At 46.1% G+C, this 115,343-nt stretch carries 101 protein-coding genes, 3 tRNA genes, 1 other RNA gene and 2 pseudogenes (1 of these 107 running past the window's edge); 60 read left to right on the top strand and 47 right to left on the bottom strand.

The features are described from left to right. Nucleotides 1–211 precede the first annotated feature (211 nt). Genes folK through A3GA_RS0101565 form a run of 4 tightly spaced genes read right to left on the bottom strand, consistent with a single transcriptional unit; the run spans nucleotide 212 to nucleotide 3,592 of the window. Nucleotides 212–706, bottom strand: a complete 495-nt coding sequence (gene folK / locus A3GA_RS0101550) for a 2-amino-4-hydroxy-6-hydroxymethyldihydropteridine diphosphokinase (RefSeq protein ID WP_018025626.1) — start codon at nucleotides 704–706, stop codon at nucleotides 212–214. Then, nucleotides 699–2,207: a polynucleotide adenylyltransferase PcnB gene (gene pcnB, locus A3GA_RS0101555; RefSeq protein ID WP_018025627.1), complete on the bottom strand. Its 1,509-nt coding sequence runs from the start codon at nucleotides 2,205–2,207 to the stop codon at nucleotides 699–701. Before pcnB ends, folK begins: the two co-directional genes overlap by 8 nt. Before the next feature lie 12 nt (nucleotides 2,208–2,219). Beyond that, nucleotides 2,220–2,897 (bottom strand): HAD family hydrolase, encoded by a 678-nt coding sequence (locus tag A3GA_RS0101560; RefSeq protein WP_026156734.1) that lies wholly within the window; start codon nucleotides 2,895–2,897, stop codon nucleotides 2,220–2,222. 2 nt (nucleotides 2,898–2,899) lie between these two features. Next, nucleotides 2,900–3,592, bottom strand: coding sequence for an HdaA/DnaA family protein (locus A3GA_RS0101565; RefSeq protein ID WP_018025629.1), 693 nt, complete (start codon nucleotides 3,590–3,592; stop codon nucleotides 2,900–2,902). 134 nt (nucleotides 3,593–3,726) lie between these two features. On the opposite strand from A3GA_RS0101565, the gene purM reads away from it, so the two are divergent. Then, complete coding sequence (gene purM / locus A3GA_RS0101570; RefSeq protein WP_018025630.1) at nucleotides 3,727–4,776, top strand: phosphoribosylformylglycinamidine cyclo-ligase; 1,050 nt, start codon at nucleotides 3,727–3,729, stop codon at nucleotides 4,774–4,776. 21 nt (nucleotides 4,777–4,797) lie between these two features. Here the strand turns inward: purM and miaA are convergent, their stop codons facing one another. From miaA to A3GA_RS0101595, 5 genes are all read right to left on the bottom strand, one after another. Continuing rightward, the gene (gene miaA / locus A3GA_RS0101575; protein WP_018025631.1) at nucleotides 4,798–5,733 is read right to left on the bottom strand and encodes a tRNA (adenosine(37)-N6)-dimethylallyltransferase MiaA; all 936 of its coding nucleotides are present in this window, start codon (nucleotides 5,731–5,733) and stop codon (nucleotides 4,798–4,800) included. Between the two features lie 7 nt (nucleotides 5,734–5,740). Beyond that, nucleotides 5,741–7,633, bottom strand: coding sequence for a DNA mismatch repair endonuclease MutL (gene mutL / locus A3GA_RS0101580; protein ID WP_026156735.1), 1,893 nt, complete (start codon nucleotides 7,631–7,633; stop codon nucleotides 5,741–5,743). 72 nt (nucleotides 7,634–7,705) lie between these two features. Then, nucleotides 7,706–9,034 carry an N-acetylmuramoyl-L-alanine amidase gene (locus tag A3GA_RS0101585; protein WP_018025633.1) on the bottom strand — a complete coding sequence of 443 codons (1,329 nt, stop codon included), beginning with the start codon at nucleotides 9,032–9,034 and terminating at the stop codon, nucleotides 7,706–7,708. Then, nucleotides 8,998–9,525, bottom strand: a complete 528-nt coding sequence (locus tag A3GA_RS0101590; RefSeq protein WP_018025634.1) for a bifunctional alanine racemase/tRNA (adenosine(37)-N6)-threonylcarbamoyltransferase complex ATPase subunit type 1 TsaE — start codon at nucleotides 9,523–9,525, stop codon at nucleotides 8,998–9,000. The genes A3GA_RS0101585 and A3GA_RS0101590 overlap by 37 nt, the downstream gene beginning before the upstream one ends. A 71-nt stretch (nucleotides 9,526–9,596) precedes the next feature. After that, a complete protein-coding gene (locus A3GA_RS0101595) occupies nucleotides 9,597–10,526 on the bottom strand; it encodes an AEC family transporter (RefSeq protein ID WP_026156736.1) in 930 nt (309 codons plus the stop codon). A gap of 81 nt (nucleotides 10,527–10,607) precedes the next feature. Between A3GA_RS0101595 and xerD the strand changes: the two genes are divergently transcribed. The 5 genes from xerD (at nucleotide 10,608) to ffs (ending at nucleotide 19,640) form a co-directional block, all read left to right on the top strand. Then, complete coding sequence (gene xerD / locus A3GA_RS0101600; RefSeq protein ID WP_018025636.1) at nucleotides 10,608–11,501, top strand: site-specific tyrosine recombinase XerD; 894 nt, start codon at nucleotides 10,608–10,610, stop codon at nucleotides 11,499–11,501. A gap of 137 nt (nucleotides 11,502–11,638) precedes the next feature. Then, a complete protein-coding gene (locus A3GA_RS0101605) occupies nucleotides 11,639–13,267 on the top strand; it encodes an acyl-CoA synthetase (RefSeq protein WP_026156737.1) in 1,629 nt (542 codons plus the stop codon). Nucleotides 13,268–13,402: 135 nt separating this feature from the next. Beyond that, nucleotides 13,403–16,078 carry a PD-(D/E)XK nuclease family protein gene (locus tag A3GA_RS0101610; RefSeq protein WP_244264032.1) on the top strand — a complete coding sequence of 892 codons (2,676 nt, stop codon included), beginning with the start codon at nucleotides 13,403–13,405 and terminating at the stop codon, nucleotides 16,076–16,078. Further along, nucleotides 16,068–19,523, top strand: coding sequence for a UvrD-helicase domain-containing protein (locus tag A3GA_RS0101615; RefSeq protein ID WP_244264033.1), 3,456 nt, complete (start codon nucleotides 16,068–16,070; stop codon nucleotides 19,521–19,523). Before A3GA_RS0101610 ends, A3GA_RS0101615 begins: the two co-directional genes overlap by 11 nt. A 19-nt stretch (nucleotides 19,524–19,542) precedes the next feature. Next, nucleotides 19,543–19,640, top strand: an RNA gene (ffs, locus tag A3GA_RS11925) — signal recognition particle sRNA small type. Between the two features lie 188 nt (nucleotides 19,641–19,828). On the opposite strand, the gene A3GA_RS0101620 is transcribed toward ffs, so the two are convergent. Together A3GA_RS0101620 and A3GA_RS0101625 are read right to left on the bottom strand one after the other, a co-directional pair. Further along, nucleotides 19,829–20,113 (bottom strand): type II toxin-antitoxin system RelE family toxin, encoded by a 285-nt coding sequence (locus tag A3GA_RS0101620; protein ID WP_018025640.1) that lies wholly within the window; start codon nucleotides 20,111–20,113, stop codon nucleotides 19,829–19,831. Next, nucleotides 20,103–20,354, bottom strand: coding sequence for a type II toxin-antitoxin system Phd/YefM family antitoxin (locus A3GA_RS0101625; protein WP_018025641.1), 252 nt, complete (start codon nucleotides 20,352–20,354; stop codon nucleotides 20,103–20,105). The genes A3GA_RS0101620 and A3GA_RS0101625 overlap by 11 nt, the downstream gene beginning before the upstream one ends. Nucleotides 20,355–21,345: 991 nt before the next feature. On the opposite strand from A3GA_RS0101625, the gene A3GA_RS0101635 reads away from it, so the two are divergent. From A3GA_RS0101635 to recR, 4 genes are all read left to right on the top strand, one after another. Continuing rightward, on the top strand, nucleotides 21,346–22,146 hold the full coding sequence (locus tag A3GA_RS0101635; protein ID WP_018025643.1) for a Fic family protein: 801 nt from the start codon (nucleotides 21,346–21,348) through the stop codon (nucleotides 22,144–22,146). A 155-nt stretch (nucleotides 22,147–22,301) separates the two neighbouring features. Beyond that, nucleotides 22,302–24,317 carry a DNA polymerase III subunit gamma/tau gene (gene dnaX, locus A3GA_RS0101640; RefSeq protein ID WP_018025644.1) on the top strand — a complete coding sequence of 672 codons (2,016 nt, stop codon included), beginning with the start codon at nucleotides 22,302–22,304 and terminating at the stop codon, nucleotides 24,315–24,317. 49 nt (nucleotides 24,318–24,366) lie between these two features. Next, entirely contained in the window at nucleotides 24,367–24,693 is a 327-nt protein-coding gene (locus A3GA_RS0101645; protein ID WP_026156738.1) for a YbaB/EbfC family nucleoid-associated protein, read from the top strand. A 32-nt stretch (nucleotides 24,694–24,725) separates the two neighbouring features. Next, the gene (gene recR / locus A3GA_RS0101650; protein ID WP_018025646.1) at nucleotides 24,726–25,346 is read left to right on the top strand and encodes a recombination mediator RecR; all 621 of its coding nucleotides are present in this window, start codon (nucleotides 24,726–24,728) and stop codon (nucleotides 25,344–25,346) included. A gap of 198 nt (nucleotides 25,347–25,544) precedes the next feature. Here recR and tal read toward each other — a convergent pair whose 3' ends face one another. Beyond that, the gene (gene tal / locus A3GA_RS0101655; protein WP_018025647.1) at nucleotides 25,545–26,507 is read right to left on the bottom strand and encodes a transaldolase; all 963 of its coding nucleotides are present in this window, start codon (nucleotides 26,505–26,507) and stop codon (nucleotides 25,545–25,547) included. Nucleotides 26,508–26,935: 428 nt separating this feature from the next. Here tal and A3GA_RS0101665 point away from each other — a divergent pair, with 428 nt between their 5' ends. The 3 genes from A3GA_RS0101665 to carB all read left to right on the top strand — a co-directional run bounded on the left by A3GA_RS0101665 (nucleotide 26,936) and on the right by carB (nucleotide 32,433). Further along, nucleotides 26,936–27,844, top strand: coding sequence for a hypothetical protein (locus A3GA_RS0101665; protein WP_018025649.1), 909 nt, complete (start codon nucleotides 26,936–26,938; stop codon nucleotides 27,842–27,844). 182 nt (nucleotides 27,845–28,026) lie between these two features. Next, nucleotides 28,027–29,187 (top strand): glutamine-hydrolyzing carbamoyl-phosphate synthase small subunit, encoded by a 1,161-nt coding sequence (carA, locus tag A3GA_RS0101670; protein ID WP_018025650.1) that lies wholly within the window; start codon nucleotides 28,027–28,029, stop codon nucleotides 29,185–29,187. 6 nt (nucleotides 29,188–29,193) lie between these two features. After that, nucleotides 29,194–32,433, top strand: a complete 3,240-nt coding sequence (gene carB / locus A3GA_RS0101675; RefSeq protein ID WP_018025651.1) for a carbamoyl-phosphate synthase large subunit — start codon at nucleotides 29,194–29,196, stop codon at nucleotides 32,431–32,433. Nucleotides 32,434–32,496: 63 nt separating this feature from the next. Here carB and A3GA_RS0101680 read toward each other — a convergent pair whose 3' ends face one another. Further along, on the bottom strand, nucleotides 32,497–33,144 hold the full coding sequence (locus A3GA_RS0101680) for a histidine phosphatase family protein (RefSeq protein ID WP_018025652.1): 648 nt from the start codon (nucleotides 33,142–33,144) through the stop codon (nucleotides 32,497–32,499). Between the two features lie 304 nt (nucleotides 33,145–33,448). Between A3GA_RS0101680 and A3GA_RS0101685 the strand changes: the two genes are divergently transcribed. Together A3GA_RS0101685 and greA are read left to right on the top strand one after the other, a co-directional pair. Continuing rightward, on the top strand, nucleotides 33,449–34,717 hold the full coding sequence (locus tag A3GA_RS0101685) for a solute carrier family 23 protein (RefSeq protein WP_051052489.1): 1,269 nt from the start codon (nucleotides 33,449–33,451) through the stop codon (nucleotides 34,715–34,717). A 165-nt stretch (nucleotides 34,718–34,882) separates the two neighbouring features. Further along, nucleotides 34,883–35,359, top strand: coding sequence for a transcription elongation factor GreA (gene greA, locus A3GA_RS0101690; RefSeq protein WP_018025654.1), 477 nt, complete (start codon nucleotides 34,883–34,885; stop codon nucleotides 35,357–35,359). Nucleotides 35,360–35,465: 106 nt separating this feature from the next. Here the strand turns inward: greA and A3GA_RS0101695 are convergent, their stop codons facing one another. The 4 genes from A3GA_RS0101695 to yhbY form a co-directional block, all read right to left on the bottom strand. Beyond that, nucleotides 35,466–36,788, bottom strand: coding sequence for a cytochrome c (locus A3GA_RS0101695; RefSeq protein WP_018025655.1), 1,323 nt, complete (start codon nucleotides 36,786–36,788; stop codon nucleotides 35,466–35,468). Nucleotides 36,789–36,800: 12 nt separating this feature from the next. Then, the gene (locus A3GA_RS0101700) at nucleotides 36,801–38,570 is read right to left on the bottom strand and encodes a GMC family oxidoreductase (protein WP_018025656.1); all 1,770 of its coding nucleotides are present in this window, start codon (nucleotides 38,568–38,570) and stop codon (nucleotides 36,801–36,803) included. A 3-nt stretch (nucleotides 38,571–38,573) separates the two neighbouring features. Beyond that, entirely contained in the window at nucleotides 38,574–39,266 is a 693-nt protein-coding gene (locus A3GA_RS0101705; RefSeq protein ID WP_018025657.1) for a gluconate 2-dehydrogenase subunit 3 family protein, read from the bottom strand. A 284-nt stretch (nucleotides 39,267–39,550) separates the two neighbouring features. Then, on the bottom strand, nucleotides 39,551–40,111 hold the full coding sequence (gene yhbY / locus A3GA_RS0101710) for a ribosome assembly RNA-binding protein YhbY (RefSeq protein ID WP_018025658.1): 561 nt from the start codon (nucleotides 40,109–40,111) through the stop codon (nucleotides 39,551–39,553). A 14-nt stretch (nucleotides 40,112–40,125) separates the two neighbouring features. On the opposite strand from yhbY, the gene A3GA_RS0101715 reads away from it, so the two are divergent. The 9 genes from A3GA_RS0101715 (at nucleotide 40,126) to A3GA_RS0101755 (ending at nucleotide 50,591) form a co-directional block, all read left to right on the top strand. Continuing rightward, entirely contained in the window at nucleotides 40,126–40,764 is a 639-nt protein-coding gene (locus tag A3GA_RS0101715; protein ID WP_018025659.1) for an RlmE family RNA methyltransferase, read from the top strand. Between the two features lie 178 nt (nucleotides 40,765–40,942). Next, nucleotides 40,943–42,919 (top strand): ATP-dependent zinc metalloprotease FtsH, encoded by a 1,977-nt coding sequence (ftsH, locus tag A3GA_RS0101720; protein WP_018025660.1) that lies wholly within the window; start codon nucleotides 40,943–40,945, stop codon nucleotides 42,917–42,919. An 89-nt stretch (nucleotides 42,920–43,008) separates the two neighbouring features. Further along, on the top strand, nucleotides 43,009–43,857 hold the full coding sequence (gene folP, locus A3GA_RS0101725; protein ID WP_026156741.1) for a dihydropteroate synthase: 849 nt from the start codon (nucleotides 43,009–43,011) through the stop codon (nucleotides 43,855–43,857). 2 nt (nucleotides 43,858–43,859) lie between these two features. Further along, nucleotides 43,860–45,203, top strand: coding sequence for a phosphoglucosamine mutase (gene glmM / locus A3GA_RS0101730; protein ID WP_018025662.1), 1,344 nt, complete (start codon nucleotides 43,860–43,862; stop codon nucleotides 45,201–45,203). 207 nt (nucleotides 45,204–45,410) lie between these two features. Continuing rightward, nucleotides 45,411–46,193 (top strand): GNAT family N-acetyltransferase, encoded by a 783-nt coding sequence (locus A3GA_RS0101735; RefSeq protein WP_018025663.1) that lies wholly within the window; start codon nucleotides 45,411–45,413, stop codon nucleotides 46,191–46,193. Nucleotides 46,194–46,905: 712 nt separating this feature from the next. Further along, on the top strand, nucleotides 46,906–47,823 hold the full coding sequence (locus A3GA_RS0101740; RefSeq protein ID WP_018025664.1) for a siderophore ABC transporter substrate-binding protein: 918 nt from the start codon (nucleotides 46,906–46,908) through the stop codon (nucleotides 47,821–47,823). 96 nt (nucleotides 47,824–47,919) lie between these two features. After that, a complete protein-coding gene (locus A3GA_RS0101745; RefSeq protein ID WP_018025665.1) occupies nucleotides 47,920–48,891 on the top strand; it encodes an ABC transporter permease in 972 nt (323 codons plus the stop codon). A 13-nt stretch (nucleotides 48,892–48,904) separates the two neighbouring features. Next, entirely contained in the window at nucleotides 48,905–49,825 is a 921-nt protein-coding gene (locus tag A3GA_RS0101750) for an iron chelate uptake ABC transporter family permease subunit (RefSeq protein ID WP_225792281.1), read from the top strand. A 7-nt stretch (nucleotides 49,826–49,832) separates the two neighbouring features. Further along, entirely contained in the window at nucleotides 49,833–50,591 is a 759-nt protein-coding gene (locus A3GA_RS0101755) for an iron ABC transporter ATP-binding protein (RefSeq protein ID WP_018025667.1), read from the top strand. Between the two features lie 209 nt (nucleotides 50,592–50,800). On the opposite strand, the gene A3GA_RS0101760 is transcribed toward A3GA_RS0101755, so the two are convergent. After that, nucleotides 50,801–51,745: a siderophore ABC transporter substrate-binding protein gene (locus A3GA_RS0101760; protein WP_244264034.1), complete on the bottom strand. Its 945-nt coding sequence runs from the start codon at nucleotides 51,743–51,745 to the stop codon at nucleotides 50,801–50,803. Nucleotides 51,746–52,090: 345 nt separating this feature from the next. Here A3GA_RS0101760 and A3GA_RS12370 point away from each other — a divergent pair. Next, nucleotides 52,091–52,225, top strand: a pseudogene (locus A3GA_RS12370) (GNAT family N-acetyltransferase); the annotation flags it as partial. On the opposite strand, the gene A3GA_RS0101765 reads toward A3GA_RS12370, so the two are convergent. Next, nucleotides 52,170–53,753 carry a Ppx/GppA phosphatase family protein gene (locus tag A3GA_RS0101765; protein ID WP_018025669.1) on the bottom strand — a complete coding sequence of 528 codons (1,584 nt, stop codon included), beginning with the start codon at nucleotides 53,751–53,753 and terminating at the stop codon, nucleotides 52,170–52,172. The pseudogene A3GA_RS12370 and the gene A3GA_RS0101765 sit on opposite strands and share 56 nt — an antisense overlap. Nucleotides 53,754–53,983: 230 nt before the next feature. On the opposite strand from A3GA_RS0101765, the gene pstS reads away from it, so the two are divergent. The 4 genes from pstS (at nucleotide 53,984) to pstB (ending at nucleotide 58,001) form a co-directional block, all read left to right on the top strand. Beyond that, the gene (pstS, locus tag A3GA_RS0101770; protein ID WP_018025670.1) at nucleotides 53,984–55,030 is read left to right on the top strand and encodes a phosphate ABC transporter substrate-binding protein PstS; all 1,047 of its coding nucleotides are present in this window, start codon (nucleotides 53,984–53,986) and stop codon (nucleotides 55,028–55,030) included. A gap of 203 nt (nucleotides 55,031–55,233) precedes the next feature. Continuing rightward, nucleotides 55,234–56,259, top strand: coding sequence for a phosphate ABC transporter permease subunit PstC (gene pstC, locus A3GA_RS0101775; protein ID WP_048769261.1), 1,026 nt, complete (start codon nucleotides 55,234–55,236; stop codon nucleotides 56,257–56,259). A gap of 11 nt (nucleotides 56,260–56,270) precedes the next feature. Then, nucleotides 56,271–57,161 (top strand): phosphate ABC transporter permease PstA, encoded by an 891-nt coding sequence (gene pstA, locus A3GA_RS0101780; RefSeq protein ID WP_081606588.1) that lies wholly within the window; start codon nucleotides 56,271–56,273, stop codon nucleotides 57,159–57,161. A 27-nt stretch (nucleotides 57,162–57,188) separates the two neighbouring features. Then, entirely contained in the window at nucleotides 57,189–58,001 is an 813-nt protein-coding gene (gene pstB / locus A3GA_RS0101785) for a phosphate ABC transporter ATP-binding protein PstB (protein WP_018025673.1), read from the top strand. Between the two features lie 7 nt (nucleotides 58,002–58,008). Here pstB and A3GA_RS0101790 read toward each other — a convergent pair whose 3' ends face one another. The 7 genes from A3GA_RS0101790 to A3GA_RS0101820 are packed head-to-tail and all read right to left on the bottom strand — an operon-like array spanning nucleotide 58,009 to nucleotide 62,812. Further along, a complete protein-coding gene (locus A3GA_RS0101790; protein WP_018025674.1) occupies nucleotides 58,009–58,620 on the bottom strand; it encodes a DUF2946 family protein in 612 nt (203 codons plus the stop codon). 4 nt (nucleotides 58,621–58,624) lie between these two features. Beyond that, entirely contained in the window at nucleotides 58,625–59,236 is a 612-nt protein-coding gene (locus tag A3GA_RS0101795) for a Maf family protein (RefSeq protein WP_018025675.1), read from the bottom strand. A 13-nt stretch (nucleotides 59,237–59,249) separates the two neighbouring features. Then, nucleotides 59,250–59,720 (bottom strand): 23S rRNA (pseudouridine(1915)-N(3))-methyltransferase RlmH, encoded by a 471-nt coding sequence (gene rlmH, locus A3GA_RS0101800; RefSeq protein WP_018025676.1) that lies wholly within the window; start codon nucleotides 59,718–59,720, stop codon nucleotides 59,250–59,252. Then, nucleotides 59,717–60,127 carry a ribosome silencing factor gene (gene rsfS, locus A3GA_RS0101805; protein WP_018025677.1) on the bottom strand — a complete coding sequence of 137 codons (411 nt, stop codon included), beginning with the start codon at nucleotides 60,125–60,127 and terminating at the stop codon, nucleotides 59,717–59,719. Before rsfS ends, rlmH begins: the two co-directional genes overlap by 4 nt. 46 nt (nucleotides 60,128–60,173) lie before the next feature. Continuing rightward, complete coding sequence (gene nadD, locus A3GA_RS0101810; protein WP_018025678.1) at nucleotides 60,174–60,782, bottom strand: nicotinate (nicotinamide) nucleotide adenylyltransferase; 609 nt, start codon at nucleotides 60,780–60,782, stop codon at nucleotides 60,174–60,176. Continuing rightward, on the bottom strand, nucleotides 60,764–62,038 hold the full coding sequence (purD, locus tag A3GA_RS0101815; RefSeq protein ID WP_018025679.1) for a phosphoribosylamine--glycine ligase: 1,275 nt from the start codon (nucleotides 62,036–62,038) through the stop codon (nucleotides 60,764–60,766). Before purD ends, nadD begins: the two co-directional genes overlap by 19 nt. 45 nt (nucleotides 62,039–62,083) lie before the next feature. Continuing rightward, a complete protein-coding gene (locus A3GA_RS0101820) occupies nucleotides 62,084–62,812 on the bottom strand; it encodes a YebC/PmpR family DNA-binding transcriptional regulator (protein ID WP_018025680.1) in 729 nt (242 codons plus the stop codon). Nucleotides 62,813–62,950: 138 nt separating this feature from the next. Here A3GA_RS0101820 and A3GA_RS0101825 point away from each other — a divergent pair, with 138 nt between their 5' ends. Then, nucleotides 62,951–64,447 (top strand): helicase HerA-like domain-containing protein, encoded by a 1,497-nt coding sequence (locus A3GA_RS0101825; RefSeq protein WP_018025681.1) that lies wholly within the window; start codon nucleotides 62,951–62,953, stop codon nucleotides 64,445–64,447. 56 nt (nucleotides 64,448–64,503) lie between these two features. On the opposite strand, the gene A3GA_RS0101830 is transcribed toward A3GA_RS0101825, so the two are convergent. Then, nucleotides 64,504–65,013, bottom strand: a complete 510-nt coding sequence (locus A3GA_RS0101830; RefSeq protein WP_244264035.1) for a MarR family winged helix-turn-helix transcriptional regulator — start codon at nucleotides 65,011–65,013, stop codon at nucleotides 64,504–64,506. A gap of 183 nt (nucleotides 65,014–65,196) precedes the next feature. Between A3GA_RS0101830 and A3GA_RS0101835 the strand changes: the two genes are divergently transcribed. Beyond that, on the top strand, nucleotides 65,197–66,183 hold the full coding sequence (locus A3GA_RS0101835; RefSeq protein ID WP_018025683.1) for a quinone oxidoreductase family protein: 987 nt from the start codon (nucleotides 65,197–65,199) through the stop codon (nucleotides 66,181–66,183). Between the two features lie 64 nt (nucleotides 66,184–66,247). Here A3GA_RS0101835 and A3GA_RS0101840 read toward each other — a convergent pair whose 3' ends face one another. Continuing rightward, complete coding sequence (locus A3GA_RS0101840) at nucleotides 66,248–67,255, bottom strand: class 1 fructose-bisphosphatase (RefSeq protein WP_018025684.1); 1,008 nt, start codon at nucleotides 67,253–67,255, stop codon at nucleotides 66,248–66,250. A gap of 24 nt (nucleotides 67,256–67,279) precedes the next feature. Continuing rightward, the gene (gene pepN / locus A3GA_RS0101845) at nucleotides 67,280–69,997 is read right to left on the bottom strand and encodes an aminopeptidase N (protein ID WP_018025685.1); all 2,718 of its coding nucleotides are present in this window, start codon (nucleotides 69,995–69,997) and stop codon (nucleotides 67,280–67,282) included. 184 nt (nucleotides 69,998–70,181) lie between these two features. Here pepN and A3GA_RS0101850 point away from each other — a divergent pair, with 184 nt between their 5' ends. The 6 genes from A3GA_RS0101850 to A3GA_RS0101875 all read left to right on the top strand — a co-directional run bounded on the left by A3GA_RS0101850 (nucleotide 70,182) and on the right by A3GA_RS0101875 (nucleotide 76,951). Continuing rightward, nucleotides 70,182–70,892: a DUF4136 domain-containing protein gene (locus A3GA_RS0101850; protein ID WP_018025686.1), complete on the top strand. Its 711-nt coding sequence runs from the start codon at nucleotides 70,182–70,184 to the stop codon at nucleotides 70,890–70,892. 140 nt (nucleotides 70,893–71,032) lie between these two features. Then, complete coding sequence (gene tldD / locus A3GA_RS0101855) at nucleotides 71,033–72,484, top strand: metalloprotease TldD (RefSeq protein ID WP_026156744.1); 1,452 nt, start codon at nucleotides 71,033–71,035, stop codon at nucleotides 72,482–72,484. Between the two features lie 143 nt (nucleotides 72,485–72,627). Continuing rightward, nucleotides 72,628–73,692 (top strand): 3-deoxy-7-phosphoheptulonate synthase AroG, encoded by a 1,065-nt coding sequence (gene aroG, locus A3GA_RS0101860; RefSeq protein WP_018025688.1) that lies wholly within the window; start codon nucleotides 72,628–72,630, stop codon nucleotides 73,690–73,692. Between the two features lie 99 nt (nucleotides 73,693–73,791). Beyond that, a complete protein-coding gene (gene mnmA, locus A3GA_RS0101865; RefSeq protein ID WP_018025689.1) occupies nucleotides 73,792–74,910 on the top strand; it encodes a tRNA 2-thiouridine(34) synthase MnmA in 1,119 nt (372 codons plus the stop codon). A 17-nt stretch (nucleotides 74,911–74,927) separates the two neighbouring features. Further along, the gene (gene purB / locus A3GA_RS0101870) at nucleotides 74,928–76,310 is read left to right on the top strand and encodes an adenylosuccinate lyase (RefSeq protein ID WP_018025690.1); all 1,383 of its coding nucleotides are present in this window, start codon (nucleotides 74,928–74,930) and stop codon (nucleotides 76,308–76,310) included. A 170-nt stretch (nucleotides 76,311–76,480) separates the two neighbouring features. Continuing rightward, nucleotides 76,481–76,951: a c-type cytochrome gene (locus tag A3GA_RS0101875; RefSeq protein ID WP_018025691.1), complete on the top strand. Its 471-nt coding sequence runs from the start codon at nucleotides 76,481–76,483 to the stop codon at nucleotides 76,949–76,951. A 55-nt stretch (nucleotides 76,952–77,006) separates the two neighbouring features. Here the strand turns inward: A3GA_RS0101875 and A3GA_RS0101880 are convergent, their stop codons facing one another. Continuing rightward, a complete protein-coding gene (locus tag A3GA_RS0101880) occupies nucleotides 77,007–78,332 on the bottom strand; it encodes a short-chain fatty acid transporter (RefSeq protein WP_018025692.1) in 1,326 nt (441 codons plus the stop codon). A gap of 213 nt (nucleotides 78,333–78,545) precedes the next feature. On the opposite strand from A3GA_RS0101880, the gene A3GA_RS0101885 reads away from it, so the two are divergent. The 5 genes from A3GA_RS0101885 (at nucleotide 78,546) to A3GA_RS0101905 (ending at nucleotide 82,526) form a co-directional block, all read left to right on the top strand. Beyond that, nucleotides 78,546–78,689 (top strand): entericidin A/B family lipoprotein, encoded by a 144-nt coding sequence (locus A3GA_RS0101885; protein ID WP_018025693.1) that lies wholly within the window; start codon nucleotides 78,546–78,548, stop codon nucleotides 78,687–78,689. A gap of 158 nt (nucleotides 78,690–78,847) precedes the next feature. After that, nucleotides 78,848–79,738: a phosphoribosylaminoimidazolesuccinocarboxamide synthase gene (locus A3GA_RS0101890; RefSeq protein ID WP_018025694.1), complete on the top strand. Its 891-nt coding sequence runs from the start codon at nucleotides 78,848–78,850 to the stop codon at nucleotides 79,736–79,738. A 21-nt stretch (nucleotides 79,739–79,759) separates the two neighbouring features. Then, nucleotides 79,760–80,266, top strand: a complete 507-nt coding sequence (gene purE, locus A3GA_RS0101895) for a 5-(carboxyamino)imidazole ribonucleotide mutase (RefSeq protein ID WP_018025695.1) — start codon at nucleotides 79,760–79,762, stop codon at nucleotides 80,264–80,266. A 1-nt stretch (nucleotide 80,267) separates the two neighbouring features. Further along, nucleotides 80,268–81,482: a 5-(carboxyamino)imidazole ribonucleotide synthase gene (locus A3GA_RS0101900; protein WP_018025696.1), complete on the top strand. Its 1,215-nt coding sequence runs from the start codon at nucleotides 80,268–80,270 to the stop codon at nucleotides 81,480–81,482. 9 nt (nucleotides 81,483–81,491) lie between these two features. Next, nucleotides 81,492–82,526, top strand: coding sequence for an L-threonylcarbamoyladenylate synthase (locus tag A3GA_RS0101905; RefSeq protein ID WP_018025697.1), 1,035 nt, complete (start codon nucleotides 81,492–81,494; stop codon nucleotides 82,524–82,526). On the opposite strand, the gene A3GA_RS0101910 is transcribed toward A3GA_RS0101905, so the two are convergent. Beyond that, on the bottom strand, nucleotides 82,523–84,295 hold the full coding sequence (locus A3GA_RS0101910) for an SLC13 family permease (protein ID WP_018025698.1): 1,773 nt from the start codon (nucleotides 84,293–84,295) through the stop codon (nucleotides 82,523–82,525). The two genes, A3GA_RS0101905 and A3GA_RS0101910, sit on opposite strands and share 4 nt — an antisense overlap. 742 nt (nucleotides 84,296–85,037) lie before the next feature. Then, a tRNA-Cys gene (locus A3GA_RS0101925) sits at nucleotides 85,038–85,111 on the bottom strand. Nucleotides 85,112–85,257: 146 nt separating this feature from the next. Between A3GA_RS0101925 and A3GA_RS0101930 the strand changes: the two genes are divergently transcribed. Beyond that, complete coding sequence (locus A3GA_RS0101930) at nucleotides 85,258–85,518, top strand: hypothetical protein (RefSeq protein ID WP_018025701.1); 261 nt, start codon at nucleotides 85,258–85,260, stop codon at nucleotides 85,516–85,518. Between the two features lie 137 nt (nucleotides 85,519–85,655). Here A3GA_RS0101930 and A3GA_RS0101935 read toward each other — a convergent pair whose 3' ends face one another. From A3GA_RS0101935 to A3GA_RS0101960, 6 genes are all read right to left on the bottom strand, one after another. After that, a complete protein-coding gene (locus A3GA_RS0101935) occupies nucleotides 85,656–86,957 on the bottom strand; it encodes an NAD(P)/FAD-dependent oxidoreductase (RefSeq protein ID WP_018025702.1) in 1,302 nt (433 codons plus the stop codon). Further along, nucleotides 86,957–87,307, bottom strand: coding sequence for a c-type cytochrome (locus A3GA_RS0101940; protein WP_018025703.1), 351 nt, complete (start codon nucleotides 87,305–87,307; stop codon nucleotides 86,957–86,959). Before A3GA_RS0101940 ends, A3GA_RS0101935 begins: the two co-directional genes overlap by 1 nt. A gap of 22 nt (nucleotides 87,308–87,329) precedes the next feature. After that, nucleotides 87,330–87,659, bottom strand: coding sequence for a thiosulfate oxidation carrier complex protein SoxZ (gene soxZ / locus A3GA_RS0101945; protein ID WP_018025704.1), 330 nt, complete (start codon nucleotides 87,657–87,659; stop codon nucleotides 87,330–87,332). Nucleotides 87,660–87,673: 14 nt separating this feature from the next. Then, nucleotides 87,674–88,216: a thiosulfate oxidation carrier protein SoxY gene (locus A3GA_RS0101950; protein ID WP_018025705.1), complete on the bottom strand. Its 543-nt coding sequence runs from the start codon at nucleotides 88,214–88,216 to the stop codon at nucleotides 87,674–87,676. A 99-nt stretch (nucleotides 88,217–88,315) separates the two neighbouring features. Beyond that, complete coding sequence (locus A3GA_RS0101955) at nucleotides 88,316–89,644, bottom strand: FAD-dependent oxidoreductase (protein WP_018025706.1); 1,329 nt, start codon at nucleotides 89,642–89,644, stop codon at nucleotides 88,316–88,318. A gap of 306 nt (nucleotides 89,645–89,950) precedes the next feature. After that, nucleotides 89,951–90,026, bottom strand: a tRNA-Gly gene (locus A3GA_RS0101960). Nucleotides 90,027–90,280: 254 nt separating this feature from the next. Between A3GA_RS0101960 and murB the strand changes: the two genes are divergently transcribed. After that, on the top strand, nucleotides 90,281–91,333 hold the full coding sequence (gene murB / locus A3GA_RS0101965) for a UDP-N-acetylmuramate dehydrogenase (protein ID WP_018025707.1): 1,053 nt from the start codon (nucleotides 90,281–90,283) through the stop codon (nucleotides 91,331–91,333). Here the strand turns inward: murB and dapB are convergent, their stop codons facing one another. Further along, nucleotides 91,334–92,122: a 4-hydroxy-tetrahydrodipicolinate reductase gene (dapB, locus tag A3GA_RS0101970; protein WP_018025708.1), complete on the bottom strand. Its 789-nt coding sequence runs from the start codon at nucleotides 92,120–92,122 to the stop codon at nucleotides 91,334–91,336. Between the two features lie 31 nt (nucleotides 92,123–92,153). After that, entirely contained in the window at nucleotides 92,154–92,666 is a 513-nt protein-coding gene (locus tag A3GA_RS11140) for an outer membrane protein assembly factor BamE (RefSeq protein ID WP_018025709.1), read from the bottom strand. A 350-nt stretch (nucleotides 92,667–93,016) separates the two neighbouring features. On the opposite strand from A3GA_RS11140, the gene fur reads away from it, so the two are divergent. Then, nucleotides 93,017–93,439: a ferric iron uptake transcriptional regulator gene (gene fur / locus A3GA_RS0101980; RefSeq protein WP_018025710.1), complete on the top strand. Its 423-nt coding sequence runs from the start codon at nucleotides 93,017–93,019 to the stop codon at nucleotides 93,437–93,439. An 88-nt stretch (nucleotides 93,440–93,527) separates the two neighbouring features. On the opposite strand, the gene recN is transcribed toward fur, so the two are convergent. After that, nucleotides 93,528–95,168 carry a DNA repair protein RecN gene (recN, locus tag A3GA_RS0101985; RefSeq protein ID WP_018025711.1) on the bottom strand — a complete coding sequence of 547 codons (1,641 nt, stop codon included), beginning with the start codon at nucleotides 95,166–95,168 and terminating at the stop codon, nucleotides 93,528–93,530. Nucleotides 95,169–95,182: 14 nt separating this feature from the next. Further along, a complete protein-coding gene (locus tag A3GA_RS0101990) occupies nucleotides 95,183–96,067 on the bottom strand; it encodes an NAD kinase (protein ID WP_018025712.1) in 885 nt (294 codons plus the stop codon). Nucleotides 96,068–96,179: 112 nt separating this feature from the next. On the opposite strand from A3GA_RS0101990, the gene A3GA_RS0102000 reads away from it, so the two are divergent. From A3GA_RS0102000 to secG, 8 genes are all read left to right on the top strand, one after another. Beyond that, nucleotides 96,180–97,310 (top strand): HrcA family transcriptional regulator, encoded by a 1,131-nt coding sequence (locus A3GA_RS0102000; protein WP_018025713.1) that lies wholly within the window; start codon nucleotides 96,180–96,182, stop codon nucleotides 97,308–97,310. Between the two features lie 54 nt (nucleotides 97,311–97,364). Next, nucleotides 97,365–98,381 (top strand): ferrochelatase, encoded by a 1,017-nt coding sequence (gene hemH, locus A3GA_RS0102005; protein WP_018025714.1) that lies wholly within the window; start codon nucleotides 97,365–97,367, stop codon nucleotides 98,379–98,381. 155 nt (nucleotides 98,382–98,536) lie between these two features. Next, nucleotides 98,537–99,133, top strand: coding sequence for a nucleotide exchange factor GrpE (grpE, locus tag A3GA_RS0102010; RefSeq protein ID WP_018025715.1), 597 nt, complete (start codon nucleotides 98,537–98,539; stop codon nucleotides 99,131–99,133). Between the two features lie 89 nt (nucleotides 99,134–99,222). Next, the gene (gene dnaK / locus A3GA_RS0102015) at nucleotides 99,223–101,148 is read left to right on the top strand and encodes a molecular chaperone DnaK (protein WP_018025716.1); all 1,926 of its coding nucleotides are present in this window, start codon (nucleotides 99,223–99,225) and stop codon (nucleotides 101,146–101,148) included. 86 nt (nucleotides 101,149–101,234) lie between these two features. Further along, the gene (dnaJ, locus tag A3GA_RS0102020; RefSeq protein WP_018025717.1) at nucleotides 101,235–102,353 is read left to right on the top strand and encodes a molecular chaperone DnaJ; all 1,119 of its coding nucleotides are present in this window, start codon (nucleotides 101,235–101,237) and stop codon (nucleotides 102,351–102,353) included. A 76-nt stretch (nucleotides 102,354–102,429) separates the two neighbouring features. Next, the gene (locus A3GA_RS0102025; RefSeq protein WP_026156749.1) at nucleotides 102,430–103,419 is read left to right on the top strand and encodes an NAD(P)H-quinone oxidoreductase; all 990 of its coding nucleotides are present in this window, start codon (nucleotides 102,430–102,432) and stop codon (nucleotides 103,417–103,419) included. A gap of 105 nt (nucleotides 103,420–103,524) precedes the next feature. Next, the gene (gene tpiA, locus A3GA_RS0102030; RefSeq protein WP_040613983.1) at nucleotides 103,525–104,286 is read left to right on the top strand and encodes a triose-phosphate isomerase; all 762 of its coding nucleotides are present in this window, start codon (nucleotides 103,525–103,527) and stop codon (nucleotides 104,284–104,286) included. A gap of 90 nt (nucleotides 104,287–104,376) precedes the next feature. Next, nucleotides 104,377–104,817, top strand: a complete 441-nt coding sequence (secG, locus tag A3GA_RS0102035; RefSeq protein WP_018025720.1) for a preprotein translocase subunit SecG — start codon at nucleotides 104,377–104,379, stop codon at nucleotides 104,815–104,817. Between the two features lie 6 nt (nucleotides 104,818–104,823). On the opposite strand, the gene A3GA_RS12145 is transcribed toward secG, so the two are convergent. After that, a complete protein-coding gene (locus A3GA_RS12145; RefSeq protein ID WP_018025721.1) occupies nucleotides 104,824–104,964 on the bottom strand; it encodes a hypothetical protein in 141 nt (46 codons plus the stop codon). A gap of 10 nt (nucleotides 104,965–104,974) precedes the next feature. On the opposite strand from A3GA_RS12145, the gene A3GA_RS0102045 reads away from it, so the two are divergent. The 4 genes from A3GA_RS0102045 (at nucleotide 104,975) to A3GA_RS0102070 (ending at nucleotide 108,859) form a co-directional block, all read left to right on the top strand. After that, nucleotides 104,975–105,059: transfer RNA gene (locus A3GA_RS0102045), tRNA-Leu, on the top strand. A 501-nt stretch (nucleotides 105,060–105,560) separates the two neighbouring features. Further along, a complete protein-coding gene (locus tag A3GA_RS0102055; protein ID WP_018025723.1) occupies nucleotides 105,561–105,848 on the top strand; it encodes a helix-turn-helix domain-containing protein in 288 nt (95 codons plus the stop codon). 750 nt (nucleotides 105,849–106,598) lie between these two features. Beyond that, nucleotides 106,599–107,969 carry a flavin-containing monooxygenase gene (locus A3GA_RS0102065; protein WP_018025725.1) on the top strand — a complete coding sequence of 457 codons (1,371 nt, stop codon included), beginning with the start codon at nucleotides 106,599–106,601 and terminating at the stop codon, nucleotides 107,967–107,969. Between the two features lie 251 nt (nucleotides 107,970–108,220). After that, nucleotides 108,221–108,859 (top strand): GNAT family N-acetyltransferase, encoded by a 639-nt coding sequence (locus A3GA_RS0102070; RefSeq protein WP_018025726.1) that lies wholly within the window; start codon nucleotides 108,221–108,223, stop codon nucleotides 108,857–108,859. A gap of 89 nt (nucleotides 108,860–108,948) precedes the next feature. Here the strand turns inward: A3GA_RS0102070 and A3GA_RS12525 are convergent. Then, a pseudogene (locus A3GA_RS12525) lies at nucleotides 108,949–109,227 on the bottom strand (DUF2798 domain-containing protein). Nucleotides 109,228–109,451: 224 nt separating this feature from the next. On the opposite strand from A3GA_RS12525, the gene A3GA_RS0102075 reads away from it, so the two are divergent. From A3GA_RS0102075 to A3GA_RS0102080, 3 genes are all read left to right on the top strand, one after another. Next, nucleotides 109,452–111,302, top strand: a complete 1,851-nt coding sequence (locus A3GA_RS0102075) for a Na/Pi cotransporter family protein (RefSeq protein ID WP_018025727.1) — start codon at nucleotides 109,452–109,454, stop codon at nucleotides 111,300–111,302. A 145-nt stretch (nucleotides 111,303–111,447) separates the two neighbouring features. Next, nucleotides 111,448–111,708: a hypothetical protein gene (locus tag A3GA_RS12150; protein WP_141742780.1), complete on the top strand. Its 261-nt coding sequence runs from the start codon at nucleotides 111,448–111,450 to the stop codon at nucleotides 111,706–111,708. A 148-nt stretch (nucleotides 111,709–111,856) separates the two neighbouring features. Further along, nucleotides 111,857–112,195 (top strand): carboxymuconolactone decarboxylase family protein, encoded by a 339-nt coding sequence (locus A3GA_RS0102080; protein ID WP_018025728.1) that lies wholly within the window; start codon nucleotides 111,857–111,859, stop codon nucleotides 112,193–112,195. A 98-nt stretch (nucleotides 112,196–112,293) separates the two neighbouring features. On the opposite strand, the gene dctM is transcribed toward A3GA_RS0102080, so the two are convergent. The 3 genes from dctM to A3GA_RS0102095 all read right to left on the bottom strand — a co-directional run. Further along, complete coding sequence (dctM, locus tag A3GA_RS0102085; protein WP_018025729.1) at nucleotides 112,294–113,577, bottom strand: C4-dicarboxylate TRAP transporter large permease protein DctM; 1,284 nt, start codon at nucleotides 113,575–113,577, stop codon at nucleotides 112,294–112,296. Beyond that, complete coding sequence (locus A3GA_RS0102090) at nucleotides 113,577–114,257, bottom strand: TRAP transporter small permease (protein ID WP_018025730.1); 681 nt, start codon at nucleotides 114,255–114,257, stop codon at nucleotides 113,577–113,579. Before A3GA_RS0102090 ends, dctM begins: the two co-directional genes overlap by 1 nt. Nucleotides 114,258–114,398: 141 nt before the next feature. Next, nucleotides 114,399–115,343, bottom strand: partial view of a TRAP transporter substrate-binding protein gene (locus A3GA_RS0102095; protein WP_018025731.1) — the 3' portion only. Its footprint extends 54 nt past the window's final position; the window shows 945 of its 999 coding nt (coding positions 55–999); its start codon lies beyond the right edge, outside the window; its stop codon occupies nucleotides 114,399–114,401.

Consider the following 115,343-nt stretch of genomic DNA (forward strand, 5'->3'; position numbering starts at 1 on the left):
GAGAAACTCAGCCAGTCCATTAGCTCACTATGCTATGCCGAATAAGTGGTTAGATAGTTTAACGTTGTATGATATGGGGAAAGTTGAGACTGGCTACGTGTTTAGCGCATATGCTAAATGGTAATGTGCATGAGCCGTATACGAGGTCCGTACGTACGGTTCTGTGAGAGGGATGAGGTGCAAACCTCACCCTACTCGATTTTCATACCTCTTAGAGTTTATGAATAATTTGCCCCGAAGCCAATGCTGCTTTGAGTAGCTCTGAGGCACTTCCCTGAGCCAGCTGCATATCGCCAGCAATTTCAATTAATGGCATCAACACAAAGCTGCGCAAATGCAGGCGGGGGTGAGGTACGCTTAATTCCGCACTATCGGAGCTAAAGTCTTGATAGAGCAAGATATCCAGATCCAAGGTGCGCGGCGCATTTCTATAGGTACGTTCGCGGCCATAGGCATTTTCAATGGCTTGTAAGCGATGTAAAAGTGGCAAGGGTTGCAGGCTCGTCACAATCTCTACCACCGCATTAATATAGTCCGGACCGTCCGCATCCAAGGGCGGGCTACGGTAGAGTGAGGAGCGCTTAAGCAGTTTAATGCCAGGGCTTGCAGCAATGCTGTCGATGGCGGCTTCAAGCGTTGTAGCCGGAGAATTAAGATTGGCACCTAAGGCAATATAGGCCTGATGCATGACTGCTGCATCACTCATGAGTACCACTCCCTTTGGTCGTGTTGCTTGATGTAGGTTCTGCCTGAGCCGCCATAGCTTTGCGTTTGCGATTGGCATAATTGCGCTTGCGCGGACGCCGTCTACGCTTGCTTTTGACTGCCTCGCCATCCATGCCGGTGGTGGCGCGCTGTTGACGTGACGGCTGAGGCAATTGAGTGAGCATGGCGCTACGCTCATCGCTATCCGCATCAGCTAAATCCATCCACCATTGAGCAAGTACACTATCAAACTCACCGGCCGCCGCACGAATCTGTAAGAAATCAACAGCCGCACGGAAACGTGGCTGTTCAAACATGCGATAAATAGCACGTAATGAGCGCTTTTCAAAGCGTGGTTGCATAAACCAAATCTCCCGCATATCACTGCTTTGACGGCGTTGGAGTGAGAGATGACGGGCAAATTTTTCTAATACTTCATGCGCTGCTTGAACCAAGGCGGGCACGACCGGCTCTTTGTGTTCATCTTGATAATAGCGCCAGCGTTCACTGACCAAGGGCCAAAGGGCGGCAGCATATAGGAAACTTGGACTTACCGTCTTACTGCTGCGGATACGATAATCTGTTCTTTCTAAAGCAATTTGTAGAAACTTGTTATGTTCAAGTTGTTGTTGCAATAAATTAATTAAAGGTAAAATGCCATCGCTCAGTCCATGTGCTGCAATTAACTGCAGGCAGAGATTGCTATTGCCGCAACAAAGCAGCTTTAATGATTCATCGGCCAGACGGGACTCGGGTACATTAAGCAGTAACTTGGCCATGGATTTGATGGGTGCAGCGGTACTCGCTTCTAAGCTGCCGTTGAGCTTGGCTTGAAAGCGCAAAGCTCGCAGTAAACGCACCGGATCCTCGCGATAGCGTGCCTCCGCATCACCGATAATGCGTACCAGACGGTGACGAATATCATGTAGACCATGATGATAGTCAATTAGCGTTTTAGCAATCGGATCGTAATACAGGGCATTGATGGTAAAGTCACGCCGTTCAGCATCCTGAGCCTGATTGCCGTAGACGTTATCACTGAGCACACGACCGAATTCATCCGTATGCTGTTTTTGCGTCGATGCTGCTCTATAGGTTGAAACCTCAATAATTTCACGACCAAATAGGCAATGCACTAATCTAAAACGACGTCCAATGATTAGGGCTCGACGAAATAAGGGTTTAACCTGCTCTGGGGTCGCATTTGTCGCTACATCAAAATCTTTGGGTTGTAGGCCTAAAATCAAATCGCGTACTGCGCCACCTACGATATAGGCTTCAAAACCGGCATCCTGTAGTACTTGACAGACCTTAATCGCATTGCGCGAAATCAGGTGATTTTGTATTTGATGCTCAGCCGCATCATACATAATGGCTTGAGGCTGATTGCTTGAGCCTCGATGCTTTTTATTAGCACGGCCCTTAGTCGCTTGTTCGTGTTGAGGGACCTTAAACAGCTTTTTTAAAAAAGTATTGATGGAGAGTTTATGTTCTGTGCCCATAAGCTATGCTGATTATTTAAATAAATCGATAATTGCCCAGTTGTTTTTTTGCGCAAGCTCACGTAGGGCAGGGCTAGGGTTAGTGGCAACTGGGTGGGTGGCTCTTTGTAATAAGGGCAAGTCATTCATCGAATCACTATAAAAATAGATGCTTTCAAAGGCATCTAAGCTGCTACCTAAGCCATTGAGCCATTGTTCAACCCGGGTGATTTTACCCTCTTGATAAGAGGCAACGCCAACAAATTGACCGGTGTAGCGACCATTAATATACTCGGGTGAAGTGCCGATAATATGCTCAAAACCAAAGGCGCGGCCTACTGGTTGGATGACAAAGGTATTAGTCGCTGAGACGAGGCAGCATAAAGCGCCCTCACGTAAATGACGATCCACTAAGTCAAAGGCTTGTTCGGTGATCGCTGGACGTACAACCTCAGCCATAAAGCGCTCATGATATTTGCTTAAATCAAAGGGTGTATGCATCGCCAAAAAGCTTAAAACAAAGGCGGCCGACTCCTCAATGGTTAATTGACCGGCATCATACTTATCCATGATTTCTTGGTTTCTGCGTGCCACCTCGGCTGGGTCGCCAGCTAGCTGATTGCGACTAAGCCATTCGATCCATTCATAATCGGTATCAATCGGAAGAAGGGTGTGATCTAAATCGAAGAGGGCGAGTGTTTTTGTTGTGATACTCATAAGTGATGATTAATTTCAGCTTCTTGAATAAAGTTTTTAATTAAGTTTAGGGTGACTTGGCGGCGCTTAGCAATAGAGTATAGGTCTAAAGCATCCAGCCAAGCGAATAATGAGCGGATATTACGCTCCGTGTTTTTTAACAGCCAATCAGTGGCTTCTGAATTGATTTTTAAATCTTTTTCATAGGCTCGCTGCTGAATCGCTAGCACAATATCCTCGTCTTTGAGCGAGTGTAGCCTATAGGCTAAGCCCCAACCGAGGCGATTACGTAGATCCTCACGAATCGGCATATTAAGTGGCGCTTGATCGCCAGCGCTGATGAGACTAATGGCATCTGCCTGATTTTTATGACGATGCGTATAATTAATCAAGTCAAAAAACGTCATTTGCTGTGCTTCATTGAGATCCTGTACATCATCAACTGCCACAATCTGAGCTTGGTTTTCAAGGCAGGCGTTTAAGTCCGTCGGAAAATCCGCCGCCGCAAAATAAACCGCAGCTGCACGCTCCGCAGCCAGCGCTTTAAGGAGGTGGCTTTTACCGCTACCAGGCTCACCGAAGAGATACAGCATGGAGCCGGGCGCACAATCCATGAGCCGGCTGAGCGCTTCCCAGTTTTCACCCGGCACAAAATTATCAAAACTAAAATCTTGGCTTGGTAATAAAGCCAATGGCAGTTGCTCAATCATTCAAAATCATTGTTATCACTCAGGCACAGCTGATTGATAATTTATCGTAAAATAGGATAATCTACGTGTTGCGCAGCGGACTGCACTAACATCTAGCAATAATCATTATTCTTACATATTTGGGTATATTTCTCATGACAAATAAGCAAAACTCCCCTTTAAGTTACCGCGATGCCGGTGTGGATATTGATGCCGGTGAGGCTTTAGTTGATCGTATTAAGCCTTTGGCAGCAAAAACCATGCGCGAAGGGGTTTTGACCGGTCTGGGCGGTTTTGGTGCTTTATTCGAGGTGCCTAAGCGTTATCAGGAGCCAGTGTTGGTTGCTGGGACCGATGGGGTAGGTACCAAGTTGCGCTTGGCCTTTGATTGGGATAAGCATGACACGGTTGGTATTGATTTAGTGGCAATGAGTGTTAATGATATTTTAGTTCAAGGGGCGGAGCCTTTATTCTTCTTGGATTATTTTGCTTGTGGGGTATTGGCAGTCGATAAAGCTGCCGCCGTGGTCGGTGGTGTAGCTAAAGGCTGTGAGCTCGCTGGCTGCGCCTTAATTGGTGGTGAAACCGCAGAAATGCCCGGCATGTATCCCGAGGGTGAATATGATTTAGCGGGTTTTGCGGTCGGTGCGGTTGAAAAGTCTAAGGTGATTAACGGCGCCTCAATTAAAGCTGGTGATGTGGTATTAGCCTTAGCCTCAAGTGGCGCTCACTCTAATGGTTACTCCTTAATCCGCAAAATCATTGAACGCGCCGGCATTAAACCTGAGGATCCGTTTGAGGACGCTACCTTTGCTGATGCCATCATGGCACCGACCCGCATTTATGTTAAGCCGGTACTAGCCGCTATTGAGCAGCATGGTGAGGCGATTAAGGGCTTAGTGCATATTACCGGTGGTGGTTTATTGGAAAATATCCCGCGGGTTGTGCCTGAGGGCTTAGCTGCCCATCTACACAAGGGTGAATGGCAGTTGCCACCGTTATTCTCTTGGTTGCAGGAGCAGGGTAATGTGGATACCCAAGAAATGTACCGTGTCTTTAACTGCGGTCTGGGTATGGTGATAGTCGTAGCTGCTGAAGCTGCCGATGCGGTCAAGGCGCAGTTAAGCGAAGCGGGTGAGACCGTCTACCACGTGGGTGAGATTGTGCCCCAAGGCGACGGTCCGCGAGTATTGATTAAGGAGTAGTTGCTCGCACTATCGCACTATTTAATCAATTAATGCCAGTTGACGCACCGTGCGCAAGACCTGTGCTGGCACATTCTCAGAAAAGCAGTCAATTTGAATTCGTTCAGGTTGACTGCGCAACCAAGTAATTTGGCGCTTTGCCAATTGTCTGGTGGCAGCAATGCCACGCTCTACCGCCTCTTCATAGCTGCAGTTACCGGCCAAATAGTCCCATAATTGGCGGTAACCGACGCAGCGGATTGAGGGTAAATCGGGATGCAGGTCTGGACGCTGATAAAGGCTTTGTACTTCATCTAAAAAGCCCATAGCCAGCATCTGCTTAAAGCGCTTTTCAATTTGTTGATGCAAACGGCTGCGCTCACGTGGTTCCAGGCTGATAGTCACAAAATCATAATCATGCGATGGCGCTTTTTGCGTAGCAATTAAGGCCGACATCGTGCTACCGCTGATACGGTAAATCTCTAAGGCACGCGCAATGCGTTGACTATCATTGGGCGACAAACGTGCTGCCGTTGTTGGATCCACTGAGGCAAGCTGTTGATGCATGGCAGGCCAACCGATGCGCTTTGCCTCTGCCTCAATCTCAGCCCGTAGTGTGGCATCGGCTTTGGGTAAATCATGCAAACCTTCACGTAGGGCTTTGTAATACATCATGGTGCCACCTTCAATTACGGGTAGACTACCACGTGCTTGAATCGCTGGAATGAGCGCTAGCGTATCACTCACAAAGTCCGCCGCACTATAACTTGCGAGTGGATCGCGAATGTCTAATAAATGATGTGGTACTTGCGCCTGCTCTGCGGCACTGGCTTTTGCAGTACCAATATCCAAGCCTTTATAAATGGTGGCCGAGTCCATGGCAATAATTTCAATGGGTCTTAACTTGGCTAAGGCTAAAACCGCAGCGGACTTACCGGCAGCGGTGGGACCGCATATACAGAGAATTTGTTTTTTCATGTTGCAACTACTCGCCGCGCATAAATAGTTTATCCAAATCACCCATCGACCATTGGAACCAAGTAGGGCGACCGTGATTACAATTATCCGCCTTATCCGTGGCTTCCATGGCGCGTAGTAGTGCATTCATCTCGTTGATCGTCAGTATACGGCGTGCTCTAATGGCACCGTGACACGCCATGGTAGCAAGGATTTCATTACGCTGTAGGGCTAAACGCTCACTGCTGCCAATATCAGCGATATCCTTTAAAACACCCAGTACCATACTTTCAATATCACCGCGCGACAATAGGGCTGGCACCCCTCGCACACTAATACTTTTAGGTCCGCTAGGGCTGAGATGTAAGCCTAAGTCCATTAGCAGATCAGGTTTCGACTCGACAATAGCAACGTCTTTTTCGCTGCAAGAAAGTAGGTAGGGCACTAAAAACTCTTGCACCACAATATCTTGTTGGTTATGAAGTTGTTTTAATTGCTCATAAAGCACTCGCTCATGGGCAGCGTGCATATCTACCAATACAAGACCGGAGCGGTTCTGCGCCAAAATATAAATACCATGCAATTGACCAATTGCCATGCCCAAAGGAAAATCATCGTTCGCATCCTGCGTTTCTGCTGGCTGCGGGCTCACTGTAGGTGTTGTTGTAGCTGTCGTGTGGCTTGTTGCTGTGCTACTTGTGGTAAGCGGCGCATAGGTAGTACGCCAATCACCTGCAGCTGTCAAATTTAAGGCGTTTTGACGGTAATCATTGCCAGGCTGCTGCGGATATGCATTGCTAGAAATTGCCGCTTCAGGGTAGTTGCTTGTATCCGCATTGTAGCTAGTAGGCTGTGGGGTAGTTGATAAGGCGATATCGTCACCGCTACGAGCCAAGCTACTCATCACGGCATTGGCATCGCTACGGTTTTGTCCGCCCGTATTAGAAAGTGCGGCTCCCAAGGCCTGAATAAATAAGCGATAAACGGCGCTTGCCTCTCTAAAACGCACTTCACTTTTAGCGGGATGCACATTCACATCGACCAGTTCAGGGGCAATCTCAAGAAACAACACATAGGCAGCCTGACGCTCACCATGTAAAACATCACTATAGGCTTGACGAATGGCATGGCTAATGGCGCGGTCACGTATAAAACGACCATTCACAAAAAGATACTGCTTATCAGCCCGCGGACGGGCGGCGGTGGGGTGAATGATGAGTCCATGTAAACGGGCCAAGCCATGATCCAGCTGCACTTCCAGGCCATGCTCCATAAACTCATTGCCCATCACATCGCGCACACGTTGAAAAGCATCCGTGGCTTGCCATTGCTTATAGGGCTTTTGATTATGAAACACTCTCAGCGTTAATTGTGGATTGGCCATCGCCAAACGCTCCAAGGTATCGACAGCATGAGCGAATTCCGTGGCTTCAGTTTTTAAAAACTTGCGTCGAGCGGGGATATGCTCAAAGAGTTGTCGCACATCCACCGTGGTGCCGATACCACCGGCGGCTGGACTGATTTCTTTAGAAGTGCCGCAAATGCTAAAGGCATGATCTTGCGACGCCGTGCGTGAACTAATCGTCATCCGACTAACCGAGGCGATGGAGGCTAAAGCCTCACCCCTAAAGCCCATGGAGGCGACTGACTCTAACTCCTCTAAGCTGCGTATTTTACTGGTGGCATGCTGTGTCAAGGCTAAAGGCAACTCATGTTGCGGTATGCCACTACCATTATCAATCACGCAAATACGGCGTATCCCCCCACCCTCTAAACGCACCTCAATTTCTGTGCTGCCCGCATCAATGGCATTTTCCAATAGCTCTTTTAGCACCGAAGCAGGGCGCTCAATCACTTCGCCTGCAGCAATTTGATTAATTAATTGCTCAGGCAGGGGGCGAATTTCTTTTCTTTGACTCATGCCGTACATATTAAAAAACCGCTCGATTTTTATCAAGCGGTTTTAACAATCATCAAATTGTTAAGCTAGTCATTAGCCCAGTCTAGCTAAGGGAGGATTGGTTGCAAGATAGGCTTGAACGCCACCTAAAATCCCCTTAGCGATGGCCCGTTGATTACTAGATGAGCGGAGGAATTGCTCCTCTTTGGGATTAGAAATAAAGGCCGTTTCAACCAGAATCGAAGGGATATCTGGTGAACGTAACACCGCAAAGCCCGCTTGCTCAACGCGACGACTGTGAACCCCGTTAATTTTACCTAAGGAGCTTAACACGCGATGACCGATTTTTAAGGAGTCCTGAATCTGTTGTGAGGTCGACATATCCAGTAGTACACTGGCAGTACTGCGATCATGTGCGCCGAAATCTACACCGCCAATCATATCGGCATTATTTTCTTTGTTGGCCAGCCATTTGGCAGCGGCGCTACTGGCGCCCTTGGTCGACAGTGTAAAGACCGTGGTACCACGAGCGCTTGGATTACTAAAGGCATCCGCATGCACCGAAATAAAAATATCAGCTTTAACCCGTCTTGCTTTTTGTACTCGTACTTGTAAAGGTACAAAGAAGTCTGCATCACGTGTCATATAGGCACGCATATTCGGCTGCGCATTAATCTGATCACGCAAATACTTGGAAATTGCCAGTACCACATCTTTTTCGCGCGTGCCACGTGGACCGATGGCGCCAGGATCCTCACCGCCATGGCCAGGATCAATCGCAATTAGCACAGGACGTGAGCCGCGATTGCGACTGCCGCTTGTGGGAGGGGCTGCCGGTGCTTTAGGAGCTATCTGACCTTGTACGGTTGGTGCACTGGTGGTAGGGCGGCTGCTGCCTAACTGATCAATGACACTCGCTAAGGGATCATCGCCGGGGCTATCTAATAAAGCCATCAGTGGGTCATGTGCAACTTTAGGGTAAAGATCAAGAACTAAACGGTACTGATAATTACCGATAGGCTTTAAGGTAAATACTTGCGGCGCAATCTGTTGCTTGAGATCCATCACTAAACGCACCACATCGGCACGATTTTGCGCCACCCGAATGGAACGGATGTAGGGATCATTTGGTTTAATTTGGGAAACTAAGGAGTTAAGTGCTTGGTTTAGGCTAATGCCTTGTAAGTCCACCACTAAACGATTTGGATTGTCGAGCATAAAATGCTCAGCGTTAAGCGGTGCACTTAGCTCTAACGTCACTCGAGTGTATTCATCTGCCGGCCAGGTACGTACTGCTAACACTTGAGCGGCAGCAGCCTGGGCCCACTTGGGCATCACACTTAGGGTCAACACGCTACCCGCAAAGCCTAAGGCACGGCGCCGCGCTATACCTCTGTCTGTGAGTTTAAATTGTTTAGCCATTGCTTCCCTTTGTCTGTAACTGCCGATAACACGGCTTCACGCCCCGCCTCTTGATAAGTTAAGTAAAGCCTTAAATCAGGAGGAGGGAGCTGCTCATTTGCTTTTTCTGACCACTCGACTAAGACGACCGCCCGCTCCAGGAGTTGCTCCTCAAATCCGGCCTCTTGCCATTCGTCAGAATCATTAAACCTATAAAAATCAAAGTGATATAAGTATAAGCTAGAAACATTATAGCTTTCAAGTAGGGTGTAGGTAGGGCTTTTTATTCTGCCCTTTACACCAAGAGCGCGTAAAAATGCGCGGGCAAAGGTGGTTTTACCAGCGCCTAGATCCCCGTGTAAATAAATACGTGCACCGCTAAAATCGCTCAGGTCGAGCTCGTAACCCTCTGATAAATTAGGAAAAATTGATTTAGCTAGATTATTTGCCAAGGCGCAACTCGCCGCTTCATCTGCTAGAAAAAGGCGATAATGACTTAATGCTTGCTTCATGTGAATTCTTGATATGGGTACTAATTATTTGTTAAATAAATAAAATTTTGACTTAATTCAGTTCTTTTATTTTAAAAATAATTTGTAATCGTTTGTAAAAAGTCACTTTTTACAATGAAGTAGAGCCAAATAGGTAGAGTAAGCAAACAGCTTAGGGTCTGAACCGAGATAATATTGGCCACCAGCCGTGCATCGCCACCCATCCGCACAGCTAGCACATAGGCGGCGGGAGCCGTTGGGATGGCGGCAAAAATCATAAACATCTGTGTTTGTAGTGTGCTAAAGCCGACTACAATGGCGATTAATAAGGCAAACAGCGGCATCATCACGAGCCTGGTGACCGTCATCCAAGCCACGATCGGTGCATTGACTGTTCCTTCTCTCAACTTAAGCGCCGCCCCGACACAAATTAGCCCAAGCGGAATAGATGCTTGACCAAGTTTTAGGAGGGTATTATCAAGTACCGCAGGTAGCTTAAAGCCGAGCAGGTTTAAACTCACCGCCAACACAGTTGTGATGACGAGGGGATTGCTGATAATGGATTTTAATACACCGCCCCCACTTTCGGCTGCTAAAGCACGCACTGCCATGACATTGACTAAGGGGACGGTAAAGCCGATAAATACTGCCATGATCGCTAGGCCATCGGTGCCACCAACGCCAGGTCCAATAGAGAGCGCCAAATAGGTACTGAAACGATAAACACATTGTTGGGTGGAATTGAGCGCACGCTGATCGACGGTTAGAAATAGTCGGCTACCGAGCGCTAGCAATAAACCAGCAAGGGCTAGTAAGACACAGGCGAGCAGCGAAGCGCCGGCGGTACTGATACTAAGTGGGCTAGCGAGTACCGAGCGAAAGAGCAAGGCCGGAAACATCAGAAAATAGACCATCTTTTCCGTATTGGCAAAAAACTCACGGGCAAAATTGAGCTTATTGAGCATGAACCACCCTAGTGCCACTAGGATAATATCAGGTAGAAGTAGGTATAAAATGCTCATAATACGTTATATATAATTAAGCGATGGTTTAAAGCATCGTTTAGTATAGCTGAAATTATCAGCGTTTAAATCGGAATTAAAATGCAGGAAAATGAACTCTCCGCTTTTTTAGACAGCTTGTGGTTAGAGGACGGTTTAGCTAAAAACACCTTAGCTGCCTATCGTCAGGATATGCATGCCTTTATCGAGTTTTTGCAGCGTGAGCGCCCAGCTGTGAGTGTATTTACGGTGAAGGCTGAGGATATTCAGGCTTGGTTGGCGCAAATGCATGTAGAAACAAAGCCGAGCACAGCCAATCGACGTTTGGCGACTTTGCGTCGTTTCTATGCCTGGGCCATGCAACATCATCGTATGGAGGAGGATCCTTGTTTGCATATCAAAGCAGTCCGGCAGGCCGCACGCTTTCCTAAAAGTCTTAGTGAATCACAGGTGGAGTTGCTGTTGGCCGCGCCTGATTTGAAAACGTCGGGTGGCTTGAGAGACCGTGCCATGCTAGAGACGCTGTATGCGACTGGACTGCGTGTGAGTGAGTTGATTGCACTTAGAGTTTTTCATTTGGCGTTGAGAGAGGGGTTTTTGCGCGTGGTCGAGGCAAAGGGCTCCAAAGAGCGGATCGTGCCCCTAGGTGAAGAGGCTTTGTACTGGTTGGAGCGCTATTTGTTGGAGGCCAGACCAGAACTCCTCAAGGGTCGTCTTGATGATGCGGTGTTTATTACCCGCTTGGGTAGTGCCATGAGTCGGCAGGCGTTTTGGCAATTAGTCAAAAAGTACGCTAAGCAACAGGATATACAGGTGCCGTTATCACCCCATGTGTTGCGACATGCTTTTGCCACACATTTACTGAATCATGGAGCGGATTTGCGCGTGGTGCAAATGCTCTTAGGGCATGCTGATATTTCTACCACGCAGATTTATACCCATGTGGCACGCGAGCGATTAAAAACCTTGCATCAAAAGCATCATCCCCGCGCATAAGTTTTAGGGAGCGACCTTAGGTAGAGCTATGACTTTAGTCTTAAGTGCTCAAATATGATTAGTCATTTAATTTAGATCAATGCCATAATTTTATTACTAATTAAAATACATAGGAATCAGTTTTTATATAAGGAGACATGATGGCTGATTTTGAGACAGGTCTGGGTAAAAATGAGGCTAACTATACACCCTTAACACCTATTGATTTTTTAGTGCGGGCACATGAGGTATTCGGTGATGATTTGGCGATTGTGCATGGCTCAATCCGTCAGAACTGGACTGAAACCTATCATCGCTGTCGCCAAATGGCTGCTGCCCTGAGACAAAACGGGGCCGATCGTGGTACCACGGTTGCTACGCTTTTACATAATACGCCGGCCATGGTTGAGGCTGGTTTTGGTGTGCCGATGTCAGGCGGCGTCTTATTAGCACTTAATGTGCGTTTAGAAACTGAGGGTCTGATCTACTGTTTACAACATGGTGAGGCCGAGTTCTTACTGGTCGATAGCGAGTTTGCGCCGCACATCCCTGAGATTAAAAAGGCTTTACCCGCACTTAAAATAATTCAGGTCAATGATGAATTAGGCCCTAAGGACGTGGAGCCCTTCAGTGACATTGAGTATGAAGGCTTTTTGCAATCCGCTGAGGATCTAGATAATTGGGTTTTACCTAAGGACGAATGGGATGCAATTGCTTTGAACTATACCTCTGGTACCACCGGTAACCCTAAGGGGGTGGTTTATCATCACCGTGGTGCCGCCTTAAATGCGATTGCGCAAAGTTTAGAGTTCGATATGCCAAAGCGTCCAGTGTATTTATGGACCTTGCCCTTATTTCATTGTAATGGTTGGTGTTTTGCTTGGACGATTGCTGCACGCGGCGGTGTTAACGTGTGTTTACGCAAATTCGATCCAAAGACCTGCTTTGATTTAATTCGCCAAGAGCGTGTAGGCTTCTACTGTGCTGCACCGGTGGTGCATGCGGCGCTAGCCAATGCGCCTGCGGAGATGAAGGCGGGGATCGACCATCCGGTGAGCGCCATGGTAGCAGGTGCTGCGCCTCCAGAAGCGGTATTAGCGCGGATGGAGCAGATGGGTTTTCATATGGTTCACGTCTATGGTTTGACTGAGGTGTACGGTCCTTCAGCGGTCTGTGCAGAAAAGCCTGAGTGGGATGAGTTATCGGTTGAAGATCGGGCGGCGCAAAAAGCGCGCCAGGGCGTACGTAATACCTTACAGGGTGCACTAACTGTGTTAGACCCGGAAACCATGGAGCCTGTGCCTGCTGACGGTAAGACGATCGGTGAATTAATGTTCCGTGGCAACATCGTGATGAAGGGCTATTTAAAGAATCCCGCCGAGACTGAGAAGTCCTTTGCTGGCGGTTGGTTCCATACGGGTGACTTAGGCGTCTTACATCCTGACGGTTATGCGCAGATTAAGGACCGCAGTAAGGATATTATTATTTCTGGCGGTGAAAATATCTCCAGTATTGAGGTTGAGGATGTGCTCTATAAGCATCCAGCAGTGGCTAATGTAGCGGTGGTCGCACTTGCCGATGAAAAATGGGGTGAGGTACCGGTTGCTTTTGTGGAGCTCAAAGACGACGCTCAGGTTAGCGAAGAGGAGCTTGACCAGTACTGTCGTGAGCGCTTGGCCGGCTTTAAGCGTCCTAAATACTATGTATTTGGTGAATTAGCAAAAACTGCCACTGGTAAGATTCAGAAATTTGAATTAAGAAAGCAGGCAGAAGCCTTATTTTCATAAGCTTCGCTTCGCTGAGTCAAGCACAAAAGCGCTTACAATCTTTGTAGGCGCTTTTGTGTATTTAGGGCGTTAAGATCCTGCGTTAGAATGCTTTATCGAAGAATTTTTTAGGCAAATAACAATATGCTAGATGGTTTGATACGTATATCACAGCAAGAACTGCTTGATTTAGAAGCCTCTGAGACTATGGTGGTGACGGTCAATAACCGCATGGCCATTCATCTAAAGCGGCTCTTAATTAGTGCAAAGCGTGAAACTGCACAGGTTTTTGAATTGCCACGCATACAGCCTTGGTCGGTTTTTACCGAGTCACTCACAGAGCGTGTCGCCTTTGCGGTGGCTGCGGTGCCTGCCGCCAAGCAGCTCAGTCATTTTGCCGCCTTACTGTATTGGGAAGCGGTGCTAGAAGAGCAGCAATTAAGCACCCTAAATCTTAGTAAACTAGCCCGGGTCTTGGCCGAGGCCCATACCCTAGAAACAGATTGGGCGATTCGCGTAGAGGATGCCGAGTTAACTCCTGAATACCGTGAGTATCAAAGCATTAAACAGCATTATTTAGCACGTTTACAACAGCGTGATGCCATTGATGGCCCATTACGGGATCAATGGTTATTACAGCAATTACAAGAGGGCAATGCTGCCAGTGCTTTGTTGTCGGGAAAAGCAATTGTGCTCTTAGGCTTTAGAGAGTTGTCGCCAACGCAATCAGCCTTATTAGCAGCCTGTCAAGCCTTGGGGGCGAGTCTTTATCGCTTGCATGATGATAATCAACTAGCAGCGCAGCTTAGCGTGTACCAAGCACATAGTCGGCGCGAGGAGTTGGAAGCCGCAGTAGATTGGGCTAAGGCTCAATTAGCCGCGCATCCTACTGGTCGTTTTGCCATTATCGATCCCTTATTACAAAGCGAGAATAGTACCGTACGTCGCTATTTGCATGAGCGTCTTCAGGCCTCTGGACTACAAACTGATTTGCTCTATAACGTAGCCATTGGGCGCCCTTTAAGTGATTGGACGATTGTACGTTCAGCCTTGGCTTGTTTACGTCTGTTTATTACCTTAGAAAGTAGTGGCCGTATCGCGACTCAAGCGCTGGGTGAAGCTTTACTATTAGCGCAGGAGGCTTTACTCTCAGCCTGGTCAGATGAGATTCATGCCATTGATTTAACGTTGCGTGAAGCCAATAAAATCAGCTATAAAAAAGCGGAAGTGCAACAATTCTTTTATGAGATTTCGGATGAGTTTGTTGACTTAACAAAGCGAGCGTTTGCGCTTTTTGGCACGGTTAGTTCCCTCAAATTTAATCAGCACTTAGCGATATTTAAAGCATTTTTCGAGCTCTTTAACTTTCCCGGTATCGCTAAGTTGAGTTCGGTGCAGTATCAAGTATGTCAGGCCTTTGACGAGACCTTGAAAAATGCGGCTGCTTTATCACCGCTGCTAGACACGATGTCTATACGTGAGGCCTTACATTTATTTGAGCGCTTATGTAGTCAACAAATTTTCCAACCTCAGCGAGCTGCCACAGCACGCTTAGATGTGTTGGGTATGTTGGAGGCCGAGGGCGCCAAGTGGGATGCTGTGTGGATATTAAGTTTGCAAGATGATGTTTTACCCACGGTCCCTAAACCCAATCCCTTGATTCCTAAAACTGCACTACAGCGAGTAGCTGCACCACGTTCAGATCAGCAAAGGGAGTTTGAATGGGCTCAAGCCATGTTAGAGCAGCTATTAAGCACGGCGCCGCAGATTCATATTAGTTGGCATGCCTTTAGTGGCGAAATGCCGACCAAGGTCTCCCCCTTATTAGCCCAATACCTACCCGAGGATCAATGGCTAGCCATCGAGGGGCAATGCACTGTGGACGCTGTGAGCGATAAGCTGGTAGCGGCGGAGCTTGAATTTTTGCAGGATAATTACGGGCCGCCGGTGGCGGGGTTATTGTCCGGCGGCACAAGACTAATTGATTTACAGGCCAAGAACCCGCTTTGGGCTTTTGCAGTCTATCGATTGCATATGCGTGAGTTTCATTCCTATCCTCGCTATGAGCTTGATCGCATGCAAAGGGGGAGCTTTATGCATGCGGCTTTAGAGCTATTTTGGCAAGGGGTGCGTGATCAACAAAGCTTACAGGCAATGGATGAGACTGCGCTTAAAGCCAAAATCTCAGAGGTGGTGGATGTTTGTGCAAAGGAGGAGCTGCTATTTGACTCCAATGCCTTACTGAATTTAGAAAAAGAGTATGCCAAAAATCAGTTATTTCACTTTTTAAGCTTGGAGCAAAAGCGCGAGTTAAGCTTTAGCGTGCAGGAGCTTGAGAAAAAGGTGCAGCTACCTTTAGCTTCCATACAGTTACGGGTGACGGTTGACCGTATAGATTATTTAGAAAATAACAGCTATTTGTACCTAGACTATAAAACCGGTAGTTTGCCAAATTATAAAAAGCATTGGTATCGAGAGCGACCCATCGATTTACAGCTGCCCTTATACGCCGCCTATGGTGAGCATGCGATAAGTGATATTGGTGGGGTAGGTTTTGCCAGTTTAAAACCCGGCAAGATGGGTTTTGGCGGTATTGGTCTAGTGAATTGGTCGCTCGAAGAAAGCAGCAAAGGGGTAGAGCAAAAAACAGCCGCCGCTTTTGAGGAGTTATTAAGGGTGTGGAAAACTAAGTTACATAGCTTGGCCGAGGAGATTTCCAATGGCTTCGCGGCTAATCGTTATGAAGATAAAAAAGATATGGACTATTGTGAGGTATTACCCTTTTTAAGATTGTCGCAAAGCGTTGAGGAAGAGGAGAGTGATGATGAGTAAAAAGCCTTCTGATCTGGCCCAACGCCAGCGTGCTTTGCAAGCAGATAGCTCCTTTTTAGTACAGGCCCCGGCTGGTTCCGGTAAGACCGAGTTAGTCACCGATCGCATTTTGGCCCTGCTTGCCATTGTGGAACAGCCTGAACAAGTGTTAGCCATTACCTTTACCCGTAAGGCTGCCGGTGAAATGCGCAATCGTGTGTTAGAAAAGCTGCGCGCCGGTTTGGAGCCGCAGCCCGTGGAAGAGCATAAAGTAAACAGTTGGCAATTAGCTCGACAGGTCTTAGCACGCAATGAGCAAAAAGACTGGCATTTATTAGAGTATCCAAGTCGCTTGCGCATCATGACCTTTGACTCCTTGAGCTCAGGTTTGGTGCGGACCATGCCTTGGTCTTCACAGACCGGGGGTAGCTTGGAGATTTCCGATTCTTTGTATCGTCAATACCGGCAGGCCGCCTTGTTGACGCTGAGTCAAATTGACCAGTCAGTTGAGTTGCAGGCAGTCTTAAGTCATCTTAATGTGGATCTAGCGCATTTGGAAGGTGCTTTGGTAGAAATGCTGCAGATCCGTGATCAATGGCAGGATGTCTTGAGCGATCCTCAAGCAAGTATCATCGCCATGGTACAAAGCATGGAATTATTGGTGACACGTGCGATACAACGGGTAAAGGATGCATTACCCTTAGGTTTTGAGACGGAATATATACCGCTATTAGCGGCTTGGGCTCAACATTGGCCACCCTTGGCGTCTCTCAAAGCGGTTGATAGTCAAGCGCTAACTGTTAGTGCCGATGATGTGGAGCGTTGGCAGGCGCTAGCAGAGTCGCTATTGACCACGGGAAATAGCATTCGGAAGCAATTGACCATCAAACATGGGGTTGCGCCTAAAGCACCGTTTAAGGCCTCGCTGGTGGATTATTTAAAGCATACTGACTTTAGTCCAGAGCTGATAGAGGCTTTGGTCACAGTTAAATCCTTGCCGACGCATCTATTAAATAATGATCAGCTAGTTATTTATCAGCAGCTTGCGAAGGTGCTGAGCATTGCTTTGGAGCAGTTGCATCAAGTGTATATTGCCGACGGGGCGGTGGATTTTACCGAGGTGGCACTGAGTGCTTTAAATGGTTTAGGTAGTGCGGATGAGCCAGCGGACTTACTATTGGCATTGGATGCCCGGATTCAGCATTTATTGGTGGATGAATTTCAGGATACCAGTCAGTTGCAAATTGATTTATTGGCACTTTTGACCTCCGGTTGGCAACCGCAAGACGGTCGTACGGTATTTTTGGTGGGCGATCCCATGCAGTCGATTTACCGCTTCCGTAAGGCCGAGGTCGGTCTTTTTATTAAAGTTGCGAGTGAAAAAAGACTGAATCATGTGCCGCTGGAAGTGTTGAATTTGAGAGAAAATTTCCGCTCTGTTGAAGGGATAGTCGATTGGAACAACAAGATTTATCAAGAGAGCTTTCCTGCCGAATATAACGAGGAATTCGGCGCTGTCCCTTATGAACATTCGGTATCTTTTCATGGCCCAGGCGCATTAGAAGCGGTCACGCATTATCCCTTTTATTACGCCACTAAAGAGATTAAAGGGGTTGACTCCAGAGCCGAAGCGATTGAGGCGGCTGAGCAAAAAGTGGTAGAGCTAGTGAGTGCAGCCTTGGCACGACATGCAAGGGCTGAAAAACCCATTGCTATTTTGGTGAAAAATCGTAAGGCCTTGGGGCGTTTAAATGAGCGTTTATTGCAAGCCAATATTCCCGTACGTGCAGTGGATATGTTCCCTCTGAGTGAACAGCCTTACGTGATGGATTTAATGCAAATTATTCGCGCCTTAACTTATCGCTACGACCGTGTGGCGTGGTTGTCATTATTTCGTTCACCGCTTTGTGGTTTAAGCTTAAACAGCTTGCACTGCCTCTTTGGCAGTAAGGAAGAGCTTAATGTGGTCAAGCAAATCCGTCATGCCTTGGCGGATGCTTCGATGCCAGCACGTTTGGGGACGGAGCAGTTTGCGCGCTTTAAGCATGTGAGTGAAGTGATGTTAAATCAAAATGCCGAGCAGCAGGGCTTAAGCTTTGCGATACGGGTCAAAATGATTTGGCAGCAATTGGGTGGCCATTTGCTTTATGCAAAGCCCTCCGAAAGGGCAGATATTGAAGCAGTTTTCACTCTCTTAGATCAATTAGCACCCTATGGTAGCCCTGATCTTGAGGTATTAGAACAGCATATGGCGGAGTTGTACGCTGAGAGCGTGGTGGCCGGTGCCGCAGTAGAAATTATGACGATTCATAAGGCCAAGGGTTTGCAGTTTGAGGAGGTGATCTTGTATGGACTGCATGCTCAATCGCGTGGTAGTCAGGAGCGGCTGTTGCGTCTTGAGCCTTATGAGTATGAAGTAGAGGGGCAGAGCAAACCTGGCTTGTTAATTGCGACGGTGCCATCAAGGCAGCATGGTGCGGCTGAAGATGTGATGAGTAAGTTATTAAAAAATCGCGAGGATTATCGTGAATCCTTAGAGCAAGCGCGTTTACTCTATGTGGCGACCACACGGCCTTGCCAAGCCCTGCATCTGTTTTATTTAATGCCTCTCAATGAAAAAAATGGTGAATTAGAAGTTAAGTCGCCGAGTAAAAATCAGTTTTATCATCATATTAAGCAGGCCCTACCATTCAATATTGAGGAGATTAAAGCGACCCTAAAAGATTATTTAGCTGCACAAGCGGCCGAGCAAAATGAGACGGCAGGGGCATTGATTGGCACAGCTAAATTATCACAGCAGACGGCATCTAGCGAGCCAATTGAGGTGGCTGATTTTGTGCGTTTTAGTGAGCAGACAATTTCGCAATTGGCGCAGCATTATGCACCGCATCGACAACTAGGTGAGCAATTAGCCCATGCGGCAAGCACTCAGTCAGGTACTTGGCAGTTTATCAGTGATCAGGAGGCGATTTTAGGTACGGTGGCGCATGCCTGGTTGCAAATGGTGGCCTTGGATCGAGCACAAAGGTGGGATGAGCAGCGTCTACAACAGGGTGCATCGCTGATGCGTTATCAGTTACTGAGCGCAGGCTATAGCGAAGCAGGGATTGAGCAAGCGCTCGTCAGGTTACAACAGCTATTATTGAAAACGTTGAATCATGAGGAGCTGAAAGCCATTTTTGCTAATCCGCAAGTGCAATTCGAATGGCCTTTATATGATGTAAATGGCAAATTGCTGGTGATGGATTTGGTGGTTCCGCACGATAACTATTGGCAAGTCATTGATTACAAGAGCTCACAACGTCGCCCGGATGAAAGCCTGGAGGCGTTTAAAGCGCGTATGTGTCGCGAATACCGTCCGCAGCTGCAAAGTTACTGCAATTATTTGCAGGCGATTGATGGCAAAGCAGCTAAAGCTTCCTTATTCTTAATTGAAGAGGGGGTATTGCTAGAAGTGATTGGTTAAACTTGTTATAATTGACAGCGGTGGGTCCCTTCGCATAGGTCCATGGTCAACCTGGTCAGGTCCGGAAGGAAGCAGCCACAGCCATTCAGACTTAGTGCCGAAGTCAGGCTCACCGCCCTTATTAGGATAAGCAAAAATCCTATCTATCCTAACAAAATCAATCGCTTAGCCAGCCAGCAGTAATAAGTAATAAATTTTTATAATTCCCGACAAAGAAATTACTCAATTATTACTCATGGCTAGCATCACTAAAGCCAAAAAAGCTTATCGAGTACGCCCTCTGTTAAATCGACTATTTGCTCAAGCTAAATACGTTTAATTGCTGTGTTATAAACTTCGTTGCGTTCTCGTTTACCAATAGCTACTACCGAAACCACTAACTCCTTATCTCTAACCTCATAGACTAGCCTGTATCCAGTGCTTTGCAATTTAATTTTATAGCAATTTTTCATTCCAGTTAATCTTGCTGACGGTATGTGAGGGTTTTTCAAACACTCAGTTAGTTTCTTTTTAAATTGTCGCTTTATTGTAAGATCAAGCTTTCTCCATTCTTTTTCAGCTTCGGCTTTAAAAAATAACCTATAAGTCATCAAGCGAAACCTCTACTTCTGGTGAGTTTTGTCGTTGTCTCACAATGTCAGCTAGCTCCATATCCTCAAGTTTATCCATTAAAGCCTCATAGGCATCCGCAGGAACACAGTAAAAAACAGGCTGATTACGATTTAATACAACGACTGGAAATCCTTCTGCTTGTTTCATTACAGCCATCGGATTCTTTTTTAATTCACTAATACTAGTTGAATTGTTAGCATAAATTTGACGGATTGACATTAAAATCTCCTTAATACACAAAAGACCATTTAATAGCTCTAATTATGACTCTTTTAAAGTTAAAAATCAAATGCTTAAAAATTAAGTTTTGTCTTTATTGCGGTTTAGTTTTTTAGGAAGAAAGTGGCAACTTTCTTTCCTTAAATATACTAAGCCTTGATGCAATAAAAAAATGAGAACTCAAGTTGTTTTAATCAAGAAAGCAGGGGGGTGACATGTAGTAAGAGCCGCTTTTGATAGGATATGAATATTGAATAAAGTCAGGGGTTTGACGATGAAACCGTCTGACCTTTTAGAGCAAAATCGCGCTAGATTATTGGACATCTTTTCTAAGTATCCAAAATAGATAAAGCGAGTGTTTTTTTCTGTTTTACTCATTGGGACACCCCAAAACGCCTTTATTTTATATTAAGTAATTGATTTAAAAGGAAATAGATGGGTGTCCCGAGAAAAAGTGACGAAGACAGGAGACTTTGCCTGTTTTGCTGCCTCATAGACTTGCGTGCACTTCGCTAAGATCTCTCGGTCTTGCGTTTATAGACGTGCTTCTGTGATGTCGGCAAAGGGCTTCTTAGGGTAGTGAGGCATGTCCATACCCTCCATATAGCCCGGGCTTTTTTTGATAAGGTCAATAAGGCGGCTGTTTCAGCCAAGGCCTTCTCCTTAGGTCGTAGTTCGCATTCCCAATTGCTGTGTTTTACGGCGCTCTGTTCATGGCTCAAGTCTGCCATACGTTGATGATGAGAAGGCAATGATTTCCGGATGAGTTCTTCTTTAAACTCAAGACGATGAACTGCCATTATAAGATCCTAACCGCCGCCCTAAATGGGTTAAAAGTAAAAATTAAATGATCGGACAACTCGTGTGACATAGGGGACAAAGAACGTCATCGCTTGGAAGAATTAAAGGAAATGCACAAATTACCACAATTTATGAAAGGAACGTTTCTGATAGAATTAGAGCATTGATTAAAAAATAATCAAAGAGCGACATGAACAACCAAACTTTATTTAACGCATTAGGTTTTAAATGGGATCGTTCCAAAATTCCTTCAATTATTCCTATATACACTGTAGAGGCAGCTTGTTTTCGTTTTATGAGAAATTTGCCCGAATTTATTTGGAGCGCTGCGGTCTTAGAGGGTAATCCATTCACTTTCAATGAGGTTAAAACCTTATTGGAGGGCATCACTGTTGGTGGTCATAGAATTGATGACCAAGAGCAGATTCTTAACTTAAATGCTAGTACTCGTCACCTTATAAGCTTAGTTCGCTCAGGTGAGTTTGAGTTATCTAAACAAAACTTTGATAGCATTCATAAGTTAGTCGCTAGAAACGAGGTGTTGGAGTGGGGGAATTTTCGAGGTGAGGGTGAGGAAAAGAACTATACGCCCTATGTGGCGTTAGGAGAGTTAGGGCAATACAATCCTATCCCAACAGAAGATAACGCAGCTACCTTAAATAAAGTGTTTGATGAGGGCTTAGAGAAACTAAAAACACTGCCAGTTTTTGAAAGAGCCACGGCCTTTTTCCTTTTTGGTGCATTGCAACAGTTTTATTTTGATGGTAATAAGCGTTCATCTCGATTAATGATGTGTGGTGAATTATTAGCTAATGGTATAGCAGGCATTAGTATTCCTGCACAAAAAAAGGAAGAGTTTAACGAAAAAATGCAAGACTTTTATATCAATAAAGACGCTACGCTAATGATGGATTTTTTAGTCCGCTGTCATCCTGATGTAGAACTGATAAGAAAACTAAACGAAGCTGAGCAAGATATAGAGCGCCCATGAGATAACTCGCTATTTAAGCTAAGAAGTTATTTGCTATAATGAATCCACTTAATTACTCATAGTATTTCTAATCATATTTTGTTAGCCTTTGATGTAAAGGGTTTTTACAGGCCGAAGTCAGGCTCACCGTTTATTTTTCATTATCCACGTGTTCTATGAATTATTTAGCCCTTGCCCGTAAGTGGCGTCCTCGTTCATTTTCGGAGTTAGTCGGTCAGGATCATGTGGTTCGCGCATTGTCAAATGCGCTGCAAACACAACGAATTCATCACGCCTGGTTATTTACAGGTACGCGCGGTGTTGGTAAAACCACCTTGGCACGCATTCTTGCCAAATCACTGAATTGTGAAACTGGTATTACTGCCAATCCCTGCGGTCAGTGTTCAACTTGCTTGGAAATTGATCAGGGACGCTTTGTTGATTATATTGAAGTCGATGCGGCCTCAAGACGCGGTGTAGATGAGATTACGCCGCTGTTAGAGCAAGCCATTTATGCACCCTCACGTGGTCGTTTTAAGATCTACACCATTGACGAGGTGCATATGTTGACCACACACGCCTTTAACGCCATGTTAAAGACCTTGGAAGAGCCGCCTCCGCACCTGAAGTTTATTTTAGCGACCACCGATCCACAGAAAATCCCAGTGACGGTTTTATCTCGCTGTATTCAATACAACCTCAAGCAAATGTCCCCCGAAGCGGTAGTAGAGCATTTGCAGCATTTGCTCAATGAAGAGGGGGTGGACTACGAAAAAGCAGCCTTGCAATTAATTGCCCGAGGCGCTGCTGGTTCTATGCGTGATGCCTTATCACTTACTGATCAAGCCATTGCCTTTAGCGGCAACCATATCACTGTGCAAGCAATGCAGGATATGTTGGGCACCATTGATCAGAGCTATTTAGTGAATTTAATTCGTGCCTTATTGGCTGGTGATGCGAGCCAAGTGGTAGCGATCGCTGATGCCATTGCGGATCGTGGCTTTTCCTATGAGGGGGCCTTGGCTGACTTGGCGGCTTTGTTATCGCGTCTAGCGATGGAGCAGCGATTAGCCGGTACGATTGATAGGGATGATCCGCTTTATCCTGAATTGGCGCAAGTGGTACAAAGTGCGAATCACGATATATTACAGCTTTTTTATAGTATTACGGTACATGGTCGCAAGGAATTAGCATTAGCGCCTGATGAGTATGCTGGCTTTGTGATGATTTGTCTGCGCATGTTGGCTTTGATTAATGCACCAGCGATTCAGTCAGAGCTACAACAAAGCACAGCGACAGCCACAGTAGTGCCTGTAACTGACTCGAACGACGGCCTTGAGGATAAAAAAAAACACCTTAAATTAGACGTCGCACCGGAGCCGAATGCGCAAGCGGCCCAACCTACCGTTTCTTCACCGGCGACCGCAGTGGATACACAAGCCACTGCGCCTAGGCCGGCTGAGGAATCCTCATCAGCGCCTATGAATTCCTCACCTGAGGAGTTAGACCAAGCAAGGCAGAAGCCAAGTACCGAAGAATCCGACCCTATGCCACCGACCGAGGCCTTAACCTCAAGTAGCGTTGGCAATATCGATGATGTGCTTGAAGCGTCGCAGCCTACCGCAGAACCCGCGGCAAGTGCTGCAAGCTCTGACCTGTCAGAGCACGACTGGATGAGTCTGCAAAGCAGTGCCATGGTGGATTATGACGGGGATATTATTGATGAGCCCTTGAGCTCGGATATGGATTTTGATCCGACGTGGGTACCTACAACCGCCACCGATGAGGATAAAATCACCTTATCTTCGCTTAATCAGGCGCGTTGGATTGAGTTGACTCGCAGCTTGGCGTTGCCAGGTTTGGCAGGCGAGCTATTGCTTAATAGTCAATGGTTGGCGACCAAGGATAATACCATTTACTTAAAAATATTTTTAAAAAATGTGGATAGTTTAGCGATTAAATCAACCCTAACCACGGCCTTAACTGAGTATTTTGCTCGGGTGGTGAAATTACACTTTGAAAGCGGTGAGACGGGTGATGCCACTGCACGTGCGCAACTGATCAGGGAGCAAGAAGAGCGTCAGTTGCAAGCTGAAGAGCGCGTTGCTAATGACCCTTATATCCAGAGCTTAAAGACAAGCTTTGGTGCAAATGTAGTTGAAGGCTCGGTACGCGTTTTATCAACAGACTAGATACGATACAATACGGTAAATTTTTTGATAAAAAGGAATTCTTCATATGATTATGAAAAATCAATTAGCCGGGCTGATGAAGCAGGCGCAGAAAATGCAGGAAGATGTGAAAAAAGCACAAGAGGCCTTGGCAAATATTGAGGTTGAGGGTGCAGCCGGCGGTGGTTTAGTAAAGGTTACAATGACTTGTCGTAATGATGTGCGCCGCGTTAGCATTGATCCATCTTTGCTGGAAGATGATAAAGACATGCTTGAGGATTTGACCGCTGCTGCCTTTAACGATGCTTTACGTAAGGCACAGGCGATGGCGGATGAGAAAATGGCTGCCGCAACGGCTGGTATGCCAATGCCTCCGGGTATGAAGTTCCCGTTCTAGTGATTCATTTTATCCATCGCTAAGATAAGTCATTGAATATCCCAGGATCTAAAGCCGAGCCTAAGTTTGATGAGCCCTTAGAGGAGTTGGTTGATAGTTTATGCCAGCTCCCGGGTATTGGTGAGCGTAGTGCGCGGCGTATGGCTTATTACTTGCTGCAACACGATCCGGAGAGTGGCTTAAGACTGTCACACGCATTGGAGCGTGCGCTGACAGAGTTGCGCCATTGCCAATTATGTAACTCCTTTACAACGGGTGAAATCTGTGCAACCTGTAGCGATGAGTCGCGTGATGCTTCTGTGCTATGTGTCGTGGAAACGCCAGTTGATCAATTGATGATTGAGTCCACCCGCAGTTACCGTGGTTTGTACTTTGTGTTGATGGGCAAATTGCAGCCCATTCAAGGTGTAGGGGCACTCAGTTTAAGTTTGCAACGCTTGATTGAGCGTGTCCAAGACACAACAATCAAAGAGGTGATTTTAGCGACCAATTACACCAGTGAGGGTGAAACCACGGCGCATTATTTGGAGCAGTTATTGCGCCCGCACCAGATTAAGGTAACGCGTATTGCGCGTGGAATCCCAGCTGGTAGTGAATTGGAATATGTGGACGCTGGCACCATCGCCTGGGCTTTAATGGAGCGTAAAGGCTAGTTGCAGTAGGCATTAAGCCTGATGACTGCGACAATTTATCAAGCACTGCGATGCGCAGTACAAAGCAAGTACGGCGCCACAGGGTGATAGTGCGCCCAAACGCAGTGAGCGCATCACGTCATGCTAAACCGTGCGCTCATACCGCTCACACTTTAAACACTGCGTCGCTTTGGCCTAATGCCTCGCACCCCTAGTAAACTATACGCGCTGGCGCGCAGACTCAATCAGTTGGTCTAGCTTAATCGCATCGCTGACAAAGTTACGAATACCTTCAGCCAGTTTTTCTGTTGCCATGGCATCTTCATTGAGTAGGAAGCGGAAGCGCGCCTCATCCAATGCTATTTCTTCAATCGCCATGGCTTGGGCTTGATGTGCATCCAATGCCGGTGTCAGTGGTGTGTGCGTATTAGCGAGTTGTTGTAATAACTCGGGGCTGATGGTCAATAAATCACAACCGGCTAAGGCTTGAATTTGTCCGATGTTGCGGAAGCTAGCGCCCATAATCTCGGTTTTAATTGCGAATTTCTTATAGTAATTAAAGATGTTGGTCACGGATTTGACGCCAGGATCATGTGAGCCGGCTTGCGCCTCATCATCCCACGTGCTACCTGCCTGTTTTTTATACCAATCATAAATACGACCAACAAAGGGTGAAATCAGTTTGACGCCAGCATTGGCACAAGCCACGGCTTGTACCAAACTAAAGAGCAGGGTGAGATTGCAGTGAATACCTTCTTGTTCTAATTGCTTAGCGGCCTCAATCCCCTCCCAAGTCGAGGCGATTTTAATCAGTACGCGTTGCCTATCAATACCAGCCGCTTTATATAATTGGATTAGTCGGCGTGCACGAGCAACGGTAGCGGCAGTATCAAAGGATAAACGCGCATCCACCTCAGTAGAAACACGACCAGGGACGACCTCTAAAATTTTGCGACCAAAAAGTACCAATAAATGATCAAGAATCTCCTCAGTTGGTGCATCAGGGTGCTGTTGAATGACTTCATCAAGTAGGGGGCGATAGCGATGATCCTGTGTCGCTTTAAGAATCAGGGATGGATTGGTGGTGGCATCGGTTGGTTGCAGCTGACGCATCGCCTCAAAATCACCGGTATCGGCCACAATGGTGGTGTATTTGGCTAAGCTATCTAGTTGATTCGTCATTTTAAAAACCCAAATAAAAAAGAATAAATTAAGTGCTAAAAGCGTCTACCTATAGGAAATTATATTAGTTTGATATGTAAATGCTGTTAAAGAGGGAGTAAGGCGTAAATTAATTTGATTAAAGTAAGCATTTGGAACTTTAATTAACTTTTTTTGACTAAGGATACAATAACTATTGCTCTGACTACTAGGGTACTAAGGGACATGCAATATGTATCTTTCTGAACTAAATAATTTGCTGAATCAGCGCGTATAGTATACTATTCAAAGTTATGTAATCCTATGTAAGTAAATGTTTTTAAGCGATTACAACATTATGGTGATTACGTGCGTGGCTTATCAATTTTATTGGATTTTTGCAAAGGCTGTTTTAATTGAAAAGATTTTTTAGGCTTTTCTTTTGCTTGTTTTTGTTTAGCTTGTCGCTGATGTCTCCGGCGGCCAGTGCCTTTCCTAATGCCTATAAATTATTGGGTTTTTCGCAAGCGGAATTTGAGCTAGTGATCAACCCTTGCTTAGATGAAGCGGTTTTGCTTGAGCGTTTCGGTCGTGATGCCTTAGTGGTACAAGAAAGGGAATTAGCTAAATGGCCCAAAGGCTTATGCCAAAATCTGGATGTGGCCCGCCAGTTGATGACATGGAATTATTATTCGACGACCTTATTGGCCAATACCGAGCGTCCAGCAGTGATTGCGAGTGAGATCAATAAGCATACAAAATCACTTGAGGCATGTACTAATGTCTCTTGTCTAGGTCGTTTATTGCCGCGCATTACCGAGTGGGTTTATCTCAATATTGATCGCTTACCCGTATATACTGACTCCGAGAGTGCGCGACGTAGTCAGGAGCCTTTACTTGGTGATCCCGTGCTACATCCCAGCTTAGCCTTGAGAAATCTGCCTTTGCCCTTATCCGATTCCGCTCAGCTATGTCAGGGTGCAAGCATCAGCGATTTGAGCTTTTATACTGTAAATTTTTCGGTTGAAGGGCGACCCTTAGTACTCGCCATGTGTAAGGATGCGCGTAATCCAAAGGCAAATGGTCAGCATATGTGGTTGCTTGAGCGATTGCAGCCTAATGGCATTGATCCTACCGTTGGTAGCTCTGCTGGCGCTGGTTGGCGTGAGATTTTATCCGAAAGCGGTCACGGGCGTTTGTATGTTTATCGAGGTAGTCGCACGACCTATCCAACACTTTATAGTCGTCGTTCAACTAAGACTGGTGAGCAGGTCATAGTGTATGATTTTCAAGCGGCGACAAAGCAGTATCACCGCAGTGCCATCTTAAATCTTGAATACGATGCATTGGGTCGTCCGCATGCCTTTATGCAGCGCTAATGACCGTTGCGAGACGCTGTTTTCCAGGGGGTGCGCTAGCGTCCATGGGTGAGTGGTGGGTGCTGCTTTTAGCGTACTTATTTCAATAGACAATTATCCCCAAATCCGCTGAATTGCTTAAGTAGAGCCCGGATTTCCTATATAATAAACAGGTTTAATTCAGTTTATTAGTAAGAGATTTTATGGCGCACTCAAGTAGCATATTTGCTTATCAACAAGGTGTTGAGCCGGCGATTCTCGCATTAGCAGATGGGACCGTCTTTAGAGGTCGTTCTATCGGTGCGGCGGGTCATTGCACAGCAGAAATTGTTTTCAACACCTCCATGGTCGGCTATCAGGAGCTTTTAACAGATCCCGACTATCATCAACAAATTATCACCCTTACTTATCCTCATATTGGTAATACCGGCATTAACTCCGAGGATAACGAGTCTTCCCAAGTTCAGGCTGCCGGTCTCGTGATTCGTAGCTGTCCTGTACGTTACTCTAATTTCCGCGCCGAGCAGTCGTTGCCTGAGTATTTAAAGGCTAATGGCATTGTGGCAATTAGTGAAGTCGATACCCGTAAATTGACGCGTATTTTACGCGATGGGGGTGCCCAGTCAGCATGTATTATGGTGGGTGATGATGCAGCCAAAGCCATCGAATTAGCTAAGGCCCATGCCGGTCTTGCGGGTCAGGACTTAGCCAAGGTCGTGAGTCGTCAGGCGCCAACGCAGTGGCACCAGCGCTCGTGGCAGTTAAATGAGGGCTTTGCTGAGCTAAGTGAGGCGGATGCGGCATACCATGTGGTGGTTTACGATTTTGGTGTTAAAAATAGTTTATTACAGCTATTGGCTGATAAAAACTGCCATATTACCATTGTACCAGCGACAACACCAGCGGCGGAGGTGCTAGCCTTGAATCCAGATGGTGTGTTCTTATCCAATGGCCCTGGTGACCCCTCAGCATGTGCTTATGCCATCGAAAATACTAAGCAACTATTGGAGCGCAAGGTGCCGTTATTAGGTATTGGTTTGGGCTTCCAAATTCTAGCTTTGGCGGGTGGTGCGACAAGCTATAAACTAAAAGTAGGTAATTACGGTGCGAATCACCCAGTGCAGGATCTTAGCACGGGTCGTGTCATGATCACCGTACAGAGCCAGAGCTTTGCGGTTGCAAAAGACAGTCTACCGGCAGCGCTTAAGGCCACACATATTTCCTTATTTGATGGCGGTCTACAGGGTATTCAATTCACTGATCGTCCGGCCCTCGGTTTGCAAGCACAACCTGAGGCTAGCACAGCGCCTTATGCGGCTGTGACCATCTTCGATCAATTCATTCATTTAATGGCAGAAAAGTAGAGAATTATGCCTAAGCGTACAGATATAAAAAGTATTTTAATTGTGGGTGCTGGTCCGATTGTTATCGGTCAGGCATGTGAGTTTGACTATTCGGGTGCCCAAGCTTGTAAAGCATTAAAGGCAGAGGGCTATCGTACGATTTTAGTTAATAGCAACCCGGCCACCATTATGACCGACCCAGAAACGGCCGATGTGACCTATATTGAGCCCATTACCTGGCAAGCGGTTGAGCGTATTATTGAGGTGGAAAGACCGGATGCACTATTAGCCACCATGGGTGGTCAGACCGCATTAAACTGCGCCTTGGACTTAGCTCGTCATGGTGTTCTTGAAAAGTATGGGGTTGAGCTTATCGGCGCTAATCAAGACGCGATTGAAAAGGCTGAGGACCGCATGAAGTTCAAGGATGCGATGACTAAAATCGGCCTTGACTCTGCTAAATCTGGGATTGCTCATAGCATGGAAGAGGCGTGGGAAGTGCAGCGTAATATCGCCGCAGAAATCGGTACCTCGGGTTTCCCTGTGGTGATTCGTCCGAGCTTTACCTTAGGTGGTACCGGGGGTGGTATCGCTTATAACCCTGAGGAGTTCGAAACCATTTGCCAACGAGGTTTAGAGGCCTCACCAACGAGCGAGTTATTGATCGAAGAGTCTTTGCTTGGTTGGAAAGAATATGAAATGGAAGTGGTGCGTGACGCCGCTGATAACTGCATTATTGTCTGCTCCATCGAAAACTTGGATCCGATGGGGGTGCATACTGGTGACTCTATCACGGTAGCGCCAGCGCAAACGATGACGGCCAAAGAGTATCGCATCATGCACGATGCCTCCCTAGCTATTTTACGTGAGATTGGGGTGGCTGCCGGTGGTTCTAACGTACAGTTTGCGGTTAATCCGGATAATGGCCGTATTATTGTGATTGAGATGAATCCGCGTGTGTCGCGTTCATCTGCCTTGGCTTCCAAAGCGACCGGTTTCCCAATTGCTAAAGTGGCAGCTCGCTTAGCGGTTGGTTATACCTTGGATGAGATAAAGCACGAGATTACCGGCAGTAAAATCCCGGTTTCATTTGAGCCGACCATTGATTACGTTGTCACTAAAATCCCTCGCTTTGCCTTTGAAAAATTTCCCCAAGCCAATGATCGTCTAACCACGCAAATGAAGTCAGTGGGTGAGGTCATGGCGATTGGACGCACGTTCAAGGAGTCATTCCAAAAAGCACTGCGCGGTTTAGAGGTTGGTGTTGATGGTTTAAATCAGATGACCATCGATCGCGAGAAATTGCAAGTTGAATTGGCAGAGCCGGGTCCACAGCGTATTTGGTATGTGGGTGATGCCTTTGCCAAGGGCTTTAGCTTAGAGGAAGTGCACCAACTCACCAAAATCGATCTTTGGTTCTTAGAGCAGATTAAAGAAATTGTTGATATTGAATTAGCGCTAGAAAAAATGACTTTGGCGTCGATTGAGCCTGAAACGATGCGTGAATTAAAGCGCAACGGTTTCTCCGATCGTCGTTTAGCTTATTTGCTCGATACCACTGAGGCTGAGGTTCGTAAAAATCGTCATCAGCATAATATCCGCCCTGTCTATAAACGCGTTGACACATGTGCGGCTAAATTCCCTACGAGTACTGCGTATTTCTACTCCACTTATGAGGAGGAGTGTGAGGCAGAGCCTACCACTAACAAGAAAATCATCGTGCTTGGTGGTGGACCTAACCGCATTGGTCAGGGTATTGAGTTTGACTATTGCTGCGTGCATGCAAGCTTTGCTTTGCGTGATGACGGTTACGAAACCATCATGATTAACTGCAATCCAGAGACTGTCTCCACTGATTACGATACCTCAGACCGTCTGTACTTTGAACCCTTAACACTTGAAGATGTGTTGGAAATTGTTGAGGTCGAAAAGCCGGTCGGCATGATTGTGCAGTACGGTGGCCAAACACCGCTTAAATTAGCGCGTGCACTTGAGGCCAATGGTGTGCCTATTATCGGTACCAGCCCAGAATCCATCGATATTGCTGAAGACCGTGAGCGTTTCCAAAAGCTGCTACAAAAGCTTGGCTTGCGTCAGCCGCCTAACCGTACCGCCCGCACTGAGAGCGAAGCCTTGGCTCAGGCCTCAGAAATTGGCTACCCCCTAGTCGTGCGTCCATCCTATGTGTTAGGAGGTCGTGCCATGGAAATCGTACACGAGCAAAGCGATTTAGAACGCTATATGCGTGAGGCCGTCAAAGTGAGCAATGACTCGCCAGTGTTATTGGATCGTTTCCTCAATAATGCCATTGAAGTCGATGTGGATTGTATCGCTGATGGTGAGCAAGTCTTTATCGGTGGGGTAATGCAGCATATTGAGCAAGCCGGTGTGCACTCTGGTGACTCTGCGTGTAGCTTGCCGCCGTATTCATTAGATGATGCTACGATCGCTGAAATTAAACGTCAAACCAGCCTGATGGCTAAAGCGCTTGATGTGAAGGGTCTGATGAACGTACAGTTTGCCATCCAAGAAGGTCAGGTGTATGTGTTGGAAGTGAATCCACGCGCTTCTCGTACCGTGCCATTTGTGTCTAAGGCCACTGGTTTACAATTAGCTAAAATTGCTGCTCGTACCATGGCGGGTATGAGCTTAGCGGAGCAGGGTGTGGATAAGGAAGTTGTCCCTCCTTTCTACAGTGTTAAGGAAGCGGTATTCCCATTTGTGAAGTTCCCAAGTGTGGATACCATTCTTGGCCCTGAGATGAAGTCTACCGGTGAGGTGATGGGGGTTGGTAAAACCTTTGGTGAAGCTTTCCTTAAATCACAGATTGGAGCCGGTGCCACCTTACCGGAATCGGGTACAGTGTTCTTAAGTGTTAAGGATCAGGACAAGGACAAGGCACTCGAAATTGCTAGGGGCTTACATGAGTTAGGCTTTAAGCTTCGTGCTACCCGCGGTACCGCTGCCAAAATTAGTGAGGCTGGTATTCCGGTACAAGCGGTGAATAAGGTGACTGAGGGTCGTCCACACATTGTGGATATGATCAAAAACGATGAAATCGATATGGTGATTAATACCGTAGAGGAGCGTCGTAATGCGATTAATGACTCAAAGACCATCCGTACCCATGCTTTAGCTGGTAGTTTGACTTTCTTTACCACGATTGCGGGTGCCGCTGCTGCGGTGCAGGGGATGCTTTATATGCGTGCCTCTAAGAGCATGACGGTGTACTCTTTGCAAGAGTTGCATAAAGAGATGTTGCAATAAAGCAGAAATAAACAAACCCGAAATTACTGAATAATTTCGGGTTTGTTTTTGTGATGTTTAGCCTTAACTTTCTAAATGGGCACCATGCCCCCAATCAATGAGTTGCCACCCATCCTCGCTAAAACGTACATGATTGATGGTGGTATTACGCTGTAAAACCTCGCGCTGAGCGGTATTTTCTAGACCCATAAAATAGCGCCACATCATATCCAAGGCACCACCATGAGACACAATCGCCACTAGCTCACCTGGATATCGTTGGGTAATGCCATGCAGTGCTCCTTGCAGACGCTTTGAGAAAAGTACCAAAGGTTCTACCGCTAATTCTTCGGCAAAGTCTTTAGGCGTGGCATGTTGTTGCGTATCGAAGTGTTGAAACGCTTCACGCCAATTTTGACCCTCTAACTTGCCGTAATTACGTTCTCGTAAGTCCACATCAATTTGAATAGTGAGTGATAGCTCTTGAGCTAGCGGGGTAGCGGTTTGAATGGCGCGTTTTAAATCACTGGTATAAATACGTGTCAGCTTTAGACCATGCTTTTCATATAGTTTTTGCAAATAGTCGTTTTGTAAGTACTTTCTAAGATGTTCAGCCTGCTGTTTACCAGTCTCATTTAAGCTAATATCAGACCAACCTTGTAAACGTTGCAAAGCATTCCAATCCGTCTCACCATGGCGGATAATGAGTAAGTCAGTGCTACGTCCGGACATGATCACTCCTCGTTATGGGTTCAAAACAGGCTTCATTCTATCACTTCAAAGCGCACAGGAGTAGTGAAGCCTCATGCTAAAATTACTGGCGCAAATTATGTTTTTAATTCTATGTAAGGGGAGTCTCATGACGGACAAGGATCAAGCCACGTCGGATGAAGCAGTGGGTTTCGGCTACAGTGGTGAGGAAAGTGTAAGCTCAGCCTCGGGGCAGCCAGTGGGCGAGGAGCCGACTGCACACACGCCGGAGACAGCCACTTTCTTTCCTAAGTGGCGCTTAGTACCAAATTTACAACCCGGGCAGATGATTGCACCAGACGAGCGCTTGCCGATGGGGCAATCCGTCGTCATGGGTGTGCAGCACGTGGTGGCGATGTTTGGTGCCACGGTATTGGGTCCCTTATTGATGGGCTTCGATGCCAATTTAGCGGTCTTAATGTCAGGTATTGGTACCTTAATCTTTTTCTTTTTGGTTAAGGGGCAAGTACCCAGTTATTTGGGTTCTAGCTTTGCCTTTATTGGTGGGGTGGTGTCCGTTACTGCCTATAGTGGCTCAGGCTTAAACGCAAATATCGGGGTTGCTTTAGGGGCGATCATTATTTGTGGTTTGATCTATACGCTCATAGGTTTAGTGATTTGGCATTTTAATGCCAAGGGAAGTGCCGCGGCGGTGATTGAGAGGCTGATGCCGCCAGTGGTCACAGGTGCTATTGTTGCGGTGATTGGTTTAAACCTTGCTCCAGTGGCTGCCAAAGGGGCGATGGCGAGTGGTAGCACTTATGATGCCGTAATGGCAATCGTGACCATGACCAGCGTTGGCTTAGTGGCTGTATTTACGCGTGGCATGCTGCAACGCTTATTAATTTTGGTCGGTTTGGTCTTATCTTATTTATTGTATTACGTGTTTAGTAATTTACTAGGTTTTGGTACACCGGTTGATTTGAGTGCCGTGGCCGCAGCACCTTGGTTTGGTATACCAACCTTCTATAAGCCGGAATTTCAATTGTCTGCGATCACCGTCATTGCACCCGTGGCAATTATTTTGGTTGCAGAAAACTTAGGTCATATCCGTGCGGTTAGTGCTATGACGGGTCGTAATTTAGACCAGTATTTAGGTCGTGCCTTTGTGGGCGATGGGGTAGCAACCATGGTGGCGGCTTCTGTCGGTGGTACCGGTGTGACGACTTATGGTGAAAATATCGGTGTGATGTCGGTGACGCGTATTTACTCCACGCTGATTTTTGTGATTGCGGCGATATTCGCAATTATCTTAGGTTTTTCACCAAAATTTGGTGCCTTAATTCATAGCGTACCGGCACCTGTTTTAGGTGGGGTTTCAGTGGTTGTGTTTGGCTTGATTGCGATTGCTGGGGCGCGTATATGGGTGATTAATCGGGTGGATTTTTCGGATAACCGTAATCTGATTGTGGCAGCCATTGCGGTTATTTTAGGTGCGGGTAATTTTACGATTGAATTAGGATTTTTTAAGTTTGAGGGGATTGGTACCGCCACCTTTGGTGCTATTTTACTGTATCAGCTTTTAAGTCTTAAGCGTGACAATAAGAAATCATAGTTTCATGATGATGAGTACTTGATTTTTAAGAACTTTTTAAGCATAATAGAGTTAACTCTTCCCCGACTGTGTTGGTCGGGGTTTTATTTTTAGGCGCCCTTATATTGCCATTGAGGTGATGATGTTGGGGCGCTCTTTTAATTGTATTTTGGGTAGAGGTAGATCATGTCAGGTATTCCTTTAACTGTTGCTGGCGCGAAGCGCCTTAATGATGAACTAGCTAATTTAAAAACGGTTGAGCGACCTGCTGTTATTGAAGCGATTGCTGTTGCTCGTGCACATGGCGATCTTTCTGAAAATGCAGAGTATGATGCAGCGCGTGAGCGTCAGAGTTTTGTTGAGGGGCGTATCAAGGAGCTTGAAAGCGTTTTATCGGCAGCAAATATCATTGATCCCGCCACCTTAGATGCAGGTGATCGGATTGTGTTCGGCGCCACGGTTGAGTTGGAAGACTTAGATACAGGTGAGCAGCTGAAGTATCAAATCGTGGGTGATATTGAATCAGATATTCGTCAAAATCTGATTTCCGTTTCCAGTCCCGTTGCTCGTGCCCTCATCGGTAAGCACGAGGGTGATGTAGTGACTGTGATGGTACCCTCTGGTGAGCGTGAATTCGAGATCTTATTAGTCGAGTATCTGTAAGTCTTAAAATCTCGTCTGTAAGCTTCGGCGATTAATTTCAAATTATAAAATCCTCTCAACGGTAAGCGCTGAGAGGATTTTTAATGTTAAGTCGTACAATTAGATGCTATTTCTCAACGCGCATTGCTCGTATCTTTTCTACCTGTGAGGCACTGACGGCGCTAGCTTTGTTATTCCAACCCTTACGAATAAAGGTAGCTAATTCGGCCACCTCTTCGTCATCTAAGCGCCAAGCAAAATCTGGCATCCGAAGTCTGGCGGGGCGTAGTTCGGTTGAGGGGAGCTCTGCACCGTGCAAGAGGATGTTAATCAACGAGGTTGGATTATCCGCAATCACAATGGAGTTACCATCCAGTTTAGGAAAAATTTCAGGTGCTCCCTTACCGTCTACAAAGTGGCATCCTACGCAGTTATCCAGATATAGGCGCTTTCCTAAATCTAACTTCGGATCGGCCTTGCTCAACTCAAGCTCAGTGGCAGTTTTCTCGTTACCCTTTACCTCGAGGGCGGTGGTGCTTGGATGATCTTGATTAAGATGTTTTAAATAGATAGACATCGCTAACGTATCATCTTCACTTTGGAATTGCAGTGCATCCTCAATGGTGACAGCCATACTGCCGGTGGCGGTGGCGTGTTTATTACGTCCCGTGCTGAGGAATAAACCTAAGTCTTCTACTGACCATTTAGCGATTGCGCTGTGCTTACCATGTAGCGCTGGCACCGTGAAGCCACCCATTTCTGCGCCAGTCAAAAATGATTGACTACGTTCATCAATGCCTTTCTGACCCATCGTGGTATTTCTCGGACTGTGACAGGCGCCACAGTGACCAACGGCTTGTACAAGATAAGCACCGCGCACGAGCAGTTGATTATCACTTGTAGGTGGTGTAAAGCCCGGTTTTTCAAGATTAATCCATTTCCATAGTCGAATACCCCAACGTTGATTGAACGGGAATTTCATCTCCGGCTCAAGGTTTGGCGCATTAATGGCTTCTACCTCTTCTTGAAAATATGCGTACATGGCGCGAATATCTTCTTCGCTCAATTTTCTATAGTTTTCATAAGGCATTGCTGGGTAGAGATGCTTGCCGTCATTGCGTAAACCGTCATAAAGTGCGGCCCGGAACTCGTCTAAACTATATTTTCCTATACCGTGTTCTTCGTCTGGTGTAATATTTGTCGAATAAATAGTACCCATATCAGTGTCAATGGCCCTACCACCTGCAAAGGGCTTGCTTGGATCAGAGGTGTGACAGCTCAGACAGTTACCAATTACTGCCAAGTATTTACCAGTCGCAAGATCGGCTTGGTAATTCTCGTCGACTTGTTGCTGTGGTATAGTTTTCTTAGCAGGTATCAAGATTATTGCCGCTAGAGCGACAAGTCCCAAAATCATTAAAGCAATGAAGCTTTTTAATCGTCTGGACATACTTATTCTCCCTTAAACTAAAGGACGTGGGTCTTTAAGGTACTTGTCGATAATATGATGAGCCGCCCAATAAGCTAATGCTCCTACCAAGCCGGTTGGATTGTATTGAATGTTTTGTGGAAAGGCACTGGCGCCCATCACAAAGACATTATGTTGATCCCAAGCTTGTAAATACTTGTTTAAAGCAGAGTTTTTTGGGCTGTCACCCACAATAGCACCGCCCACATTGTGGGTGGTTTGATAGGGGCGTACATTATATTGAGCGCCTTCTTGCTTGAAGCTGGATTGCATCATATCTGGCTTCATCGATGTGGCAATTTCCTCCATTTTTTTACGCATAAATTGTGTCATGCGGATATCGTTAGGATGCCAATTAAAGGTCATGCGTAATAAGGGGCGTCCATGACGGTCTTTATAAGTAGGATCTAGATCCAAATAGAATTGCTTATAGGACATACAGGAACCATGCGAGGCAATACTCATTGAGTGCGAATACCACTCTTTAATAGCTGATTTCCAGCCGGCGCCCCAAGAGGGTGTGCCTTCAGGTAAGCGCATGCTACGGAGTGGTTGACCGTTATAAGTGCCAGATGAAATATAACTACCGCCGATAAAGCCTTCTTTGGCATAGTCAATATTATTGATTCCGAAATCATCAATCACCATACCGTTACTACCATTGCCGATGAACCAGTTAAAGTGTTCATCTTTAAAAAATAGACTGACGCCACCATTCATCTGATAGGAGTAGTTTTTACCGACCACACCGTCACCAGTGTGTGGGTTATAGGGCTTACCGATACCGGAAATCAGCATCAAATGTACGTTATGAATAGCGTAGGCGCAAAGTATAACTAAATCAGCTGGTTGAAAAACCTGCTCGCCACTTTCTTCATCAAAGTAGGTTACGCCAGTGGCTGTTTTGCCGTCTTCAGCCAGTTCAATTTTCAACACTTCAGCATGAGTCTTATAGTGAAAGTTTGGTTTGCGTTTAAGTGCATCCAAAATCATGGTTTGTGGTGAGGATTTGGAATAGTTATAACAGCCATAGCGCTCACAGAAACCACAGAAGTTACAGGGCCCCATTTGCATACCGTACTCATTGACATAGGCTTGAGAAGCAATACCTGCTGGTCTGGGGAAGGGGTGATAGCCTAAGTCCGCCGCTGCTTTTGCAAACTTCATGGCATCATAGGTTTGTGGCAGGGCGGGCATTGGGTAGTCTCGGCTACGCGGTGCTTCAAAAGGATTGCCACCATTTTGCTTTTGTCCGCGAATATTCCCAGCTGTACCAGATACACCGGCTACATACTCAAAGCGGTCAAAAAAGGGTTCTAATTCATCATAGCTGAAAGGATAGTCCTGAATCGTCATATCCTCAGGAATAATATCGGCCCCAAATCTTTCCTCCACATAGCTACGCAGCTTCATTTCCTCGACCTGTGGTCGCCACGTATGACCGTTCCAGTGCATACCAGCGCCACCTACACCGTTACCCGGTAAAAAGGAGCCAAGTACGCGGTATGGCAAGGCGGTCTCATCGAGTGAGCGACGTATCGTTAAGGTGGAGTTTTTAGGCTTTTGAGCAAAATTTAGGCGTATGCCGTATTTTAATTCATCAATTACCTTAGGATATTGAAAGTCGGGTACCGTATTTTGCTCGGGACCGCGTTCAAGGGCAATAATGTCCAAGCCCTGGTTAGCCAACTCCATACCTAAAATGGAGCCAGTCCAACCTAAGCCAACTATCACTACGTCTTTTTTAGGATTTGTACGTTTCATGATCTAGCCTCTCTCACCTGAAATTGAAACTGGGCCTAATGGGTAAGGCACATTGTGTTGATCTACCCATTCGGTAAATGCTGCTCTTGCACCTGGGAAGCCAATATGCTTCCAAGCCGCCAAGCCATAATTACCGCCATACATGGGGTCGGCAAAATAACCCTCTTTCGTGTTTTGCAGTAGTAATGAAAAAAATTCTTTTAGTTCAGATTTCAGACCGATCTCATTTTTTTGACAGGAAGTCAAAACACGGTCTTGAATATCCTCGCTTAATAGGGCGAATTTATTTGATTCATGCTGTTCACACCATTGATTGATATAGCTGATGGATTCACGATAAATTTCCGCTGGACTTAAGGGCGATTGAAAACCACGATCTAATTTAGCGTCGGGATAATGTGGACCCTCCATATACCAATCAGCAGCTTTACCGAAATCGCCCGCCATTTGCAGATCAATAAAAACTGGTACCCGTGTTTCTAATGCGCCAGGGCCTTCTCCCTCAGAGGGTATCAGTCTGGCACAAGCGGCTAAAATAAAAGCCCACTCCTCTTGATTGAAAAAGACGGGCTTATATTCATTTAATGGGGGAGGGGGCGAAATCTTAGCCTCAGCCGGAAGTGATACTGCAACAGTACCAGCACCGACCGCTTTTAGGAAATGGCGTCGCGATGGGGACCAATGTCTTGTAGGCATGGTTAAGCTCCTTGATTAAAACGAAGAAACACTTTCTATGAGGATCATCTAAGGAATTGTGGTGATACTAATCCTCAGCATGAAACGCTAAATAGTGATTGTCAAGGCAGCTAATTATAAGTTGCTCTTAAAAGAGGCGTTTTGTTAGGGTGATAACTAAGGTTTTAAGGGAAAATACGGAGAAGCTAATGTAAAGAAAACAACAATCCTCTCACATAATGTGAGAGGATTTAGTCAAAGCAGTGGATTCAATCAATCATCAAAGCGCAGCCTAGTTAAAAGCACTAATCCATGCGACGGCGCCCTGCTCTTAAACTCAATGCACTAGAAGGGCGGCGACGAGTGGAGGGGGAGGTTTTGCTGGCACTGCTAGTGCTACGGCGATTGAAAAAGGCCTTAGCAATCTCGCGGTTGCTTTCAGCTGTCTTAGGCTTTGACTGTTTGAATGGGCGATTGAGCTTTTTACCTTCGGCAGCGATACGCTTAGGAGTATAGACCTCACCCGCTTTGCGATAACTGCGTTGGTTTTGCGGTGCAAATTCATCATAAGGCTCGGTATCAATGACGGATTTACCGGGACGGTATAAAATCAATATCTTACCTAAATGGTGAATGTTGGCACACGACAAGGTTTCACAAATTTGATCGAGCATATTGCTGCGCTCTTCGCGCTCGTCTGACGCAACCCTAACCTTAATCAGGCTATGCGCCGTTAGGTTACGATCGATCTCTTTTAATACGCTCTCAGTGAGTCCGTTGTCACCGATTTGGACCACGGGCTTGAGTGAATGAGCCGCAGAACGTAGCGCACTACGTTCCTTAGAAGTTAGTTCAAGAATAGACATAGGAATGATTGGCAATGGCCAAAAAGAAATTTTCCAAAAACTGGATGCATCAACATATTAATGATCCATACGTAAAGCTTGCTCAGCAAAAAGGCTATAGAGCAAGGGCTGCATTTAAGCTTATCGAGATTTTAGAGACAGAAAAGCTAATGCGTCAAGGGGATATTATAGTAGACTTAGGCGCCGCACCCGGCAGTTGGTCGCAGGTTGCGCGAGAAAGATTAGTGACGCCATCGGGTGAGCTAGATGGTCGTGTCATTGCGTTGGATCTGTTACCGATGGAGGAGATTGCTGGGGTTGAGTTCTTTCAGGGTGATTTTCGTGAGGATGAGGTCTTGCATGAACTTGAGCACAGGCTGGGTGGTCAACAGGTGGATTTAGTCATTTCTGATATGGCGCCCAATCTTTCTGGTGTGGGACCGGCGGATGCTGCTCGGATTCAACACGTTTGTGAATTGGTGTTGGAATTTGCTATTGCGCATTTAAAGCCTGAAGGTGCGGTGATTGTTAAGGCCTTTCATGGTAGTGGCTTTTCTCAGATTGTGGAGCTTTTTAAACGCCATTTTAAGCGTGTTGTGGAGCGTAAGCCCAAGGCCTCACGCGATCGTTCGGCAGAAACTTTTTTAGTTGCGAAGGGTCTTAAGGAATCCTAATGCGGATTTTTAATTAGCAAATTGCTTGAGATATCGTTTTTTACCCCCACTATAATACGTTAGAATAAAGCATGCTCAATAAAAAGCGGCTTGTCTTTATCTCAAGCTTACGATTTGCTGTATTTATTGACGCAGTGTTTTATTATTATCAGATTCGGTTTTTTTGGAGTACCATGCCTTGAATAATTCCTTTTCGAAATTTGCCATCTGGGCGATCATTGCGATGGTCCTATTTACGGTCTTTAGGCAACTTGATACACCTTCAGTGCCTATGGATACGGTGACCTATTCGCAATTTTTGGAAGATGCAAAGCAAGGTAAGTTATCTAGAGTTGAAATCCAAGGTGATAAGCTGACAGTCACCCCGGCTAATGGTCGTACCTATTCGTTGACGGCGCCGCGCGATCTTTGGATGGTGAGTGATTTGATTCGTGATGGTGTGCAGGTGACGGCACGCCCACCTGAGCAGCCTTCTTTCTTCTTAAGTGCCTTACTCTCATGGTTCCCGATGCTTTTATTGATCGGGGTTTGGATTTTCTTTATGCGCCAAATGCAGGGCGGCGGCAAGGGCGGAGCCTTCAGCTTCGGTAAGTCCCGCGCCCGGATGTTGGATCAAAACAATAACCGCATCACCTTTGCCGATGTGGCAGGGTGTGATGAGGCCAAGGAGGAGGTGACCGAGATCGTTGAGTTCTTACGTGATCCGTCTCGTTTTCAGCGCTTAGGTGGTCGCATTCCTCGTGGTGTATTGATGGTCGGTTCGCCTGGTACGGGTAAGACGTTATTGGCAAAAGCCATTGCCGGTGAGGCCAAGGTGCCGTTCTTTACTATTTCGGGTTCTGACTTTGTTGAGATGTTCGTCGGCGTGGGCGCATCACGTGTACGTGATATGTTCGAGACGGCTAAAAAGCATGCGCCGTGCATTATCTTTATTGATGAGATCGATGCGGTGGGTCGTCAGCGTGGCGCCGGTGTTGGTGGTGGTAATGACGAGCGTGAGCAGACGCTGAATCAGTTATTAGTAGAAATGGATGGTTTCGAGTCAGGGCAGAGCGTGATTGTAATTGCCGCTACTAACCGTCCCGATGTACTCGATCCAGCCTTATTACGTCCTGGTCGTTTTGACCGTCAGGTGGTGGTATCTTTACCAGATGTACGTGGTCGTGAGCAAATTCTTAAAGTGCATATGCGTAAAGTGCATGTTGCGCCTAATGTCGATGCCTCAGTGATTGCACGTGGTACCCCGGGTTTTTCTGGCGCCGATTTAGCTAACTTGGTTAACGAAGCGGCCCTCTTTGCTGCTCGTCGTAACGGTCGCATGGTCGATATGGTGGACTTTGAGCAGGCCAAAGATAAAATCATTATGGGTGCTGAGCGCCGTTCGATGGTGATGCCTGAAGAGGAGCGTTTAAATACTGCCTATCATGAATCAGGTCACGCCTTGGTGGCACGCTTATTGCCCAAGACAGACCCGGTTCATAAAGTGACGATTATTCCGCGCGGACGTGCCTTGGGTGTTACCATGCAGTTACCTGAAAATGATCGTTACAGCATGGATAAAGAGCGCTTACTCAATATGATTGCGGTTTTATTTGGTGGTCGTATTGCTGAGGAAGTCTTTATGAATCAGATGACCACTGGCGCCTCTAACGACTTTGAGCGTGCAACTCAAATCGCTAGAGATATTGTGACTCGTTATGGCATGACCGACTCTTTAGGGCCGATGGTGTATGCGGAAAATGACACCGATCCTTTCTTAGGCCGTCAAATGTCACGTTCTTCGCAAATGTCTGAAGCGACCATGCAAAAGGTGGATGCTGAGATTCGTGCCATTATTGATGAGCAGTATCATGTGGCCCGTAAACTCATTGAGGACAACAAGGACAAGATGCATGCCATGGCCAAGGCCTTAATGGAGTGGGAAACCATTGATGCAGAGCAGGTCGAGGATATTATGCAGGGTCGTCCGCCGCGTCCCCCTAAGGTACCTGATCAGCCTTATGATTCTCAGCCACCGAGTGCGGGTAATGCACCGCAAACGGACAAGGCGGATGAGCAAAAAGAGGCTGAAGATAGTAGTAAAAGTGCTAAAGATAAAAAAGACAAAAAAGATAAAAAGGATGAAGATGGCGATAAGCCAGTAGAAGCACTTTAATATTTCTTTTTGTATTGAAGCACTGTAAGTTGTTTTTACAGTGCTTTTTCTATTTCTCAACGCCCATATAAATCAGTAATATCAATTTTATGCCTAAAACTTTTACATGCGGACGCTTTGTCCTTGATCTTTCTAGCCCCTTAGTGATGGGGATTGTTAATGTCACGCCGGATTCTTTTTCTGATGGGGGAGCCCAGTCAGAACAATTGGACTTGGCGATTGAACATGGTTTGAAGCTGGTGGCTGAGGGAGCGCAGATACTGGATATCGGTGGTGAATCCACCCGACCAGGTAGCGACGCCGTCACGGTGGAAGAGGAATTGCGGCGAGTGCTACCAGTGATTGAAGGGCTTAAGGGAGCTGGCGTGCCTTTGTCCATCGATACCTTAAAGCCAGACGTTATGCGGGCCGCATTAGACGCTGGCGCAGATATGATTAATGATATTTATGCCTTGCGTCAACCGGGTGCTCTTGAGGTGGTGAGTGCACATCCTAACTGTGGGGTTTGTATTATGCACATGGTGGGTGAGCCTAAAACAATGCAGCAAAATCCCCCAGATTATGATGGTAATATTACCGCGCATGTGAAGAATTTTTTACAAGAAAGAGCTGAGCTTTTGTTAAAATGCGGTGTTGAACCAAGTAGAATCATGCTTGATCCGGGTTTTGGCTTTGGTAAGACCGTCGCTCAGAATTATCAACTATTAAATGAACTGGCGGATCTTCAAAGTTTAAATCTACCCTTACTAACTGGTTTATCGCGTAAATCAATGATTGGTGCGGTTACTCATAAGCCGGCTCAGGATCGTTTGATTGGTAGTGTGGTGGCAGCCATCGCTTGCGCTGAGCGCGGTGCTGCCATTCTTAGAGTACATGATGTTGCTGAAACGGTTGAGGCATTAGCTGTTTGGCAGGCCATTCATCAGGGAGTAAATTAACCATGGCACGTAAGTATTTCGGCACCGATGGTGTGCGTGGTCGCGTAGGCGGCGCAGTGATTAATGCTGAATTCGCTTTAAAATTAGCCTATGCGGCGGGTCGAGTGCTAGCTAGTCAAGGCTTAGAAGAGGGTGATAGACCAACTGTTTTAATCGGCAAAGACACCCGCGTATCCGGCTATATGCTAGAAGCGGCGATGCAAGCAGGCTTTGCTGCTGCCGGGGTGGATGTGCTACTAGCCGGCCCAATTCCTACCCCTGCGGTCGCTTATTTAACTCGCACCTTGCGCTTAAATGCGGGTGTGGTGATTAGTGCCTCTCATAATCCCTATCACGATAATGGCATTAAGTTTTTCTCAGAAAACGGCTTAAAGTTACCTGACGAGATTGAGTTAAAAATTGAGGCACTGATCGATGAGGATATTAAGTACGAGGAGTCTGAGTCCATTGGTCGTGCGCGTCGCTTAAATGATGCCACCGGTCGTTATATCGAGTTCTGTAAAAGTAGCTTTCCTAACGACCTCAATCTTAGAGGGTTGAAAATTGTGGTGGATGCGGCGCATGGTGCAGCCTACCATGTAGCCCCTTACGTGTTTAAAGAGTTGGGTGCAACCGTGATCCCAATCGGCTGTAGTCCCGATGGTTTCAATATTAATCGTAATGTTGGTGCCTTATACCCAGAGCAATTGGTAGCGACGGTGAATGCGCAGCGCGCTGATTACGGCATTGCTTTGGATGGTGATGCGGATCGCATTCAGATGGTTGACTCTCGGGGTAATATTTACAACGGTGATGAGCTGTTGTATGCGATTATTCTTGAACGCATGCAGCACATGGAAATTAAAGGCGTTGCCGGCACCTTAATGACTAATTTTGGTTTTGAAAAGCGCTTAAAGGATTTAGGTATCCCCTTAGAGCGAGCTAAGGTGGGTGACCGGTATGTGCTTGAAGCCCTACACCAAAACGGTTGGTATTTTGGTGGTGAAAGTTCGGGCCATCTGTTGTGTTTAGATTGTCATACGACGGGTGACGGGATTATCGCTGCGTTGCAGGTGTTAACAGCGGTCGTGCGTAGTGGTAAAACGCTACGTGAGTTAACCCATGACCTAAAGATGTACCCACAGGTGATGATTAATGTGCCTCTTAAACCGGGCTTGGATTGGCAAAATCATGCTGAGCTTCAGCGGGTACGGGCAGAGGTAGAAGCCGAGTTGGGTGATAGGGGGCGAGTGCTGATTCGTGCCTCTGGTACTGAGCCTATTTTGCGCCTGATGGTGGAGGCGGAAACGCATGAACTGGCTAAGCGTGGTGTCGAACGCCTGGCGGATGTCAGTTTAGACGCCTAGTAGTAACACTTACACTGAATCATATTTTTAAGCACAATGCCTTAACAGGGTTGTGCTTAAAATTTATAAACTGAAAGAATTCTGTCAAATCTCTTTTGTATAATGTAAGCAGATGATCATGTCGTTAGCGTTGTTATCATCTTGTAGACTATATATATTGTCATATTTTCCTGAGTTCATTCGTTAAGTGTTGAGGATAGTTAATATATGCAAGAGCTGATAGAGATTCCAAAGGACTTAAGTGCGCTTGATGGCCCTAGCTTGGTATTAGGTATTGCCAATACGCCCCAAGAGCTTGAGGCGGTTCAGCGACTGCGCTATGAGGTCTATACCCAGGAGATGGGGGTCCATTTTCCAGAGGCAATTGACGGTCGAGATGTGGATCATTTTGACGAGTTTTGTCAGCACTTGATTGTGATGGACACCAAGGAGGGTAAGGCAGTAGGTACTTACCGTATTCTTAGTCCTCAAAAAGCAGTCGAGGCGGGTGGTTATTATTCCGAGTCCGAGTTTGATTTAAGTGAGTTTGAGCATTTACGTCCTGAGCTGAATGAATGCGGTCGTTCTTGTACCCATCCGGACTACCGTGATGGTGGTGTGATTATGTTGCTGTGGAGTGGTTTAGCACAGTTTATGCGCTGTCATGGCTTGCGTTATCTTTTTGGTTGTGCTAGCGTCAGTCTCTTAGATGATGGTGTACAAGCAGCACAGGTTTGGCAGTTGGCTAAGCAGCAGCTTGTGGAGTTTAAGGGACAGCCTAAGGTCACTCCACACCACCCATACCCAATCCATTTACTAGAAGAAAAGGCAGCCGGCGAGCGTATCAGTCAGTCACGTATGCCGGCCTTGATTAAGGGTTACTTAAAGCTTGGCGCCCGTATTTGCGGTGAACCTGCTTGGGACAAAGACTTTAATGCGGTGGATTTTCCGGTGATTGTAGATATTGAAAATATGGATCGTCGCTACCGACGCCATTTTGGTTTTGACTGATTGGCTTGATTTTAAAGTTAAAGCCACAAGCCTCCCACAGCGCTTTTTCGTGGGTCAGCCAATAGTTCTTTTTTGACTTCCTCCCCTCCCTAAAGGGATGGGGTTCCTACAACTCGACGGTCAAGCCCGACCGCAAATCTTAGAGGTGGCTACCGCCTTGCAATTCACATCTTGCATCTAAGATTCTTATTTCAAACTAACCCTACCGTTAAGATTGTCTGTTGACACGAGCTAGTTTGAGAGTGTGTGTGGAATACCATCTACCAGCCAAAACACTGCGTACTCGCAATTTATACTTGTCTTAGCTGTTTTTTGTAGATGGTTTGATTTAATAGCTGATTGATTGTAGCAACTTTGTCGCCTTATATCCACCCCCTGAAGTGTGGTTTTACGGCGTCTGATGATAAATCAATGGCTTCGCTTAATGTCTTGGTGTTTTTGGCTGACCCTCGAGGTTCAATGTTCAAGTGCTATGCAAAAGGTGACTTAAGTTTTGCAGGCACCTTTACTTTGAATTATTAGCAAATTTATTATCGTCTGTGATTAACGTTTGAAATTAAGTCTCAAAATAGATCGAATAAAAATTAATCTTATACTATAATGATAATGATTCTTATTCTGTTGGATTAAGTATTCACCAGTAAGCACGTCGCTTTGAGCTAGTATCGGTCGTGTTTTGGTGAATATTATTTTTTATAGGTCTGTTTTCTGCATGAAACTTAATAAATTTTTCCTGAAGTTTTTAACTACAGCTTGTCTTATTGGTGGCGCATCAGCAGTTCAAGCTATTGAGATTAATACAGCACAAGGTCCAGTCACTTTCGACCAAGCGGTCGGTGATAATGTCGCCGTCTATGAGCTTGCGGCTATGGATACGCTTCAGGCATTGGGCGTTAATCCCAAGGGGATTCCTTCTACGATCTACGTTGATTATTTGGCAGACGCTAAGAGCGCAGATTCAGTTGAAGTAGGTACATTATTTGAGCCTGATTTAGAAGCCCTGAACCGTCTTAAGCCTGAAGCAATTATTATTGGTGGGCGTATGGCACCTAAAGCAGATGCTTTAGCTAAAATTGCCCCTGTCGTTGATCTAACTAATACAGGCGTTTCGGTTGATAACTCGCAAAAATTATTAGCTGAGTTAGGCAAGTTATTCAATAAAGAAGAGCGTGCTGCAGAGTTGCAAAAAAGCTTAAACGATGAATTGGCTTTAACTAAAGAGATTGTAAAAGGCCAAGGCAGGGCATTGATGATTTTGGTTAATGGTACCAAGATTGCTTCTTATGGTGTCAATTCGCGCTTTGGTTATTTATTTAATGATTTTGGTTGGGAAGCAGCTGATAAGACTGAAAGTAGTGCACGTCATGGTAATCCAATTTCATTTGAGTTTATTCGCGAAAACGACCCTGATTGGCTAATTGTGATGGACCGAACATCAGCAGTGCGGGCCAAAGGTGATAACGCCCAGACTGTGCTTGATAATGCGCTTCTTAGAGAGACTCAAGCTTTTAAAAATAACCACATCATCTATTTAGATGTTTCATCTTATTTAGCTTCAGGTGGCTATCAACAAATGATGTTAGAGCTTAAACTATTACGTGATGCTGTGCAAAAAGCTAAAGCTCAATAAATCCCCCTGTTTTTAATTATCCTGCAGCACTTCAGGCCGAATTTAGGTCTGAAGTGCTTTTTAGGGTAGTGATAGAGAGCGTAATAACAATAAAAAATGACCAAGTCTTTACTAGTAATAATAAGCTTTATTGTTTTAATTATAGTTAGCCTATTTGTTGGGGTGAGTCAAGTCTCATTCGAACTGCTTCTACAAGATGCGGCAGCGCGTGAGGTTTTTTTCGCTAGCCGGATTCCTCGAACGGCGTCAGTGGTTTTGACGGGTATGTCAATGGCTAATGCGGGACTGATTATGCAGATGCTGATGCGTAATCGTTTTGTAGAACCTTCCATGACTGGTACCACACAAGCAGCGACACTAGGTATTTTGTTAATGACCTTGTTAGTGCCTCAGAGCAGTGTGTTTTTTAAAATGTTAATTGCCTGTGTAGCTGCGATTATCGGTTTGGCGGGCTTTATGGCAATTGTCAGAGTATTACCACCGACTGCTAAGCTATTAGCGCCGCTGGTTGGGATGATTTATGGTGGTGTGCTTGGTGCCGTCGCAACATTTATTGCCTATGAATATGACATGATGCAGTATTTGATCGCTTGGTTTATCGGTGACTTCTCGAGTGTCGTGGTAGGGCGTTATGAGTTGTTGTGGATTACTGCTTGTCTCTGCATTATTACGTTTTTATATTCTAATCAATTCACCATTGCTGGACTGGGCAAAGAAATTAGTACTAATTTAGGTTTAAACCATCATGTGGTGACCACGATAGGTCTATTGATAGTTGCTGTTATTTCTGCCATTGTCGTGGTGACTGTTGGTGCTATACCTTTTGTGGGATTGGTAGTACCCAATATCGTCAGTCGTATCATGGGCGATAATGTCCGTAAAGTCTTACCTTGGAATATGTTGTTTGGTGGAGCCTTGGTATTAGCATGTGATATTGCTAGCCGTATCATTCAATATCCTTATGAGATTCCGGTGGGTACCATTATTGGTATCGTTGGTACAATCCTTTTCCTTTATCTTTTATATGCACGTCCTATTCGTGCACGTAAACGCTATGCAGACGCGTAAGTTACTATTATTAATGTGCGGAGCTTTATTAGTTTCGATGACATTATTTATGACCGTAAAATCAGGCGGGCACTGGGATTTTGTGTTAGGTTTTAGGGGAGGCAAGTTAGTTGCGCTTTTGGTTGTTGCCTACGCAATTTCTATTTCAACGGTGCTATTTCAAACCATCACTTCAAACCGTATTTTAACGCCCTATATTATGGGTTTTGATGCCTTGTATTTATTGATCCAAACAGTATTAATTTTTACTTTTGGTGGTATAGGCTATGTGGCACTAGGTCATGTCTATAAGTTTGGTTTTGAAATAGGCATCATGTTGTTTGCCTCCTTAGTCATGTTTTCAACCTTGTTTTTAAAAGCTCAGGACGATTTATATCGGATGGTTTTAACTGGGGTGATATTAGGCGTATTGTTCCGTAGCTTAACTACCTTTTTACAGCGTGTTATTGACCCTGAAGAGTTTGCGGTCGTACAGTCTGTGTCCTTTGCTCAGTTTAATGTTATCCGCATGGATTTGCTAAGTGTCAGTCTGGTGATAGTCGCTATTGTGAGTTTGATTATTTGGCGCTATCGCTATGAGTTGGATGTGATCGCTTTGGGTCGAGACCATGCAATTAATTTAGGTGTGAACTATAAGTTCTCCATGGTATTGATACTGTTTTTAATTTCGGTGTTAGTTTCTATTTCAACTGCTTTGGTTGGTCCTGTTAGCTTCTTTGGCTTGTTGGTATCAGGTATCGTCTATCCATTGATGAAGACGCATCGTCATGCTGTATTAATTCCGGCTGCTTTCCTCATCGGATCATTAATTTTAGTTACCGGCCAATTGATATTTGAGCATTTCCTAGGTATGCAAAGCGTACTTAGCGTAGTGGTTGAATTTCTTGGTGGTATTGTGTTTATTATATTTTTACTCAGACGCAAAGCGTTGTGATAGTCCAATGATTACAATCGATCAGGTATCGTTTCAAATCCGTGGCACGGAGATTTTAAAAAATATTAATCTTGAGATCCCTAAAGGCGGAATTACCGCCTTAGTAGGACCTAATGGTGCTGGTAAATCGACATTGTTTTCTTTAATGTCTCGCTTAAATGAGTTTGAGCAAGGCAAGATCAGCATTGACGATATGGATATTAGTAAAACACCGAGTGATGAAATGGCCAAGAAAATTGCTATTTTGCGTCAAGAAAATAGCATCACTAGTCGTATCATGGTTAAAGAAATGTTAATGTTCGGGCGCTATCCTTATCACAAGGGACGTCCCACGGAAGAGGATCGGGCCATTGTTGAAAACACCTTGAGACGGTTTGACTTGTATGATTTACGTGGTCGCTACTTAACTGAGCTCTCAGGTGGTCAGCGTCAGCGAGTTTTGGTTGCGATGGTTTTTTGTCAAAGCACCGATTATCTACTATTAGATGAACCGCTTAATAACTTGGATATGTATCATTCGCGCCAGCTCATGCGCCAGTTACGACATATTGCGGATGAACATCAACGCACAATTATTGTGGTTTTGCATGATGTTAACTATGCTTCAGCTTATGCTGACTCAATTATTGGTCTGAAGCAGGGCGAGTTAGTATTGCATGGTAAACCACGTGACGTGCTTAACTCTGACAATCTAGAAAAACTTTTTGGTGTGGATGCACAGGTAGTTGATGTCAATGGACATAATATGGTGATGCATTATCTGTAGCGTGAGCTAAATCGCTATTGCTTAAGCGAGCTGTTATCAATACTTAAAATTTAAACTGTTTTTTTCGTTTAAATCATTTCCTCTCATATTAGTCACGGCTAATCACATCCATCTCATACTCACGATCATAAAGCCATAGGCAAAAAAATAGCCCAAGCAATAAAATATCTGATTGCCTGGGCTCTCACACTTAATGTCCTAGCGTGGATTTATTTCATTTTATCTAAGAAATCACCCGTAAGGAATTTTAAGTTATTTAAACCGCCTGTGATAACGTACCAACGCGCTGGGTCAACATAAACCACGCGACCGTTTTTAAAGGCGGATGTTTGGCTTAAGTCGGGATGCTCAGCAAGCGTTTTCTCACCGGCATTTTCACCGCCATTAATGGCTGCTCTATCGAAAACGATAAGCCAATCAGGGTCAGCTTTGGCAATCTCTTTGATTTGCTGTGCACGCTTCGCAGCAGCGGCCTTAGCTTCTGGGCTATCTGGCGCTGGTCTTGTAGCAGGAGCGGCAAGTTCTTCTGCTGTTTTAGCTGGTAGCACGGATTCCAAGCCTGTTAACTCATAGACAAAGCCAAAACGGTCACCAACAACGTGTGGGATGATATTGCCATTCATGACAAAAAGGAAAGCACCCGTTTTACCAGCGTTTAATTTTTGTAAGTCAGCAATGTCTTTATCAATATTGGAAAGACCTTCTTCGGCTTTTTTTGTTTTGTCAAACGCAGCAGCCAAACGTAAAGTATTAGTACGGAAGTCGGCTAAAAATTCTGGGTTGCGGTTAGTTAGATTTGCAACAGGGGCAATTTTCTCAAGCTCTGGAATAGCAGAGGCAGAACGACCACCGGCAAAGATTAGATCAGGTTTTAAGGCTTTTAGTGCTTCATAATCAGGTTCAAATAATGTACCAACCTTGGGTGCTTCAGCAAATTTTGCTAATTCATCTTTGTAGTTAGACTTTGGTACACCTACTGCTTCAATGCCTAGTGCATTTAAGCTGTCAAGAATTGATAAGTCATAGCTGACAATGCGTTCTGGTGTTTTGTCACCGTTGATGGTGCCAGTAGTATGTTCTAATTCAAAGGCCAAGCTTGGTGCGGCTATGGCTAATGTGGCTGTTAAGGTCATTATTCGAAAGATTTTTTTCATCATCATCCTTTTAAATTGAGATAGCGATAAGTTGCTAAAAAATTACTAGATTAAGTCGACTTAAGTTGAAATTAAATGCGACGGTTAACATCATAGTTGATTTTAAGGTGAATGAGAACGGTTATTATTCTTATTTTGATAAATTTTTAAGAATTAAAACGTTAATACTAAAAACTTCTACCTGTTATCTGCTTATCACAGTAAGCTAGCCTTGTTTTATTTAGGGCTTAGTGATGTGGTATTGAATAGCAAAGCAACCGCATTCAACATGATTCGATGTCACCCTACACACCGTATCCAATCCATTGACTAGAGGAGAAGACGGCCGGCGAGCGTATCAGTCAGTCGCGTATGCCGACCTTGATTAAGGGCTACTTAAAGCTTGGCGCCCGTATTTGCGGCGAACCTGCTTGGGGTAAAGACGTTAATGCGGTGGATTTTCCGGTGATTGTGGATAGTGAGAAGATGGATCATCGCTAGCGACGCCATGTTGGTTTTGACTGATTGGCTTGATTTGAAAGTTAAAGCCACAGGCCTCCCACAGCGCTTTTTCATTCGTTAGACTGAATTCGGTCAGTGGGTGATTTTCAAGCCAGCGCTTACCGATAGTAAGCGTGATATCCTTAGCTTCAATTTTAAGCGCCAAGTTTTCCATATGGATGGCTTGACGTTTGCGTAAAAATATTAGCGCTAAGCGTATACATAGGATGGCTTGCCATTCTTCATCGGCTAATGACTTGATATCGCTTTTGTTTAACTTGCCTTGCGACTCAAGATTCAGGCGCGCCATAATCGTTTGTTCATCTTTGGAGAAACCCGGCATATCTGCATGTTGTAACACATAGGCAGAGTGGCGATGATAGGAGGATTGGGCGATGCTTAAACCGATTTCATGCAGATCACACGCCCATTTAAGTAGCAAATGCATATCATGGGGCCAGCTTTCTTGCGCTTCCTTGCTAAGCGTTAAGGCAGACTCATAAAAAGCACTCGCTAGTTGACGCACTCGCAGAGCTTGCTTAGTATCCACCCGATAGCGGTGCATATATTGAGCCACGGTACCGGCACGAATATCGGCAGCTGATTTACGACCCAGCATATCATACAGTACACCCACTCGGAGTGCGCCATCACCCTGGTTCATCTGCTTGATTTTCAGTTCTTTAAAGGCGGCCATCATAATGGCTAAGCCTGCAGGTAGTACTTCAATACGATCAGTTTTGAGATCGAGTAGCAGCGGCGAGTTGGCTGAACCGGTTTTTATTAAGATACGCTTTAGCTTCTCCATACCCTCCATCGTAATGCCGCGTTCAGAAAAACCTGAAGCCTGTAATACGGCTACTAAGGCTTTAGCCGAACCGGAGGAACCAAAGGCCTCGGCCCAACCCATATTGCGGTAGCTTTTACTCAATACCTGGATTTGGTTGCGTGCATTAATCTCCGCTTGTTTAAATGCTTTGGCGCTGACCATACCGCCAGGGAAATAAAGCTTGGTAAATGAAACGCAACCAATGGGTAAGGACTTAACCAGCAAGGATTGAAAACCCTTGCCAATAATAAACTCCGTCGAGCCGCCGCCAATATCAATCACTAAGCGGTTTTTATCGGATAAGGGCAACTCATGCGCCACCCCGGAGAAAACCAAACGCGCTTCCTCTGGACCGGACACCACCTCTATAGGAAAACCTAGCGCAGCTTCAGCGCGTTGTAATAATACATTGCGATTTTTAGCAACCCGGAAGGTATTGGTCGCAACCGCGCGTACTTGGTGTGGATGGAAATTTTGAATGCGCTCAGCAAAGCGTTGTAGTACACCAACTGCTCGCTCAATCGCTTCGTCACTGAGTACCTTGTCCTCATCTAAGCCGGCTGCTAATCGCACGGTTTCCTTTAAACGGTCAATGGCGAAGATATAAGACTCACCATTGCGCTCCTCAATGCGTCCAACGGTCAATCGAAAGCTGTTAGAACCTAAGTCTACAGCAGCTAGTAAGTTATTATTTTCCATAAAAATCGGATCTTATAATGATGTCATTATTGTACCTAAGAAATAATGGCTTAAGAGACAATAAGTGAAGTATTTAAACGACAAACTAAATGATGATAGAGGGCGCACGTGATGTCATATTCTTGTCATATATGCTTTGTACAATTCCTTATGTAAAGTGAAACACCATGGTATGTTATTTACCCAATAATTTACCAACTTACCTAATCTGATATCAACAAAGGATGATCATGTTAAAACAAGCTTTTTCTCGCGTTACTTTAGCAGTTGCTCTTGGTGCCGCTGCGTTTTCTGTACAAGCAGCTGCTGTAACAGGTGCTGGCGCTTCTTTCCCTTATCCAATTTATGCTAAGTGGGCTGCTGAGTATAACAAAGCAACCGGTAATCAGGTTAACTATCAGTCAATCGGTTCTGGTGGTGGTCAGCAGCAAATTATTGCTAAGACAGTTGATTTCGGTGCTTCTGATGACCCATTATCAGCTGAAAAATTAAAGGATAATAATTTACTTCAGTTCCCGGCCGTTATCGGTGGTACAGTACCTGTGATTAACGTTGATGGTATCAAACCGGGTGAGTTAAAACTAACAGGTGAAGTATTAGCTAATATCTACTTAGGTAAAATCACTAAATGGGATGATGCTGCTATCGTTGCATTAAATGATGGCTTAAAACTTCCTAACGCTGACATTATCGTAGTTCATCGTTCTGATGGTTCTGGTACTACTTTCGGTTGGACTAACTACTTATCTCAAGTTTCTTCTGAGTGGAAAGAAAAAGTAGGTGAGGGTAAAGCCGTAAAATGGCCTGTTGGTCAAGGCGGTAAAGGTAACGAGGGTGTTGCTGGTTATGTGCGTCAATTAGCTAACTCTATTGGTTATGTTGAGTACGCTTACGCTAAGCAAAACAACTTGTCATGGACTCAATTACAAAACCGTGATGGTAAGTTTGTACAGCCTGAGCAGACTGCATTCGCTGCCGCTGCTGCTAACGCCGACTGGAAATCTGCTCCTGGTATGGGCGTAGTGCTTAACCAAGAGCCAGGTGCTGAGTCTTGGCCTATTACTCAAGCAACATTCATCTTATTGCACAAAACAGCTGATAAGCCTGAGCAAACTAAAGCCGTGATGGAGTTCTTTGACTGGGCTTGGGCAAATGGTGGCAAATTAGCTTCTGAGTTAGACTATGTGCCGCTTCCTAAGGAAGTAAGTGATGAGGTTCGCGGACTTTGGGCTTCGGAAGTTAAAGCAGCTGACGGCTCTGCAGTTTGGTCTAAATAATTATTAAGTACTTATTTAAGCTAATCTGAAATGATAGGGTTAAGTACCCCGCAAAGAAATTGGGGTAACACTTAACGATAGGAGTCGGGCAGTAGATGTTATAATTTGCTGTCCGACTTTTTGCATTGCAGTTGTAATAAATCTTAAATAAGTTGTAGTGATTGTTATTAAGCTAACGCTTTACGTCTTATACTGGATTGCTAATGTCGACATATTCCGAGACTATTAATAATAGTAGGTCTTCAACCCCAACTAAAGAGGCTACGGTGTCGAAGAGTTTACCACCTTCCCCCAGCAGACGCGGTTTTGCGCTAGCAGATCTGATATTTGCTAATGCAGCCCGTTTTTTTGCGTTTTTTGTATTTATTTTATTAGCGGCGATTATGCTATCGTTAGTTTACGGTAGCTGGGATTCGCTCAAGGCTTTCGGTGTTTCCTTTTTGTTTAGCACCGAGTGGAATCCGGTACAAAATCAATATGGTGCTGTGGTGCCTATTATCGGTACCTTAGTGACCGCAGGTATTGCCTTGGTGATTGCAGTGCCGGCATCTTTCGGTATTGCAATGTTCCTAACCGAGTTGGCGCCCACCTGGATTAAGCGCCCATTAGGCATCGCCGTGGAGATGTTAGCGGCGATTCCTTCCATTATTTATGGTATGTGGGGTCTGTTTGTCTTCGTCCCCTTATTCCAAAAGTATATTCAAGTTCACTTGATCAGCTTTTTTGCGCCGATTCCGGTATTAAACCAGTTGTTCGCTGGACCGCCGATGGGTATTGGTTTATTTACTGCCGGTTTGATTTTATCCATTATGATCATTCCGTACATTGCCTCGGTCATGCGTGACGTGTTTAGCGTGGTACCACCCATGTTTAAGGAATCTGCATACGGTCTTGGGGCAACGACTTGGGAAGTGATGTGGCGAGTTGTTTTGCCTTATACCAAAGGTGGTGTGATTGGCGGCATTATGCTGGGTTTAGGTCGTGCACTTGGTGAAACTATGGCAGTTACTTTCGTGATTGGTAATGCCTTCCGTTCACCGAACAGTATCTTTGCACCATCTAACTCCATTGCTTCAGCCATTGCTAACGAGTTTAATGAGGCCTCTGGCTTACAGTTAGCCGCATTAATTGAATTGGGCTTGATTTTATTCTTGATTACAACCGTTGTTCTCAGCTTATCACGCTGGATGTTGTATCGCATGAATAAAGGCCAAGGAACTAAGACATAGTGAGTGATCAGATGAGTTCTACTGTTTCTACCGCTTCCCCTAAACCGCCAGAGTCGGTTTTACATAATGGGAACAAAATTTATAAAAAACGACGCACCATTAACCGCGTGATGTTGACCCTCTCTTTAATTACTTTAGTCTTTGGTCTATTCTGGTTATTCTGGATTATAGGCACCTTATTAATTAAAGGCGGCGGTTCTTTATCATTCGATCTTTTTGTCGAGTCTACCCCCGGTCCTGGTGGTCAGGGTGGTTTAGCGAATGCCATCGTCGGTTCAGTGATGATGTCTGCAGTCGCGACTGCTATCGGTACACCGATTGGTATTTTGGCCGGTACCTATTTGGCTGAATATGGTGATCGCGGTTGGTTAGCCCCAGCAACTCGATTTTTAAATGATGTGTTGTTATCGGCACCGTCAATTGTTATCGGTTTGTTTATTTACTCCATTTATGTGTCACAACTCGGTCACTATTCCGGTTGGGCAGGTTCTTTAGCACTGGCTATTTTAGTGATTCCGGTGGTGGTAAGAACAACCGATAATATGTTGCTATTAATTCCTAATAGCTTACGCGAAGCCGCGGTAGCGCTTGGCTGTCCTAAGTATCGCATGATTTTATCAATTTGTTATCGTGCTGCTTTATCAGGCATTATTACCGGTGTGTTATTGGCGATTGCGCGTATTTTAGGTGAAACAGCACCGTTGCTATTTACCGCCTTAAACAACCAGTTTATGTCCTGGAATATGAATCAGCCAATGGCAAACTTACCGGTCACAATTTACCAGTTTGCTGCCAGTCCGTTTGATGACTGGAACCAATTAGCTTGGGCAGGTGCAACCTTTATTACCCTATTGGTTTTAGGTCTAAATATTGTTGCCCGTTTAGTAACCCGCTCGAAGTAATATTAGTCAAGATTATAGGATTTAAAAATGGACACTGTAGCACCAGCGAAAATCAGCCAAGCTGAATTAGATTTAGTTTCTCCAGAGGATACTAAATTAGAGGTTAAGAACTTAAATTTTTATTACGGTAAGTTCCACGCCATTAAAAATGTGAATATGCGTATTGCTCGCAACAAGGTTACCGCATTTATCGGCCCCTCTGGTTGTGGTAAATCTACCTTGTTGCGTACCTTTAACCGCATGTTCGAGCTTTATCCAGGTCAGCGCGCTGAGGGTGAGCTTAATTTAGATGGTGAGAATTTATTAACCAGTGAGACGGATATTTCATTATTGCGTGCCAAGGTTGGTATGGTTTTCCAAAAACCCACACCATTCCCAATGAGCATCTATGATAATATCGCCTTCGGTGTGCGCTTATTTGAAAATTTAAGTAAGCCAGAGATGGACGAGCGTGTTGAGTGGGCTTTACAAAAAGCAGCGCTGTGGACTGAGGTTAAGGATAAATTAAGCCAGAGTGGTCATAGTTTATCCGGTGGACAGCAGCAGCGTTTATGTATTGCTCGCGGTATTTCTGTTAAACCAGAGGTATTGCTACTGGACGAGCCTTGTTCGGCGCTAGACCCGATTTCTACTGTAAAAATCGAGGAGCTAATCACTGAACTTAAAAAGGACTACACCGTTGCTATCGTAACTCACAATATGCAGCAGGCGGCACGTTGTTCTGACTACACTGCTTATATGTACCTAGGTGAGCTCATCGAGTTCGGTGAAACCAGTCAGATGTTTGTTAAACCCCGTCGTAAAGAAACGCAGGACTATATTACCGGTCGTTTTGGTTAATAATTCCTCAGGGTTTAGGCATGCTAACAAAGCCGAGCGTTTGCTCGGCTTTGTGGCTTTCTAAAAGGCCACAGTTTGCGCTTAACTCGCCCTCAGCGGTAGTTAGAGAGAGCGTGAGCTGTTGTCCAGCTAGAATCGCTGCCACATCCGCCTCAGCAAATGGGCGTCGCTGACCATCCGCTGCTATCACCTGTATCTGTTCAAGCCATGCTGGTACATCCCGTCCAATTAACATGGCTGGTCCGACATCACTTTGGACAAAAATCCGACCCTCATCACTAAGGTACCAGTGTTTAACTGCCTTAATGGTATGCCCATGGTGTGTACTTAGGCGAGCGGCGGCCTCATCATAAAAAAGAATAAAGGGTGCATGCGGCAAGCTCAGGTAGACCCTTTGCGGACCGTTTTGCACATACCATTCACCGCCTTCATTAACACAGTAGTTACGCCCAAAAAAGGCGATCAGCTGGCTATTTTCGATGCGTTCACCCTCGGGATTAGCCTCAAAATCTCCATTATGATGAAAACGCCATAAGCCGCGCTCATTTAATGATAACCAGCCATAGGCGGCCGGCACATGAGGCCATTTTGCCATGGCTGCAATGACTTGTTCATCCATAAGGCTACTCGCTTTGTTCTACCAATAATGTTAAAAGCTCCCATGTGTCACTTAGGGGCAAGCCCACCACACCGCTAAAGCTACCTTCAAGCCTTTCGATGAGCATCGCCCCCAAGCCTTGAATGGCATAGCCCCCAGCCTTGCCAAGGCCCTCGCCACTCTGCACATAATGCGCAATTTCCTCGGCATTAAGTTGGCGCATAGACAGGGTGTTAATGCAATTTCTTTCTAGTATGCGCTCACCATCCACTAGCACAAGATGGGTATGCACTTCGTGTACCGAAGCGGATAAGCGCTCTAAACTGCGTCGTACATCGTCGTCAGAGTGCGCTTTATCCACCACCTGACCATCTATCATGACACAGGTATCAGCCGCCAAGATAGGGTACATGGGGAGTGTGGCGCTGTTTTGTGTGATATAGTTCAAGGCACGTTGCGCTTTTTCTCGGGCTGTGCGTATCACATAGTCTGGTGGCGCTTCACCCGCTAGGATTGGCTCATCTTCCGCGTCCTCTGGGGTAGGTACCCTTAAAACTTCGTGATTTACGCCGATTTGCTTTAGCAATTCATGCCGTCTGGGACTGGCTGAGGCCAAATAAATAAAGGGTAGCTTCATGGGATAAGCTCGCTTATTCTCGATGATAGGGATGATTAGTCAGAATAGACCAAGCGCGATAAATTTGCTCAACTAATAGTACACGCACCATTGGATGGGGTAGGGTAAGGGATGAAAGTCGAATTTTTTGTGAAATACTGCGTTTAAAATCGGCATCGATACCGTCCGGACCACCGATAATTAAGGCCACATCCTGTTGATTTGCCATCCAGTCTCCTAGCATGGAAGCTAGCTTTTGGGTACTGAGATCACGCCCATGCTCATCCAAAATCACAACCATACTGCGTGCAGGAATCGCTGCTTGAATGCGTTTAGCTTCGGCCGCCATCATTTGTGCCGGGGTTTTGCCGGAGCTTCTAGGCTCTGCTTTAATTTCTTTTAATTCAATGGCGCACTCATGAGGCAAGCGCTTAGCATAATCGTCCCACGCAGTTTTGACCCAGTTCGGCATGCGGTGACCCACGGCAATAATGGTGATTTTCATTCGTCGTCAAAGGGTTGCATCGGATCAAAGCCCTGATTCACTGGAGGAACCAATTGAGACTGCGGCAAAAGCTTGACCTTAACCGGTTTTTCGCCCCAAATGGCTTCCAGATGGTAGTATTGGCGAATGGCTGGCTGCATACAATGCACCACGATATCACCTAGGTCTAGCACCACCCATTCACCCGTGTCTTCACCCTCAAGAGAAAGTACCTCAAGACCCTGTTCACGTACCGCATCATATACACTGCGTGCGATGGAGCGCGTTTGGCGATTGGAGGTACCACTGGCAATAATCACTCGGTCAAATAGACTCGTGAGTTCGGTGGTATCAAACACCTTGATGTCCTGCGCTTTAGCATCCTCAAGCGCATCAATCACTAAACGTTGCATTTTATTTAATTGCATAGTTGATAATATCCTTTTTGTACAGCTAGTGGACTGCTTTTATTTTTTATTGATAAAGTTGGTGCTCTTTAATATAGCGTAACACCTCAGGATGAATATAGTCACTCACATCCTGATGATTACGTAAGCGTTGACGTACCTCGGTAGAGGAAATATCGATTTCATCAAAATGAATTTGGATAATTTCTTTGCCGATCACTTGCGCCGCTAGCATCTCAGCAGGGATTTCCGAGGAATAATCCGGGCGTTTAGCAACCACTAGGGTTAGCGTCTGCATAATCTCCTGCCAACCATTCCAAGTAGTAAAGTTTTGCAGCTGATCGGTGCCCATTAGCCAGTAGTAATCAATGGCTGGATCTAATTGCCTGACGGTATCAATGGTATAGGTAGGGCCATCACGTTCGATTTCCATGGTGTTGAAAAAAATCTTAGGGTGACCCTCAGCCGCAATTTTAAGCATCGCTAAACGATGCTCAGCACTCACGGATAAATTGTCTTTTTGCCAGGGTTGCCCGGCAGGTAACAACTCGACGTGCGCTAAAGGTAATTGCTCTAGCGCACTGAGCGCTAATTTAATATGCGCCTTATGGATAGGGTTAAAGCTACCGCCTAATAACCCTACCTTTGGGCGGCTTGTTATTTGATGGCGCGCCATGCGATATCGCTGCGGTACTGCATACCGTCAAAGTTAATCTCATCAATAGCGGCATAGGCTTTTTGGCGTGCCTCTTGAATCGTTTCACCTAAGGCGGTCACGCATAGGACACGACCACCAGAGGTGACAATCTCACCATCGCTGAGCTGGGTACCCGCATGAAACACCATCACCTCATCACTCTCTGCCCCTAAACCATGAATCACATCACCGGTACGTGGAGCGGCGGGATAATTATGAGCTGCTAGTACCACACCAATGGCACTGCGTGGATCCCAATCAATGGTTACTTGATCTAGCTTGCCCTGGGTGGCCGCTTCAAATAAAGGCACAAAATCATTTTTAATACGCATTAATAAAGGCTGCGTCTCTGGATCACCTAAACGGCAGTTAAACTCAAGTACCTTAATCGGGCGAGTGGCATCATCACCCTCACCGATCATGACGCCAGCATAGAGAAAACCGGTGTACTCAATACCATCCGCCCGCATACCCTCGATGGTCGGGATGATCACTTCGCTTAAAATACGTTCGTGAATGACCTCATTCACAATGGGCGCAGGGGAGTAAGCCCCCATGCCGCCGGTATTAGGTCCCTGGTCGCCGTCTAATTGACGCTTATGATCTTGGCTGGAAGCGAGTGGTAAGATGGTGTTACCGTCACACATGACGATAAAGCTCGCCTCCTCACCAGCTAAAAACTCCTCAATCACTACCAGGGCACCGGCCTGACCGAATTGACCGCCAAGCATATCATCAATGGCCTGATGCGCTTCCTCAAGCGTCATCGCTACCACCACACCCTTGCCGGCAGCTAAGCCGTCAGCTTTAATCACAATCGGTGCGCCTTGTTGTTCAACATAGGCATGGGCCGCCTCAGCCTCGGTAAAGCTGGCGTAGGCTGCGGTAGGGATTTGGTGACGCACCATAAAGGCTTTGGCAAAATCCTTGGAACTTTCTAATTGAGCCGCTGCTTTTGTCGGACCGAAAATGGCTAAGCCTGCATTGCGAAACACATCCACCACACCAGCGGCTAACGGAGCCTCAGGACCAACGACCGTCAGAGCAACGTGATTGTCCTTGGCAAATTGCAATAAATCCTCAGCAGAGCTGAGATTGATATTGCGCATCCCCTGAGTGCTAGCGGTGCCGCCATTACCCGGTGCTACAAACACCTGATCCACCTCGGATGATTTAGAAAAACGCCATGCTAAGGCATGCTCACGGCCGCCGCCACCGATCACTAAAATATTCATAAGGACTATGCTAAAACTCGTTTAAGGTTAAATGAAAAACTTGAACTATTCCTCGTCAAATACCGCATTGGTATAGACCTTTTGGACATCGTCCAAATCTTCTAAGGTATCAATAATTTTCTGCATGACGGCACCATCGGCATCATTCAGCTCAATTTCATTTTGTGGACGCATAATAATCTCTGCTACCTCGGGCTGTAGACCAGCAGCTTCAAAAGCATCACGCAACTGTGCAAAATCGCTTGGGGCGCCCAGCACCTCGGTCAGACCATCCTCGTCAGTATCAATATCATTGGCGCCGGCCTCTAAGCCCACCTCCATGATTTGCTCCTCGTCCACATCGGGTCCGAAAAGAAACTGGCTGACGTGATCAAACATAAAGGTAACGGAACCGTCTGTGCCTAGGTTACCGCCATTTTTAGTTAGGGCGTGACGGACTTCGGAGACCGTGCGCTGACGATTATCGGTCATGCAGTCCACAATCACGGCAGCCCCCGCAACACCATAGCCCTCGTAGCGTACGAACTCATAATCCTCGCCATCAACCGCACCGGCACCGCGCTGAATGGCACGGTTAATATTGTCTTTAGGCATATTACTTGCGTTAGCCTTGTCCATGGCTAAGCGTAAGGCGGGGTTAGATTCGGGGTCTGGGCCACCGGCGCGTGCTGCGACGGTGATTTCACGAATAATTTTTGTCCAAATTTTGCCGCGTTTGGCATCCTGGCGACCCTTACGGTGCTGGATATTTGCCCATTTACTATGACCTGCCATAATACTCTGTAAAATAAAAAGGTTAAACTGATGGAATAAATTTATTATGAAGTATTTTATTGTGCCTAGATTTTACCTTGATTAGCACATTTTTTTATAGAATAGCCTGTATTATAGCCTTTTTGAGAGGAACACTTTATGCTTCAGCCAATTGCTTTGGGACGTAACTCCACAACCGATGCTGTCTTATACCCTAAACTAGCTAATCGCCATGGATGTATTACTGGTGCCACCGGTACCGGTAAAACCGTCACCTTGCAATTGATGGCGGAGGCTTTTTCTCGCATTGGTACGCCTGTTTTTTTAGCCGATGTTAAGGGGGATTTATCCGGCATTACCCAAGCAGCCTCCATGTCTGAGGGCTTACAAAAGCGACTGGATAAGTTGGGTCTGCCCGCTCCTCAGTTCGGTGCTTGTCCGACCGTGTTTTGGGATGTTTTTGGGGAAAAGGGTCACCCCGTACGCGCTACCATTAGCGATATGGGACCGTTGTTATTAGCACGGGTGATGAATCTCAATGATACCCAAACCGGTATTTTAAATATTTGCTTTAAATTGGCTGATGATGAGGGTTTGCTGCTCCTGGATCTTAAGGATTTGCGCTCCATGCTGCAGTTTGTGTCGGATAATGCCCGCAGCTTACGCCCTACTTATGGCAATATTTCCCCGGCCTCTGTGGGTGCGATTCAGCGTGCGCTCCTAGAGTTGGAGGTACAAGGCGCCGATCAGTTTTTCGGTGAACCGATGCTAGATATTTTTGATTTGATGCGTTGTGATGCGCAGGGTCAGGGCGTGGTAAATATTCTTGCGGCTGAGAAGTTGATGCAGTCACCGCGACTGTATGGCGTATTTTTATTATGGTTGCTAGCCGAGCTTTTTGACAATTTACCGGAAGTAGGGGATCTAGAGCAGCCTAAGCTGGTGTTTTTCTTTGATGAGGCACATCTTTTATTTGATAATGCCCCTAAGGCCTTACTGGAACGAATTGAATTAGTTGTGCGATTAATTCGCTCAAAAGGGGTTGGGGTCTTTTTTGTCACTCAAAACCCGCTAGATATTCCGGAAGCGGTACTGGGTCAGTTAGGTAATCGGGTACAGCATGCACTACGAGCCTATACTCCACGGGATCAGCGGGCCGTCAAAACAGCAGCGGATACGATGCGCCCTAATCCACCATTAAATATCCAACAAAGCATCAGTGAGCTTGGTGTGGGTGAGGCCTTAGTATCATTTTTGGATCCTAAAGGCATACCATCGCCTACCGAAAGGGTCTGGATGTTTGCGCCCGGCAGTCGTATTGGTTTAGCCACAGAGGATGAAATTGCCCGAGTGCGAGCGACATCGCCATTTGGCAACAAATACGATCAGTCCTTTGATCGTGAATCGGCCTATGAGGTGTTGACACGTCGTGCAGAGGAGGAGTCTCAAGCCGCAGCGCTGGCAGCACAAAAAGCCCAAGCCGGTGGCGGCGTTGGCGGGCTGATTAAAGATGTGTTGTTAGGCTCTAGCGGTCCGCGTGGTGGTCGTCGTGAGGGCTTGGTTGAGCAGGTAGCAAAAACCGAGGCTCGTCGCATTACCCGTAATTTAATTCGCGGTGTGCTGGGATCCTTATTAGGTGGTGCTAAGCGACGTTAATCGCTCTCGGGGAGACGGTTACGCACTAGGCTCGTAACCGTCAGCTTGTCTGCAGCTTATTGCGATGGAGCCTTATCACATTCATCGGCAAAGATCACAGCAAACTCCGCCGGTGCATTATGCTTGAGGAGCTTTTTATTGAGTTTGCTAAATAGGGCAAATTCCTCGGCATCAAAACAGGCAAATACATGATTTAAAATATCCTCAATCACGGCCACGATTTCTGTGCGTAAATGGCGACTTTTGTCCGTTAAACTCAATTCCATCACGCGCTTATCCTTTTGTGAACGGGTGCGTGTAATCAGACCCTTGCACTCCAGGCGATCAAGTGTACGCGTCATGGCGCCCGTGTCCACACCAATCGCATCGGCTAATTGTGCCGCCGTATTGATCTTACCCTCACCCAACAGCAGAATAGGGCGCCACTGAGCCCCGGTCAAACCGAGCGGTAGTAGTCCCTCATCCAATTTCTCATTAATTGTCTTGTGTACAATGCGTAAAACATTGCCCGTGTTTTTATCCGCTGACGTAGGTGGGTTAATATCGAATTGTATGTGTTTCATCATGTCGTTGTGTTTTTGCTTAGCACTGTTTTTTTTAGCATGCTAGTATGTACTGATATTTTCCAATTAAAGTCAGTGTACACCGATTAAGCTGATTAGGCAGTGATAAGTCATATGAAGAGGATATTGTAACGGTTTTCAGGAAGATGATGACCTGATGAGGCCAATAGCATCGAGGAGATTTTTATGAGTACAAAAAGTAGCAAAATTCAAATTCAACATCATGGTGGCCCTTTCGTGATGGAGTGGGTAGATGTTGAAGTGGCAGCACCAGCGGCGAATGAAGTGCAAATTGAACAAAAAGCGGTTGGTTTAAATTTTATCGATATCTACTTCCGTACCGGACTTTACGATCATCCTTTACCTCATGGCTTGGGCTTTGAAGCAAGTGGTGTCGTGACAGCGGTGGGTAGTGAGGTGAGTCACTTAAAAGTCGGCGATCGCGTGGCCTATGGTCAAAGTCCTATCGGTGCTTATGCATTATTGCGCAATATGCCTGCCTTTCAAGTGGTTAAATTACCTGAGCAAATCTCCTTTGAGGAGGGTGCGGCGATTATGCTAAAGGGCTTAACCGCATGGTATTTATTACGACAGACCTATAGAGTACAGGCTGGAGAGACGATTTTGTTTCATGCCGCTGCCGGTGGGGTCGGTTTAATTGCAACCCAATGGGCTAAGGCCCTGGGTGTGAAGGTGATCGGTACCGCTTCAAGCGCCGAGAAAATTGCCTTAGCCAAAGCGCACGGTGCGTGGGAGATGATTAATTATCGTCAAGAGGATGTCGCAGCGCGAGTGTTAGAGCTCACGCAAGGTGATAAAGTACCCGTGGTCTATGATGGGGTGGGTAAGGATACCTTCGAAACCTCACTTAATTGCTTAAAACCACGTGGTTTATTAGTGAGCTTTGGTAATGCATCCGGTGCGGTGACTGGGGTTAATCTCGGCATTTTGGCAAGCAAGGGTTCCCTCTATGTGACGCGTCCAACCGTCGGTGCTTATGTGAATACACGTGAGTTGATGCAGCAAGCGGCAGATGAGCTATTTGAGCAAGTGCTTGCGGGCAATATCAAGGTGCGTATCGATCAACGGGTACCTTTGGTGGATGTAGCTAAAGCGCATGAGGACTTAGCCGCAGGTCGCACCACTGGTTCAACCGTATTGACCATTGATTAGTGCGCTTAGCCCATCATAATGAAGGCAGCTTAAACTGAGTTAAGCTGCCTTCATAAATCAAGCTTTAGGCGACATGCTCTTGATGATATTTTAAGACCAGTTCGACCTCGTTTTTAGAGCCCAAACACACGCTCACGCGTTGATGTAATTCGCTCGGTTGAATATCTAAAATACGTTGTGTGCAGTCGGTTGATAGACCACCGGCTTGCTCAATTAAAAAGCTCATAGGATTGGCCTCATACATCAGACGTAATTTACCCGCTTTTTGTGGCTCGCGCGCATCCCATGGGTACATAAAAATCCCACCACGCATTAGGATACGGTGCACATCCGCTACCATAGAAGCAACCCAGCGCATATTGAAGTTTTTCTCACGTGGACCGGTCGCACCGGCAAGGCAATCATCAATGTAATCACGCACCGGAGTTGCCCAATGGCGGTAATTCGACATATTAATAGCAAATTCCTGGGTCTCAGCGGGGATGGTAATTTGTTCTTGTGTTAGTAGCCATTGATCACTTTCTCTATCGTAGGTAAAGCCTACGACCCCCTGGCCAAGCGTCAGAATCAGAATGGTCTGTGGACCGTAAATGGCATAACCAGCAGCAACTTGTTGATGACCAGATTGTAGAAAATCTGCTTCGCTCAGTTCTTGCGCATTGTTAGGTGATTTTAAAATAGAGAAAATTGTACCGATAGGGGCATTAATATCGATATTAGACGAACCGTCTAAGGGGTCAAAGAGTAATAAATAATTCCCCGTTTTAGGTGCCTCTTTAAGACTATAAAAAGTATCCATTTCCTCTGAGGCGACGCCGGCTAAAAAGCCATTGCGGCCACTTTCGGCTAATAAAATATCATTAGCAATCACATCCAGCTTTTTTTGCACCTCGCCTTGTACATTTTCTGAGCCTAGGGTGCCTAAGACACCAGCTAGTGCGCCTTTAGCCACTTTATTGCTGATGCTTTTGCAGGAGTTACTAACTGCCATCAGGAGTCCGTTGAGCTCCTCATTACTGTGGTTTTGGCTTTGTAAGCGGTTTAAATAATCTGATAAGCTTTGATTTGACATGGTTGGTCCTAAAAAATAAATGATTTAATCTGTATGCGTGAGATTTAAGGTTTTATGCACAATTTCACGTAAATTTTTAGAAATAGCAGGCTGAGCAGCAATTTGCTCCAAGGCATTTTTCATTAAGGACTGATAGGGTTCGGCATAATGGGTCCAATTATCCATTACCCGGGCTAGGCGCGCAGCAATTTCAGGGTTAAACTCATCAATTTGTAGTACCTGATCAGCCCAGAACAGATAGGATTTACCATCCGGACGATGGAAGCCTTTGATATTGTTTAAGCAGAATTGGAAAATCAGACTACGGGCGCGGTTCGGATTACTGAGATTGAATGCTGGGTGCGCCATCAGTCCCTGAATATCTTTTAACTCACTTTGTAGTGACGCAGCTTGCAGTGCAAACCACTTATCAATCACAAGAGCATTTTGTTGATAGGATTCGTAAAAGGTATTTAACGGCAAGCGATCGCTTGTGCTATCACCGTAATTGACTAGCGCTGACAGTGCAGCGAGGCGATCGGTCATATTGTCTGCCGTCTCAAACTGAGTCTCAGCCGCTTTTAGCGCAGCCTCATCCTGAATCGCTACTAACTGGCTTAGCGCAAGGTTTTTAAGACGACGATGTCCCGCTTCGATGGCATTGACCTTATAGGGGGTGTTGCTATTGAGTTCAACATAGCTATTCCACCATTGCGTTCGCAGTTGGTAGGCCAAGGCCTTTTGAAAAAGTTCATAAGCAGATGCTAGGCGTAGCGGATCTAGTGACTCAATTTGCTCCATCAGCATTTTAATCCCGGGTAAGCTCAGTAGTACCGCACGATACGCGGCATCTAAGGCGGGATCCTGTAGGTTGCGGCGCCAAAGCGCTAGCACGTGTGGATTCAAGGGCAAGCTCGCTGCCTCATAGTCAGCTAAATTCGCTAACTCATATAAGCGCTTAATTTCAGCGGTGGCTATGCTTTGTGCTGTATACCAACGATTGTAGTGATCGCTATCATGTGCAGCAAGCAGCATTAACTCATCCTGCTGATAGGCATAATCAATGATGACAGGGGCCGAGAAGTTACGTAGTAAAGAGGGTACGGGCTTAGTCTCAACGCCTTCAAAGACAAATTCCTGGGAGGCCTCGCTTAAATGGAGAAGCACCTCCTCGTAATGACCTCCCTGATACTTAAAGGGGAGCGGCTTGCCTTCAGTATCCATCAATGCCACTTTAATCGGAATATGAAAGGGGAGTTTCTCAAACTCGGGGCTAAGCGTTTCTACGCCTACCTTAGGGCAGCTTTGCTGCATGCTAAGGCGGTAGCGTTTGGTGGCGCTGTCATACTGTGTTTGTAGCGTGACCTTAGGTGTGCCGGCTTGTTGATACCAACGTCTAAATACGCTTAAATCAGCTGTTGCGTTGGCTTGTTGGTAGGCCCATTCCATCGCATCGACAAAATCATCGCAGGTCACTGCCTGACCATCGTGACGGCGGAAGTACTCCTTAATTCCCTGTTGGAATAGCTCCTCCCCCAAGATGGTATGAAGCATGCGGATAACCTCTGCGCCTTTTTCATAAACGGTATGGGTGTAGAAATTGCTGATTTCCTCATAACTATTAGGGCGGATCGGGTGGGCCATCGGACCAGCATCCTCAGGAAACTGATATGTTTTTAACACCGTCACATCCTCAATGCGTTTAACCGCACGGGCTGTTTTGGCCGCTTCCTCAGTTAAGCCCATGCTCATCATATCGGCCGAGAACTCCTGATCTCTAAAGACTGTCAGCCCCTCTTTTAAGCTTAACTGAAACCAGTCACGACACGTGACACGGTTGCCGGTCCAGTTATGGAAGTACTCATGACCGATCACCGATTCAATGCCGGCATAGTTCGCATCGGTGGCGGTTTGTGGTTCAGCTAAGACATAGGCGGTATTGAAAATGTTTAAGCCCTTGTTCTCCATGGCGCCCATATTAAAATCACTGACCGCCACGATCATAAAACGATCGAGATCCAGACTTAAGTCAAAGCGTGTTTCATCCCAGCGGATGGATCGCTCTAAGCAGTCTAAAGCCCATTCGGTCTGTTGATAAGTGCCTTTATCGCTGTATATTTGTAATAACACCTCACGGCCGTCAGCCAGGGTGACTGTTTTTTCCCTTAAATCAAAATCGCCGGCCACTAGCGCAAAGAGATACGCGGGTTTTCTAAAGGGATCGTGCCAGATGGCCTCATGATAGCCATCGGCTAAATCCGATTGGCTAAGCAGATTGCCATTGGATAGTAAAATAGGATAATCTGCTTTAGGAGCACGTAAACTCACCTGAAACTCACTCATCACATCCGGTCGGTCAGGGTAAAAGGTGATGCGTCTAAAGCCCTCGGCCTCACATTGTGTATAAAAATAGCCACCCGACCGATATAAGCCCATCAAGGTTTTATTTTGTTCGGGTTGATTGCTGCAGCTGATTTGTAGTTCAAACTCGCCCACACAGTTGAAAATCCTTAAACCATCCTCATCTAAATGATAGTCATTTTCACTGAGTGGGATGCCGTTACGAGCGATGGCGATCAGCTCAAGCTCCTCGCCGTTTAACAACATATCCTGTGGGATATCCTGTTTGCTTTGCACCTGCATAACACTATGAACCAGTGTTTTATCTGGTGCTAAATTGAACTCGAGACTGACTTTTTTAATTTCAAAGGGATAGGCTTGATAATCTTGACGATAGGTTGTGGTGGCTTGCTTTGTGCTCATAAGCTTAATCTATTGATGCTATAAATATAATCGTTAGGTACTTTGTACGGTATAGACTATTATAGGTGAATAGCAGAAGCGACAAAACAGCATAGAAAGTTTCTTCAGGTAAATTTCCTAAGGTTTTTTATCAATAGCAAATCCTATACAATGATTAGCAACTTTCTTATAGGTAACTAAGGCGATGAAAAGATTTAATTCACAAAGACCCCGGCGCGTTTTAGCACTTTTTGCGAGCGTGTTTTTAACGGCTTGTGCAGGCTCTAATACCTTTACCGTGCAGCAGGAGGTATTTCAGCAACTTGGCGGTGCCACGCCGGGGGCGAGTTATGCGCTTAAGCACAGTGATTCGCAGAATCTTGAGCGTGGTGCCTATGCTAATCTACTGCAGCAAAATATGCACCGTACAGGACTATATCAAGCGACTTCTGCAGCCAAGGCCGATTATTTGGTGGATTTTAACTACAGCAGTGAGCGTCGTCAGCAGTTAGTGCGAGATTACGATCCCGATCCTTTTTTCTTTTATCCCTATATGGGCTTTGGTTATTGGCCTAGTAGCCATTTTTATGGCAGTATGATGTTCTATCCTAACTTCTACCACGGCTCTACGGTCCGCCAAGTAAATTATAATTACTACACCTTACAGGCCGTGATTAGCCGTCGCGCTGATGGTCAACCTGTTTATCAGTCAACGGTAGCCGCTAGCAGTCAAGCGCCCTTAGTGCAGGTGATGCCTTATTTAATGGCAGCGGTGTTTGACGGTTATCCTGGTCAAAGCGCAGGTGTGCGTGAGATTGTCTTTGATTTAGATGCACCGGGTGGTGGTTTGGGTGCGGCAGCTGAATTCAATACGCTTCAGCCCAAAGGCTCGCCGTCTCAGACTGCGCCCAAGTAAGTGTTTAATTGCGGTCTTTAGTTTTTTGCTCCATCGCAAAGCATTAGTACAAAAATTTATTCGAGTTAATGAGTTAAATCTACATGAGTTTACAGTCCCTAGTTAAAAATCAAGCGTCGCCGTTAGCGACACCCTTAGTCATGCCCGAGCCTGAGAGTGCCATGCTGATTGCCAAGTCCTTGCTACTAGAGCCATGGGGCATTGATGAAGGCCATTTGGAAAGTGCCATGGCGGAGATGTTTAGCCATCAGGTGGATTATGCCGATCTTTATTTTCAGCATAGTAGCAGTGAGGGCTGGTCCCTAGAGGAGGGGATTGTCAAGTCAGGCTCTTTTACTATTGATCAGGGCGTGGGCGTGCGTGCGGTCGTAGATGAAAAAACCGCCTTCGCTTATTCTGATAAGCTCTCGCCCGAGGCGTTATTAGAGGCGGCGGCAACCGTTAAAACCATTGCTGATCATGGTTCCCGTGAACGTGCCGTGCAGGTTAAAACCAAGCAATCTGTCGCGCATCAGCTGTATGGCGTAGACAATCCGTTGGACTCCATGAGCGCTGAAGCTAAGGTTGCACTACTGGAAAAGGTAGAGCGTCAGGCACGTGCCCGTGACCCCCGAGTGATTCAAGTGATGGCGAGTCTCAGCGCAGTGCGTGATGTGGTGCTCATCGCCGGTAGTGATGGTCGTTTGGTGGCCGATGTGCGTCCGCTGGTGCGTTTAAATGTCAATGTCGTGGTTGAGCAAAATGGTAGGCGTGAAAGTGCGGCTGCTGGGGGCGGCGGGCGTTTTGGTTTAAACTACTTTACGGATGCACTGATTGATGAGTATGTTAATCGTGCGGTTGATGATGCTTTACTTAATCTCGAAGCCCGTCCTGCACCCGCTGGTCAGATGACGGTGGTATTAGGTCCAGGCTGGCCTGGTATTTTATTACATGAGGCAGTGGGGCATGGTTTAGAGGGTGACTTTAACCGTAAGGGCTCTAGCGTATTCTCTGGTCGTATTGGGGAGCAGGTTGCCTCCAAGGGGGTCACCGTGATTGATGACGGCACCATGAGCGATCGTCGTGGCTCTTTAAATATTGATGATGAGGGTAATCCTACCCAGCACAATGTATTAATTGAAGACGGTATTTTACGTGGCTATATGCAGGATACGCTCAACGCCCGTCTGATGAAAACCTCAGTCACTGGTAATGGTCGCCGAGAATCCTATGCGCATTTGCCGATGCCACGCATGACCAATACCTATATGTTGGCTGGCGACAAGGACCCTGAGGAAATCATTGCCTCTGTAAAAGACGGTATTTATGCGGTAAATTTTGGCGGTGGTCAGGTGGATATTACCAGTGGTAAATTCGTGTTTTCCGCCTCCGTTGCCTATCGAATTGAAGACGGTAAGGTAACTTACCCCGTCAAGGGGGCGACTCTCATCGGTAGTGGCATTGAGGCCATGAATCAAGTGTCAATGATCGGTAACGATTTACAGCTGGATTCTGGGGTAGGTACATGTGGTAAGGATGGTCAGAGTGTGCCGGTTGGTGTTGGCATGCCGAGCATCCGGATTGACGGTTTAACTGTCGGTGGTACCGCCTAATTGATTGTTTCATCAATGATTAATTGCTGAATTATTAATAAAAAATGTAGCGAGATTAGGCATTTTTTCATTTTGTTGCAATACAATATATCTAAGCTTAGATAAGCATATAGATTTAAATTCATAGATTTGGAGTGATATAGGTGTCATACAATACAGATGATTTACGCATTGATGAGATCCGTGAATTAACGCCTCCCTCACATCTGATGAGGGAGTTTCCATGTACACCGGATATTGCTGGTGTGGTGCATGAGTCACGCCAAGCGATTCATAATATTCTTCACGATCAGGATGATCGTTTAGTGGTGGTGGTTGGTCCATGCTCTATTCACGATCCTAAGGCAGCCTTGGAGTATGCCGATTTGCTTAAGGTTGCGCGTGATAAGTACGCCGGTGAACTAGAAGTGGTGATGCGTGTTTATTTTGAAAAACCACGTACCACGGTTGGTTGGAAGGGCTTGATTAATGACCCTGATTTGGACGCCAGTTTTAATATTAACAAGGGCTTACGCATTGGGCGCCAGTTATTGCTTGATATTAACGCCAAGGGTTTACCAGCTGGTTGTGAGTTTTTAGATATGATCAGCCCGCAGTATATGGCCGACTTGGTGTCATGGGGTGCCATCGGTGCGCGTACCACCGAGAGTCAGGTGCACCGTGAGCTGTCTTCTGGCCTATCCTGTCCAGTTGGCTTTAAAAACGGTACCGACGGTAATGTCAAAATCGCCGTTGATGCGGTGCAGGCCGCTTCGCGCCCACATAGCTTCTTATCCGTGACCAAAGGCGGTCACTCAGCCATTGTCAGAACGCGTGGCAATGATGACTGCCATATTATTTTACGTGGTGGTAATGACGGTCCGAATTACAGCGCAGCGCATATTCAGGCAGCCTCAGAGGTGATTGAAAAGGCCGGCCTTAAGCCTAAAATCATGATTGATGCGAGCCATGCGAATAGCTCTAAAAAGCCTGAAAATCAGCCTATTGTGATGGATGACGTGGCGCAGCAAATAGAAGCGGGCGATCAGCGCATTTGTGGCGTGATGATTGAAAGTCACCTGGTTGCCGGACGTCAGGATCAGGTTGAGGGTAAGCCGCTCGTTTACGGTCAGAGTATTACCGATGGTTGTATTGATTGGGAGACGACTGAGCGGGTGCTCGCTCGTTTGGCCGAAGCAGTCAAAGTTCGTCGTCAAAAAGCGGCTTAATGCGCGCTTAAAATCTACATAAGGCTTGCAGTTTATGCAAAAATGGCTAAGTGAAATTCGCATCACTTAGCCATTTCCTATTATTTTTAGATATTATCCATGAGTAATTCCCCAACACTTTCCAACGGCAAACGCGTTGTTATCGGTATGTCGGGCGGTGTAGACTCCTCCGTCAGTGCTTGGTTGCTTAAGCAGCAGGGCTATGAGGTGATCGGTCTTTTTATGAAAAACTGGGAAGACGACGATACCGATGAGTATTGCTCCAGCCGTCAGGATCTATTGGACGCCGTGAGTGTCGCTGATCTTTTAGGTATTGAGATCGAGGCGGTTAATTTTGCGGCGGAGTATAAGGATCGGGTGTTCTCTGAGTTTCTACGAGAGTACTCAGCAGGTCGTACGCCGAATCCAGATGTGCTGTGCAATGCCGAAATTAAGTTTAAGGCATTCTTAGATCATGCCATGACTTTAGGCGCTGATCATATTGCCACCGGTCACTATGCACGGGTGCGTCAGGTAGAGGGCGAGCATGGCACCGAGTTTCAGTTATTAAAGGGTGTTGATCCGAGCAAGGATCAAAGCTATTTCTTGCATCGTTTGAACCAGGCGCAATTAAGTAAGACGCTCTTTCCGCTAGGTGAAATTCATAAAAGCGAGGTGCGTAGAATTGCTGCTGAGCTGCAGTTACCGAATGCGAGCAAAAAGGACTCCACCGGTATTTGTTTTATCGGCGAGCGTCCTTTTAGAGAGTTTCTTAATCGCTACTTACCAACAAAACCCGGACCGATGGTCACCGATAGTGGTGAGGTGATCGGTGAGCATATGGGCTTATCGTTTTATACCTTAGGTCAACGCAAGGGCTTGGGTATTGGTGGTCTGAAAAATTATCAGAGCGAGGATGGCACTGCGCCAGCTTGGTTCGTGGCTAAAAAAGACTTGTCATCCAATACGCTCTATGTGGTAAATGGTCACGATCATCCATGGCTTTTAAGCAAAGAAGTGGTGGCGGAGGATGTTAGCTGGATCGCAGGACAGGCACCGGCGGCGGGTAATTACGCCGCTAAGACCCGCTATCGACAAGCGGATGCGCCTTGCTCCCTAGAAGTGACAACGACGGGTATGAGTTTACGCTTTCCTGAGCCTCAGTGGGCAGTCACCCCGGGGCAGTCGGTGGTATTGTACGACGGGGATATTTGCTTAGGCGGCGGTATTATTTATTAACTATTATTTTTAAGATTATGAAAATTGCGGATCAATTAACAACACTAAACGCTTTATCACCAATTGACGGTCGTTACGCTACGCGCGCTGACGCTTTACGTCCTTTTCTCTCTGAGGCTGGTTTTATGGCTCATCGGGTCGAGGTTGAAGTGGCTTGGCTCAAGGCCTTAGCCGAGGCCGGTTTACCTGAGTTACCCGCCTTTGATGCCGAAGCAGTTGCAGTATTGGACGGTTTAGTCAGTGATTTCTCTGAGGACTGTGCTGTCCGTATTAAGGAAATTGAAAAAACCACTAACCACGATGTGAAGGCTGTAGAATATTTTCTTAAGGAAAAAGTGGCTGATCATCAGCGCTTAGCGGCAGCCGCAGAGTTTATTCACTTTGCCTGCACCTCCGAAGATATTAACAACACGTCCCACGCCTTGATGTTAGTGCGTGTAAGGGATCAGGTGCTATTGCCTAAGCTAAAAGAAGTGCTAGCTCAGATGGTGGCTTTTTCCCATGATTTAGCCGATCAGCCGATGCTCTCCCGTACCCATGGTCAGCCAGCTAGCCCCACCACCATGGGTAAGGAGTTTGCTAACTTTGCGGCGCGTTTGCAGCGTGCTATTGCTCAGATTGAGCAGGTGGAACCCTTAGCCAAATTAAATGGTGCAACGGGTAACTATAATGCTCACTTAAGCGCTTATCCTGAGGTAGATTGGCCAGCCTTAAGTAAAAAGGTTTTAACTGGCTTAGGTCTGACACAAAATGAATACACCATTCAGATTGAGCCACATGATTGGATGGCGCAGCTTTTTGATGCCATTGCTCGTGCTAATACCATCCTGATCGACTTTAACCGTGATATTTGGTCTTATATTTCCTTAGGTTTCTTTAAGCAGCGCCTAAAAGAGGGCGAGGTGGGTTCTTCTACCATGCCACATAAAGTCAACCCGATTGATTTTGAAAACTCAGAGGGTAATTTAGGTCTTGCTAATGCCGTATTTCGTCATCTCTCTGAAAAATTACCGATTTCACGTTGGCAGCGTGACCTAACCGACTCTACGGTGTTAAGAAACTTAGGCGTGGGTTTAGGTTATTGCATGGTGGCTTGGGATTCTTGCCTTAAGGGTATGGGCAAGTTGCAGCTTAATGCCCAGGTAATTGACGAGGATTTAGACCAGTGTTGGGAGATCCTTGCAGAGCCGGTGCAGACCGTGATGCGTCGTTATGGCTTACCACAACCTTATGAGCAGTTGAAGGCTCTAACACGCGGTCAAGGCATTACTGAAGCTGCCTTAAGCGAGTTTATCCATGGTTTAGATTTGCCTGAGGCGCCAAAGCAATATTTATTAGCTTTAACACCGCGCAGCTACATCGGGCATGCCGCTAAACTAGCAAAAGCCTTTAAGGGTTAATTGAAATAATTTGCAATATTCTAAAAGAGTCGTTACTTGTTCTTTAGTTAAAGCTTACTTATAATTGACAAGTCAATGAGGTACCGATGGGATTTTTCGCTCGGTACCAAGTTGATAATTTTGTTTTTTGATGTTGCGCACCTATTGCTACATTGATTTTAGGGGAATAGATGATGAAAAAATTATTAAGTGCTGCCATCGTGGCAAGCTGTGCTTTTGCCAGCACCGCGGCTTTAGCAGTTACACCGGCTAAGGACCATTTTGAGTCAACCGATGATGCCGTTGAGTATCGTCAAGCGGCTTTTAAGCTAATCGGTGATGTATTTGGTGCTCGTTTAGGTGGCGTAGCGCGTGGTGATATTGAGTACGATGCTGATGCAGTCAAGGCTAATGCTCAAGTATTATCAACGCTTATCAATCTGCCGTGGGTTGGTTTTGCGGATGGTCGTGAGGGTGGTAAAGCCTCGGATAAAATCTGGTCTAACAAAGACGATTTTAATAAAAAGGCTCAAGCCTCGATTGATGCCGTTGCTGAGCTTGAAAAAGCCGCAGAAAGCGGTGATTTAGCTAAGTTCAAGCAAGCCTTTGCGGGCGTAGGTCAGTCCTGTAAGTCCTGTCACGACAGCTATCGTGAGAAGTAGGATTGAGATTGAAATAAAAACGGGCGGCTAGATGCCGCCCGTTAAGCTTTCTGGATTAGAAAACAAAGTAGAATACGCTGCTAATAATCAGCCCTGACACAATGAGGGTAAAGAGGCAGAAACCCATAATATCACGTGCTTTTAGACCGGCAATCGCTAGTGCTGGTAAGGCCCAAAATGGCTGAATCATATTGGTCCAGGCATCGCCCCAAGCAATACTCATGGCCATTTTCGCCTGCTCGATATTGGCGCCCATGGCATTCATCTGATTAACCGCTTCAATCATCACCGGCGCTTGCACCGCCCATTGACCACCGCCACTCGGAATAAAGAAATTAACCAAGCCGGCACTGAGGAAAGACAGTACATAGAAGGTTTTTTCTGAGGCCACGCTGACAAAGGCATTGGTGATATTTGCTGCCAAACCGGACTGTACCATCATCGCCATAATCGCCGCATAAAAAGGGAACTGAATTAAAATAGGTCCCACCGCGCGCACGGAATCATCTACCGCATTGATAAAATTACGCGGGGTACCATGCAGCACGATGCCTGCAAAGAAGAAGATAAAGTTAATAATATTTAGGTTTAAACTACCACCTTTAACAAAGTAACTGATGATATAAATCCAGCCTAAGACGCCGATGATCAGGTTTAAAAGACGGCTATGCTCGAGGCGCTCAGCCGGCGTCATTTGCACTGGTTTAGCCTCAGGCTCTGCTTCCTCTAATAGCTTAGGATCGATAATGACACGCTCCTCCTTGGACGGGTGCATCAATAGGCAAAGAATCGGGATGCAAATTAATAATGCCACGCAAATAATCAGATTGCCCGTAGAAAAAAGTGTCTCACTGATTGGAATCACACCGATCTGTGCTTCATAAGGGTGCTTGGCGGTGGCAATGCTCAGCGGAATAGAGCCAGCAATACCGCCGTGCCAAATCACAAAGCCACTATAGGCACTGGCAATTAATAAGCGATAGTCAGTGTCATTACGTTGTCTAGCGACCTCTTTAGCAATGAGCGCGCCTAAGACTAAACCAAAACCCCAGTTAATCCAGCAGGCGAGCGCAGTTAAAAAGGCGACCATCATAATGGCCATGCCGGCTGATTTAGGTGCTTTTGCTAAGGATATTAAAATACGTTTAAAAAATGGGCTTTTAGCCATCACCGAGCCACACAATAACACCATGGTCATTTGTACCGTAAAGGCCATTAAACCCCAAAAGCCATTACCGAAATAATCCACTACATTGAGCGGTGCTTGATTGGTAAAAGCACTTAAAACAAAAACAACTAATGACAAAAGAATGACGAAAATATAAGCGTCAGGTAAATAGCGTTCCATCAAACGTGTTGACAGACGTGTTAAAAATCGCATGATATATTCCTCCTTAGCGTGATTTTTACGAGCCTATTTTGTCACAAAGATTTTAGTTTTTAAAGAAAAATAACATAATTAGGGTGTTTGCTTAGAATTTGACACCTTTTATTGGTGGAGGAAAAGGGCGTAACGCTTTAAAATGAAACTATCTTAGCTATTAACGAGTGGCTGAGATTACCATCAAAAAGTTTTTTAAATTAAGGGGTTCTTATGAAACTAAGTAAATTAACACGCATGTTTGTATTAGCCTTAGGTTTAGCTGGCGCAGTGTTCGCTACTGGTTGTAATACAGTACAGGGTGCGGGTGAAGACATTGAGGCCGGTGGCGAAGCAATTCAGCGAGCTGCTAAGTAATTAGCCACCAGCACAAGCTATCCGCTGACGGATAGATTCCCATACCGGTGCCACAGTCATCTGTCGCACCGGTTTTTTGCGTCTAGCCTTTAGCTAAGGCACTCCTATGTTAAAATTAATCTTTTAATAATTTGATAGTTAAATCAAAGGATAGTGTTTTGGCGACTGCAATTTATCAATCTACCATCCAATCATTGCCGCTGGTTGCACGCGGTAAAGTGCGTGATATGTATGCGGTGGGTGAGGATCACTTTTTAATTGTTGCAACGGACCGTATTTCAGCCTTCGATGTGATCCTGGATGATCCCATTCCGGGTAAGGGGCAGGTGCTCACAGAGATGACGAATTTCTGGCTTAAAAAGCTAGCGCATATTGTGCCTAACCATAGCTCCGATTTGCGGCTTGAGGATGTGCTATCCGGCGAGGAGCTGGCACAGGCGCAGGGTCGCTCAGTGATTGTTAAGCGCTTGCAACCGATTTTAGTTGAGGCAGTCGCACGTGGCTATATTATTGGATCTGGCTGGAAGGACTATCGCAGCACGGGTGAGATTTGTGGGGTTAAGTTACCACGTGGTTTACAATTAGCCGAAAAGCTTGAACAACCGATTTTTACCCCAGCGGCCAAGGCTGAGGTGGGCGATCATGATATTAATGTCGACTTTAATCACGTGGTGGCCGAAGTCGGACAGGAAATGGCCGAAGAGATTCGTGATGTCACCCTAAAGCTATACACAACAGCGGCGGAATACGCTGAGACTAAGGGTGTGGTGATTGCTGACACCAAATTTGAATTTGGTTTGGATAAAGCGGGTCGCCTACACTTGATGGATGAGGTGCTGACGCCAGACTCCTCTCGTTTTTGGCCAGCAAACCGTATTCAAAAGGGAGTGAATCCACCTTCCTACGATAAGCAGTTTGTGCGCGATTGGTTAGAGCAGCAAGATTGGGATAAGACCCCACCGGCACCGCGTCTGCCGCAAGAGGTGATTGATAAAACCGCCGCCAAATACCGTGAAGCCTTAGTGATTTTAACTGGTCAAAGTATTTAATTATTAAGTGAAGGATTTTATATGAGCTCTGCCAAAGAGGATGTAAAAGTCGCAGTGATTATGGGTTCCTCCAGTGACTGGGAGGTGATGCGTCATGCGGTTGAACTGTTGGAGCAGTTTGAGGTACCGCATGAGGCCAAGGTTATCTCAGCGCATCGTATGCCCTTAGATATGGTGGCTTTTGCCGAGACGGCCTATGAGCGTGGTCTACGTTGTATTATTGCTGGCGCCGGTGGGGCAGCGCATCTACCCGGTATGGTGGCAGCCATGACAGAGGTGCCGGTCTTTGGTGTGCCTGTACCATCACGTTATCTGCGTGGTGAGGATTCCTTACATTCCATCGTACAGATGCCAAAGGGGGTGCCGGTCGCCACCTTTGCCATTGGTGAAGCCGGTGCGGCCAATGCTGCTTTACATGCTATTGCTAATTTAGCCATGACGGATGCCGCCTTGCGCGAAAGGCTCAAAGCTTATCGCTCCACTCAAACGCAAAAGGCACGTGCCATGACACTGCCACCGGAGGCGTAGTATGTCACAGCCTCCAGCCTATCATGAGAAAATCCATCCGGGCGAGTATTTAGGAATGTTAGGTGACGGTCAGTTAGGTCGTATGTTTTGCCATGCCGCTCAGGCCATGGGCTATAAGGTGATTGCCCTAGGTCAAGAGGCAGACGGTCCCACAGGACAAATTGCCGAACAGCATATTAGCGCAGATTATGAAAGCTTGGATGCGCTACAGCAAATGGCTGACGCCGTGCGTGCTGTCACCACGGAATTTGAAAATGTCCCTGCGCAATCCTTAAAGCAGTTGTCCTATACCGTGCGCACGACACCCGCAGCTTCAGCAGTAGCGGTGATACAAGACCGTATTTCTGAAAAATCCTTTATTCGTGCGACTGGTGTGCCAGTGGCTGAGCATGCTGCCATTCGTCAGCTTGAGGATTTGGATCGTGTTGAGGCAGCACTTTTCCCAGGTATTTTAAAAGCAGCGCGTTTAGGCTATGACGGCAAAGGCCAAGCGATTGTTAATAATCTCGCAGAAGCGAAGCAGGCATTTAAGGACCTCGGTGAGGTTGAGTGCGTACTTGAGGCGAAATTACCTTTAGCCTATGAGTTATCGGTGGTGCTAGCGCGTAACTTAGAGGATGACATCGTCACTTACCCAGTGGGGGTAAATCATCATATTAATGGGATTCTTTCCAGCACCACGGTGTATCCTGGTCTAGTCCCTGAGGAGCTCGCTGCCCAAGCCATTGATTATGCCAAGGCATTAGCTTCAAATTTAAACTATTTTGGCGTGATGTGTGTCGAGTTTTTTGTGCTCGATGCCGCTAAGCTGAGTCCCGACCATCCTACGCTAGTGGTGAATGAAATTGCTCCACGCCCGCATAATAGCGGTCACTACACAATGAATGCTACCTCCTGTTCACAATTTGAACAGCAAGTGCGGGTGATGGCGGGTATGCCATTAGGCGATACCCGTTTATTGCAACCGACCATTATGCTGAATATTTTGGGTGATAGTTGGTTTGTGGCGGATGAGGCGCAGGCTCAGGAGCCAGATTGGGCTGCTGTGTTATCCTTGGCAGGTGTGTCATTACATCTTTATGGTAAGGCCGAGCCGCGTCCTGGACGCAAAATGGGTCACGTTAATATTATTCATGCTGATATTGACACCTTGTATGAGACCGCTCAAAAAGTCAGTGATATTTTGCATTTGGGTGCAGAGTTAAGTAGAAACTAGTGTGTTTTCATGTTGATCCATTCAATTCAAGCGGCCGCTGAGCGCTTAAACCAAGGTGACTTAGTTGCCTTTCCCACTGAGACAGTATTTGGTTTAGGCGCTGACGCTGAAAACTCACAGGCCGTTGCAAAAATCTATCAAATCAAGGAGCGACCAAGTAACCATCCAGTGATTGTGCACTTGGCGCCGGAAGCGGATTTGTCCTATTGGGCAAAGCAGATTCCTCATGAGGCGGAATTACTGATTAAGGCCTTTTGGCCTGGTCCCTTAACCTTGATTTTAGAACGCGCTGAGCATATTCCTGCCGCTGTGAGTGGTGGTCAAAAGAGCGTGGGCCTACGCTGTCCGTCTCACCCAACGGCGCAAGCCTTATTGCGAGAGTTTGCCAGACAAAGGCCGAATGGGCAGGGTGGGGTGGCCGCACCGTCGGCTAATAAATTTGGTCAGGTTTCACCCACACAGTATCAGCACGTGCTCGCTGAGTTTGCGCGTGAGGTAGAACAGGGTGAGCTTTGGGTGTTAGCGGGTGAGGATGCTGAGGTCGGGATTGAGTCGACCATTGTGGATCTGTCGCGTATTGCTGAGGGCGTACCAGCAACCTTATTAAGACCGGGCCATATTAGCAGGCGTCAATTGGCTGAGGTTTTGGGCTATGAGCCGCGTAGTAAAGATGAGAATGCGCCGCAGGTCTCGGGTAGTCTTAAAGCACATTACGCACCTAAAACCCTGTTGCAATGGTTACCTCGCTCAGAGGCTGCTATTATTCAAGTCATTAACCATATTCCTAGAGCCGAGGCTAAGCAGGTCAAAGCCACTTGGGCCGTGTTGGTGTTTGAGCCTGCGCACTTTCCTGCGCATCCTGGCGTGGATTATATTCAGATGCCGCTGGACGCAGCGCTATATGCTAAGCGTTTATACCGATTGTTGCGGGAGTTGGATCAGCAAGGCTATGCGCGTATCGCAGTACAGCCTTTGCCGGAGGATCAAAGTTGGGAGGCCGTCAACGATCGCTTACAACGAGCCGCTGCGGCCTTTGAAGATTAATTATAAAAGGGCCAGAAGATTGGGATAAAGAACACGCCCAGCCCCCAGAAAATCAAGTTCAGCGGCATCCCCACTTTAAAGAAATCGGTAAATTTATAGCCACCTGCACCATAGACCATGGTGTTGGTTTGATAACCAATCGGGGTAATAAAACTGGTGGAGGCGGAGAAGGTAATGGCAATTAAAAACGGCGTCGGATCGGTGCCCAGGAGCTTAGCCGTGGACATAGCCAATGGGGTTAATAGCACTGCTGCAGCCGAATTACTCATCATCTCTGCCATCAATAAGGCTAGTAAATACAAGATGGCCAACATCACATGCGGCCCGAAGTCCTGGAAATAGCCTAAGCTATTAGAAATAATAAATTCCGCTGCACCGGTTTGATTCATCGCCACACCGAGCGGCATCAAGCCAGCCATTAATATCACAATAGGCCAGTTAGTCTGTGTATACACCTCATCCGCTCGAATACTCTTAGTGAGCGTTAGCAATAGGGCGCCAATTAAGGAGCTGATCGCAATTGGAATCCAGCCAATGGCCGCAACCAAAATCACCCCAGCCACAATCGCTAAGGAGATAGGACCTTTCCAACGCTTATTGGTAGGGGCATGATTTTGTGAGAGAATAATGACGCTTTTGTCACGCCGCAGCGCTGGTAAGTCGTCCTCGGGGATAGCCATCATAATAATATCCCCCACCTGAAGCCGTACCCTATCTAATTTATTACGAATAATACTACCGCGACGTTGAATCCCTAAAATTAAGGTGTTATACGTCCACGTACGATTAAACAGCACGAGCCGTCTACCAGCAGCTGATGAGGTTGGTCCAATCATCACCTCCGTCATCATCCATTTAGCATCTTCAGGCACTTTCTTACCGTATTGGAGCTGATTATTGACCTTGAGCTTTTTGTCCTCCGTCAGCTTTAAGATGTCGGACCAGCGCCCACGCACTAATAAAATATCACCCTCATCTAGTTTGGAAGAACGTGGTGAGCTGATGATCTCCCCATTGCGTCTGGCTTCAATTAAATAAATCTTATAATCTTGGACAATGTCTTCATCGGCAAAAGAGCTATCTACTAAGGGCGAGTCCTCGGTGATGTAAAGCTCTGTCACATAGTGCCCGAACTCATAGAGGTTATCTAATTCTGAGCTTTTCACATCTGGCAGTAGCTTACGACCAAGGGTGATTAAATAAAAACAGCCAGCGATAAAACAGATCAGTCCCAGTGGTAGGAACTCAAACATGCCAAAGCCACGGTAGCCCTCCTCCTTGGCGACCGAGTTTACAACTAAGTTGGTCGAGGTACCGATAAGCGTCATCACGCCAGCCATTTGTGCCACAAAGGATAGCGGGATGAGGGTTTTGGAGGGAGAAATGCCGATTTTTAAACTGGCGCTAATCACAATTGGAATCAGTACCGCAACCACCGCCGTGTTATTAACAAATGGTGCGACGATGCCTAAGACGAGAAACAGTAATAGGTAAAAGCCAAGTGGCGACTTAACCCGACTAAAAAGCTTATCAAGAAAGTCTAAGGCTCCTGTGTCTTCAAGTGCCGCAGCCAAGATAAACATGGCAGCAATGGTAATGGTTGCCTCATTACTAAAACCAGCGAGGGCTTGCGTGGGCGTGATGAGTCCAAAGACGACCAAACTACCCAACACTAACATACCAATGCCATCAAAGCGCATTTTTTCAGTGATAAACAGCACCATGGCAACGAGGGTGATTGCAATTACAAGAAAAATCTCAAGGGTCATAAACTTCTCACGCGCCTTGTGCAGGCATGATGATTGATAAGCAGTATGTCGTTGTTGAAAACTATAGTTTGACTAAAAAAGCCACCGAATTCAATAAAGAAATGCCGGTGGCTTGATTTGTCCTGTCCTAAGTGACAGGGAATGGTCTATTTAGAATACGAATAAATAAAGCAAGATAATAACGAAGATGGGTACACCCATCAACCATAAAATAATACCTTTCATGATAATCTCCTGTTCCTAGTTGATAATGACAATTGCTTTGATAAGCAAAAATGACTTAAAACTAAGCCCTTCCAAGCTTATAAACTTTAACTTCTAACTATTGTTTACAGCTTCATAGTAACAAGGCAATCGAGCCCGTGGATTGATATTTAGTAAATGTTTGCAAAACAGGCGTAAGAGAAGTAAGGAAGTGTAAGTAGGGGGTGTACGAAAAAGGTGTAATCACATCACATGGTAGAGGGTAATGCCCCAGCACGTTCTGCTTTCGGCCTGTGTTAAGAATGGGGTAGCTTCGCTATGTTTATTAACTTGTTTCCTGACACTGAGTGCGCAAAGCTAGATCCTTTTTACGGCCTAAATTCGACCGAAGAAGAAAGAGAAATGTACTTAGAGGCATCGAAACGTGTGCGAGTCTATGAACGGGTTGCCGTTCTTTTGCTCATCGCTTTTTTGCTTGCTCTGTGGTTTTTGGATGATTTGATTTAGACAGCTTGTGAAAGCTACTGAAAGGAAGCGGTGGAGGCGCGAAGCGGAATCGAACCGCTCTAGATGGATTTGCAATCCACTGCATAACCACTTTGCTATCGCGCCAACCTAAGCAGTAAATGATAGCACAACTAGTAAATAATGCAAGCTTAAAATCGTTTTTGCGAGAATAAACTCTCAGCTATAAGGCCATTGCAAGAAAAAATAGTTGTAGTAAAATCAATCAGTGATTTTAATGTCGGAGAGAAGCGGTGAAGTTTTTCAGCACAGTGGCTAGGTTTGTCTTAGTAGGTACCTTGGTAAGTTTAGCAGCTTGTGGTAGCAAGCAGACACCCACCTATGGTGGCAGCGCTGCGCCTAAAGCAGATAACCGTTGTCTATTATCACCAAGTAGTTGCCGTAAGGCTCCACCCCGTTATGAACGTGGTGAGCGCGCTTATGCAGAACAGGCAGCGGCTGATTTGAATCGTCAACAGGCGGCGCGATTAAAGGCTGCAGGCTGGTTCCGTTAGTCTCCATCTTCGGCGGCTCAAGGTCCATGTGAACAGTCGCCCCACAAATGACACTAAGCCTTATTTAGATTATTCTAAATAAGGCTTAATACTTTCCCAGCTCGCCATCGGAAAGAGTGATCTAAATGGCGTACAGTCTAGGCGAATTTCGTGCCCCAGATATCATAGCAAATCGCTTCATACCAATTCGCGCCGTAGTCGGCTTCACGCTTTCTAAAGTCAGCATCACCATCCATCGGGCTAACACCACCCGAACGCTCAACCATTTTACCGTCAAGCGCTGTATAGGCACCAGCCACAGAAATCCCGTAATCCGGTGCGATTAAACTGTAGCAGGTATTCGCATAGTGAGCTTGCGTCGCTTCCTTGCCAGCCAGATCTGCCACAATAGCAGCAGCGGCCACTTTAGCTTGTGTATTGGCAGAAAAGCCTGATTTAGGCATTGGTGCGGCAATGGTTGCGTCACCCACCACATAAATCCCTGGTATTAAGGTAGATTCAAAGGTATTAGGATTAATCGGTGCCCACAGGCTCTCATTAGTTACGCCTGCTTGTTGAGCGATTAAGCCGGCTTGTTGTGGTGGAATCACATTTAACACATCGGCCTTAATCACGTCACCAAACTCAGTTTCAGCCACTAGCGCCTTAGCATCAATGCGAGTCACTTTACCACCTAAGGATAGGGGTATGCGCTCAATAATATCAGCATAAAATGTATTCCAACCCTGTTCAAACAAAGCCTGTTTGGAGAAGTTTTCCTGTGCGTCGAGGATAATTAATTTGGTCTTGGGTTTATGGTGTTTTAAATAATGGGCCACCATACTGGCTCTTTCGTACGGGCCCGGCGGGCAGCGGAAAGGGGCTTCTGGTACTACCATGACGAAGTTTCCATCGTCCGGCATCGCCTCTAACTGCTTTTTTAAAAGTACCGTTTGTGCACCCGCTTTCCAAGCATGTGGCGCTCGTTCGGCGGCAGCTTCATCATAGCCTTCAAGCGCATTCCAACGGAAATCAATCCCAGGGGATAATAGCAAGCGATCATAGGAAATGTCATTGTCGCTCTGGAGCCTTACGGTCTTTTTATCCGCATCAATTGCAGTCACATAATCATGAATCACGTCAATGTCAAAGGCCTTTAACTGATCGTAACTATGCGCAATTTGTTCCATACTTCTAAGTCCGCCTAAGACCAAATTGCTGAAAGGGCAGGTGTAGAAGGTTTTGGAAGGCTCGATTAAGGTGACTTTAATGCTTGGATTAAAGCGCTTCACATAGCGTGCGGCAGTTGCGCCACCAAAACCGCCGCCGACAATAACCACATGAGCAGAGGCATTAGCGGCAATGGCTGGAAAAGCGCTAATCGCCGCACCGGCCGCACTAAACTGGGCTACTTGACTAAGCCATTGACGGCGAGATAAATTAATTTTTTTGCTCATCATTACTGTGCCACCTTCATCTTAGCAACTGCCTCAGCAATTGCTTTTAGTTCATCTTCATTAAAAGCACCTATTAACCGATTCATAATGGTGGTGTTAGGTGGAAGCGTTTCTTGTTGAAAAGCCACCAATAACTGGTAGTTTGTTTCAGCAGAATGATTAAAAATATTAGGGATCGCCATGCGCTCAGCCGAGGCTTGCGTGCCATTGGCATGATGGCAGTTTAAACAACTATGAGCCAAAGCGGTGGCATCAAAGAGTGGCGTTGCAGCGTGGTCTTGAGCATGGGCTAGACTGAGTCCAGCCACCGTCGTTAGCAAAAAGGCGACGAGCTTGAGGGAGGAGAATTTCATAGATAAACCTTTAAGGAATAAATCAACTAAGCGTAATGTCAGTTTCGCTGGTGATTATCTGCTGCTCATCATCTTCCCAGCGCATGACGAGTTTGCCGGAATTTTTGGCAACAAAGGTAAATTCAAGGAAGGGGTTTTGTGCAATCGCTGTTTCCGGCGCCCATTCCAATAATAATTCACCATTAAAGGTGGCCGTAAACTTATTAACAATATTGCGCGGAATGGCTTTGCCCTCGCTATTTAGCCTCAGGCCCGTTTCCATGCGGTGCACAATGACTGCCCGTACACGCACCATTTCCCCCTCGGCGGGCGTGGCATTACTGAGCCAAATTCGTGGCTTTTGTTCTATCATCAGGCTCTCCTAAGTTACATGCCGCAGGCACCGGCAACGACCGTCACATAACGTCTGGCGCTCAGTATACGACCGTCATTCATGCGTGCTAAAGCACGGATATATTGCGCATCAATCAGGCGTGTTCTGAAGCTCACTTCCGTGGTGCCTGCGAGTGGTGTAAATTTAAAACGACAAGCAAGTGGAATCGAGTTACCCTCGGTAATAAAGATCAGCTCTTCACAATAATTGCTTTCACTCATCTCCTCATCTAACACGGCTTTTATCGGGATACTGGAGGGGTTGCTCGCTAGAGGGTCCATGATCATACGTAAACCCTCGTCGATCACTTTTTTGTCGCCGACAAAGTTGTCAATTAATGCTTGCACCTCAGCCATCGAGGCACCTTGCAACGCCTCCTCTTGAGCGACAGGGGCAGGTGCCGAGCCGCTTTGAGCCTGGGCAGTTCGTGTTAATAAGCTTAAACCTGAGATAATCCCGCCGCTATAAAGCGCGGTGCCCAAGGCCGTCATTGATAGTATGCGTAAAAACTCACGTCTTTCGTGTTTTCTGGCCATGAATAAAAAACCTTGATACTTGTCTGGGTGAGTAAGTGCACAGCCCTAGTAGTAAAGAAGGGCAGTGCAACTTATAAGATGGCGTAGAAAAAGTTGGACTTATAAGAAATCGTCGAACTTGCTTTTAATCCACTTAAAGTCTTCTTCTACAAAGTCAGGGGTTCTGACATCCATATCGATTTGAGTTTGAATCACCTTGCCGCTAGCATCTAATTCATACTCGAAGATAACGGCAATTGCTTCACGTGGCTCCGCATTAACCAGCATATAGCAGAGGTTGTCGGGTAGTACCGGTACGACCTCTTGACCTTTAACGCGTTCATAGATGTTTTGTGCCACAATCTTGGCCAGCGCATTTGCTACGTGACCGCTCTTAGGATAGTAGCCGAATTGATCAGAGATAAAGCCGACGGAGTCTCCAATCACATAGACGTCCTCATCGCTATTTGCGGTAAATAAGCGTGGATGCGTATCGGCCCAATCACCGAGTTTACCGTCTTTGTCTTTAACGATTAAATCAGCGTACCAAACCATATCAGAGGCCTGATGTGGCGGCATTAATACCGCATCATCAAAGCTAAATTCACCGGCGGCGGTGACGATTTTCTTATTATATGGATCCACTTCTTTAACCACGGCATTCGGCACGTGCTGGATAATATCCGGATAAAGCTCTTCGAAAGCCATTTTGTAGCCCTCGGTAATCGGTGCGATCACTGGCTTAGGATCTAAGATAATAATCTTGGCGGGGATATTATGCTTTTTAAAGTACCACGCCATTAAGCAGGCACGCTCGTAGGGCGATGGTGGGCAGCGGTGTGGTGGTGGCGGTAAGGTCATGACAATGGTGCCACCTTTAAAGTTTTTTACCTTTTCCTTCAGCGTCAACATCTCCTGGTTGGGGATGTAGGCGTTAGGGAAGTGTTTGCGGGTAAATTCGGCAGCCTCTCTGTCTTCGCCGAACCAAGCTTCGTAATTATTGCGAATACCACCAGCTAAAATTAGGTAGTCGTAATCAATGGCGCCTCTGGCTGTGCGGACAATTTTCTTGTCGCGTTCAAAACCAGTCACCTCAACATTGATAAGTGTGTAATCGTATTTATTGGCGACGCCAATCATATCGTGATTAACAAAATCAGTATTAACCACATCAATTAGCCACTTGTTGCTCATGGGACCGGACCAGAAGGTCGGGTTTTTCTCTAAGAGAATCACATCAGCTTCAGGTAGTTTCTGCTTTAGATAGCGTGCCGCGGTCAAACCACCCCAGCCACCACCGCAAATTACGATGCGTGGACCCTTGCCACGGCGTGCTAATAGGGTCGAGTTGCTGTGAATGGCTAAGGGAGCCGCAATGGCTTTATTAGGTAAAACAAGGGAGCCTAACGCCAAGGCAGGCGGTGTCAGTAAAAAACTTCTTCTTTTCATGATAAGTGCCTCGAGTCATAACATGACATACGGGTAAAAAGCAGGAGCTCGGCTATCAAGGCCGAACCAGGTTAATTATAAAGTATCCTCTTTAAGAGTCAAGAATGCCTTTATAGATAGGCATTATATCTTTTTTTTGCATTTTTTATAAGCGTCTTGGAACTTATCCATTGTCACTCGTGGTCATGAGGATGTGATGCTTAGTGTGATGAGCAGGGCAGGGAGGTAAAATGCCAATACCACAAAGCAATGATCAGGCGTAGGCAGAAAAGCAAAAACCCGGTCAAGTGACCGGGTTTTTAAATCTGGAGCGGGAAACGAGTCTCGAACTCGCGACCTCAACCTTGGCAAGGTTGCGCTCTACCAACTGAGCTATTCCCGCATTTATTTTAATCGTTTTGCTAATCAGTGATTAGTAAAGATTAAAATTATATATGGTGTTTTTAAGCTTGTCAACAGTTTTTTTAGTTTGTTGTAAAAAATTTACTTAAAAACTTTTTTTGTGACTTGATTACTACAAAAAGCCTAAAACATCATCGAAGCGACTTTGAATTAGTCAGGTGCTTTTGAAAAAGCTAAGTCATCAATCAAGCTAAGATATAATCTTAGCATTAAGAAATTAGTCATGTCAAAAAAATGTTATCTACATCAATTGCCTCATCTATCACCTCTCAGCAGGATTTAAGCCGTTTTAATACCTTTGCTTTGTCATCTAAAGCAAAGCAATATATTGATTTAAAAGAAAAAAAACAGTTATTGCCACTTGCTGAGTATCTGCATGAGCAGGCTTTATTAGCGCAAGTTTTTATTTTAGGTGGTGGTAGTAATGTTGTTTTAGCGCCACAAATAGATTGTTTTGTTGTGCATAACCAACTAAAAGGGATTGAGTTACTTGCAGAAGAAGCAGATTATTTTTTAATTAAAGCGGCTGCCGGTGAGCTTTGGCATGATTTTGTACAGTACTGCTTGGATCAGGGTTGGCATGGTTTAGAAAATCTTGCCCTGATACCGGGCACGGTGGGTGCAGCCCCGGTACAAAATATTGGAGCCTATGGTAGGGAGCTTAAGGATTTTTGTTACGAGGTTGAGGTCTTTGATTTTGCAACAAAGCAGTTTGCTACCTTAAGTAATGCGCAGTGTTGTTTTAGCTACAGGGATAGTTATTTTAAGCAGGGTGGACGTGGTTTATTAATTGTTTCTGTGACCTTTAAATTACCGCGTCCATGGCAGGCACAATTAAATTACCCTGATTTAAAGCCGCTCTTAGATGAAGTGGATAATGCCTGCCTTGATAGGATCACCGCTGCGCAGGTGTTTAATCAGGTTTGTGCTGTACGTCGCTTTAAATTGCCCGATCCAGCAGAAATCGGTAATGCAGGTAGTTTTTTTAAAAACCCTATCGTTGATGCTCAATGCCATCATGACTTAAAGGCGCAATACCCCACGATGCCATCTTATGAACAGGCTGATGGTCGTTATAAATTAGCGGCTGGTTGGTTAATTGATCAATGCGCTTGGAAGGGTAGAGCCTTGGGGCGTGCGGCGGTACATCAGCGACAGGCCTTGGTGCTCGTCAATGGTGGCGGCGCCACGGCTGAGGATATTGCGCAATTAGCGGATAAAATAAAAGCGGACGTGTGGGATAAATTTAACGTCCACTTGGAGCCTGAGCCTACCTTTGTGGTCTAGCTAGACCATCAGGTCGCGCATACTGTAGAAGCCCTTATTCTTGTCCCTAAGGAAGAGGGCAGCTTGTATACTGCCAGAGGCATAGATGGTGCGGTTAGTTGCCTTGTGTGTGAGCTCAATCCGCTCGCCTGGACCTGCAAAGCTTACCGTATGGTCACCAATCACATCGCCCCCGCGAAATACGCTAAAGCCAATCCGGCCTTTTTCACGTACGCCCGTCACGCCGTGACGTGCCCAATCGGCAATCTTATCTAGATCACGCCCCTTGGCTTGCGCCACCACCTCAGCCATTTTAAGGGCTGTACCTGAGGGGGCATCGACCTTGTTGCGGTGGTGAGCTTCAAAGACTTCAACATCGTAGTCGTCATTGAAAAGTTGCGCTGCTTTTTCTAAAAGTAAATAAAGCGCATTGACGCCAATACTCATATTGGGTGAAAAAAGAATAGCAATCTCGCTTGCGGCCGCTTCCAGCGTAGCTAATTGCTCGGCGCTAAAGCCCGTGGTGCCGATGACCATCTTAACCCCATGGCTTTGACATGCTGTAAGGTGATTAAGTGTACCCTCTGGTCGAGTAAAATCAATGAGACAATCAGCATGTGCGAGCACGGATAAATCGCTACTGATGGTTACGCCAGACTTCATACCAAGAAAGTCCGCCGCATCGCGCCCCTCTTCATCAGCGCCCGGCAGACAAAGTGCGGCAGCAAGGCTTAACTCAGGATGATTAATAACTGCTTCAACGAGCATGCGACCCATCCGACCATTGGCACCGGCAACTGCAATACGCATAAAAAATCCTATAACAATAAATTAATCAAATCTACTCTGCTAGCGGCGTCGTTTGAAAACCATCCTCTGTGGCTGCTGCGCTAGCATCAAACTCGGGGTTCTCAGGTGTGGCAGAAATACTTGAACGCTGTGTCTCAAAATCGGCTGGCTGACCTTCAGGTAGGGGATCATGCGCCCAGCGCTCTAATAAGTCATTTTCATCGAACCATAAAGAAAGGTTGCGATGTACTGGCTTACCATAACCCGGCTTATAGTGATATGGGTAGTCCCAACGATTAGGGTGGAAGATGTCCACCAGAGTAGGCGTACCGAGTGCATATAGAACTTGGTCTTTAGTAAAGCCCTGGCGTAAATAGGATACCTGCTCCGCAGTTACCCAGTTACCCTGTTGTGTCGGTGCTCGATAGGGGAAGCCCCACTTGCCCGATGAGCAGCCGACTAAGGTCACGAGGGCTGCAACGGCTATCAGCTTTGCAATACCGGCGCTACCCGATTTGATCGCTACGCCTGATGGTGAGACCTTGTTATTGGCAACTTGATTCATAAGCATACTCTGTAAAATAATTTAAGCTGAAAAAAAGATTATCGCTGACCATGTATATTAACGTTTAATTCTAGCATAAGCACTAAATCACAAATTACTCTAGGGATAGCGCAAATAGATTTTTATTTAGCTAAGTGGCGCTTAGCTCATAGCGTTTATTTATAGAAAATTCTGATTAGATCGTTTTTAGCTGATAGCTTTTATCTATAGATTCGAGTTTCATTGTGTTAAAATGGGGCGTTGCAAGTTTACTAATCGTATTTATTCATTTTTTAAGCGCTTTACTGTCGTCTTATTTTTTAATTGCATTATGATCGACAGAGTGATGACTGTTAATTTTGGGGGTATACATGAGTGAATCACAGGCCTTACAAAGCATGGGTTTAAAAGCGACCTATCCTCGCTTAAAGATTTTAGAAATTTTCCAACGTCCTGATGCCGGTCATTTAAGTGCAGAGGATGTATACCGTATATTGCTTAATGAAAATACTGAGATCGGTTTAGCCACGGTATATCGTGTGCTAACGCAGTTTGAAGAAGCGGGTATTTTAACTAAGCATCAGTTTGATAATGGTCGTGCGGTCTATGAAATTGATGATGGTAGTCATCATGACCATTTGGTTTGTTCCGTTTGCAAGACAGTGGTTGAGTTTGTTGATGAGGCCATTGAGGAGCGTCAACATATCATCGCTCAAAAGTATGATTTTGTCTTAGAGAGCCATGCCTTAGTGCTTTACGGTATTTGCAGTCAATGTGCAAAGAAAATTCGCTAATGGCGTGACTTAGCAGCTTACAAATCATCGCCCCTGATAGCGTTTGCAGATTTGCTCAGCTATCAGGGGTTTATTTTTTGCTAAAGGCTTAGTGCTTAAGCATCTCTGCGGCATGTTTTAATGTGGTCTCGGAGATATTGAGGCCGCCCAGCATCCTGGCGACTTCATGTATACGCTGCTGCTCGTTGAGTGGCTTGATGCTCGAGCGGGTGGTGCCGTCTTGCTCCTCTTTACTAACCTCAAAGTGATGGTGTGCACAAGCGGCGACTTGAGCCAAATGCGTAACACAAAGTACCTGATGATCACTGCCTAATTGTCTAAGTAAACGACCGACAATTTCAGCGACACCGCCACCAATACCCGTATCCACCTCATCAAAAATAAGCGTAGGTACCTGACCCGCTTTATTGGCAATGACCGAGAGGGCAAGGGATATGCGTGCTAACTCACCCCCAGAGGCGATTTTATTTAAGGGGCGCGGCGTGGTGCCAGCGTGACCAGCCACATTAAACTGCACTTGATCAATGCCGTGAATAGAGGGTGCGGCGGGTTGTAGTGCAACCTCAAAGCGACCACCTTGCATCGCAAGCGTTTGCATGACCTCAGTCACCATCTTAGAAAGTGTGGCGGCCGTTTTTTGACGTTCAGCGGATAGCTCCTCGGCTAACTGCATATAGGCCTGCTTATTTTGTGCAACCAGTTCCTGCAAGGCATCGACGTTAAGACCGAACTCCAACTCGGCTAAGCGGCTTTCTAAATCACTTAAGACAAGGTGCAATGACTCTGGTGGGCTATTAAACTTTTTGGCGGCATCAAACAATTGACGCATACGGCGCTCGGTTTCTTCTAGGCGTTGAGGATCGAGTTCCACCTCATCCAAAAAGCGATTTAAATCGTGCGTGGCCTCTACACAGCAAATACGTGCCGCGTCTAAGCTTTCAGCGATCGGGGCTAAACTCGAATCATGGCTTGAAAGCTGCTGGATCTTTTGTAGGCAGCGATTAAGCATGGTGATAATGCTTTGCTCCTCGCCGTCAAGCTGCTCCACCACCGCACCCGCACCTTCTAATAGCGCAGCGGCATTGGAGAGGCGATTAAAGGATTGGTCAATCTGCTCCCACTCATCGGCTTGAGGCTTAAGATTGCTTAGCTCTTGAACTTGCCATTGCAAATGCTCTTGCTCTAATTTGCGTTGCTGCTCGTGCTTTAAAAAATCATCTAATTTTTGTTGATTTTCCTGCCAAATACGCCAACGTTCAGCTAATGAGGTTAATAATCCGCCAAGCTGTGCATGGGCATCAAGTAATTGCCGTTGAGCTGTGTTTTGAAGTAGGCTCTGGTGCTGATGCTGTCCATGAATATCGACCAGCATCTCACCTAGTGCCTTAAGTTGCGACAAGGTGCAAGGGCTATCATTAATAAAGGCACGGCTCTTGGCTTGTTGCGTGATAATACGGCGTAAGATCAACTCCTCATCACGGAAACCATTGGCTTTTAGCCAGTCGGCAACGGCCGGACTGGGATCAAAAACGGCACTGATTTCAGTGCGCTCACAGCCCTCGCGAATCACACCCACATCGGTGCGACCACCCAGTGCCAGGCTCAGGGCATCAATTAAAATTGATTTACCGGCGCCGGTCTCACCGGAAAACACAGTAAAACCGTCCTCAAAATGTAGATCGGTTTTTTCGACGATAACAAAATCACGAATATGTAGGGAGCTAAGCATAGGAGAATGATCGTTTAGTTGGTAGGCATGACATTCCAATTCATCTTATGGCGTAGGGTGCCAAAGAAACTATAGCCGATGGGATGTAAAAAAGTCATCTTATGCTGGGCTTTTTTGACCACCACCTTGTCGCCTATATGCAAATTAATCCAGGTTTGCATATCAAAATGTACACTTGCACCGTAACCACCACGGCTAATATCCTGTAGGGTGAGGGTTAAGACACCGTTATCCGGTACCACAATCGGGCGTGCCGAGAGTGTTTGTGGCGCCACGGGTACCAGTAAAAAGGCCTCCAGCGCTGGGTGCATAATCGGTCCGTTGGCGCTGAGTGAGTAGGCGGTTGAGCCGGTCGGGGTTGATACAATGAGGCCGTCTGCGCGCTGCTTATACATCAAATCGTCGTCATACAGCACCTCGATTTCGATCATGCCGCCGTAGCCGGAGCGATTTAGCACCACGTCATTAATCGCCAGATCACTGGTTAGCACTGCCTCATCACGGATCACTTCCCCACTGAGAAGGCTGCGACTTTCTTTAGAAAACTTACCCTCAAGTACCGCCTCCAGCGCTTCGGTCGCATTTTCCATGGGGATATCGGTAATAAATCCCAAACGACCGTGGTTAATGCCAAGAATGGGGATGTTGTAGGGTGAAAGCTTGCGACCGACACCGAGTACCGTACCGTCACCACCCATCACCACCGCTAAATCCACCTTGCCACCCATCTCTGAGGCTTCGATAGCAGGATATTCCTTGACCCCGGTGTGTATGGCCGTGTCTTTGTCAAGGACGACGGATAATCCGGCATGCTTGAGAATCTCAGCCATCCTGCGTAAGGGGGTGTCCATACCCGAGTCCTGATACCGACCAAATAAAGCCACCGTTGAAAAATGCATAAGTAGACCCAACTAGTAAATATATAATGAATTTTACATCATACCCAAAAGCTTTAATATAAGTGCAACCGCCCCATTATCAAAGCAAAAATACACCGTTTCTGAATTAATCATGTTAGATGAGCGCGCACACGCTTTATTGCAAGCGATTGTTGAACGATATATACAAGAGGGCTCCCCTGTGGGCTCCAAATCCCTGTCTTCTTTATTTTCCTTGTCGCCAGCGACCATTCGCAGTGTGATGGGTGAGTTGGAGAGTGTGGGTTTGATTCATAGCCCGCACACCTCCGCTGGGCGTGTGCCTACGCCTAAGGGCTATCGTTTATTTGTGGATCATCTACTTTCCTCGAATGCGGATAAGTTTAATCAGGACTTTAATTTGGAGCAGGACTTTAGTCAGGCGTTGTTGCAGGACCTTTTTTGTGAAATAAAAATCGACTCGGGTCGGGATGTGGCCAAAGAGCCTTTTATGACTCAGGGTGCAGCGACAGACCTTGCCGCTAGTTTGGTGCATGCCTTTGATGGTGTGGATCCAAAAACGGCCTTTAGTACAGCCGTTGATATGGTCTCTGAATTAACAAAGTTTGCCGGTGTGGTGATGATCCCGCAACCCTCACAGGTGGTGAAGCACATTGATTTTATACAGCTCTCAAAGACGCGTGTGTTGTTGGTGATTGTGACACCTGAGGGTGATGTGCAAAATCGCATTTTCTATGTGGATAAAGAGTACCAGAGCTCGGAGCTGCAATATGCGGCCAATTACTTTAATCAGCATTTTTCGGGCAAATCCTTTGCTGAGGTGCTGACGGCACTGAGTAGTGAGTTAAATCAATTGCAAAGCGATATTAGCCATCTAATGCGGGCGGCGTTTGAGGGTAGCGTACAAGCCAAGGAGGAGTCAGAGTCGGTGCATATCCGCGGCGAGCATCGTTTGTTAGGTGTCAGTGATTTAACCGCTGATATGGATAGATTACGCCAGCTATTTCAACTCTTTGAGGAAAAAACAGAGCTTTATCAATTGATGGATGTGTCTAGTCGTTCACAAGGTGTGCAAATCTTTATCGGTGGTGATTCGCAATTGCTGCCGATGGGGGATATGTCGGTGATTGCAGCACCCTATCAGCTTAATGGTAAAATCATCGGGGCCTTGGGCGTTATTGGTCCAAGTCGCATGGCATATCAACGAGTCATTACCATTGTTGATGTAACTGCTAAATTATTGTCTAAAGCGGTCAGTCGCTAGTATTAAGTTTTTTTAAGCTGATTATTTTAAGCTTGAAGTTTGTTGAGAGTAGGTATGAATCAAGCAAGCGTACAAACCAAGCCAATTGGGGTGTTACTGGTGAATCTGGGCACCCCTAAGGAGCCTACACCCGCTGCGGTTAAGGCTTATTTGGATGAGTTTTTATCCGATCCAAAGGTCGTGGAATTGCCACCATGGTTATGGCAACCCTTATTGAAGTTTGTGATTACACCACGTCGCTCCAAGCCCGTGGCAGCGAATTATCAATTAATCTGGATGCCGCAGGGCTCACCGCTCTATGTCCACACCAAAGCACAGGCAGACAAGTTACAGCAGCGTTTATCCGCTGCGTGCCAAGCAGAGCAAGCGCCAGTGCTAGTAGACTTTGCCATGCGCTATGGTGAGCCACGGCTGAATGAAAGATTAGATGCCTTGCGTGCTCAGGGCTGTGAAAATATCTTGGTGGTGCCGATGTATCCTCAGTTTTCCGGTAGTACCACCGGTACCATTTTGGACTATCTCGGGCGTTACAATGTCAACTTGCGCGACCCGGTTAATTTTCGTGCCATCAAGCATTACACCGACCACCCCCGCTATATTGAGGCCTTAGCGCGCAGTATTGAGAATTATTGGTCGCAGCATGGTAAAGCGGAGCATTTATTATTGAGTTTTCATGGCTTGCCCCAGGCCATGGTGGATAAAGGCGATCCCTATTGGGACCATTGCCATTTAACGGCAGCGTTGTTGCGTGAGGCCTTACAAGCGCAGGGGGTGCCCTTGGCAGTAAGTTTCCAAAGTCGCTTTGGCAAGGCCAAGTGGATTGGTCCCAGCACAGAAGAAACGGTTAGAAAATGCGCCCAAGCGGGTATCAAAAAACTTGATGTGATTTGCCCTGGGTTTAGTGTGGATTGCTTAGAGACCCTAGAAGAAATTGCCATGGGCTGTAAGGAAATCTTTGAACAAGAGGAAGGGGGCGAGGCGCTACGCTATATCCCATGCCTGAATGCCGAGGACGACTGGATGCATGCCTTGCAATCGTTGGTAGAAACGAACCTCCAAGGGTGGCGTTAAGCGCTTTAGCTCAAAAAGATTTACTTGATACCTTGAAAAAGGGCTAAGTCATACCATATACAAAGTATATTCGGTTGCAAAGTGACGCCGGACCTAGTAGGGCGATTGGTCGTGACTTTGCTTTTTGTTATTTATATTATTTCAGGAATGCTTTTATGACTGATAAGAACCAAGAGCAAGAGCAGCCTCAAACAACGGCTGAGCACCTCGTGAGTGAGGAGGAGTTAAGTCAAGCTGAGCCCATTACGGAAGAGGAATTGGCGGAGAGCTTGGGCGTTGAGACTGAGGAAGCGAGTGAGGATTTAGGCGCGATGGTGACTGAGCTGCAAAGCGAGGTCGCACGCTTACATGATGAGCTGTTAAGAGCCCGTGCTGAGGTTGAAAATATTCGCCGTCGCAGCGAGGAAGAAGTGTCTAAAGCACGTAAGTTCTCATTAAAGTCCTTTGCTGAGAGCTTGATTCCGGTACGTGATAGCTTAGAAGCTGCGTTAGCGCATGAGCAGCAATCTACTGAGAGCTATAAAGAGGGTACTGAGACCACCTTGCGTCAATTAACTCAAGCCTTTGAGCGCAATAGCTTAAAAGAAGTGGCGCCTGCCGTGGGTGATGTGTTTGATCCTAATGTGCATCAGGCCATTTCATCAGTCAGTGATCCAAACCATGCGGCCAATACTATTGTGCAAGTATTGCAAAAGGGCTATTGCCTCTCCGAGCGCGTGGTGCGTCCGGCGCTCGTTGTGGTTGCGGTATAAAAATTTATAAAAAATCTCTTGAAATACAAATTTTCAACCCTATCTTGTTTAGGTCAGAAATTAAATTGTTTTCGTAAGGAAAATTACATATGTCTAAAATTATTGGTATTGACTTAGGTACTACCAACAGCTGCGTCTCATTATTAGACGGTAAGCAAATCAAGATTATCGAAAATGCAGAGGGCGGTCGTACTATGCCATCCGTCGTGGCTTATTTACAAGACGGAGAGATTTTAGTCGGTGCGCCGGCCAAGCGTCAGGCAGTGACTAATCCTAAAAATACACTTTACGCAATTAAGCGTTTAATCGGTCGTCGTTTTGATGATGCCGAGGTACAAAAAGACATCCAAATCACCCCTTACCAAATCGTTAAGGCGGACAATGGTGACGCCTGGGTTGAGGTCAATGGTAAGAAAATGGCGCCGCCACAGGTGTCTGCTGAGGTACTTCGCAAGATGAAGGAAACGGCCGAAGCTTTCTTAGGTGAGCCGGTAACTGAAGCGGTGATTACCGTACCTGCCTACTTTAACGACAGTCAGCGCCAAGCCACTCAGGACGCTGGTCGTATTGCGGGTCTGGAAGTTAAGCGTATTATTAACGAGCCAACTGCGGCAGCCTTAGCCTTTGGTATGGACAAAGTAGACGCAGGCGATCGTAAGATTGCGGTGTTTGACTTAGGTGGTGGTACCTTTGACGTGTCAATCATTGAGATTGCCGACGTTGATGGTGATAAGCAGTTCGAAGTACTCTCGACTAACGGTGATACCTTCCTAGGTGGTGAGGACTTTGACCAGCGTATTATTGAGTACATCATCGATGAGTTCAAAAAGGAACAGGGCGTTGATTTATCTAAAGACGTATTGGCATTACAGCGTCTAAAAGAGGCGGCTGAAAAGGCTAAGATTGAGCTTTCTTCAACCACTCAAACAGACGTTAACTTACCATACGTGACGGCTGATGCTTCAGGTCCTAAGCACTTGAATATCCGCTTAACACGTGCCAAGTTAGAGGCTTTAGTTGAGGACTTGGTTGAGCGTACGCTTGAGCCTTGCCGTGTGGCGATTAAGGATGCCGGTATTAAGCTCTCTGAAATCGACGACGTGATCTTGGTTGGTGGTATGACTCGTATGCCAGCCGTTCAGGAAAAGGTGAAGGAGTTCTTTGGTAAGGATCCGCGTAAGGATGTGAATCCAGATGAAGCAGTAGCGCAGGGTGCAGCCCTACAGGGTTCGGTCTTATCGGGTGATCGCACTGACGTTCTTTTATTAGACGTTACGCCATTATCCTTAGGTATTGAAACCTTGGGCGGTGTGATGACTAAGATGATTGAGAAAAACACAACCATCCCAACGCGTCACCAGCAAACCTTCTCAACTGCGGATGATAACCAGCCTGCGGTTACCATTAAGGTGTACCAAGGTGAGCGTGAGATTGCTTCAGGTAATAAGCTCTTAGGTGAGTTTAACCTAGAGGGTATCCCGCCAGCACCGCGTGGTTTACCTCAGATTGAAGTGACCTTTGATATTGACGCTAACGGTGTGTTACACGTTTCAGCGAAGGATAAGGGTACTGGTAAGGAAAATCAGGTGACCATTAAGGCCAACTCCGGTTTATCGGATGAGGAAGTTGAGCGCATGATTAAAGACGCGGAGGCCAATGCCGAAGAGGATAAGCGCACCGCTGAATTAGTCAGTGCACGTAACCAGGCAGACGTTTTAGTGCACAGCACTCGCAAGTCTTTACAGGAGTACGGCGACAAGCTAGAGGCTTCTGAAAAAGAAGCGATTGAGAGCGCTATCAAGGACTTGGAAGAAGCGATCAAGGGTGACGATAAGGCTGCCATTGATGCGAAGACTGAGGCCCTAGGCGTTGCTTCTCAAAAGCTTGGCGAAAAGATGTACGCTGATATGCAAGCGCAAGCGGCGGCTCAACAGGGCGCAGCGGGTGCGGATGCTCAGCCACAGGACGAGAATGTCGTCGACGCTGACTTCAAAGAAGTAAAGCGTGAAGACTAAGTAGTCTTGGCTTAAGAAAATGCTCCCAGCACGGTTCTTTCCTTGCGGGAGCATTTTGTTTGTAAAAATACAAAGGTTAAATTCAAATGGCAAAAGCTGATTATTATGAATCCTTAGGCCTCGGTAAAAACGCAACGGAAGACGAGATTAAAAAGGCCTTCCGTAAACTCGCCATGAAGTACCACCCCGATCGTACCCAAGGGGATAAGGCGGCAGAAGAAAAGTTTAAAACGATCAAAGAGGCCTACGATGTGCTTTCCGACCCGGAAAAGAAGGCAGCCTACGATCGTTTTGGTCATGCCGGCGTTGATCCAAATGCAATGGGCGGTGGTGCAGGTTTTGATGACTTGGGTGATATTTTTGGCGGTATTTTTGGCGATATCTTCGGTCAGAGTGGTGCCCGTCAAAGCGGTCCGCGTGTAAGTCGCGGTGCGGATTTGCGTTATCGCATGGAGATTACGCTTGAACAGGCAGCTGCAGGCTATAAGACCGAGATCCGTGTACCGAGTTGGGAAATTTGTGAGACCTGTCACGGTAGCGGCGCCAAAGAGGGTACTGAGCCGACCACATGTAGTATGTGTCATGGTAGCGGGACCATGAATGTGCGTCAAGGCATTTTCCATATGCAGCAGACGTGTCCTAAATGTCACGGTTCTGGCAAGGAGATTAAGGATCCTTGTAAAACATGTGACGGTGTGGGTCGCGTACGCAAGCATAAAACCTTGGCCGTGGACATTCCTGCTGGTATTGACAGCGGCATGCGTGTACGCTCTGCTGGCAATGGCGAACCGGGCGAAAATGGCGGCCCTCCGGGTGATTTATACATTGATGTATTGATTAAACCGCATGATATCTTTACCCGTGATGGCGATGATTTGCATTGCGAAGTTCCGCTGTCTTTTGTTACCGCAGCACTGGGTGGTACGCTAACCGTTCCAACCCTTAACGGTAAGGGCGAGATTAAAATCCCTGAAGGCACACAAACTTCCAAGGTATTCCGCCTACGTGGCAAGGGTATTAAGGGTGTTCGCGCTGGTTACCCGGGCGATTTATATTGTCATGTGGTGGTTGAAACCCCGGTGCGTCTAAGTGATGAGCAAAAAGACTTACTCAAGAAGTTTGCTGATTCTGTGGAAAAAGATGCAGATAAGCATTCGCCGCAAAATAAGTCTTGGGGCGATCGCTTAAGAAATTTTTTCAATTAATGATTCAATAAATCAAAAGCCTCTTTTGTATACTAAGCAAAAGAGGCTTTTCTTATCAATGAAGGAGTGGCTAATGATGAAAGCGATTGAGATTAAGGGAGCGGGTGGTCCTGAGGTATTGCACGTGTGCGAGCGCGAAAAACCATCACTCAAGGCTGGTGAGGTGTTAATTCGAGTCAAGGCGGCCGGTATTAATCGCCCCGATGTGGCGCAACGTCAAGGTAGCTATCCTCCTCCTAAGGGCGCTTCCGATCTGCCTGGTTTAGAGGTAGCAGGGGTGATTGTTGAGGGTGATCTGAGCGGCACGAATCTCAACATCGGTGATGCGGTCTGTGCCTTAACACCGGGTGGCGGTTATGCAGAATATGTCGCAACGCCCGCCGCACATTGCCTACCCATTCCGCAGGGCTTAAGCATGGTTGAGGCCGCTGGCTTACCCGAGACTTACTTTACGGTGTGGGTGAATGTCTTTGACCGCGCGGGCTTAGCTGAGGGCGAAACTTTACTGGTTCATGGGGGCACCAGCGGTATTGGTACGACAGCGATTCAAATCGCTAAGGCAATGGGTCATACGGTGTATGCAACGGCAGGTTCAGATGAACGCGTGCAAGCGATTGAAGCCTTGGGTTGTGATAAGGGCATTAACTATAAAACTCAGGACTTTGTTGATGTGATTGCTGAACTGACAAATAAGCGGGGCGTGGATGTGATTCTGGATATGGTCGCCGGTGATTATATTAGTAAAAATATCCGTTGCTTGGCGGAAGATGGTCGTTTATCAATGATTGCGATTATGGGTGGTCGCATGGGTGAGCTAGATGCGGCACGGATTGTGTTTAAACGACTGACCGTCACTGGCTCTAGTCTTAGACCGCGGAGCGACGAATATAAGGCAAAAATTGCCCGTGCGCTGCTAGAAAAGGTCTGGCCATTGATTGAGGCAGGGAAGATTAAGCCGGTGGTGCATGCGGTACTTGATTATCAAGAGATTCGCCAAGCGCATGAAATGATGGATGCGGGTGAGCAAATCGGTAAAATTATCATCACTTTTCCGGACAGCGAATAGATTTTCAAGCTATAATCATGGGTTATCTTGGAATACTGAATTACTAATTCATTAATAGTGACTGTGACTGATCATCATCTTAATGCGCTTGCCACCACGCCCCAAATCCTTAGGGATGGTCGAGGCGGTCGATTAATTCTTGGCAACTGGAAAATGCACGGTAGTATTAAAGAAAACCGTGAGTTAATGCGTCGATTATTAGAAGGGGCGGAGGCGCTACCTGCCGCTGTGGCGCTAGGTGTCTGTGTGCCGTTTCCCTATTTGGCCCAAGCCAGAGAGTTGCTCTACACTAGTGATATTAGCTGGGGCGCGCAGGATGTGAGTTGTCATGCGCAGGGCGCCTATACTGGTGAGGTTTCGGCGCAAATGCTATGCGATTTTGGCGCCACTTGGGTGTTGGTTGGTCATTCGGAGCGTCGCACTATGCACGGTGAGACCAGCGCACAGGTTGCCGAAAAGGCACAAAAAGCACTTAAGCGTGGTTTGACGCCGGTCGTCTGTGTGGGGGAATCCTATAAAGCGCATGAGGATGGTGCTGCTTTGGAGGTGATCCGTGAGCAGCTTAAACCAATCTTAGCCTTAGGTGCTGAGCAGGTATCAAAGATGGTCATTGCCTATGAGCCGATCTGGGCCATTGGTACAGGACTGACAGCGACACCCGAGCAGGCGCAGACAGTGCATGCCTATATTCGTTCCCTGCTAGAGGCAATTGGGGTGTCAGAACTATTTATTTTATACGGTGGTAGTGTAAAGCCGGATAATGCTGCCAGTTTATTTGCCATGCCAGATATTAATGGTGCCTTAGTCGGTGGTGCATCACTGGATGCCAAGGATTTTTTAGCGATTGCTAACGCTGGCTTAAAGTAGTATCCAGCTGCGGTTTTGCATGTCGTGTTATTTGTTTTTAATTTTTAAAGTTTCGAGCTAATTGCTCTTATTCCTTCGTTGGAGTTTTTAATGCCGTCATTTATTTTTCCAGTATTGATTGTGGTGCAAGTAATTGCTGCTTTTGCCGTGATTGTTCTCGTCATGTTGCAACAGGGCAAGGGCGCTGATATGGGTTCGGCGTTTGGCAGTGGTTCTGCAGGTAGTATTTTCGGTTCTGCCGGTGCCTCAAACTTTTTCTCTCGCATGACCAAGTGGGCTGCCATCATCTTCTTTATTTGTACTTTAGGTTTAGCCTATATTGGTAGCACTTCAATGGCACCGACGCAATCCTCGGGTGGCACTGATGCTGGCTTGATGGAGCAGTATAATGAGCTTCCGGTCGCTCCAGGCGCTAGTGGTGCCAGTGTACCTGCAACGCCAGATGCGACGGATAGTGCTGTTCCAGCAGCACCATCCATGGGTGCACCGGTAGCGCCAGCAACAGAAAGCACGACACCAGCTACTGAGTAGTCGCCGTTAATAATGTTGTGTGGTCTTTTTGCTGCTCACACGCTTATAAGCAGGTAGATTTTGGGTGATGGCGGAAATTAAGCCTTGCAGAATCGCCAAAGCCATGATAGAATCTACCTCTTTATCGCAAGATAAAAATTCAATCATCTACATAATTGCTCACGTGGTGGAATTGGTAGACACGCTACCTTGAGGTGGTAGTGGCGAGAGCCTTGGGAGTTCAAGTCTCCCCGTGAGCACCATCAGTCAAATTTACTCCCCTTTTATTCCCTTTAAAAATCTTCAATAAGACCCATGAAATCAAAGGGTTGTGGTATTTTTGCAGCTTAAATTTCTGTAATTTCCTTTAAGTTTTTTTAGTCTTATTTTGGGCTATTCCCATAAATTTGTTGGGATCATAAACTGTTGATCCCAACACTTTATAAAATTAATAAAATGATTTATGGTGTGCATCACGGTAGAGAGTTATGCTGGGTCATTGCACCTATCTGGTCGGATAAGGAGCGACAGGAGTTCATTGATTGGCTTGCGTGCAATCCTGAAGTTGGTGACGTTATTCCGGGTTCTGGTGGTTTACGTAAAGTACGTTGGGGAAAACAAGGCTCTGGCAAACGGGGTGGTGTAAGAGTTATCTATTTCAACCCGTCCGTAGGTGAAATAACATTACTAATAGCGTACACAAAAGCAAAATTCGACAACCTTTCTACTGAGTTTTTGCTTAAACTGAAAAATGAGGTGTCCAAATGCATGATAAAGAGATGAAACAGTTTGAAGAAGACCTTCTTCAATCCGTAAGAGAAATGAAAAACCGGAAGTTTGCTTCATCAACCAAAGTCAATGTGACAGAAGTCACTAAAGCTCGTATCAATGCAGGTTTATCTCAAGACTCTTTTGCCAAATTGATGGGGATTTCCATTCGCACCTTGCAAGAATGGGAGCAAGGTAGACGAAAACCCAGTGGTGCTGCGCAAACATTGTTAAAAATAGCTAATCGGTATCCAGAGGCATTACGTGAGTTAAACGGTGTATGACCCCCATTTTTAGGAACACCTTTTGTGGAATGATATGGATTTTAAACCGCTTTAAGTTGCGGGGGTACGCCTCCTATAGCCATGGCAGGCTGTACGTTATTCTCTGGGTCACTATATCAGGCTACACAAAGGCTCCCGTATACTCAACTTATATATCTACGGAACGATAACTGATTATGCAAAAAACACCCCAGTATGTCTCTAAGTTCGTAAGACTCTTTATTTTTTTAGTTTTTTTTATTCTTACTTTTTTATTGCTTGCCCCTATTTACTCTTGGCTTGGTGATTTGTTTCTGGCGGAAAGTGTTTTATGGTTTACCATAAAGTTCGGTTTGGGGGATGTTAGTTATTTTGGTTTTTTGGTATTAATAGCCATTAATTTGATACCAGCACTAGTAAGCTATAAGTTATTCTTGTATTTGCATTCTCGTAAATTAGCCAGTTGTGATAAATGTTATCGGTAATGATTTAGGGGATGGTTACCCTCAAACTAGCAAATCACGTTCCGTACAGTGTTTACTGGCTAGCAAATTATCCCTCATTTGAAGCATCTGCTTATGTCTGTTATAATCATCATGTTAGTATCAGTACTAGTATTGATTGATGCTATGTAATTATCTTACGCTGCAGAGATTTGCGGCAATCAATTAGGGTGTTGTTAGTGCCCTGTCAAATTTTTTCTATTAATCAGTAATCACACGCTCTGATGTAGATAGCATAGAGCGTATAAATAATTGGTGGTATCTTATTTTGAATAAACGTAAAACGAGAATTGCTATTTTAGGTGCGGGTCCAAGTGGTTTAGCCCAACTACGTGCGTTTGAGGCGTTGCGTAAAGCAGGCGTCACCGATTTGCCAGAAATTGTCTGTTATGAAAAACAAAATGACGTGGGCGGTATGTGGAACTACACATGGCGTACAGGTCTTGATAAAAACGGCGAACCCGTGCACGGGAGTATGTACCGTTATCTGTGGTCTAACGGTCCTAAAGAGTGTTTAGAGTTTGCGGACTACTCTTTTGATCAGCATTTTGATCAACCAATTCCTTCTTATCCGCCGCGTGAGGTGCTTAAAGACTACATCATGGGACGTCTAGATAAACGTGCGATCTTTAATTATATCCGTTTCGAGTGCCCTGTACGTTGGGTGACCTTTGATGATGAAACCCAACTGTTTACCGTAACGGTAATGAATCACAAAACCGGTGAGCAAGAATCTGAAGAGTTTGATTATGTAATTGTTGCCACAGGTCATTTCTCTACTCCAAATATGCCTTATTATGAGGGTTTGGAGCAGTTCCCTGGTCGTGTTTTGCATGCTCATGACTTCCGTGATGCCTTAGAATTTGAAGGCAAGGATGTATTATTAGTGGGCGGTAGTTATTCGGCAGAAGATATCGGTTCACAATGTTATAAGTATGGTGCCAAGACAGTTACTATCAGTCAGCGCAGCGGCACGTTTGGTTATGAATGGCCTGAAAGCATTTTTGAAAAGCCGGGTTTAGATCGTATTGAAGGTAATGTGGTTTATTTTACGGATGGTAGTAGTCAGCCATTTGATGCCATTATTATGTGTACCGGCTATATTTTCCACTTCCCATTCTTACCAGATGAGCTGCGTTTGGAGACGCATAACTGTTTGTATCCAGATAACCTTTATAAGGGTATCTTTTTCCAAAGTAATCCAAAGTTGATGTACTTAGGCATGCAGGATCAGTGGTTCACATTTAATATGTTTGATACCCAAGCTTGGTATGCGCGTGATTTCATGATGGGTAAAATTGAATTGCCGGATGAAGCCACTCGTCGTAAAGACATTGACTCATGGTTAGCACGTCACGAGTTGTTGGATACGGATGAAAAGTCAATTGACTTCCAAGCAAGCTACATTCAAGATTTGTTAGAAGCAACCGATTATCCAAGTTTTCCAGTTCATGAGCAGGCTGAGTTATTCAAGCGCTGGTTACAGGATAAACAGGCTGATATCATGGGCTTTAGAAATAAGTCTTATCCTTCAGCAATTACTGGAACAATGGCAGCTCAGTTGCCAAGACCTTGGTTAGAGATTAAGGACGATTCGCTTGAAGGGTTTATGTCGTTGAAGTTTAAAAAAGCGAGCTAATCCTCAGATCGATTAAATAAAGCATTTTGCCTTATTGACTTCTATTGACAAATGGATTCCGGAGTAAGTACATCATTTTATTTACTCCGGATTTTTTGTACGTCACTGGTCAATTGTTCGCAGGTGCTTTAGTGCTTACCAGGATCGCCATGATATAGGCAGCAAAACAGTCAGTCTGTGAATACAATTTAACTGTGGAAGCCTTGCTACTTGTTGAAGTGCGGGTTGCTTTGATGAAATAGGAGCGTGAGTTGAATCGAGCCATAGTCCAGCAATTAAGCATTCGTCCGCTTAAGCAAGAAGAGCTAGTAGATGCCGTGGCAATTTGTGCGCAGGCCATGCGTGATAACCCATTACATACAAAGGTATTTGGGCAGGCTGAAGAAAAACGCCAGCGTCGACTGCAACGTTTCTTTCCCGGGATGCTCGCCTATGTGGCGCGTAAAGGTTGCTTGTACGGCGCCTTTGTTGAGCAGCGTTTAGTCGGGGTACTTGGGGTTCTTGCCCCTGGGCATTGTAGCCCCTCACTTATGGATATGATGCGGCTACTACCTTCGATGGTGCTTTCAAATAGCTTGTTAGGGCAGTTGCGCCTGGCTATCTGGCTAGGCAGTTGGGCTAAACTAAACCCCCGTAGCCCGCATTGGCACTTGGGTCCCCTGGCTGTTGATCCAGCTTGGCAAGGGCAGGGTATTGCTCGACAATTATTGACGCGGGCTTTTGAGCAGGCCGAGCTGCGGGCACCAAGTGCTCCCCTCTATTTAGAAACTGATAAACCAGAAAATGTACGCTATTATAAACGTATTGGTTTTTATACGCTAGACAGCCCACGGATTTTAGGCACTCAAAGCTGGTTGATGCTTAGATTTAACAGTGTCGAGCAACGTTAGCCCTGACAGCTCTCAGCGGCAGCTAGCGGTCAAGGCTAGAGCAGTGCGAGCTCCTAAGTGATTGTTTTAAATCCAATGCAACGTGGGGCTTATTGCTTTTTAGTCGGCGTATAAATCATCGTGCCGACTACGCGCCGCAAGATTGGCAGAATGATTAGAACTAATGGAAAGGCGATTAACCAAGACTGAAGCCAGTTATTGAGCTATATTGGAAAAATGCCATCTACCAAGCCCAAATTTTTAATGGTGTTGTAAGCTGAAACAACCCCACTCATAATGCCTGATAATAATAACGGCATTAACCAATGGATGTTGCTTGCAGGTAATTTTGGCAATAAGCCAAAAAAGAAATGCGTATGTTTCTTCATAGTAAATATGAGTTAAAAATTAATTAAACGGATAATGCGTAGGCCGACTATGCCTATGAACGATCATAGGATAATGACAAATTTTTAGTTGTCGCACACCGCTCTATACTAGGTATTTTAATCCTTGTTAGTGAGAATTTCAGTTATTTATTAGACTTGACTAATGTTGATAGGCTTACATTGCTAAACTATAGGGAATTTAAACAGTGAATCACAGGGGTAGCATGACTAAAAGCTTAGTAAGACCAATGTTGATAGCTTTATTCTTAGCTGCGATGGCTTATTCTTTTTCGCAAAGTGAGCCATGGTTAGTATTGAGCTATGGCTTAGCCCTGTTTATTTTTGGCTTGCAATGCATCAAAGAGGGTTTACAAAATAGTGTGGGTGGCGCTTTTGAAAGGTTTTTGGTCTATAGTACAGCGACTAAATTAAAAGGCTTTGCTTTCGGCGTTGTATCCACTTTTTTCTTACAATCCAGTACGCTCGTCTCCTTGCTGACCATGGCATTTTTAAGTACCGGCATGATTGGCTTGGTGAGTGGTATTGCTATTAACTTAGGGACTAATATCGGGGCCACGAGTGGAATTTGGTTGTTGGCCTTGATTGGCCACAATGTGAGTCTAGGTGCCGTGGCGGTGCCCATGCTTGTGTTTGGGGTTTTCTTTAGTTTGCTTGAGGGTAAGTATAAGTTTTTTGGTCGTGTTTTAGTTGGTATTGCCCTGATTTTTTTTGGGATTGATGCCATCAAGTTGAGTTTTGATAATATCGACAATCAGTTGTTAATGCAATCGATTACGGTGAGCGGTATTGCGCAAATTATGTTGTTTAGTGGGGTGGGTTTGCTTGTCACGATGGCTTTGCAATCCTCTCATGCGACCTTAATTTTAACCTTGGCCTTATTAGGCAGTGAGCAAATTGCTTTGATGCAAGCCTTTGCGATTGCCCTTGGCTCCAACTTAGGGAGTAGTGTGACAACCAGCTTGGTTGGCATGTTGGGTAACGATCGCAAGGGGCGGCGGCTAGCCCTGGCACATTTGATTTTTAATATCGTCACGGTGATGCTAGGACTGTTATTATGGGTGCCGATAGTTAGTGTAGTAAGCTATATCAGCGAGAAAACGGGGATGAATCATTTGCTGCAATTGGCGTTTTTTCATACCTTAGTTAACTTTGTAGGGCTATTAGTGTTTTGGCCGTGGCAGGATCATTTTGCGCATTTTCTCTACCGACTGTTACCGGATAAGACTGAGCCGATTTTAGCTGACAATGAATTTAAAACGGTGGGCGCTATTTACCTTCAAGCGAATATGTTACGTTCAGGTGAGACGGCTTATCGTGCTGTGTTCCAAGAGCTACAACATTTTAGCTCCTTATGCTTAGAGGTGATTTGTCATGTGTTATTTATTCCGCCAGCCGATCTGCGCCGTAACGCTGGCAAGGGTGCGGTATGTGCTCATACGGTGAGTGAGCCAGTCGGTCCATTTAAGTTAAATGCCCGAGCACTCTATGAAGCTCAAATCAAGCCTATTTATAGTGATTTGCTGGACTTTATGAGCAAAATGGATATTGATAGTGAGCTTCATCAAGAGCGATTAAAAGAAGCTAACATCGTGATGTTGCGCATGGTCGATATCATCAAAGATGCAAAGCATCTACAAAAAAACATGCAAATCTATTTACAAAACCACGACGCTGCTCCCCATCATGAGTACCTCAAATTAAGACAATACCTGTTCAAGGTTTTATGCTTAGCTCAGCACATGATTATGACTAAAGCAGATACAGAGGCCTGGCCTAATATGATGAATGAGTTACAGCGGCAGATTCAAAAACTTGACGAATTTCGCGCACGTGCCATGCAAAAATTGCGTCACAATGAATTAGATGGTTGGCAAACTTCTTCCTTGATGAATGATAGTCGCTATGCCAGAGACATTGGCAATGGTTTGATGGAAATTCTGCAAATGCCCTTAAATGCACCACCAGCTGTCGCTGAGGAGGAAATGACACTTAACGCGCGCAAGGAGCAGGGCAGGAAAGCCGAGCTGATGAATAGCGTTAATCACGATGATTAAAAAATAGGGTGAGCTTATCTACGAGGGACTGATAGTGTGGTAGGTGGGTGATAGCGTGTATATGCTTGCCTAGTCAGTCAAAGTGGCTGCTAGCTATGTTAAGCTTAGTTTGTATTGTTTTACTCAGCCATAAGTTAAATTCCTTATGAAAAAAATCCTTAGTCTTTTCTTTGCTATGATTGCACTCATTAGTCTGACGGCTTGTACGAGTAATTCGGGCAAGCCTAGGGTGTCTGCGGGGGCGAGCCATTCAGTGCCGTTTACTGTGGGTTCTGATACGCCCGCTTGGATCACTAACGCAATCAGGTTTTATCCATGGTCTAGCGGGCGTAAGATCCGAGTGTCAACAGGTGTGTCTGTCAAACCCACGAAAAATACCAATGCGGGTGTGGGCATTGATTGGTAGTTTCCGCGTGTGCAGGAATGAAGTCAGCTTGACAGTAAAAAAATAGCGTGTTAAATTACTTATAACTACATTAGCTATTACTAATGTTATTCACTTTAACTGAGTTATTCTAGTTTGATTTTACTAACAATGCTTCAAGGAGTGCAGTATGAGTTATAAGGAATTAACCCAGGTCGTTTCTGGTAATTTACGCGATTTAAAGCAGGGCAATCCTGAGCTTATGAAAGGCTTTGCTGCCCTATCATCTGCCGCGACCAAAGCAGGTGCACTAGATGAGAAAACCAAGGAGTTATTAGCCTTAGCCATTGCTATTGCGATTCGTTGCGATGACTGTATCGCTTTCCATACGCAAGCTTGTATTCGCTTAGGTATGAGTAAAGAAGAGTTAGAGGAGTTGGTTGGGGTAGCTGTCATGATGGGTGGTGGCCCATCGCTCATGTACGGCAGCCATGCAATTGCTGCTTTTAAGGAGTTCTCCGCAGCGTAATCAGCAATGAGTTGTTACGGGCTTTGTACCTACCACAGACACTAAAAAGGGTGAGGTTTAGACCTCACCCGATTCAAAACACTTCCTAGCACCAGAAACTACTGGGCACCGAGTAACTCAGGTAAACCGAGTGAAACGATCGGCACATAGGTAATGACCATTAGGAATGTCAATAAAATCAGCAACCATGGCATGGCAGCCTTGATTGTTTTAGTTACTGGCATACCGGTGACGGCAGAGCTGACAAATAAGTTCAGACCGACCGGTGGGGTAATGAGACCGATTTCCATATTGACGACCATGATGATACCGAAGTGAATCGGATCAATGCCTAGTTCCACTGCAATAGGGAAGAAAATCGGCGCCATAATTAAAATAATCGCTGATGGCTCCATAAAGTTACCAGCAACCAAGAGCACCAAGTTCACGACAATCAAGAACATCCAGGGCTCTAAGCCAAGTCCTAATACCCATTGCGAGATGAGTTGAGGGATTTGCTCAGTGGTCAGTACATGGGCAAAAAGCATGGCGTTAGCGATGATGAACATCAGCATCACGGTCATTTTGCCTGAGTCTAGCATCACGCGTGGTAAGTCTTTAAAGCCCATATCCTTGTACACAAAGAGAGCAATAAAGGCTGAATAAACTGCCGCCACAGCTGCTGCCTCAGTCGGGGTATACATACCGGAGTAAATACCGCCTAGAATAATCACAATCAGCAACAAGCCCCACAGGGATTTTCTTAAGGCCACGAGCCATTCGCGGAGGCTGGCACGAGGTTGTGCTGGGAGGTTTTTAACGCGCGCTACGATATAAATGGCTACCATCAGTGCAGCCCCCAGTAACAGTCCTGGTACCACACCCGCAATAAACATTTTACCCACGGATTGCTCAGTAGCAGCCGCATAGACCACCATCACGATGGAGGGTGGAATCAAAATACCTAGTGTACCGGCGTTACAAATAATCCCTGCACCGAACTCAATTGGATAGCCGGAGCGTACCATACCGGCGATCGCAATAGAACCCACGGCAGCTACCGTGGCTGGGCTGGAGCCTGATAGCGCAGCAAAAAGCATACATGCGAGCACCGAACCGATGGCTAAACCACCGCGCACATGACCTACACATGCATTAGCAAAGTCAATTAAGCGTCGAGCCACCCCACCGGTCGTCATAAAGGCGCCCGCAATTAAAAAGAAGGGAATCGCCAGTAGGGTATAGTGTTCAGAGGTTTCAAACATCTTGATCACTAATCCACGCACGGTGTCAGGACTAAAGAACATGATGGTAATGGCACTAGACAGACCTAGTGAAATAGCAATGGGCACACCGATTAGCATCAAGCCGAAAAGCAAAGCGAATAAAACTAGTACTGTCATTACTTCTTCTCCATGACGACATCCGTGTTGTTCGCGTGACGCTGTGTGGAGAGTTCCTCGACCGCGTCTCTAGCTTCATCCGCCAGCCCCAGATCATCTTGCTGACCGGTAATTAAGCGGTAGCCGATTTCTAAATAGCGGATAATAAATAGTAAAAAACCAATCGGCACAATGATCGTGACATGCCAACGAGCGACGCCGAAGCGGTCAAGACCATTGGTTAGGGTGCCATATTTATAAAAGGTATAAACCCACTCTAAGCTGGCTTCAAACATGATGCCGCCATAGAGTAAGCAGGCGCTTAAGCCAATAAAGGCCAGAATACGTCGTGTGCGTGTATCGAATAATTTAATCAGTGCATCTACGCCCAAGTGACCACCGACGCGAACGCCATAGGACATGCAGAAAAAGATGAGCCAGGCAAAGCAGATGGCAGTGAACTCATTGGCCCAGTTAAAAAATGTGGCGGTATCCATAATGAAGTCGCCAATCGTATCAAAAAAATCACCTGCAGCCGTGTCTACAAACCAACCGCCTAGCCCATACAAAGGTACGTAGAGGTTATTAAACATGGTGTAGAAAAAAGTCACAAGTGTCATCGCAGAAAGAATAAATACGATCAGAAATTTTTCAGTTTTCTGCCATAATAAATCCATTTTGCGGTAGGTATGACTAAACATAAAGTTTTCCTTTACCTAATAGCTAGAAATATGTGATGCTGCTGTTGCAGCGATTGATATGCGTTATATGAGTTGTATAAAAAATGCCCCCTGAGTTGTTTGATAGCTTAGGGGGCATTCATTCACCACGTCATCGAGTGCTTATTTTTTGTTAGCGTCTACGGCCGCTTGAATTAAATCAGCGCCGATTTCACCCTCGAACTTCTTCCATACCGGTTGTACAGCTTCACGCCACTGCTCACGCTCTTCAGGCGTTAGCGTGATGATTTCGGTTGTGCCTGCATTTAGGATATTTTGCTTATCACCGTCGTTTAGCTCTTTAGCCATTTTGTTAACCTCAACAGTGACTTCCTTTAATACATCTTCAAGGGCAGTACGAACATCGCTGTCTAAGCCGTTCCAGAACTTAGTATTGGTGATAACCATGTAGTCAATCAAACCGTGATTTGACTCAGTAATATACTTCTGCACCTCATGCATTTTTTGAGAATAGATATTGGAATAGGGATTCTCAGCGCCGTTAACTACACCTGTTTGTAGTGATTGATAAACCTCAGCGAAAGCGATTTTACGAGGGTTAGCGCGCAATGCTTTAAACTGCTCTTCAAGGACATTAGAAGCCTGTACACGGAAGCGTAGACCACGCGCATCACGCGGTACACGTAGCGGCTGGTTAGCAGATAACTGCTTCATACCATTGTGCCAGTAGGTTAAACCGGTGATGTTTTTATCTTCCATGCTTTTTAAGAGGCTTTGACCCGCTTCACTTTGTTGGAAACGGTCAAGGGCATCAATATCTTCAAATAAGAAGGGTAAATCGAAAATCTGGATTTTCTTCTGGAAATGCTCAAACTTAGCTAAAGAAGGTGCTAATAACTGTACGTCACCAGAGAGTAGGGCATCCATCTCCTGACCGTCACCATATAAGGAAGAGTTAGAGTAGACCTCCACTTTGACCTTATCGCCTAGGCGCTCCTCTGCTTTTTGCTTAAATAATAAGGCGCCTTTACCCTTAGGGGTTGAGTCGGCTACAACGTGAGCGAATTTAATCACAACGGGTGATTGTGCTTGTGCTGTCCCCATAAA

The organism is Oligella urethralis DSM 7531, assembly GCF_000372065.1.
In the GTDB taxonomy this organism is placed as follows: Bacteria; Pseudomonadota; Gammaproteobacteria; order Burkholderiales; family Burkholderiaceae_B; genus Oligella; species Oligella urethralis.

Coding starts and splice junctions, on each gene's coding strand:
- A3GA_RS0101905 (WP_018025697.1), top strand. CDS start 81,492: ATGTTGATCCATTCAATTCAAGCGGCCGCTGAGCGCTTAAACCAAGGT.
- secG (WP_018025720.1), top strand. CDS start 104,377: ATGCCGTCATTTATTTTTCCAGTATTGATTGTGGTGCAAGTAATTGCT.
- A3GA_RS0102000 (WP_018025713.1), top strand. CDS start 96,180: ATGTTAGATGAGCGCGCACACGCTTTATTGCAAGCGATTGTTGAACGA.
- A3GA_RS0101620 (WP_018025640.1), bottom strand. CDS start 20,113: ATGACTTATAGGTTATTTTTTAAAGCCGAAGCTGAAAAAGAATGGAGA.
- A3GA_RS0101665 (WP_018025649.1), top strand. CDS start 26,936: ATGTCTCCGGCGGCCAGTGCCTTTCCTAATGCCTATAAATTATTGGGT.
- purE (WP_018025695.1), top strand. CDS start 79,760: ATGAGCTCTGCCAAAGAGGATGTAAAAGTCGCAGTGATTATGGGTTCC.
- A3GA_RS0101755 (WP_018025667.1), top strand. CDS start 49,833: ATGATTACAATCGATCAGGTATCGTTTCAAATCCGTGGCACGGAGATT.
- greA (WP_018025654.1), top strand. CDS start 34,883: ATGTCAGGTATTCCTTTAACTGTTGCTGGCGCGAAGCGCCTTAATGAT.
- tldD (WP_026156744.1), top strand. CDS start 71,033: ATGCCCGAGCCTGAGAGTGCCATGCTGATTGCCAAGTCCTTGCTACTA.
- A3GA_RS0102080 (WP_018025728.1), top strand. CDS start 111,857: ATGAGTTATAAGGAATTAACCCAGGTCGTTTCTGGTAATTTACGCGAT.
- pstA (WP_081606588.1), top strand. CDS start 56,271: ATGAGTTCTACTGTTTCTACCGCTTCCCCTAAACCGCCAGAGTCGGTT.
- A3GA_RS0101745 (WP_018025665.1), top strand. CDS start 47,920: ATGACCAAGTCTTTACTAGTAATAATAAGCTTTATTGTTTTAATTATA.
- A3GA_RS0101790 (WP_018025674.1), bottom strand. CDS start 58,620: ATGGATGAACAAGTCATTGCAGCCATGGCAAAATGGCCTCATGTGCCG.
- A3GA_RS0101585 (WP_018025633.1), bottom strand. CDS start 9,034: ATGGCTAAACAATTTAAACTCACAGACAGAGGTATAGCGCGGCGCCGT.
- A3GA_RS0101935 (WP_018025702.1), bottom strand. CDS start 86,957: ATGATGAGCAAAAAAATTAATTTATCTCGCCGTCAATGGCTTAGTCAA.
- hemH (WP_018025714.1), top strand. CDS start 97,365: ATGAATCAAGCAAGCGTACAAACCAAGCCAATTGGGGTGTTACTGGTG.
- tal (WP_018025647.1), bottom strand. CDS start 26,507: ATGACGAATCAACTAGATAGCTTAGCCAAATACACCACCATTGTGGCC.
- A3GA_RS0101590 (WP_018025634.1), bottom strand. CDS start 9,525: ATGAAGCAAGCATTAAGTCATTATCGCCTTTTTCTAGCAGATGAAGCG.
- carA (WP_018025650.1), top strand. CDS start 28,027: ATGGCGCACTCAAGTAGCATATTTGCTTATCAACAAGGTGTTGAGCCG.
- A3GA_RS0101700 (WP_018025656.1), bottom strand. CDS start 38,570: ATGAAACGTACAAATCCTAAAAAAGACGTAGTGATAGTTGGCTTAGGT.
- pcnB (WP_018025627.1), bottom strand. CDS start 2,207: ATGGGCACAGAACATAAACTCTCCATCAATACTTTTTTAAAAAAGCTG.
- purD (WP_018025679.1), bottom strand. CDS start 62,038: ATGAATATTTTAGTGATCGGTGGCGGCGGCCGTGAGCATGCCTTAGCA.
- folP (WP_026156741.1), top strand. CDS start 43,009: ATGCCTAAAACTTTTACATGCGGACGCTTTGTCCTTGATCTTTCTAGC.
- A3GA_RS11140 (WP_018025709.1), bottom strand. CDS start 92,666: ATGAATCAAGTTGCCAATAACAAGGTCTCACCATCAGGCGTAGCGATC.
- grpE (WP_018025715.1), top strand. CDS start 98,537: ATGACTGATAAGAACCAAGAGCAAGAGCAGCCTCAAACAACGGCTGAG.
- A3GA_RS0101850 (WP_018025686.1), top strand. CDS start 70,182: ATGAAAAGATTTAATTCACAAAGACCCCGGCGCGTTTTAGCACTTTTT.
- A3GA_RS0101795 (WP_018025675.1), bottom strand. CDS start 59,236: ATGAAGCTACCCTTTATTTATTTGGCCTCAGCCAGTCCCAGACGGCAT.
- fur (WP_018025710.1), top strand. CDS start 93,017: ATGAGTGAATCACAGGCCTTACAAAGCATGGGTTTAAAAGCGACCTAT.
- pepN (WP_018025685.1), bottom strand. CDS start 69,997: ATGAGCACAAAGCAAGCCACCACAACCTATCGTCAAGATTATCAAGCC.
- A3GA_RS0101955 (WP_018025706.1), bottom strand. CDS start 89,644: ATGAAAAGAAGAAGTTTTTTACTGACACCGCCTGCCTTGGCGTTAGGC.
- A3GA_RS0101695 (WP_018025655.1), bottom strand. CDS start 36,788: ATGTCCAGACGATTAAAAAGCTTCATTGCTTTAATGATTTTGGGACTT.
- A3GA_RS0101685 (WP_051052489.1), top strand. CDS start 33,449: ATGATTGCACCAGACGAGCGCTTGCCGATGGGGCAATCCGTCGTCATG.
- mnmA (WP_018025689.1), top strand. CDS start 73,792: ATGAGTAATTCCCCAACACTTTCCAACGGCAAACGCGTTGTTATCGGT.
- A3GA_RS0101885 (WP_018025693.1), top strand. CDS start 78,546: ATGAAACTAAGTAAATTAACACGCATGTTTGTATTAGCCTTAGGTTTA.
- A3GA_RS0101705 (WP_018025657.1), bottom strand. CDS start 39,266: ATGCCTACAAGACATTGGTCCCCATCGCGACGCCATTTCCTAAAAGCG.
- A3GA_RS0101680 (WP_018025652.1), bottom strand. CDS start 33,144: ATGTCCGGACGTAGCACTGACTTACTCATTATCCGCCATGGTGAGACG.
- xerD (WP_018025636.1), top strand. CDS start 10,608: ATGCAGGAAAATGAACTCTCCGCTTTTTTAGACAGCTTGTGGTTAGAG.
- A3GA_RS0101615 (WP_244264033.1), top strand. CDS start 16,068: ATGATGAGTAAAAAGCCTTCTGATCTGGCCCAACGCCAGCGTGCTTTG.
- recN (WP_018025711.1), bottom strand. CDS start 95,168: ATGCTTAGCTCCCTACATATTCGTGATTTTGTTATCGTCGAAAAAACC.
- folK (WP_018025626.1), bottom strand. CDS start 706: ATGAGTGATGCAGCAGTCATGCATCAGGCCTATATTGCCTTAGGTGCC.
- A3GA_RS0101830 (WP_244264035.1), bottom strand. CDS start 65,013: ATGATGAAACACATACAATTCGATATTAACCCACCTACGTCAGCGGAT.
- A3GA_RS0102075 (WP_018025727.1), top strand. CDS start 109,452: ATGACTAAAAGCTTAGTAAGACCAATGTTGATAGCTTTATTCTTAGCT.
- A3GA_RS0102055 (WP_018025723.1), top strand. CDS start 105,561: ATGCATGATAAAGAGATGAAACAGTTTGAAGAAGACCTTCTTCAATCC.
- A3GA_RS0101760 (WP_244264034.1), bottom strand. CDS start 51,745: ATGAAAAAAATCTTTCGAATAATGACCTTAACAGCCACATTAGCCATA.
- dnaX (WP_018025644.1), top strand. CDS start 22,302: ATGAATTATTTAGCCCTTGCCCGTAAGTGGCGTCCTCGTTCATTTTCG.
- A3GA_RS0101950 (WP_018025705.1), bottom strand. CDS start 88,216: ATGGCCAGAAAACACGAAAGACGTGAGTTTTTACGCATACTATCAATG.
- A3GA_RS0101910 (WP_018025698.1), bottom strand. CDS start 84,295: ATGACCCTTGAGATTTTTCTTGTAATTGCAATCACCCTCGTTGCCATG.
- A3GA_RS0101625 (WP_018025641.1), bottom strand. CDS start 20,354: ATGTCAATCCGTCAAATTTATGCTAACAATTCAACTAGTATTAGTGAA.
- glmM (WP_018025662.1), top strand. CDS start 43,860: ATGGCACGTAAGTATTTCGGCACCGATGGTGTGCGTGGTCGCGTAGGC.
- A3GA_RS0101990 (WP_018025712.1), bottom strand. CDS start 96,067: ATGCATTTTTCAACGGTGGCTTTATTTGGTCGGTATCAGGACTCGGGT.
- A3GA_RS12150 (WP_141742780.1), top strand. CDS start 111,448: ATGAAAAAAATCCTTAGTCTTTTCTTTGCTATGATTGCACTCATTAGT.
- purB (WP_018025690.1), top strand. CDS start 74,928: ATGAAAATTGCGGATCAATTAACAACACTAAACGCTTTATCACCAATT.
- dctM (WP_018025729.1), bottom strand. CDS start 113,577: ATGACAGTACTAGTTTTATTCGCTTTGCTTTTCGGCTTGATGCTAATC.
- A3GA_RS0101900 (WP_018025696.1), top strand. CDS start 80,268: ATGTCACAGCCTCCAGCCTATCATGAGAAAATCCATCCGGGCGAGTAT.
- mutL (WP_026156735.1), bottom strand. CDS start 7,633: ATGAGTCAAAGAAAAGAAATTCGCCCCCTGCCTGAGCAATTAATTAAT.
- A3GA_RS0102090 (WP_018025730.1), bottom strand. CDS start 114,257: ATGTTTAGTCATACCTACCGCAAAATGGATTTATTATGGCAGAAAACT.
- A3GA_RS0101875 (WP_018025691.1), top strand. CDS start 76,481: ATGATGAAAAAATTATTAAGTGCTGCCATCGTGGCAAGCTGTGCTTTT.
- dnaJ (WP_018025717.1), top strand. CDS start 101,235: ATGGCAAAAGCTGATTATTATGAATCCTTAGGCCTCGGTAAAAACGCA.
- A3GA_RS0101565 (WP_018025629.1), bottom strand. CDS start 3,592: ATGATTGAGCAACTGCCATTGGCTTTATTACCAAGCCAAGATTTTAGT.
- A3GA_RS0101940 (WP_018025703.1), bottom strand. CDS start 87,307: ATGAAATTCTCCTCCCTCAAGCTCGTCGCCTTTTTGCTAACGACGGTG.
- miaA (WP_018025631.1), bottom strand. CDS start 5,733: ATGAAAAAACAAATTCTCTGTATATGCGGTCCCACCGCTGCCGGTAAG.
- A3GA_RS0102025 (WP_026156749.1), top strand. CDS start 102,430: ATGAAAGCGATTGAGATTAAGGGAGCGGGTGGTCCTGAGGTATTGCAC.
- A3GA_RS0101715 (WP_018025659.1), top strand. CDS start 40,126: ATGGCCAAAAAGAAATTTTCCAAAAACTGGATGCATCAACATATTAAT.
- yhbY (WP_018025658.1), bottom strand. CDS start 40,111: ATGTCTATTCTTGAACTAACTTCTAAGGAACGTAGTGCGCTACGTTCT.
- rsfS (WP_018025677.1), bottom strand. CDS start 60,127: ATGCAATTAAATAAAATGCAACGTTTAGTGATTGATGCGCTTGAGGAT.
- A3GA_RS0101735 (WP_018025663.1), top strand. CDS start 45,411: ATGCAAGAGCTGATAGAGATTCCAAAGGACTTAAGTGCGCTTGATGGC.
- A3GA_RS0101820 (WP_018025680.1), bottom strand. CDS start 62,812: ATGGCAGGTCATAGTAAATGGGCAAATATCCAGCACCGTAAGGGTCGC.
- murB (WP_018025707.1), top strand. CDS start 90,281: ATGTTATCTACATCAATTGCCTCATCTATCACCTCTCAGCAGGATTTA.
- A3GA_RS0101765 (WP_018025669.1), bottom strand. CDS start 53,753: ATGGAAAATAATAACTTACTAGCTGCTGTAGACTTAGGTTCTAACAGC.
- A3GA_RS12145 (WP_018025721.1), bottom strand. CDS start 104,964: ATGATTGAATTTTTATCTTGCGATAAAGAGGTAGATTCTATCATGGCT.
- dapB (WP_018025708.1), bottom strand. CDS start 92,122: ATGCGTATTGCAGTTGCCGGTGCCAATGGTCGGATGGGTCGCATGCTC.
- pstS (WP_018025670.1), top strand. CDS start 53,984: ATGTTAAAACAAGCTTTTTCTCGCGTTACTTTAGCAGTTGCTCTTGGT.
- A3GA_RS0101595 (WP_026156736.1), bottom strand. CDS start 10,526: ATGAGCATTTTATACCTACTTCTACCTGATATTATCCTAGTGGCACTA.
- A3GA_RS0101635 (WP_018025643.1), top strand. CDS start 21,346: ATGAACAACCAAACTTTATTTAACGCATTAGGTTTTAAATGGGATCGT.
- A3GA_RS0101880 (WP_018025692.1), bottom strand. CDS start 78,332: ATGCGATTTTTAACACGTCTGTCAACACGTTTGATGGAACGCTATTTA.
- dnaK (WP_018025716.1), top strand. CDS start 99,223: ATGTCTAAAATTATTGGTATTGACTTAGGTACTACCAACAGCTGCGTC.
- purM (WP_018025630.1), top strand. CDS start 3,727: ATGACAAATAAGCAAAACTCCCCTTTAAGTTACCGCGATGCCGGTGTG.
- A3GA_RS0101840 (WP_018025684.1), bottom strand. CDS start 67,255: ATGTCAAATCAAAGCTTATCAGATTATTTAAACCGCTTACAAAGCCAA.
- A3GA_RS0101605 (WP_026156737.1), top strand. CDS start 11,639: ATGATGGCTGATTTTGAGACAGGTCTGGGTAAAAATGAGGCTAACTAT.
- pstC (WP_048769261.1), top strand. CDS start 55,234: ATGTCGACATATTCCGAGACTATTAATAATAGTAGGTCTTCAACCCCA.
- pstB (WP_018025673.1), top strand. CDS start 57,189: ATGGACACTGTAGCACCAGCGAAAATCAGCCAAGCTGAATTAGATTTA.
- A3GA_RS0101740 (WP_018025664.1), top strand. CDS start 46,906: ATGAAACTTAATAAATTTTTCCTGAAGTTTTTAACTACAGCTTGTCTT.
- A3GA_RS0101835 (WP_018025683.1), top strand. CDS start 65,197: ATGAGTACAAAAAGTAGCAAAATTCAAATTCAACATCATGGTGGCCCT.
- A3GA_RS0101825 (WP_018025681.1), top strand. CDS start 62,951: ATGCTTCAGCCAATTGCTTTGGGACGTAACTCCACAACCGATGCTGTC.
- carB (WP_018025651.1), top strand. CDS start 29,194: ATGCCTAAGCGTACAGATATAAAAAGTATTTTAATTGTGGGTGCTGGT.
- soxZ (WP_018025704.1), bottom strand. CDS start 87,659: ATGATAGAACAAAAGCCACGAATTTGGCTCAGTAATGCCACGCCCGCC.
- rlmH (WP_018025676.1), bottom strand. CDS start 59,720: ATGAAAATCACCATTATTGCCGTGGGTCACCGCATGCCGAACTGGGTC.
- nadD (WP_018025678.1), bottom strand. CDS start 60,782: ATGGCGCGCCATCAAATAACAAGCCGCCCAAAGGTAGGGTTATTAGGC.
- A3GA_RS0101750 (WP_225792281.1), top strand. CDS start 48,905: ATGTGCGGAGCTTTATTAGTTTCGATGACATTATTTATGACCGTAAAA.